This window comes from Microbacterium sp. LWH3-1.2 (assembly GCF_040675855.1).
Taxonomy (GTDB): Bacteria; Actinomycetota; Actinomycetes; order Actinomycetales; family Microbacteriaceae; genus Microbacterium.
The window spans coordinates 1-112,751 of the sequence record NZ_JBEGIK010000001.1 but is presented as its reverse complement, the minus strand read 5'-3'; the positions used below and the strand labels follow the sequence as shown (position 1 = coordinate 112,751).

103 protein-coding genes (1 of these 103 running past the window's edge) are annotated in these 112,751 nt (G+C 70.4%); 50 read left to right on the top strand and 53 right to left on the bottom strand.

What is annotated here, in order from left to right:
* Positions 1-697: the 5' portion of a DNA-3-methyladenine glycosylase family protein gene (locus MRBLWH3_RS00515; RefSeq protein WP_363427652.1), read on the bottom strand. It extends 311 nt beyond the left edge of the window; the window shows 697 of its 1,008 coding nt (coding positions 1-697); it begins with the start codon at positions 695-697; its stop codon lies off the left edge, out of view.
* A gap of 120 nt (positions 698-817) precedes the next feature.
* Positions 818-1,567 carry a winged helix-turn-helix domain-containing protein gene (locus tag MRBLWH3_RS00510; RefSeq protein WP_363427650.1) on the bottom strand — a complete coding sequence of 250 codons (750 nt, stop codon included), beginning with the start codon at positions 1,565-1,567 and terminating at the stop codon, positions 818-820.
* Between the two features lie 513 nt (positions 1,568-2,080).
* On the opposite strand from MRBLWH3_RS00510, the gene MRBLWH3_RS00505 reads away from it, so the two are divergent.
* From MRBLWH3_RS00505 to MRBLWH3_RS00490, 4 genes are all read left to right on the top strand, one after another.
* Entirely contained in the window at positions 2,081-2,374 is a 294-nt protein-coding gene (locus MRBLWH3_RS00505) for a GNAT family N-acetyltransferase (protein ID WP_363427648.1), read from the top strand.
* Between the two features lie 94 nt (positions 2,375-2,468).
* The gene (locus MRBLWH3_RS00500; RefSeq protein ID WP_363427646.1) at positions 2,469-2,708 is read left to right on the top strand and encodes a hypothetical protein; all 240 of its coding nucleotides are present in this window, start codon (positions 2,469-2,471) and stop codon (positions 2,706-2,708) included.
* Entirely contained in the window at positions 2,708-3,316 is a 609-nt protein-coding gene (locus MRBLWH3_RS00495; protein WP_363427644.1) for a hypothetical protein, read from the top strand. The genes MRBLWH3_RS00500 and MRBLWH3_RS00495 overlap by 1 nt, the downstream gene beginning before the upstream one ends.
* A 56-nt stretch (positions 3,317-3,372) precedes the next feature.
* On the top strand, positions 3,373-3,819 hold the full coding sequence (locus tag MRBLWH3_RS00490; RefSeq protein WP_363435178.1) for a DUF1622 domain-containing protein: 447 nt from the start codon (positions 3,373-3,375) through the stop codon (positions 3,817-3,819).
* 10 nt (positions 3,820-3,829) lie between these two features.
* Here MRBLWH3_RS00490 and MRBLWH3_RS00485 read toward each other — a convergent pair whose 3' ends face one another.
* The 4 genes from MRBLWH3_RS00485 to MRBLWH3_RS00470 form a co-directional block, all read right to left on the bottom strand.
* Complete coding sequence (locus MRBLWH3_RS00485; protein WP_363427642.1) at positions 3,830-4,045, bottom strand: hypothetical protein; 216 nt, start codon at positions 4,043-4,045, stop codon at positions 3,830-3,832.
* Positions 4,046-4,155: 110 nt separating this feature from the next.
* Positions 4,156-4,887 (bottom strand): alpha/beta fold hydrolase, encoded by a 732-nt coding sequence (locus MRBLWH3_RS00480; RefSeq protein WP_363427640.1) that lies wholly within the window; start codon positions 4,885-4,887, stop codon positions 4,156-4,158.
* A 3-nt stretch (positions 4,888-4,890) separates the two neighbouring features.
* Positions 4,891-5,451: a hypothetical protein gene (locus tag MRBLWH3_RS00475; protein ID WP_363427638.1), complete on the bottom strand. Its 561-nt coding sequence runs from the start codon at positions 5,449-5,451 to the stop codon at positions 4,891-4,893.
* A gap of 101 nt (positions 5,452-5,552) precedes the next feature.
* The gene (locus tag MRBLWH3_RS00470) at positions 5,553-6,026 is read right to left on the bottom strand and encodes an 8-oxo-dGTP diphosphatase (protein WP_363427636.1); all 474 of its coding nucleotides are present in this window, start codon (positions 6,024-6,026) and stop codon (positions 5,553-5,555) included.
* A 112-nt stretch (positions 6,027-6,138) separates the two neighbouring features.
* Between MRBLWH3_RS00470 and MRBLWH3_RS00465 the strand changes: the two genes are divergently transcribed.
* Both MRBLWH3_RS00465 and MRBLWH3_RS00460 read left to right on the top strand, forming a co-directional pair.
* On the top strand, positions 6,139-7,302 hold the full coding sequence (locus MRBLWH3_RS00465) for an exonuclease SbcCD subunit D (RefSeq protein ID WP_363427634.1): 1,164 nt from the start codon (positions 6,139-6,141) through the stop codon (positions 7,300-7,302).
* Entirely contained in the window at positions 7,299-10,307 is a 3,009-nt protein-coding gene (locus MRBLWH3_RS00460) for an AAA family ATPase (RefSeq protein WP_363427632.1), read from the top strand. The genes MRBLWH3_RS00465 and MRBLWH3_RS00460 overlap by 4 nt, the downstream gene beginning before the upstream one ends.
* A 135-nt stretch (positions 10,308-10,442) precedes the next feature.
* Here the strand turns inward: MRBLWH3_RS00460 and MRBLWH3_RS00455 are convergent, their stop codons facing one another.
* The gene (locus tag MRBLWH3_RS00455; protein ID WP_363427630.1) at positions 10,443-11,000 is read right to left on the bottom strand and encodes a nucleoside phosphorylase; all 558 of its coding nucleotides are present in this window, start codon (positions 10,998-11,000) and stop codon (positions 10,443-10,445) included.
* Positions 11,001-11,069: 69 nt separating this feature from the next.
* Between MRBLWH3_RS00455 and MRBLWH3_RS00450 the strand changes: the two genes are divergently transcribed.
* The gene (locus MRBLWH3_RS00450; protein WP_363427628.1) at positions 11,070-12,617 is read left to right on the top strand and encodes an MFS transporter; all 1,548 of its coding nucleotides are present in this window, start codon (positions 11,070-11,072) and stop codon (positions 12,615-12,617) included.
* Here the strand turns inward: MRBLWH3_RS00450 and MRBLWH3_RS00445 are convergent.
* Both MRBLWH3_RS00445 and MRBLWH3_RS00440 read right to left on the bottom strand, forming a co-directional pair.
* Positions 12,589-14,073 (bottom strand): lipase maturation factor family protein, encoded by a 1,485-nt coding sequence (locus MRBLWH3_RS00445; protein ID WP_363427626.1) that lies wholly within the window; start codon positions 14,071-14,073, stop codon positions 12,589-12,591. The two genes, MRBLWH3_RS00450 and MRBLWH3_RS00445, sit on opposite strands and share 29 nt — an antisense overlap.
* A gap of 4 nt (positions 14,074-14,077) precedes the next feature.
* Positions 14,078-15,553 carry a phytoene desaturase family protein gene (locus MRBLWH3_RS00440; protein WP_363427624.1) on the bottom strand — a complete coding sequence of 492 codons (1,476 nt, stop codon included), beginning with the start codon at positions 15,551-15,553 and terminating at the stop codon, positions 14,078-14,080.
* A 262-nt stretch (positions 15,554-15,815) separates the two neighbouring features.
* Here MRBLWH3_RS00440 and MRBLWH3_RS00435 point away from each other — a divergent pair, with 262 nt between their 5' ends.
* The gene (locus MRBLWH3_RS00435) at positions 15,816-16,394 is read left to right on the top strand and encodes a hypothetical protein (RefSeq protein WP_363427622.1); all 579 of its coding nucleotides are present in this window, start codon (positions 15,816-15,818) and stop codon (positions 16,392-16,394) included.
* 48 nt (positions 16,395-16,442) lie between these two features.
* On the opposite strand, the gene MRBLWH3_RS00430 is transcribed toward MRBLWH3_RS00435, so the two are convergent.
* A complete protein-coding gene (locus MRBLWH3_RS00430) occupies positions 16,443-18,521 on the bottom strand; it encodes an NAD(+) synthase (protein ID WP_363427620.1) in 2,079 nt (692 codons plus the stop codon).
* A 356-nt stretch (positions 18,522-18,877) separates the two neighbouring features.
* Here MRBLWH3_RS00430 and MRBLWH3_RS00425 point away from each other — a divergent pair, with 356 nt between their 5' ends.
* The 4 genes from MRBLWH3_RS00425 (at position 18,878) to MRBLWH3_RS00410 (ending at position 25,602) form a co-directional block, all read left to right on the top strand.
* Positions 18,878-22,507, top strand: a complete 3,630-nt coding sequence (locus MRBLWH3_RS00425; protein WP_363427618.1) for a TM0106 family RecB-like putative nuclease — start codon at positions 18,878-18,880, stop codon at positions 22,505-22,507.
* Between the two features lie 103 nt (positions 22,508-22,610).
* On the top strand, positions 22,611-22,931 hold the full coding sequence (locus tag MRBLWH3_RS00420) for a DUF3467 domain-containing protein (RefSeq protein WP_363427616.1): 321 nt from the start codon (positions 22,611-22,613) through the stop codon (positions 22,929-22,931).
* A gap of 259 nt (positions 22,932-23,190) precedes the next feature.
* Positions 23,191-23,400: a hypothetical protein gene (locus MRBLWH3_RS00415; RefSeq protein WP_363427614.1), complete on the top strand. Its 210-nt coding sequence runs from the start codon at positions 23,191-23,193 to the stop codon at positions 23,398-23,400.
* Between the two features lie 168 nt (positions 23,401-23,568).
* Complete coding sequence (locus MRBLWH3_RS00410) at positions 23,569-25,602, top strand: alginate lyase family protein (protein WP_363427612.1); 2,034 nt, start codon at positions 23,569-23,571, stop codon at positions 25,600-25,602.
* Positions 25,603-25,834: 232 nt separating this feature from the next.
* On the opposite strand, the gene MRBLWH3_RS00405 is transcribed toward MRBLWH3_RS00410, so the two are convergent.
* From MRBLWH3_RS00405 to MRBLWH3_RS00380, 6 genes are all read right to left on the bottom strand, one after another.
* Positions 25,835-27,910, bottom strand: coding sequence for a glycoside hydrolase family 36 protein (locus MRBLWH3_RS00405; protein WP_363427611.1), 2,076 nt, complete (start codon positions 27,908-27,910; stop codon positions 25,835-25,837).
* Positions 27,907-28,893: an ROK family protein gene (locus MRBLWH3_RS00400; protein WP_363427609.1), complete on the bottom strand. Its 987-nt coding sequence runs from the start codon at positions 28,891-28,893 to the stop codon at positions 27,907-27,909. The genes MRBLWH3_RS00405 and MRBLWH3_RS00400 overlap by 4 nt, the downstream gene beginning before the upstream one ends.
* Positions 28,890-30,035 (bottom strand): hydroxyacid dehydrogenase, encoded by a 1,146-nt coding sequence (locus tag MRBLWH3_RS00395; RefSeq protein ID WP_363427607.1) that lies wholly within the window; start codon positions 30,033-30,035, stop codon positions 28,890-28,892. Before MRBLWH3_RS00395 ends, MRBLWH3_RS00400 begins: the two co-directional genes overlap by 4 nt.
* 67 nt (positions 30,036-30,102) lie before the next feature.
* Positions 30,103-31,008 carry a carbohydrate ABC transporter permease gene (locus MRBLWH3_RS00390; protein ID WP_363427605.1) on the bottom strand — a complete coding sequence of 302 codons (906 nt, stop codon included), beginning with the start codon at positions 31,006-31,008 and terminating at the stop codon, positions 30,103-30,105.
* Positions 30,998-31,963: a carbohydrate ABC transporter permease gene (locus MRBLWH3_RS00385; protein WP_363427603.1), complete on the bottom strand. Its 966-nt coding sequence runs from the start codon at positions 31,961-31,963 to the stop codon at positions 30,998-31,000. Before MRBLWH3_RS00385 ends, MRBLWH3_RS00390 begins: the two co-directional genes overlap by 11 nt.
* A gap of 73 nt (positions 31,964-32,036) precedes the next feature.
* Positions 32,037-33,323 carry an extracellular solute-binding protein gene (locus MRBLWH3_RS00380; RefSeq protein ID WP_363427601.1) on the bottom strand — a complete coding sequence of 429 codons (1,287 nt, stop codon included), beginning with the start codon at positions 33,321-33,323 and terminating at the stop codon, positions 32,037-32,039.
* Between the two features lie 108 nt (positions 33,324-33,431).
* On the opposite strand from MRBLWH3_RS00380, the gene MRBLWH3_RS00375 reads away from it, so the two are divergent.
* Together MRBLWH3_RS00375 and MRBLWH3_RS00370 are read left to right on the top strand one after the other, a co-directional pair.
* Entirely contained in the window at positions 33,432-34,049 is a 618-nt protein-coding gene (locus tag MRBLWH3_RS00375; RefSeq protein ID WP_363427599.1) for a hypothetical protein, read from the top strand.
* Between the two features lie 74 nt (positions 34,050-34,123).
* Positions 34,124-35,164 carry a LacI family DNA-binding transcriptional regulator gene (locus tag MRBLWH3_RS00370; protein ID WP_363427597.1) on the top strand — a complete coding sequence of 347 codons (1,041 nt, stop codon included), beginning with the start codon at positions 34,124-34,126 and terminating at the stop codon, positions 35,162-35,164.
* On the opposite strand, the gene MRBLWH3_RS00365 is transcribed toward MRBLWH3_RS00370, so the two are convergent.
* Entirely contained in the window at positions 35,161-39,486 is a 4,326-nt protein-coding gene (locus tag MRBLWH3_RS00365; protein WP_363427595.1) for a DNRLRE domain-containing protein, read from the bottom strand. The genes MRBLWH3_RS00370 and MRBLWH3_RS00365 overlap by 4 nt on opposite strands.
* A gap of 426 nt (positions 39,487-39,912) precedes the next feature.
* Positions 39,913-40,545 carry a uracil phosphoribosyltransferase gene (gene upp / locus MRBLWH3_RS00360; protein ID WP_363427593.1) on the bottom strand — a complete coding sequence of 211 codons (633 nt, stop codon included), beginning with the start codon at positions 40,543-40,545 and terminating at the stop codon, positions 39,913-39,915.
* 98 nt (positions 40,546-40,643) lie between these two features.
* On the opposite strand from upp, the gene MRBLWH3_RS00355 reads away from it, so the two are divergent.
* From MRBLWH3_RS00355 to MRBLWH3_RS00345, 3 genes are all read left to right on the top strand, one after another.
* Positions 40,644-41,075 carry a nucleoside deaminase gene (locus tag MRBLWH3_RS00355; RefSeq protein WP_363435175.1) on the top strand — a complete coding sequence of 144 codons (432 nt, stop codon included), beginning with the start codon at positions 40,644-40,646 and terminating at the stop codon, positions 41,073-41,075.
* Positions 41,076-41,350: 275 nt separating this feature from the next.
* Positions 41,351-42,805: a DUF2306 domain-containing protein gene (locus tag MRBLWH3_RS00350; RefSeq protein WP_363427591.1), complete on the top strand. Its 1,455-nt coding sequence runs from the start codon at positions 41,351-41,353 to the stop codon at positions 42,803-42,805.
* 118 nt (positions 42,806-42,923) lie between these two features.
* Positions 42,924-43,919, top strand: a complete 996-nt coding sequence (locus MRBLWH3_RS00345; protein ID WP_363435172.1) for an IS481 family transposase — start codon at positions 42,924-42,926, stop codon at positions 43,917-43,919.
* A gap of 45 nt (positions 43,920-43,964) precedes the next feature.
* Here MRBLWH3_RS00345 and MRBLWH3_RS00340 read toward each other — a convergent pair whose 3' ends face one another.
* The 7 genes from MRBLWH3_RS00340 to MRBLWH3_RS00310 form a co-directional block, all read right to left on the bottom strand.
* A complete protein-coding gene (locus MRBLWH3_RS00340) occupies positions 43,965-45,206 on the bottom strand; it encodes an RNA polymerase sigma factor (RefSeq protein ID WP_363427589.1) in 1,242 nt (413 codons plus the stop codon).
* Positions 45,203-45,598, bottom strand: coding sequence for a YciI family protein (locus MRBLWH3_RS00335; protein ID WP_363427587.1), 396 nt, complete (start codon positions 45,596-45,598; stop codon positions 45,203-45,205). Before MRBLWH3_RS00335 ends, MRBLWH3_RS00340 begins: the two co-directional genes overlap by 4 nt.
* A 159-nt stretch (positions 45,599-45,757) precedes the next feature.
* Positions 45,758-46,684: an LLM class F420-dependent oxidoreductase gene (locus tag MRBLWH3_RS00330; RefSeq protein ID WP_363427585.1), complete on the bottom strand. Its 927-nt coding sequence runs from the start codon at positions 46,682-46,684 to the stop codon at positions 45,758-45,760.
* Positions 46,685-46,709: 25 nt separating this feature from the next.
* On the bottom strand, positions 46,710-47,675 hold the full coding sequence (locus MRBLWH3_RS00325) for a cation diffusion facilitator family transporter (RefSeq protein WP_363427583.1): 966 nt from the start codon (positions 47,673-47,675) through the stop codon (positions 46,710-46,712).
* A 66-nt stretch (positions 47,676-47,741) separates the two neighbouring features.
* Positions 47,742-48,854 carry an alpha/beta hydrolase gene (locus MRBLWH3_RS00320; protein ID WP_363427581.1) on the bottom strand — a complete coding sequence of 371 codons (1,113 nt, stop codon included), beginning with the start codon at positions 48,852-48,854 and terminating at the stop codon, positions 47,742-47,744.
* A gap of 122 nt (positions 48,855-48,976) precedes the next feature.
* Positions 48,977-49,648, bottom strand: coding sequence for an SRPBCC domain-containing protein (locus MRBLWH3_RS00315; RefSeq protein ID WP_363427579.1), 672 nt, complete (start codon positions 49,646-49,648; stop codon positions 48,977-48,979).
* A gap of 1 nt (position 49,649) precedes the next feature.
* Entirely contained in the window at positions 49,650-50,057 is a 408-nt protein-coding gene (locus MRBLWH3_RS00310) for an ArsR/SmtB family transcription factor (protein ID WP_363427577.1), read from the bottom strand.
* An 80-nt stretch (positions 50,058-50,137) separates the two neighbouring features.
* Between MRBLWH3_RS00310 and proC the strand changes: the two genes are divergently transcribed.
* Positions 50,138-50,983, top strand: a complete 846-nt coding sequence (gene proC / locus MRBLWH3_RS00305) for a pyrroline-5-carboxylate reductase (RefSeq protein ID WP_363427575.1) — start codon at positions 50,138-50,140, stop codon at positions 50,981-50,983.
* A gap of 9 nt (positions 50,984-50,992) precedes the next feature.
* Here the strand turns inward: proC and MRBLWH3_RS00300 are convergent, their stop codons facing one another.
* From MRBLWH3_RS00300 to MRBLWH3_RS00290, 3 genes are read right to left on the bottom strand one after another with little or no spacing between them, the layout of a single operon-like run.
* A complete protein-coding gene (locus MRBLWH3_RS00300; protein WP_363427573.1) occupies positions 50,993-51,385 on the bottom strand; it encodes a YybH family protein in 393 nt (130 codons plus the stop codon).
* Between the two features lie 37 nt (positions 51,386-51,422).
* Positions 51,423-52,082 carry a potassium channel family protein gene (locus MRBLWH3_RS00295; protein WP_414685233.1) on the bottom strand — a complete coding sequence of 220 codons (660 nt, stop codon included), beginning with the start codon at positions 52,080-52,082 and terminating at the stop codon, positions 51,423-51,425.
* 4 nt (positions 52,083-52,086) lie between these two features.
* Entirely contained in the window at positions 52,087-53,499 is a 1,413-nt protein-coding gene (locus MRBLWH3_RS00290; RefSeq protein WP_414685389.1) for a TrkH family potassium uptake protein, read from the bottom strand.
* A 128-nt stretch (positions 53,500-53,627) separates the two neighbouring features.
* Between MRBLWH3_RS00290 and MRBLWH3_RS00285 the strand changes: the two genes are divergently transcribed.
* Positions 53,628-54,038 carry an ArsR/SmtB family transcription factor gene (locus MRBLWH3_RS00285; RefSeq protein ID WP_363427569.1) on the top strand — a complete coding sequence of 137 codons (411 nt, stop codon included), beginning with the start codon at positions 53,628-53,630 and terminating at the stop codon, positions 54,036-54,038.
* 57 nt (positions 54,039-54,095) lie between these two features.
* Here the strand turns inward: MRBLWH3_RS00285 and MRBLWH3_RS00280 are convergent, their stop codons facing one another.
* On the bottom strand, positions 54,096-54,893 hold the full coding sequence (locus tag MRBLWH3_RS00280) for an ABC transporter permease (protein WP_363427567.1): 798 nt from the start codon (positions 54,891-54,893) through the stop codon (positions 54,096-54,098).
* Entirely contained in the window at positions 54,890-55,819 is a 930-nt protein-coding gene (locus tag MRBLWH3_RS00275) for an ATP-binding cassette domain-containing protein (RefSeq protein ID WP_363427565.1), read from the bottom strand. Before MRBLWH3_RS00275 ends, MRBLWH3_RS00280 begins: the two co-directional genes overlap by 4 nt.
* Before the next feature lie 103 nt (positions 55,820-55,922).
* On the opposite strand from MRBLWH3_RS00275, the gene MRBLWH3_RS00270 reads away from it, so the two are divergent.
* The 5 genes from MRBLWH3_RS00270 to MRBLWH3_RS00250 all read left to right on the top strand — a co-directional run bounded on the left by MRBLWH3_RS00270 (position 55,923) and on the right by MRBLWH3_RS00250 (position 57,975).
* Positions 55,923-56,852: a TetR/AcrR family transcriptional regulator gene (locus tag MRBLWH3_RS00270; RefSeq protein WP_363427563.1), complete on the top strand. Its 930-nt coding sequence runs from the start codon at positions 55,923-55,925 to the stop codon at positions 56,850-56,852.
* Positions 56,853-56,961: 109 nt separating this feature from the next.
* Complete coding sequence (locus tag MRBLWH3_RS00265; RefSeq protein WP_019182077.1) at positions 56,962-57,153, top strand: helix-turn-helix domain-containing protein; 192 nt, start codon at positions 56,962-56,964, stop codon at positions 57,151-57,153.
* Between the two features lie 82 nt (positions 57,154-57,235).
* The gene (locus tag MRBLWH3_RS00260) at positions 57,236-57,334 is read left to right on the top strand and encodes a 30S ribosomal protein bS22 (RefSeq protein ID WP_003792170.1); all 99 of its coding nucleotides are present in this window, start codon (positions 57,236-57,238) and stop codon (positions 57,332-57,334) included.
* A gap of 87 nt (positions 57,335-57,421) precedes the next feature.
* Positions 57,422-57,715: a rhodanese-like domain-containing protein gene (locus MRBLWH3_RS00255; RefSeq protein ID WP_363427561.1), complete on the top strand. Its 294-nt coding sequence runs from the start codon at positions 57,422-57,424 to the stop codon at positions 57,713-57,715.
* Between the two features lie 14 nt (positions 57,716-57,729).
* A complete protein-coding gene (locus tag MRBLWH3_RS00250; RefSeq protein ID WP_363427559.1) occupies positions 57,730-57,975 on the top strand; it encodes a glutaredoxin family protein in 246 nt (81 codons plus the stop codon).
* A gap of 67 nt (positions 57,976-58,042) precedes the next feature.
* On the opposite strand, the gene aspS is transcribed toward MRBLWH3_RS00250, so the two are convergent.
* Entirely contained in the window at positions 58,043-59,383 is a 1,341-nt protein-coding gene (gene aspS / locus MRBLWH3_RS00245; protein ID WP_363427557.1) for an aspartate--tRNA(Asn) ligase, read from the bottom strand.
* Positions 59,384-59,454: 71 nt separating this feature from the next.
* On the opposite strand from aspS, the gene MRBLWH3_RS00240 reads away from it, so the two are divergent.
* The 7 genes from MRBLWH3_RS00240 (at position 59,455) to ccsB (ending at position 65,745) form a co-directional block, all read left to right on the top strand.
* Positions 59,455-59,907, top strand: coding sequence for a DUF6264 family protein (locus MRBLWH3_RS00240; RefSeq protein WP_363427555.1), 453 nt, complete (start codon positions 59,455-59,457; stop codon positions 59,905-59,907).
* 145 nt (positions 59,908-60,052) lie between these two features.
* The gene (locus tag MRBLWH3_RS00235) at positions 60,053-60,730 is read left to right on the top strand and encodes a DedA family protein (RefSeq protein WP_363427553.1); all 678 of its coding nucleotides are present in this window, start codon (positions 60,053-60,055) and stop codon (positions 60,728-60,730) included.
* 76 nt (positions 60,731-60,806) lie between these two features.
* Positions 60,807-61,436: a histidine phosphatase family protein gene (locus tag MRBLWH3_RS00230; protein ID WP_363427551.1), complete on the top strand. Its 630-nt coding sequence runs from the start codon at positions 60,807-60,809 to the stop codon at positions 61,434-61,436.
* The gene (locus MRBLWH3_RS00225; protein ID WP_363427549.1) at positions 61,433-62,044 is read left to right on the top strand and encodes a TlpA family protein disulfide reductase; all 612 of its coding nucleotides are present in this window, start codon (positions 61,433-61,435) and stop codon (positions 62,042-62,044) included. Before MRBLWH3_RS00230 ends, MRBLWH3_RS00225 begins: the two co-directional genes overlap by 4 nt.
* Positions 62,041-62,925 (top strand): cytochrome c biogenesis CcdA family protein, encoded by an 885-nt coding sequence (locus tag MRBLWH3_RS00220; protein WP_363427547.1) that lies wholly within the window; start codon positions 62,041-62,043, stop codon positions 62,923-62,925. The genes MRBLWH3_RS00225 and MRBLWH3_RS00220 overlap by 4 nt, the downstream gene beginning before the upstream one ends.
* A 16-nt stretch (positions 62,926-62,941) precedes the next feature.
* A complete protein-coding gene (gene resB / locus MRBLWH3_RS00215) occupies positions 62,942-64,654 on the top strand; it encodes a cytochrome c biogenesis protein ResB (protein WP_363427545.1) in 1,713 nt (570 codons plus the stop codon).
* A gap of 5 nt (positions 64,655-64,659) precedes the next feature.
* The gene (gene ccsB / locus MRBLWH3_RS00210) at positions 64,660-65,745 is read left to right on the top strand and encodes a c-type cytochrome biogenesis protein CcsB (RefSeq protein WP_363427543.1); all 1,086 of its coding nucleotides are present in this window, start codon (positions 64,660-64,662) and stop codon (positions 65,743-65,745) included.
* 27 nt (positions 65,746-65,772) lie between these two features.
* Here ccsB and MRBLWH3_RS00205 read toward each other — a convergent pair whose 3' ends face one another.
* The 3 genes from MRBLWH3_RS00205 to MRBLWH3_RS00195 all read right to left on the bottom strand — a co-directional run bounded on the left by MRBLWH3_RS00205 (position 65,773) and on the right by MRBLWH3_RS00195 (position 71,347).
* Positions 65,773-66,270 (bottom strand): nitroreductase/quinone reductase family protein, encoded by a 498-nt coding sequence (locus MRBLWH3_RS00205; protein ID WP_363427541.1) that lies wholly within the window; start codon positions 66,268-66,270, stop codon positions 65,773-65,775.
* A 158-nt stretch (positions 66,271-66,428) separates the two neighbouring features.
* A complete protein-coding gene (locus MRBLWH3_RS00200; RefSeq protein WP_363427539.1) occupies positions 66,429-68,444 on the bottom strand; it encodes a YhgE/Pip domain-containing protein in 2,016 nt (671 codons plus the stop codon).
* Positions 68,441-71,347: an MMPL family transporter gene (locus MRBLWH3_RS00195; RefSeq protein WP_363427537.1), complete on the bottom strand. Its 2,907-nt coding sequence runs from the start codon at positions 71,345-71,347 to the stop codon at positions 68,441-68,443. The genes MRBLWH3_RS00200 and MRBLWH3_RS00195 overlap by 4 nt, the downstream gene beginning before the upstream one ends.
* Positions 71,348-71,482: 135 nt before the next feature.
* Here MRBLWH3_RS00195 and MRBLWH3_RS00190 point away from each other — a divergent pair, with 135 nt between their 5' ends.
* Entirely contained in the window at positions 71,483-72,121 is a 639-nt protein-coding gene (locus MRBLWH3_RS00190) for a TetR/AcrR family transcriptional regulator (RefSeq protein WP_363427535.1), read from the top strand.
* A 3-nt stretch (positions 72,122-72,124) separates the two neighbouring features.
* On the opposite strand, the gene MRBLWH3_RS00185 is transcribed toward MRBLWH3_RS00190, so the two are convergent.
* Complete coding sequence (locus tag MRBLWH3_RS00185) at positions 72,125-73,120, bottom strand: o-succinylbenzoate synthase (protein ID WP_363427533.1); 996 nt, start codon at positions 73,118-73,120, stop codon at positions 72,125-72,127.
* Positions 73,121-73,218: 98 nt separating this feature from the next.
* Here MRBLWH3_RS00185 and MRBLWH3_RS00180 point away from each other — a divergent pair, with 98 nt between their 5' ends.
* The 4 genes from MRBLWH3_RS00180 (at position 73,219) to metH (ending at position 79,166) form a co-directional block, all read left to right on the top strand.
* Positions 73,219-73,554, top strand: a complete 336-nt coding sequence (locus MRBLWH3_RS00180; RefSeq protein WP_363427531.1) for a PadR family transcriptional regulator — start codon at positions 73,219-73,221, stop codon at positions 73,552-73,554.
* A gap of 1 nt (position 73,555) precedes the next feature.
* Positions 73,556-74,530, top strand: coding sequence for a permease prefix domain 1-containing protein (locus tag MRBLWH3_RS00175; RefSeq protein ID WP_363427529.1), 975 nt, complete (start codon positions 73,556-73,558; stop codon positions 74,528-74,530).
* Between the two features lie 103 nt (positions 74,531-74,633).
* Positions 74,634-75,431 (top strand): LLM class F420-dependent oxidoreductase, encoded by a 798-nt coding sequence (locus tag MRBLWH3_RS00170; protein WP_363427527.1) that lies wholly within the window; start codon positions 74,634-74,636, stop codon positions 75,429-75,431.
* Positions 75,432-75,533: 102 nt separating this feature from the next.
* The gene (gene metH, locus MRBLWH3_RS00165; protein ID WP_363427525.1) at positions 75,534-79,166 is read left to right on the top strand and encodes a methionine synthase; all 3,633 of its coding nucleotides are present in this window, start codon (positions 75,534-75,536) and stop codon (positions 79,164-79,166) included.
* Positions 79,167-79,500: 334 nt separating this feature from the next.
* Here the strand turns inward: metH and MRBLWH3_RS00160 are convergent, their stop codons facing one another.
* Positions 79,501-82,467, bottom strand: a complete 2,967-nt coding sequence (locus MRBLWH3_RS00160; protein WP_363427523.1) for an ATP-binding cassette domain-containing protein — start codon at positions 82,465-82,467, stop codon at positions 79,501-79,503.
* 1 nt (position 82,468) lies between these two features.
* Complete coding sequence (locus MRBLWH3_RS00155; RefSeq protein WP_363427521.1) at positions 82,469-83,017, bottom strand: hypothetical protein; 549 nt, start codon at positions 83,015-83,017, stop codon at positions 82,469-82,471.
* 76 nt (positions 83,018-83,093) lie between these two features.
* Here MRBLWH3_RS00155 and MRBLWH3_RS00150 point away from each other — a divergent pair, with 76 nt between their 5' ends.
* Both MRBLWH3_RS00150 and MRBLWH3_RS00145 read left to right on the top strand, forming a co-directional pair.
* The gene (locus MRBLWH3_RS00150; protein ID WP_363427519.1) at positions 83,094-84,008 is read left to right on the top strand and encodes a 1,4-dihydroxy-2-naphthoyl-CoA synthase; all 915 of its coding nucleotides are present in this window, start codon (positions 83,094-83,096) and stop codon (positions 84,006-84,008) included.
* 10 nt (positions 84,009-84,018) lie between these two features.
* Positions 84,019-85,173 (top strand): AMP-binding protein, encoded by a 1,155-nt coding sequence (locus MRBLWH3_RS00145; protein ID WP_363427517.1) that lies wholly within the window; start codon positions 84,019-84,021, stop codon positions 85,171-85,173.
* 50 nt (positions 85,174-85,223) lie between these two features.
* Here the strand turns inward: MRBLWH3_RS00145 and MRBLWH3_RS00140 are convergent, their stop codons facing one another.
* Positions 85,224-85,376: a hypothetical protein gene (locus MRBLWH3_RS00140; RefSeq protein WP_363427515.1), complete on the bottom strand. Its 153-nt coding sequence runs from the start codon at positions 85,374-85,376 to the stop codon at positions 85,224-85,226.
* Between the two features lie 86 nt (positions 85,377-85,462).
* Here MRBLWH3_RS00140 and MRBLWH3_RS00135 point away from each other — a divergent pair, with 86 nt between their 5' ends.
* Complete coding sequence (locus MRBLWH3_RS00135; RefSeq protein WP_363427513.1) at positions 85,463-86,446, top strand: 1,4-dihydroxy-2-naphthoate polyprenyltransferase; 984 nt, start codon at positions 85,463-85,465, stop codon at positions 86,444-86,446.
* Positions 86,447-86,505: 59 nt separating this feature from the next.
* On the opposite strand, the gene MRBLWH3_RS00130 is transcribed toward MRBLWH3_RS00135, so the two are convergent.
* Complete coding sequence (locus MRBLWH3_RS00130; RefSeq protein WP_363427511.1) at positions 86,506-86,805, bottom strand: DUF4229 domain-containing protein; 300 nt, start codon at positions 86,803-86,805, stop codon at positions 86,506-86,508.
* Between the two features lie 101 nt (positions 86,806-86,906).
* Here MRBLWH3_RS00130 and MRBLWH3_RS00125 point away from each other — a divergent pair, with 101 nt between their 5' ends.
* The 3 genes from MRBLWH3_RS00125 to MRBLWH3_RS00115 are packed head-to-tail and all read left to right on the top strand — an operon-like array spanning position 86,907 to position 90,135.
* Complete coding sequence (locus MRBLWH3_RS00125; protein ID WP_363427509.1) at positions 86,907-87,401, top strand: PLDc N-terminal domain-containing protein; 495 nt, start codon at positions 86,907-86,909, stop codon at positions 87,399-87,401.
* 1 nt (position 87,402) lies between these two features.
* Positions 87,403-89,244 carry a 2-succinyl-5-enolpyruvyl-6-hydroxy-3-cyclohexene-1-carboxylic-acid synthase gene (gene menD, locus MRBLWH3_RS00120; RefSeq protein ID WP_363427507.1) on the top strand — a complete coding sequence of 614 codons (1,842 nt, stop codon included), beginning with the start codon at positions 87,403-87,405 and terminating at the stop codon, positions 89,242-89,244.
* Between the two features lie 27 nt (positions 89,245-89,271).
* Positions 89,272-90,135, top strand: coding sequence for a polyphosphate kinase 2 family protein (locus tag MRBLWH3_RS00115; protein WP_363427505.1), 864 nt, complete (start codon positions 89,272-89,274; stop codon positions 90,133-90,135).
* Positions 90,136-90,153: 18 nt separating this feature from the next.
* Here the strand turns inward: MRBLWH3_RS00115 and MRBLWH3_RS00110 are convergent, their stop codons facing one another.
* A complete protein-coding gene (locus MRBLWH3_RS00110; RefSeq protein ID WP_363427503.1) occupies positions 90,154-91,452 on the bottom strand; it encodes an isochorismate synthase in 1,299 nt (432 codons plus the stop codon).
* A gap of 86 nt (positions 91,453-91,538) precedes the next feature.
* Here MRBLWH3_RS00110 and MRBLWH3_RS00105 point away from each other — a divergent pair, with 86 nt between their 5' ends.
* A complete protein-coding gene (locus MRBLWH3_RS00105; RefSeq protein ID WP_363427501.1) occupies positions 91,539-91,847 on the top strand; it encodes a hypothetical protein in 309 nt (102 codons plus the stop codon).
* A gap of 1 nt (position 91,848) precedes the next feature.
* Here MRBLWH3_RS00105 and MRBLWH3_RS00100 read toward each other — a convergent pair whose 3' ends face one another.
* Genes MRBLWH3_RS00100 through MRBLWH3_RS00085 form a run of 4 tightly spaced genes read right to left on the bottom strand, consistent with a single transcriptional unit; the run spans position 91,849 to position 96,981 of the window.
* Positions 91,849-93,159, bottom strand: a complete 1,311-nt coding sequence (locus MRBLWH3_RS00100; protein ID WP_363427499.1) for a lanthionine synthetase LanC family protein — start codon at positions 93,157-93,159, stop codon at positions 91,849-91,851.
* Positions 93,156-94,157: a T3SS effector HopA1 family protein gene (locus tag MRBLWH3_RS00095; protein ID WP_363427497.1), complete on the bottom strand. Its 1,002-nt coding sequence runs from the start codon at positions 94,155-94,157 to the stop codon at positions 93,156-93,158. The genes MRBLWH3_RS00100 and MRBLWH3_RS00095 overlap by 4 nt, the downstream gene beginning before the upstream one ends.
* Positions 94,142-95,209 carry a phosphotransferase gene (locus tag MRBLWH3_RS00090; RefSeq protein ID WP_363427495.1) on the bottom strand — a complete coding sequence of 356 codons (1,068 nt, stop codon included), beginning with the start codon at positions 95,207-95,209 and terminating at the stop codon, positions 94,142-94,144. Before MRBLWH3_RS00090 ends, MRBLWH3_RS00095 begins: the two co-directional genes overlap by 16 nt.
* Positions 95,206-96,981 (bottom strand): peptidase S8, encoded by a 1,776-nt coding sequence (locus MRBLWH3_RS00085; protein ID WP_363427493.1) that lies wholly within the window; start codon positions 96,979-96,981, stop codon positions 95,206-95,208. Before MRBLWH3_RS00085 ends, MRBLWH3_RS00090 begins: the two co-directional genes overlap by 4 nt.
* A gap of 92 nt (positions 96,982-97,073) precedes the next feature.
* On the opposite strand from MRBLWH3_RS00085, the gene MRBLWH3_RS00080 reads away from it, so the two are divergent.
* The 5 genes from MRBLWH3_RS00080 (at position 97,074) to MRBLWH3_RS00060 (ending at position 102,159) form a co-directional block, all read left to right on the top strand.
* Entirely contained in the window at positions 97,074-97,712 is a 639-nt protein-coding gene (locus MRBLWH3_RS00080; RefSeq protein ID WP_363427491.1) for a DUF402 domain-containing protein, read from the top strand.
* Positions 97,713-97,722: 10 nt separating this feature from the next.
* Positions 97,723-98,457, top strand: coding sequence for a demethylmenaquinone methyltransferase (locus MRBLWH3_RS00075; RefSeq protein WP_363427489.1), 735 nt, complete (start codon positions 97,723-97,725; stop codon positions 98,455-98,457).
* A gap of 55 nt (positions 98,458-98,512) precedes the next feature.
* Positions 98,513-99,568, top strand: a complete 1,056-nt coding sequence (locus tag MRBLWH3_RS00070) for a polyprenyl synthetase family protein (protein ID WP_363427487.1) — start codon at positions 98,513-98,515, stop codon at positions 99,566-99,568.
* 83 nt (positions 99,569-99,651) lie between these two features.
* On the top strand, positions 99,652-101,034 hold the full coding sequence (locus MRBLWH3_RS00065) for an FAD-dependent oxidoreductase (protein ID WP_363427485.1): 1,383 nt from the start codon (positions 99,652-99,654) through the stop codon (positions 101,032-101,034).
* Positions 101,035-101,067: 33 nt separating this feature from the next.
* The gene (locus MRBLWH3_RS00060) at positions 101,068-102,159 is read left to right on the top strand and encodes an alpha/beta hydrolase (protein WP_363427483.1); all 1,092 of its coding nucleotides are present in this window, start codon (positions 101,068-101,070) and stop codon (positions 102,157-102,159) included.
* Positions 102,160-102,336: 177 nt separating this feature from the next.
* Here the strand turns inward: MRBLWH3_RS00060 and MRBLWH3_RS00055 are convergent, their stop codons facing one another.
* From MRBLWH3_RS00055 to MRBLWH3_RS00030, 6 genes are all read right to left on the bottom strand, one after another.
* Positions 102,337-102,813 carry a hypothetical protein gene (locus MRBLWH3_RS00055; RefSeq protein WP_363427481.1) on the bottom strand — a complete coding sequence of 159 codons (477 nt, stop codon included), beginning with the start codon at positions 102,811-102,813 and terminating at the stop codon, positions 102,337-102,339.
* A gap of 135 nt (positions 102,814-102,948) precedes the next feature.
* The gene (locus MRBLWH3_RS00050) at positions 102,949-103,770 is read right to left on the bottom strand and encodes an MIP/aquaporin family protein (RefSeq protein ID WP_363427479.1); all 822 of its coding nucleotides are present in this window, start codon (positions 103,768-103,770) and stop codon (positions 102,949-102,951) included.
* A gap of 32 nt (positions 103,771-103,802) precedes the next feature.
* Positions 103,803-104,441 (bottom strand): hypothetical protein, encoded by a 639-nt coding sequence (locus MRBLWH3_RS00045; protein ID WP_363427477.1) that lies wholly within the window; start codon positions 104,439-104,441, stop codon positions 103,803-103,805.
* Entirely contained in the window at positions 104,438-105,271 is an 834-nt protein-coding gene (locus MRBLWH3_RS00040) for a tyrosine-protein phosphatase (RefSeq protein ID WP_363427475.1), read from the bottom strand. Before MRBLWH3_RS00040 ends, MRBLWH3_RS00045 begins: the two co-directional genes overlap by 4 nt.
* A gap of 271 nt (positions 105,272-105,542) precedes the next feature.
* Complete coding sequence (locus tag MRBLWH3_RS00035; protein WP_363427473.1) at positions 105,543-105,761, bottom strand: hypothetical protein; 219 nt, start codon at positions 105,759-105,761, stop codon at positions 105,543-105,545.
* 413 nt (positions 105,762-106,174) lie between these two features.
* Entirely contained in the window at positions 106,175-107,257 is a 1,083-nt protein-coding gene (locus tag MRBLWH3_RS00030; RefSeq protein WP_363427471.1) for an ABC transporter substrate-binding protein, read from the bottom strand.
* Positions 107,258-107,661: 404 nt separating this feature from the next.
* Here MRBLWH3_RS00030 and MRBLWH3_RS00025 point away from each other — a divergent pair, with 404 nt between their 5' ends.
* Positions 107,662-108,522 (top strand): sulfurtransferase, encoded by an 861-nt coding sequence (locus MRBLWH3_RS00025; protein ID WP_363427469.1) that lies wholly within the window; start codon positions 107,662-107,664, stop codon positions 108,520-108,522.
* A 188-nt stretch (positions 108,523-108,710) separates the two neighbouring features.
* Here the strand turns inward: MRBLWH3_RS00025 and MRBLWH3_RS00020 are convergent, their stop codons facing one another.
* Positions 108,711-109,475 (bottom strand): GNAT family N-acetyltransferase, encoded by a 765-nt coding sequence (locus MRBLWH3_RS00020; RefSeq protein WP_363427468.1) that lies wholly within the window; start codon positions 109,473-109,475, stop codon positions 108,711-108,713.
* A 212-nt stretch (positions 109,476-109,687) separates the two neighbouring features.
* Here MRBLWH3_RS00020 and MRBLWH3_RS00015 point away from each other — a divergent pair, with 212 nt between their 5' ends.
* Complete coding sequence (locus MRBLWH3_RS00015; RefSeq protein ID WP_363427466.1) at positions 109,688-111,010, top strand: M20/M25/M40 family metallo-hydrolase; 1,323 nt, start codon at positions 109,688-109,690, stop codon at positions 111,008-111,010.
* Between the two features lie 68 nt (positions 111,011-111,078).
* On the opposite strand, the gene MRBLWH3_RS00010 is transcribed toward MRBLWH3_RS00015, so the two are convergent.
* Entirely contained in the window at positions 111,079-111,471 is a 393-nt protein-coding gene (locus tag MRBLWH3_RS00010) for a rhodanese-like domain-containing protein (RefSeq protein ID WP_116195874.1), read from the bottom strand.
* A gap of 156 nt (positions 111,472-111,627) precedes the next feature.
* Positions 111,628-112,751: LLM class flavin-dependent oxidoreductase (locus MRBLWH3_RS00005; protein WP_363427463.1), on the bottom strand; the 1,124-nt coding region annotated here is incomplete at its 5' end.

The window sequence follows — 112,751 nt, the reverse complement described above, 5'->3', positions numbered from 1 at the left end:
GGACCGTGCGCACGATGGCGTCGCCGCGCCGCGCCGTCGAAACGACGGTCTTCGACTGCGGCGGCTCGAGGCCCGAACGGTGCCAGACCCACGAGGGGACGTGCTGCCAGCCGTCGATCGTGGGCGGCGCGAACATCGGCGCCGGCGTCGGGCCGGGGGCGCGCTCGCCGCACCAGGTGACGATGCGCCGCCACGCGCCGAACGCCTGCATGCCGGTCACCTTCTGCTCGAAGATCGCACTCGCCAGTGCGTCGAACACGAGATCCGTGCGCGAGAGGCGCAGGCCCGGATTGCGGTGATGGGCGTCGGCGATGAGCGGATGCGGCGACGCATCGAAGTCGCCGAGGTCGTCGTCGGCGCCGCACAGCGCAGGAAGCTGCGCGAGAGCCCACTCGCGGCCAGGCCCCCAGGCCGCGCCGCGGATCACGCCGGGGTGCGTCTCGCGGATCGCGAGCGTCGCGATGCCCTCGGGCGTGCGGCTGACGCGCCAGATGACCGCGCCCGAGACCGCGATCGTCGGGTCGCCCGCTCCGCGTCGCTGGTACAACACGGTCCGGCGGAGGTCGAGCGGATGCCGTGGTCGGTACTCCGTCTCGAGCGGCCGGCCGTGATCGGGCCGGGGATCGCGGGCGGTCGCCCGCTGATCGAAACGCTCCGCGTCCCTCGTCCGAGGAATGCGCGAGAGCGAGGTGGTCATGCCGCCCACCCTACGCCCCGCCCTCCGACATCCGTTCCGTCTTCGCGAGCCGTCGAGAACGGCACCCGACGCGCTCGGGAGCGGCCGGATGCGTCGGGTCGTCCGCTCGGGCGGCGCGGATCAGAAGCGGTCAGGCGACGGGGTGCCGTGGCCGTAGCGGATGACGACGTCGGCGTGGCGGTCGAAGCGGTAGCCGACGCCGCGCACCGTGCGGACGATGTCTTCGTAGCGGCCGAGCTTGGCGCGGAGGCGGCGGACGTGCACGTCGATGGTCCGCTCGCCCGGGGCGTCGTCGTCGGTCGCGCCCTGCCAGAGCGAGGTCACGAGCTCGGTGCGCTCGATCGTGCGACCCTCGCGGAGTACGAGATACTGCAGCAGCTCGAACTCCTTGAAGGTGAAGGCGGCAGATTCGCCGTCGATGAGGACGCGCTTGCGCGAGATGTCGACGACCACGCCGCCCGAAGCCGGCTCTTCGTCCTCGGGCTCCTCCTGCCTGGTGCGGGCGACGGCCGACGGCTCGTGCAGCGCGAGGCGCACGACGTCGACGTCGCGGCCGCCCGAGCCGACCGGCGCGAGGGCGACCGTGGCGTAGGTCTCGGCGGACGGGGCGAGCTCGGCGAGCGTGCGGCGGAGAGCGTCGACGAGCACGCCGAGGTTCACACCGGAAGCGGCGGCCTTGGCCTCGTCGATGCCGACGTAGAGGGCGAAGCCGCGCGGCGCCGTGCCGGCGGGCAGGGCGCGACCGCCGGGCTGCGCGGGCTCGGGTGCCGGGGCGGCGGGCGCCTCGACCGCGGCCGGGTGATTCACGGCGCGGAGGTGGCGGACGGGAGCGGCGGTGGTGGGACGGTCGAGGAGGGCGGTGGTCGACATGATGATGGTCCTTGCGGGAGGAACCCGGATGGCGGAACCGGGTTGAGATGATGTGCTGCGGCCCTGGTCGTCGGTGGCGAGAAAGGCCGAAAGCCGATCGAGGTCTGTGCCCGACGTTGGGCGGTGTGCGAAGCGGGTCCGGGTGCGCGTGGTCGACGCACGAAACCGGTGCTTCGGGGGACTCCCTGCGGTCAGAAGCGGAGGAGGAGTCCGACGGGGGTCACCGTGCTAGTGGCACATTCGACAACACATGACAATGCGGCCGGCCATCATCATGCCGGCAGTCCTGTTCGCCTCCCGGGCGGACAGATACAGCGCGTTGTCAGTCATGTGCCCGATTATTACCGACTTTGTCCAAAAACGTCAAATCGCACGGGTTCTGGGCCCAGATCGTTTCGGAATGTGACAGATTGCTCAGTTCCACGTCGGGTGACACCGAGTGTCAGCTGAGCGATCATTGCGACATACGGAGCGACGCGTCCCGGTCCTGCGTGGCGGGCGTAGCCTGTCGGCGTGACCCAGCTCCGCTTCACGAAAGAGACCGACGCCTCGCGGTATACCCTGCACCGCGGCGACGACCTGGTGAGCGTGCTCGACTATCGCGACGACGGCAGGACCGTGGCCATGACGCGCGCCTACACGATCCCCTCCTTCCGCGGGCACGGGTACGCCGGTGAACTCGTCGAGCGCGCCGTGGAAGAGCTCGAGGCGCGAGGCGACCGCAAGGTCATCCCGGTGTGCTGGTACGTCGCGGACTGGTTCGATGCGAACCCCTCGCGCCGCGGCATCCTGAATCCGCGTCCGTAGCGGATCGCGCGTCGACACCGTCGGCCTCCCTTGTCAACCCCGTGTCGCCGTCCGCCGCATCGACGGAGGCTGGGGGAGGACGAAAGGAGCACGCATGGATCGCGAACGAGCGAGAACCCAGGACCTGCCCGAGGGCGTCGTGAACGCCGACGCCCCCGGCGGCTGGGAGCAGGTGGACGACACCGAGTCACGAGAGCGCAGCGCCGCGGCGACCGAGGCCGACCTGCTGACGGATGCCGCTTTGCAGCCCGACGACCCCGTCGACGGTGAGGCGGCCCGGCGGGGCGCCGATCCTGACCTTGCGGCGGACGCCGGAAGAGGGGAAGAACCGTGATGAGCACGACCGGCGACGAGTACGAGCAGCCCGGGGTCAACTACCCCGATCGTGAGGATGCGGCCGGTGCCGAGTCGACACCGGCGCCGGGCGAACCCGTGCGCGAAGACTCTCCCGATCCCGCCCCCACGATGGGGGAGCCGGCCCCGGACGCCCAGGAAGCGCCTGCGTGGACCGAGAGAACATCGGCCCAGGCAGGCGACGCCGAGCCCCCCGTGCCCGCGGCGGCCGCACCGACTCACGAAGCCGTCGGAATCGGGGTCGTAGAGGATGGCGTCGACCACCACGGTCAGGACGGGAGCCGCGAGACGCAGACCGTGAGCGAGGCGCAGCGCACGTCGGGCGCCCTCGGGCCGGAGCAGGAGCAGCGGCTGCCCGCGATGGCGCAGAACAACGCGTCTGACGTCGACAAGGTGGCCGGCATCGTCGCGCAGACCCGGCAGGACGTCGGCACCGAGCCTCTGGAGGAGATCGCGCACGTGCTCCGCCAGCGCCTCGTGCAGTCCGGCGTAGAGCTGCCGGAGAACGACATCGAGGAGCTCGCGCGACAGGTGTCGACCGGCGACGCCGACGAGCCCGCGCACCCGCGGCGCACTCCGGCGGGGTGATGCCGCGATTCCGCCAGAGATGTGCACGCGCCCGGCCCTAGGCTGGGCGCGTGCACATGGAGGAGGTGTTCACCGCCGTCGCCGTCGGCTTCGAGGCGATCGGCGCCGCCGCCATGATCGCGGGCTTCGTGATCGCGCTCGTGCTCGGGGCTCGATCGCTCGCCCGTCATGAGGGAGGGCAGCAGGCGTTCACGACGCTGCGCACCACCCTCGGCGGAGCGATCCTCCTCGGGCTCGAGGTTCTCGTCGCGGCTGACCTGATCCGCACGATCACCTCGAAGCCGTCGCTGGAGGACGCCGCGATCCTCGGGCTCATCGTCCTCATCCGGACCATTCTGTCGATCTCGATCCAGATCGAGATCGAGGGCACCCTGCCGTGGCGTCGCGCCCTCCTGCGCAGCGGCGGTCAACTGATCGGCGACGCGGTGGCGAAGGATCGCGCGGCCCAGCAGACCGCCGGCGCGACGCGCGGATCCGCCGCCGCGGACCCGCGCGCGCCCTGACCGTGGTCGGCTACGCGACGGCGCAGACCGCGGGGTCGTGCTCCGGGACGTGCAACCCGATCGGCCGAGCCCACGAGGAGCGTCGCGGGCGGGCGATCACCCGGGCTGGGGGCTGCGAGGCGACGGCGGCCTTCCGCTCGCGGATGGAGGCGAGGAGCGCGTGCTCGCGGTCTCGCGACCAGGTGTCGTGGCGGTACTGCTGTTCGGCGGCGTATACAGCGAACATGGTTTCCTCCGTTGGTTCCGACGTGGTGAAACCTACGCGGGGGTTCCGACATTGCCGGCCGTGGCGGGTATGGCAGGATTCCGCCCGGACGCGGCAGTCGAGAGGCGCTCTCACGCCGATCCGGCGAACTCGCGGATGAGCCGCGCGGCGGGTGCGGCATCCCGGATCATCGTCTCGTGGCCATGCCCCGCCACCTCAGCGAGCCGGCCGTCGGGCAGGGCTTCCGTGAGCCGTCGGCACCAGTCCGGTGGGGCGACGAGATCGTCCTGGCCGCGGAGCACCAGCGCGGGCACCCCCACGCGCGGCAGCACATCCTCGGGACGATGCCTGAGCATCGCGTGGAACTTCGCGCGCAGGCGCGGCCCCGCACGCACGTACTCCCGGGCACCGCGCGCGATCACCACCGGGCTCTCGAGGGCGATGTCGCGCAGGAGCCGCCACAGCTGCCGCGGCGCCGTCCGGGCGGACGGGTCGACGGTGGGTCCGATGAGCACGATGCGGTCGACGACGGCCGGATGGCGCGCCGCGACCTCGAGCGCGACCTGCGCGCCCATCGAGTGACCGATGACGACCGCAGGCCCGCGCACGTGAGCCCGGAGGTAGGCGGCCACGAGGTCGGCCGTGCGCTCGATCGTCAGCACGCGACGCGGTTCGGGGGCCTCCCCGTAGCCCGGGAGGTCGAAGGCGATGACCTCGCCGTCGCCCAGATGCCGCTCGAGGTCGGCGAACACCGTGCGGCCCATGCCGATGCCGTGGATCAGCACGTACATCCTCTCGCCGCTCCCGCGGCGCTCGGCGACGAGCGTCGCGCCGGCGTGCGCGAATCTGTCGACGACCGCCATGGATCAGGCGGCGCCCGGCTGATCGCGTAGTCCGACCCGGTCGGGGATGTCGAACTGCACCCGGGTCAGCCAGGCCGAGGGTTCGGGCCACGGACGGGACGCGGGGAGCGTGCGCAACCGTGCGCGCAACGCGGTGCCGGAAGCCTCGACCGGAAGCACGCGCGACGGCGCATGGTGAGCGAGAGCGCCGAGCCACCAGTGGCGCCAGGTGCCCTCGATCGCCTCGGGGCCGGCCACGACGTAGTAGTCGGGCATGACCGCCTCGCCCGACGCGAACAGCGCCAGGAGGGCGTCGACCTCCGCCTCGAGAGAGCCGAGCGTCGCGCGCTCCTCGTAGAGCTCGACCCAGGCCGAGGCGACGTGCTCGAGCGGGTCGGCGTCGTGGACGACGTAGGGCATCGAGACGGAGGCGACGAGGTGCGCGGCCACCGCCGGCTCGGCCTCACGGAGCGACAGGGCCAGGAGCGCGGGAACATCGGCGAGGCCGGTCAGGAGCTCGTCGCTATCGGCTCCGACGAGCGCCACCACGGTCGATCGTGGAGCGGTGTCTGCGTTGTGCGCCATGTTCCACGATACGTCCGGCGGCGTGCGGAGGGGAGTGCGCACCGCCGGAGCCGGCCGGACCCGGGATCTCGCCGACGCGGACGCGCGGCCGGCGCCGGGCGTCACTCGGCGGTCAGCACCACCGTGGCGAGGTCCGCGCCGAAGGTGAAGCGGGCGTCGACGGTGCCGCCGCGGAGCACGCCCGGCAGCCACCGCGAGGCGTCGTCCCACATGCGCGCGTAGGGCACGGCGTCGAGGGAGTACCACTGCGGCGTCATCCCGTCGCTCCCGACCGGATCGCCCCACCACCGCCGGCAGACGAAGACGGTCGCCTGCTGCGACCACGCGGGCCGGGTGGGGAAGTGGTACTCGACCGTGCCGGCGAGATAGAGATCGGATGCCTCGACCCGCACGCCGACCTCCCTCCGGGCTTCGCGCACAGCGGCCTCGTCGGCGCCCTCGCCCGGCTCGACCCGGCCGCAGATGCCCACGACCTTGCCCCGGCCGAGCCCTGCGCGCTTGCGCCCCAGCAGAACCTCCACGCCCTCCGGCCCGCGCCGCAGCAGAAGCACCACGCAGACCCCGGGCAAGGACATGGCTCGAGGGTACGCGCCGTGCGCGCCGCACCGACGCGGAAACCCCGGCGGTTCGCGGGGTGCGCGGCCTGCCTCGCCGCCGATGTCAGGGGCCGAACGTACCGTGTTGAGCATGCGGATCCTGCACACCTCCGATTGGCACATCGGGCGGTCGTTCCACGGCCACGCCACGCTCGATGTGCTGCGAGGTGTGCTCGAGGAGCTCGTCATCCAGGTGACCGAGCGCGACGTCGACCTCGTGATCGTCGCCGGCGACGTGTTCGATTCCGCGACTCCCGCCGCGGGGGCGTACACGCTCCTGACCGACGCGCTGCGAGGCCTCGCCGACGCCGGCGCCACCGTGGTCGTCACGAGCGGCAACCACGACTCCGCGGCCCGGCTCGGTTTCCAGGCCGGCCTCCTACGCGACAGCGTCCACGTCATCACCGATCCCGCGACGGTCGGCACCCCGATCACCGTCGACGACGAGCACGGCCCGGTCCACGTGTACGGCATCCCCTATCTGGAGCCGGTGCTGCTGCGCGGCGCCTGGCCGGGCGTGCGCACGCAGGCAGATGTGCTCGCGCGCGCCATGGATCTGGTGCGGGCAGATGCCGTGGCCCGAGGCGGACGCACGATCGCGGTCGCGCACTGCTTCGCCGCCGGAGTGGAGCCGACGCCGCATCTCGAGCGCGACATCCAGCAGGGCGGTCTCGACATCGTGCCGCTGTCGACCTTCGACGGCGTGGACTACATGGCGCTGGGGCACATCCACGGGCGGCAGCAGCTGTCGCCGCGCGTGCGCTACTCCGGCGCGCCCCTGCACTACAGCTTCGACGAAGGGCACAAGCCGCGCGGGTCGTGGCTGATCGACCTCGGCGCCGACGGACTCGGCCCAGACGCACTCGGCCGCGTCGAGTGGCTCCCGCTGCCGGTGCCGCGTGCCGTCACCACGCTGACCGCGACGCTCGACGAGCTGCTGACCGACGAGCGCTTCGCGACCCACGCCGATGAGTGGGTGCGCGCCGAATATACGGATCCGCTGCCGCAGCGCGATCCGATGCGGCGTTTGCTCGCACGGTTCCCGTTCTGCGCCGAGGTGCGCCACGTGCCGGTCGCCGCGCGCGCCGGCGACGCGCGCACGTACGCCGAGCGCGTGCGCGCCGCCCGCAACGACGCCGAGCTCGTCGACGCGTTCCTCGCGCACGTGCGCGAGGGCGAGGGTGCGTCGGCTCGCGAGGCCGAGCTCGTCGGTGAGCTGCTGGAGCAGCGGGCGCGGGTGGAGGCGACCGCGTGAGGCTGCACCACCTCGAGCTCACCGGGTTCGGGCCGTTCCGCGAGAAGCAGAGCGTCGACTTCGAGGCGTTCGAGCACGACGGCATCTTCCTCATCGCCGGCCGCACCGGCGCGGGCAAGTCGAGCATCCTCGACGGCGTCTGCTTCGCGCTGTACGGCAGCGTGCCCCGGTACGAGACGGGCGACAAGCGCCTCCGCAGCGACCATTGCGAACCCGAGGACCCGACGGAGGTTCGCCTCGAGTTCACCGTCGGCGATCGCCGCTGGCGTGTGACCCGGGCCCCGGAGTACCAGCGGCCCGCTCGTCGCGGCGGCGGGCTGACCACCGAGCCCACACGTGCAGAGCTCGAGGAGCTCGTGGACGGAGCATGGATCGGCCGAGCCGCCAAGCCGCGCGAGGTCGGGCTCTTCCTGGACGAGGTGCTCGGGCTCAACGCTCAACAGTTCCAGCAGGTGATCCTGCTCGCGCAGAACCGCTTCTCGAGGTTCCTCCTCGCTTCCGGCACCGAGCGTCAATCGCTGCTGCGTGCGCTGTTCGGTACCCGCCGCTATGAGGAGTACGCCCGTGAACTGGGCGAGCGCAGCAGGGCTGCGCAACACGAGCTCGACGCGCTGGGCGAGCGGGCCCGCACCTTGCTCGATCAGGCCGAGAGACTGATCGCGGCGCATGAGCTGGTGCCGGCCGACGAATCCGTCGGCGCCACGCCGCTCGACCTCGCAGCGCGACGAGCCGCCGTCGATCTCGGCGAGCAGCGCGCTTCGTACCGCCTCGACACGCTGACCCGCGAGCGCACCGAGGCGGACGACGCTCGCGCGGCAGCGGAAGCCGCGCACCTCGAACGCGTCGGGGTCGCCAAGGCGCAGGCCGAGCTCGGTCGTGCTCGGGACCGACTCATCGCGCTCGAGGCGGCCGGCCCGCTCATCGCAGAAGACCGCCGGCGACTCGACCGCGCGCGTTCGGCCGAGGTGCTCCGCGCCCCGCTCGAGACGGCTCGCCGGGCCGACCGCACCGCGGCGGCAACGGCCGAGCAGGCCGCATCCGCGGACGCGGTCTGGGCCCGAGCGGTAGCCGGCACCGACGACGCGGACACAGATGATCTCACCGCGGTGGTCGAGCGGCTCACCGGCGAGCTCGCCCTGTGGACCGCGGCGCTCGCGCAGGAGGCCGCCCTCGCTGACGGCGAGACGCGGATGACGGATGCCGCGGCCGGCGTTGCGCGGCTCGAAGCCGACATTGTCGCCCTCGATGCGCAGCGGGCGCAGGTGCCGGCGGAACTCGAACGCATCGACACCGAACTCGACGCGCAGCGCGAGGCGGCCTCCCGGCGCGACCCCGCGCGAGCGCGTCACGACGAGATCGCCGCGCGCCTTGCCGCCGCCGTCGAGGCCGAGGGGTTCGCCGCCGCGCAGCGCGCGGCCGAGATCGTCCATCGCGATGCGGCCGGTGCGGCCGCCGCGGCCGCCGCGAGGGTCGCCGAGCTGCTGCAGCTCCGCCTCGACGGCTATGCGGGCGAGCTCGCGACCACCCTCGTCGACGGTGAGCCCTGCGCCGTCTGCGGTGCCACCGCGCACCCGTCCCCGGCGGCACCCGCCGATGAGCCGGTGACCGACGAGATCCTCGCAGCGGCGCAAGCCCAGCGGGACGCAACCTCCCGTCACGAGAGCGCCGCATCGGACGCGGCGAAGCGAGCGCGGGAACGCCACGCCGAGGTCGCAGCCCGCGCCGGCGGCGAAGGCGTGGAGCCGCTTCACGAGCAGCTGGCTGCGGCCGCCGCCGACCTCGCCGCCGCGGAGCGGGCCGTCGAACGCCGCGACGCGCTCGCCGCCCGGCGCGCCGGGCTCGCGGCGCTCGACCTCGAAGCCGAGACGTCGCGCGCCACGCTGACGGAGCAGCTCGCCGACGCCCGCACGCGGATCGCGGCGTTGCAGGAGCGCGTGGCCGCCGCACGCGAGGCGGTCGAGGCGGCCCGCGGGGAGCATCCGAGCGTGGCCGACCGCGTCGCGCACGCCACCGCGGTCCGCGACGCCGCCCGCGCGGCGGCCGACGCCCGCGCCGACGCGGACCGCGCGGCGATGCTGGCCGCGCAGGCACATGCCGACGTCGACGAGAGGGTCGCGGCATCCGTCTTCGCCGATGTCGCCGACGTCACCGCCGCGCTGGTGGCGCCGCGGGCGGCGGAGACGCTCGCCGAGCGGATCTCGGCGCACGACGCACAGCTCGGGGCTGCGCGCGCCCGCGTGCTCGAGCTCGAGCTCGAACTCGCCGGCGCTCCCACCGATCCTGTCGACACGGACGCGTCGCGGAACGTGCTCGCGGCAGCCGACGCGGCACGCACCGCGGCACTGCGCGCCGAGGGCGACGCGCGCACGCTCGTGGCGGGACTGCGCGACCTTGCGATGCAGATCGATCAGGCGTACGCCGGGGTCGCCGTTCGGGCCGCCGATGCCGCGGCCATCGCGCGGCTCGCCGACACCGTTGCGGGCCGCGCCCCCAACACGATGAAGATGGACCTCGAGACGTTCGTGCTCGCCGCCGAGCTCGAGGAGATCGTGGCCGCCGCGAACCTGCGGCTCAGCGACATGTCGTCGGGCCGCTACCGGCTGCAGCACACCGACGCGCGGGCGGCCCGCGGCGCCGCCTCCGGGCTCGGCCTCGAGATCATGGACGCGTTCACCGGCCAGTCCCGTCCGGCCCAGTCGCTGTCGGGTGGCGAGACCTTCCTCGCGTCTCTCGCGCTGGCCCTCGGGCTCGCCGAGGTCGTGACGGCCCGCGCCGGCGGCATCCGGCTCGACACGCTGTTCGTCGACGAGGGATTCGGCTCGCTCGATGAGGAGACGCTCGACCTCGCCATGCGCACTCTCGACGAGCTGCGCCAGGGCGGGCGCACGGTCGGCGTCATCAGCCACGTCGCCGCGATGAAGGAGCAGCTCCCGGCACAGCTCGCCGTCGAGGCGACACCCGCGGGCCCGAGCGTCATCCGCCAGGACGCCGGCGTGCGCGTCTGATCCCCGGCACCGCACACGGAAGACGCGCCAGTCGGTACTCGCCGACCCGAGCGCCACCGCAGGCGCCCACGTGCAGCGCCGGGCTCGCAGCATCCGCCCCGCTCATCGCCTGAGCGCGCGGCCGGTGCCGCGGGGTCAGACGCCGTAGTCGTCCCGGATGCGGTCGCGCAGCTGGTGACTGCACGCGGTCACCGCGGTGCGCCAGTCCGTGATGGCGCCGTCCTGGGCGCGATCCGAGACGGCCTTCAGCACGCGGATCGGCACCCCGAACCGCTGCGCCACCCAGATGTACGCGTACGTCTCCATATCGACGAGGCCCGCGCCGAGCGGGCGGATGACCTCCACCGCCTCGGAGTCGTCGACGAAGTGGTCGCCGGTCGCGATCGTCACGCCGTCGGCATCGAGCTCGACGCGCGCCGGCAGCGACACGTGCTGGCCGACGATGCCGTCGATGTCGGTGACGTCGTGCTGGAGGGCCGCCGAGATCTCGTAGACGGATGCCTCGAGCCGCGCGTCGATCGCTCCCGCGGTGCCGACCACCACGATCTCGTCGTAGGCGGTCGTGTCGAGTGCGCGGGTGAGCGCGTAGGTCGCCTGCAGCTTGCCGGGGCCGGTGACGAGGCGGTCGAATCCGTCGAGGTCGTCAGGGAACGCGACGAGCTCGGAGGCGAGGGCGGCGACGAGGAGTCTCACCCCTCCATCATGTCCCGCCCGCCCGAGTCTCCGCCCGGCGCGCTGGGGAACGGGGTTAGCCTGGGCACGATGTCCGAGCCACACCCGACGCCCCCGAAGACCTCGACGAAGGGGCGTGCCGTGCCGGTCACGACCGCCGTCATCCCCCTCTCGCACGGAGCCCGCTGGCGGGCCTTCTGGGTGTGCGTCTCGGTTGCGGCGATCACCATCCTCGACATGACGAAGGTCAATGTCGCGCTCCCGTCGATCGGCGAGGTGCTCGGCGCGAGCTCGACCCAGCTGCAGTTGATCGTCTCGGGGTTCGTGCTGACCTTCGGGCTCGTGCTGGTGCCGATGGGCCGCCTCGGCGACCAGAGGTCGCGGCGCACGCTCTTCGTCGTCGGACTGACGCTGTACACGGTCACCAGCGTGCTCTGCGCGCTCGCGCCGACCGCGGAGGCACTGCTCGTGGGACGGTTGCTGCAGGGCGTGGCCGCCGGCATCCAGATGCCCCAGGTGCTGGGTATGGCGCAGGAGCTGTTCCAGGGCAAGGAGCGTGCCCGGGCCTTCGGCCTCTTCGGCGCGACGATCGGCATCGCGACCGCCTTCGGCCCGACGCTGGGCGGCCTGCTCATCGCGCTGGGCGGCCCGACGAACGGGTGGCGACTCATCTTCTGGATGAACGTGCCGCTGTGTCTCATCGCGATCGCCCTCGCGCTGTGGCTGCTGCCCGACACCCGCACGCGGTCTCTGCGCAAGGTGCAACTGGATCCCGTCGGCGTGCTGCTGTTCGGCGCGAGCGTCGTCTGTCTGATGTGGCCCTTCCTCTTCACGACCGGCGCGCCCACCGACAACCCGGCGCGCTGGTGGCTGCTCGTCGCCTTCGCGCTGTTCGCGTCGGCGTTCATCGCGTGGGAGCGCCGCTATGCGAAGCGCGGCCGCAAGCCGCTCATCCCACTGGGCCTCTTCCGCATCACGTCGTACCGCAACGGCACCCTGCTGCAGACCGCGTACTTCACGGCGGCGCCGGCGATGTTCCTGGTCACGACGCTGTTCCTGCAGCTCGGGCTCGGGCTCGCGCCGGTGTACGCCGGGATGGTCTCCATCGGATTCGCGCTGGCGTCCGCCGTCACCTCGTGGATCGGCGGCAACCTCGTCAGCACTCACGGCCGGGTCGTCGTGGTGTGGGGGCTCGCCGGCATGTTGCTGTGCGTGGGCGGGCTGGTGCTCGCCGCGCTGTACAGCGACCCCGCGTGGACCCCCTACATCGCCGCCGCCGTCATGACCGTCGGCGGTGCCGGTGGCGGTCTCGTGATCGCCCCGAACCAGGCGCTCACCCTCGGCGACATCCCGGTCAAGCAGGGCGGCCTCGCCGGCTCCGTCGGTCAGCTCGGCCAGCGCATCGGTGCCGCGGTCGGCACGGCCGTCGCCCTGTCGCTGTTCTACGCCGCGATCTACCGGGAGTCCGGCTCGCACGACAGTCTCGTCGTCTACCACGACGCGTACGCGTTCGGGATGCTGTCGGTCGCGGTCTTCCTCGCGCTCGCGTTCCTGGTGGCCATCATCGACCTCACCGCCCGCCGCAGCGCACGCGAGCGGAAGGGCGCGGTCAGCGGCGCAGGGACACCGGTCCCATGACCGGACGCCTCCGGTCGCGCGTCCACCGGGCGTGCGACTCGCGGAACTCCGCGCGCGTCGTGAAGCGGTAGCGGTACGAGACGGCGCGCACCCACCGCGGCCGGTCGCCGGCGAACGGGTCGTGGGCGAGCAGGCGCAGGGTCGCAGCATCCGCTTGCAGAAGGCGCACCAGGAACGGCGTGAACCATTCGTCCAGGGAGCGGCCGAGCGGCAGGAACCACATCAGCCAGTCCAGGCGCAGGTGGTACGGCGCGAACTGACGCGGGATGCGGTGCACGTCGCCGGGCTTTCCCTTGAAGGCGTACTCGCGCCAGGTCGCGTTGTCGGGGTCCTCGTCCATCGTGCCCTCGACGACGATCTCGATGCGCTCCTTCGTCACGGTGCCGAATGCGCCGTAGGCGTTGGCGAGCTGCCACCGGTTGAACGACGCGTTCATGAGCTGCCGGCGCGCGAACAGGTTCTGCAGCGGCCACCAGCTGATCACGAGGTACAGCACCCCCACCGCGCTCGTGATGACCAGCCAGTACAGCGGGATCCCGTCGATCACGATGGGCGCAACGGATGCTGCGCCCTGGTGCTCTGCGCCGATTCCGGGCAATCCGATGGCCGAGAACGCGAGAACGATCGTCATCCAGTTGAGCCAGGCGAAGTTGCCGGTGACGACGAGCCAGGCCTGCGTGGCGATCACGATCGCGGCGGCGACCGCGCCGACGATCGCGGGCACCGGTCCGGGTGCGAAGAGTCCGACGAGGGGCGCGAAGAGGAACCACGGCACCACGAGCTGCGCGAAGTGGTTGCCGAGCACCTCGCCCTTGTGGAACCAGCGGGGGAGCAGGTGCGCCTGGCGGCTGAGCGGCCCGGGCATCGGCTGCGTCTCGTGGTGGTAGGTCAGCGCTGTGAGATCCCGCCACTCGCGCCCGCCCCGGATCTTGATCATGCCCGCGCCGAACTCGAGCCGGAACACCAGCCACCAGAACAGCACGATCACGACGACGGGTGGGGGTTGGTCGTTCGAACCCAGGAAGGCCGCGAGGAAGCCTGCCTCGAGCAGCAGCATCTCCCACCCGAAGCCGTAGAAGGTCTGCCCGATGCTCGTGATGGACATGTAGCCGAGCCACAGCGCGAGGAAGCACAGCATCGGCACCCACGGCGGACCGAGCTGCGGGATACCCGCGACGAGCGTCGCCGCGACCACGATGCCCGTCCCGCAGAGGGCGACGAGCCTGCGATCGCTGTACCGGAGGTAGCGGAACAGGGTGGGACGCAGCATCCGTGCACCTCGTTTGGAGGTCCGCGCCCACTCCAGCAGTTCCGGCACCGGCAGCAGGCCGCTCTCGCCGAGCAGCGGGCGGAACTGGTTCAGCGACGAGACGAACGCGATGACGAACAGCGCCGCCACACCCCGCTGCAGCACCTGCCGAGCGAACTCGAAGTCGACCGCGGCGAAGCCTTCCACGCCGTCACGCTCCGAAGAGGTCCCCGAGTTCGAGGCGCTCGCCACGGCGCTGGCGTGCGTTGTCGTGCAGTGCCTGGCGTGCGGCGTACCAGCCGGGCATCCCGGTGACGCCGGGTCCGGGCGGGGTCGACGCCGACGCGAGGTAGACCCCTCGCAGCGGCGTGCGCCACGGGGTCGCCGACACGACAGGACGCCGGATTGCCTGCGCGAACGTGAACGCGCCGCCGAGGATGTCCCCGCCGATGTCGGCGGGGTTGTAGGCCTCCCGCTGGGCGGCGGTCATCGCGTGGCTGGCGAGGATGCGGTGCCGGAAGCCCGGGGCGAAGCGCTCGACCTGTCGGACGACGGCTTCGGTGGGATCGAACGTCGAGCCGGCCGGAACGTGGATGTAGGCCCACAGAACCTGTTTGCCCTCGGGCGCGCGTGTGCCGTCGAGCACACTCGGCTGCACCGTGAGCACGTACGGGCGGTCGGTCAGGCCGCCGCGCGCGACCGCGTTCTCACTCGCCTCCACCTCCGCCCGCGTGCCGCCGAGGTGCACGGTGGGGGCGAGAGCGACGTCGGGATGGGCCCACGGTACGGGGCCGTCGAGGGCGAAGTCGACCTTCGCGGCCGCCGGGCCGTACCGGTATTGGCGGATCGCGTGCGCGTACCGCGCGGGAAGATCCGGATGCGTGAGCAGCAGGCGCGGTGTGGTGTCGAGCAGCAGCAGGTCGCCGGCGTCCGGATCGCCCCAGTCGAGCCCCGCGAGCGTCTCCACCCGCGTGCCCGTCTCGACCGCGCCGCCGTGCGTCGTCAGGTCGGCGACGAGGGCGTCCGCGATCGCCTGCGATCCGCCGCGCGGGAACGCCCAGCCGTCGGCAGAGTGCCCGTGCGCCGCGAGGAAGAGCCCTGACGCGGCCCCTCCGAGTGAGGGCATCGGGGTGTTCGCGTGGGCGAGCACGCCCGCGAGGAGCGCGTTCGCCTCCTCGGTGCGGAACGTGCCGCGCCCCAGGCGCGTGCCGAGCTGCAGGGCGCGGAGCCCGAACCGGACGGTGGTGATCGGATGCCGCGGCCACCGCAGCAGCTGCGAACCGGTGAAGTCGACCAGGCCGCCGAGATGGCGGCTGAGAGGGCGCAGCACCGCCCGCCACGCGCGGCCGTCGGGGCCGAGCCCATCGGCCGTGCGCTCGATGTCGCGCCACGCGATCGCCGCGCGTGCGCCGTCGAGCGGCTGCGCGTAGGACGCGAGCGGGTGGATCCAGCCGACGCGGTCGTGGATGCCGAACGCGCGGAAGAAGGGCGACGAGAGCGCCGCCGGGTGCACCGCCGAACACACGTCGTGGCGGAACCCGGGGAGCGTGAGCGGCGAGGTACGCACGCCGCCGCCGACGGTCGAGGCGGCCTCGACCACGCGCACCTCGTACCCGGCGCGCGCGAGCGCGACCGCGGCCGACAGACCGTTGGGACCGCTGCCGATCACCGTCGCGCGCTTCGCCATGACCCCATCCTTCCATCGGGTTGCGGCGGCGGGAGGGGCTTGACGAGTCCGACGCGTGCCGAAAGACGGGTGCGTGACGCGACACGCCGGGCGGCAGCATCCGTCTCCGGCGTGTCGTCGCCACCGACCCGTGTTTCGGCCTCGCAGGGCAGAGGGGGGGAGGCCCCTGGCGACAGGGGTGAACGGGCGTGGCGATCTTCCTCACCGCGCCCCACGGGGACAGGATGGAGGGGCGGAGGGTCCGCGGAGAATGAGGTGGATCATGCAATCGGTGCTTCTCGAGACACCGGCAGGGATCACGGCGCGTCTCGGCTGGGACCCCAAGCTCTCGGACCACGACCGCAAGCGCGCTCTGGCCCAGGAGATCGTCGCCACGAGACTCGGCGTCGACCCGAAGGACGTGCGCGTCGAGCGCGAGGCGCCGCGTACGTTCGGATTCCACACCCAGCTGATCGCCGAGGTCGACGGCGCCGAGGTGCCGCTGAAGATCCGCAACGTGAACTTCCGCGCCGCGACCGTCGTCGCGGTCGCCGACGCCGATGCCTCCCTCGGGCTCGACCTGCGCGACGCGCATCCCGACGATGCCGAGCTGCACCTCATGAAGCGGCACTCGCACCTGCTCGACGAGAACGACCTCGGCAAGCTCATCGCCCACTGGACCCGCGTCCAGGCCGTGCGCGATGCCGATGGCCGGGGCGCCCGCGTCGCCGCCGACCATGTGCGGCTCGACAGCCCGCTGACGAAGGGCTGGATCCCCGACCGGAAGGTCTTCTACCAGCTCGCGGACCTTTCCCGCGACAGCTGGATCATCACGCTAGCCTACACGCAGGCTCCCACCTGAGAGACGAACCGCGGTGAACGGATGCCGCGGGCCGCGGCATCCGTTTCTTCAGTCCTTCACGAGATCGGGGAGGGCGGCCCTCAACTCCGCGAGCCACACACGGGCGTTGCCGTCGGACGGTGCGCGCCAGTCGCCGCGGGGCGACAGCGAACCTGCGGGCGACACCTTCGGGCCGTTGGGGATCGCGGAGCGCTTGAACTGGGCGAATGCGAAGTAGCGCCTCAGGAACACCTGCAGCCACTTCGCGACCGTCGGCAGGTCGTAGGCGTAGCGGTCCTCCTCGGGGAAGCCCGGAGGCCATGCGCCGGCCTCGGCATCGCGCCACGCGTGCGCCGCGAGGTAGGCGATCTTGGACGGCCGGAACCCGAACCGGAGGATGTGGTAAAGCGCGAAGTCGTGCAGCGCGTAGGGGCCGATGCGGTCCTCGGTCGACTGCATCTTGCCGTCCTGGCCCATCGGCACGAGTTCGGGCGAGATCTCGGTGTCGAGCACCGACTGCAGCACCGCGCGCGCCTCGTCGCTCAGATCGGTGGATCCCCCCTCATCGCCACGATGCGAGATCACCCAGCGGATCACGTGCTGGATGAGGGTCTTCGGCACGCCCGCGTTCACGGCGTAGTGGCTCATGTGGTCGCCCACGCCGTACGTCGCCCAGCCGAGGGCGAGCTCCGACAGGTCGGAGGTGCCGATCACCATTCCGCCGTGGTGGTTGGCCAGCCGGAAGAGGTAGTCGGTGCGCAGGCCCGCCTGCACGTTCTCGAACGTGATGTCGTGGACGGGCTCGCCGTCGGCGAACGGGTGGCCGAGGCGCTCGAGCATCTCGATCGCGAGCGGCCGGATGTCGATCGTCTCGATCGAGGCGCCGACCGATTCGGCGAGGGCGATCGCGTTGGACTTGGTGTGCTCGCTCGTCGCGAAGCCGGGCATGGTGTACGCGAGGATGTCGCTGCGCGGGCGCCCCATCAGGTCCATCGCGCGCGCGACCACGAGCAGCGCGTGGGTCGAGTCGAGACCGCCGCTCACGCCGATCACCGGCTTCGGGCCGCCGATCGCGCGCATGCGCTGGACGAGCCCTGACACCTGGATGTTGAAAGCCTCGTAGCAGTCCAGTGCGAGGCGGGCGGGGTCGTCGGGCACGAACGGGAACCGGTCGAGCGAGCGCCGCAGGCCCACGTCGGCGCTCGGCGGGTCGAGCCGGAAGTGCACGGTGCGGAACGAGGCATCCGCTCCCGTCGTCCTGCGGTTGTCGTCGAAGGTGCCCTGGCGCAGCCGGTCTTGGCGGAGGCGGTCGAGATCGACGTCGGCGATCGAGCGGCGCGGCCCGTCGGGGAAGCGCTCGGTCTCGACGAGCAGGTTGCCGCCCTCGTAGATCATGGTCTGGCCGTCCCACGAGACGTCGTTCGTGGACTCGCCGCTGCCGGCGGCCGCGTAGGCGTACGCGGCGAGGCAGCGCAGTGACTGCGACTGGCAGAGGTCCTTGCGGTCCTCGGCGCGCGCGATCGTGATGGGGCTGCCGCTGAGGTTGAGCAGCACGGTCGCTCCGGCGAGCGCGGCGCGCGACGACGGCGGGATCGGCACCCACACGTCTTCGCAGACCTCGGCATGCACGACAAGCCCCGGGATGTCGAGCGCCTCGAACAGCAGGTCGGGGCCGAAAGGCGCCTCGAGCTCGCCGACGCGGATGTCCTGCCCCGCCTGGTCGTCGCCGGGTGCGTACCAGCGCCGCTCGTAGAACTCGCGGTACGTCGGCAGGTACGCCTTCGGCGCGACGCCCAGCAGCTCGCCGCGGTGGATCACGACCGCGCAGTTGTAGAGGCGGTTGCGGTGGCGCAGCGGCGCGCCGACGACGAGCACCGGAAGGAGATCGACGGATGCTTCGACCAGTCCCTCGATCGCGGCGACGACGGCATCGAGCACCGGGTCCTGCATGACGAGGTCGTCGATCGCGTAGCCGGTCAGGCACAGCTCCGGGAAGACCGCGACCGCCACCGCGTCGGCGTCGCATACGCGCGCGGCCTCGAGCACCGCCTCGGCGTTGGCCGCGGGGTCGGCGATCTCCACCGGGATCGTGCACGCGGCGACACGGGCGAACCCGTGCCGGTACGCGCTGTCGAAGGACAGGCTCATGGGTTCAGTCTGTCAGGTGCCCTGCCTCGCCGATCGGTGCGTTCTGGCGACTCGCCAGAACGCAGGGCGCGCTTGCCCGCAATCTGGCGACTCGCCAGAACGCCTCGAGGCGGACCGCCGCGTCGGGCACCGGTCGGTATTGGCGACTCGCCGGGAATGACGTGCGCGTTTGCGAATTCTGGCGACTCGCCGGGAATGACGTGCGCGTTCGCGAATTCTGGCGACTCGCCGGGAATGACGTGCGCGTTTGTGAATTCTGGCGACTCGCCGGGAATGACGTGCGCGGGCGGGCGGGCGGCGAACGGAGGGGGGAGGTGTCGGATGCCGCGGCTATCGTCGTTCGAGAAGGGCGGGGTATGCGATACATCGAGGACGAAGGACGGATCGTCTGGAGCGCGAGCGATCTGAAGACCGCGGCTGAGTGCGAGTTCGCATGGCTGCGCGCGATCGATGCGCGGCTCAGGCGTGTGGCCGCGGTCGAGGATCCCGAAGACCTCACCCTCGAGCGCGCCGGGCGCCTGGGCACGGCGCACGAGCGCCGGGTGCTCGCGGACTACATCGAGCGCTTCGGCGATCGGATGGTCGAGATCCCCGAGACGCGCTCGTCGGATGCTGCGGCCCTCGCGTATGCGGTCGAACGGACGAATGCGGCCCTCGCGTCGGACGCCGAGGTCGTCTACCAGGCCGCGTTCTCGACCGCCTCGTTCGTCGGTTTCGCGGACTTCCTCGTGCGCGACGAAGCCGGCCGCTGGCTCGTGCAGGACACCAAGCTCGCGCGGCACGCACGGGTGACCGCGCTCATGCAGCTGGCGGCATACGTCGACCAGCTCGACCGCCTCGGGGTTGCGCGTTCGGACCGCGTGCAGCTGCTGCTCGGCGACGGCAGCGTCAGCGAGCACGAGGTGGACGACCTGCTGCCCGTGTTCGGACTGCGCCGTGAGCGGCTGGCGGACCTCATCGCCGACCGCCGCCTCGACCTCGGTGCCGCGGGCGCGCCGATCGCGTGGGGTGATCCGCGCGGCGAGCTCGGCGTCGTGGCGTGCGGGCGCTGCGCGACATGCGACGCCGAGGTCGTGGCATCCCGTGACCTGCTCCTCGTGGCGGGCATGCGCCCGGTGCAGCGCGAGCGGCTGCGCGCCGCCGGCGTCGAGACGATCGAACAGCTCGCGGGGGCACCGAGCGGGCCGGCGGGTATGAACCCCGATGTGTTCGCATCGTTGCGAACACAGGCGCGTCTGCAGCTCGAAAGCCCGGCGGGCACGCCGCCGCTCATCGCGCCGAAGCGCCCGCCGCACGAGATCGTGGTGGCCGAGAGCGTGATCGCCACGGACGGCGCGTCCCTCGCCCAGGCGACGGTGGCCGCGGTGCTCGAAGCGCCCGCGTCGGCGCCGGCACCGCCGATCCCGGTGTTCGAGGTCGTCGCGCCCAAGGCACTCGGCGCGCTCCCGCGGCCCGATCACGGCGACCTGTTCTTCGACTTCGAGGGCGACCCGCTGTACACCGAGCCGCCGGTTCCGGGTGAGCCGACCCAGTGGGGCATCGACTACCTCTTCGGCTGGGTCGACGCCCGAGAGCGGTACACCGCCCTGTGGGCGCACTCGTTCGCCGAGGAGAAGCGCGCGCTCGAGGCGTTCCTCGACATCGTGAACCTGCGGCGGCAGCAGTTCCCCGGCATGCACATCTACCACTACGCCCCCTACGAGCCGACGCACCTCCTCGCCATGGCCGCGCGCCACGGCGTGCGGGAGGCCGATGTCGATCGCCTCTTGCGCGACGGCGTGTTCGTCGACCTGTACCCGATCGTGCGCCGGGCGCTGCGCGTCGGCTCCCGCTCGTACTCGATCAAGAAGCTCGAGCCGCTCTACATGGGCGACGAGGTGCGCACGAGCGACGTGCAGAAGGGCGACGACTCGATCGTGCGCTATGTCGAGGCGCGTGCGCTCCAGGCCGACGGCGCCGAGGCCGAGGCTTCCCTCGTGCTCGACGACCTCGCCGATTACAACCGATACGACTGCGTGTCGACACGGCGCCTGCGCGACTGGCTCGTCGACCGCGCACGCGAAGCGGCGCTCGTCCCCTCGCCGAACCCCGAGCCCGACGAGCGCGCGTACGAGCCGTCGCCGCGCGCGACGCTGCTCGACGCGCTCGCGCTCGATCACCCCGAGGACTCCGTCGAGGTCCGCTCCCTGCGGCTCGGCGCGGCCGCGATCGACTACTACCCCCGCGAGGCAAAGTCGTTCTGGGCGACGCATTTCCTGCGGCTGCGCGAGCCCGTCTCGCTGTGGGACGAGACGCGCGACGTCGTCGCGATCGACCCCGCGCGCAGCCGCGTGCGCGAGGACTGGCACTTCCTGGAGAGCGGCAAGGGGGGCGAGCGGCGCATCGTCGAGCTGCGGGGCGATCTTGCCCCCGGCACCCGCATCAGCGAGGGCACGAATCCGTTCGCGCTCTACGAGCTGCCGGCGCCGTTCCCCTTCGCGGCCTCGCCACGCTGGATCCACGCTCACCGCGCCGTCACGGTGCTCGAGGTCCTCGACGACGGCGCCGTGATCGAAGAGACCGCCGTGGACGGCGTGACGTGGAGCGAGCTGCCCCTCGCGCTCACGCCGCAGGCGCCGCCCGCAGCAGGCAACCAGCAGAAGGCGATCGACGCCTGGGCGGACGCCGTCATCGCTGCCGCGCCAGACCTTCCGGCCGACCCGGCCACCGACATCCTGCGCCGTCGGCCGCCACGTACTCTGTCGGGCTCGCTGCCCGCCGTGGGGGAGGACGCCGTCGAGGCGATCTCGCGTGCCGTGCGCGACCTCGACCGCAGCTACCTTGCCGTACAGGGTCCTCCCGGCACCGGCAAGACCTACGTCGGATCCCACGTGATCGCGCGGCTGGTGCGCGACCACGGGTACAAGGTGGGCGTCGTCGCCCAGGGACACACGACGATCGAGCACCTCCTCGACCGCGTCATCGCCGCAGGCGTGCCGGCGTCGCAGGTGGCCAAGGCCCCGAAGGACACGGCGGCCGACCACTCGTTCACCGTGCTGCCGAAGAACGGCGTGGCGGCGTTCACGGCCGAGCACGAGGCATCCGGCTACGTCATCGGCGGCACCGCGTGGGACTTCAGTCACGAGGGCCGCGTCCCGCGCGGCAGCCTCGATCTCCTCGTCGTCGACGAGGCGGGCCAGTTCTCGCTCGCCTCGACGATCGCCGTGTCGCTCGCCGCGCCGCGACTGCTGCTGCTCGGCGACCCGCAGCAGCTGCCGCAGGTCAGCCAGGGAACGCACCCCGCGCCCGTCGACACGTCCGCGCTCGGCTGGGTCATGGACGGCGCCGACGTCATCCCGCACGAGTACGGCTACTTCCTCGCCGAGACCCGGCGCATGCGACCCGAGGTCGCGGCGCCCGTGTCGACGCTGTCGTACCGCGGTCAGCTCGAGGCCCACCCCTCGACGGCGCTCCGCCGCATCGACGGCGTGGCCGCGGGCCTCGTCCCGATCCCGCTCCGCCACCACGGCAACGCCACGCAGTCCCTCGAGGAGGCCGCGGAGGTCGCGCGTCTGGTCACCGACCTCATCGGTCGTGAGTGGACGGATGCCGCCACCGACGACACCGACGGATCATCGGTCGCGTTGCCGCCGCGGCCGCTCGCGCAGCAGGATCTCATCGTCGTCACGCCGTACAACGCGCAGCAGGTCGCCGTCGAGGCCGCCCTCGCCGCGGCGGGGTTCCCCGACGTGCCCGTCGGCACGGTCGACAAGTTCCAGGGCAAGGAGGCGGCCGTCGCCATCGTCTCGCTGGCGGCCTCCAGCGGGCGCGACGCGCCGCGCGGCCTCGAGTTCCTGCTGCTGCGCAACCGCCTCAACGTCGCGATCTCGCGCGCGATGCACACGGCGTTCGTGGTCTACTCGCCCGGCCTTCTCGACGACCTGCCGTACACCCCGGAAGGCGTGGCGCGATTGAGCGGATTCGCGCGGCTCGTCGGCCGCGGCTGAGGCCCCGCGTAGACTCGCGCTCACAGTCGAATTCGTCGCACACGACAGCCCCCGAGCGTCTCGCACCGGTCAGGGACGAGACGCCTGCCGAACAGGAGCCCGCATGGCCGACGACACATCGCAGCAGTTCGAGATCGACCTCCCGCCCGAGCTCATCGGCGGCAATTATGCCGACTTCGCCAACGTGTGGCACACGCCGACCGTGTTCGTGATGGACTTCCTCACCCTCGCGCAGCCGCCCCGCGAGCAGGTCGACGCCGAGACCGGTCAACGCCACACGGTCGTACCGGCCCGCGTCGTGAGCCGCATCCGCATCCCGCCGGACCAAGTATTCGAACTCGCCAAGGCACTGACCCAGCAGCTCGAGTTCTGGGAGCGCGAGACGGGCCGTCGCAACCCCCAGGAGCCTCCACTCGGCGACTGACGCGGTCCTCGCGTACGACCCCTGAGCCGTGCACGACTAAACGGCGGGGGTGGGCAAAGTCAACCCCTTTGGGCGAGAAATTCTCGCCGCGTACCCTTGCAAGGCGCCCCTCAAAGGCGCAGAGGCGCGGTATCCGTTCGGCGAGGGGCGGATGCCGCGCCGTCGCGTCGGCGGTACCCGCCCTGGTGCTTTCCTCCTCTGACACACGGAGGAGGGATCGTCCTCTCCCTGGCCGCAGAGATCGCCGGAAACGGCCGCGATGGTGACCGGAGGCCTTCTCGCCACGCTGTGGACCGACGCCGCACCGCTCGTCGCCGTCGCGCGCTCCTCGGCGAGGTCGGCGGGCTTCTCCGCCGTGCTCGCGGTGACCATCTCCATCGAGCGGGCGCCGGTGTCGACCACGTGGCGACGCCCCGACGGCCGACTCCTCCACCGGACGTCTGAGCCAGCGGCGAGATGGAGCGCTTGACAGTCGCTCAGGCCATGCATACGTTAACGGAAAACGCATTCCGAAACGGAACGCATCTCGAAGTCGCCGCGTCGAGACGCTGCGACATCGCTGCTGCGGGACCGGCCTCGGAGTTGCTGGGCACGGGTTGGTCGTTGATGACCGACTCGCTTCGACGAAGGAAGATACGTGACTCAAAGAACACTCCGGCGGGGCGCGATGCTCGTTATCGGTGCACTCGCTGCCTCCCTCCTCCCGCAGGCCGCCACAGCCGCGTCTGCCAACGCCGACGAGTCCCCGTTCATCGCCAGGTACGAAGCGGAGGAAGGCTATTCCGCAATCGGCAACGTTCATCTCAGCTCCACCATCGGAGATCAGCCGGCAGACCTCTCCTCACCACTGACCGGCTATTCCGGATCGGGCTTCCTCGACTTCAGTGATCCGGTAGCCGACTACGCAACGTCTACGGCGTGGCGGAATACCATCCCGGCGGGTCAGGATGGCGCCAAGTGGACGATACATGCTCCCAAGGCCGGCAACTACGAACTTCATTTCGTATACAACAACCCGGCCACCAAGTGGAACGGCAGCCGCAACGTCCGTGATGAGCGGAACATGCGCGTGAACATCAATAGCTCCTCCTTCACCAGCAACGACGGCTGGGCCGGATGGATGATCTTCAGTGTGTCCGGGTACAACGACTCCGCGTCGCCGGGAGTGCTGCAGACCGCCGCTACGGTCGGGCAGAACACCGCATGGAACAACAACTACATGAACGTGAAACTCGACGCGGGGGAGAACACGCTCCTCCTCTCGATCCAGGCCCCACCCGGGCAGGGGGTTTACGACGGCCCGAACCTGGACTACTTCGAAGTCAGGGCGATTGACGACGAGTTCACTCCCGCATCCGAGATGCCCCGCAAGACGACCTCCTTCGAGCACCCCGGAATCTTCTACACGATGGACGACCTCGAGAAGATGAAGGAGTACCGCCACCAGCCCGACTCGGTCTGGGCGAAGGGATACGCCGCGCTCCTTGCCGCCAACCAGTCCTCCAGCACCTACGCGCGGCCCGGCGGGTACTTCCCCATCGTCGAGCGCGGTCCGTACAACAACCCAAGCATCGGAGCCAGCCAGTTCGAGGGCGACTCGACTGTCGCGCACTACAACGCGCTCCGCTGGTTCTTCGATGGCGACATCGCCAACGCCAAAAAGGCCATCGAGGTACTGAACGGGTGGTCCTACACGCTCCAGGACGTGGTCAACAACGACTCCAAGCTGATCCTCGGGATGGCAGCGCCCGGCTATCTGAACGCAGCCGAGATCCTCAAGCACGTCTACAACAACGACACGTCGGTGCCCGAGGCAGACAAGTGGTCGGACGCTGACATGAAGCAGTTCGACTCGATGGTCCGCAACGTCTGGTACCGGATCATCGGGGACTATTACCCGCAGGCCAACGGTAACTGGGACTCGCTGATCGGCTCCGCGAATATGGCGATCGGCACGTATCTCGATGATCGCGACATTTTCAATCGCGCGATCGAGCAATATCTCCGCGGCGACGTCGTCCCTGACACGCTGTCGATGGGCGCGCTTCCCAATTACACATACCCCACGGGTGAAAGTCAGGAGTCCAATCGCGATCAGACGCACGCCATCATGGGGTTGCGCGGGTTCGGATATACCAACGAGATCGCGTGGAATCAGGGCCTCGATCTGTTCGGCTCATATGACCGTCGACTCCTTACCGGAGCCAACTACTTCGCGCGTTACAACGGCAGCAACGCCGAAGGAAGCGTTGAGTCACAGACCTTCATCTCTGACCGCAACAGGGGAGATTCCAACGCAGCGACCTTCGAGATCCTGCTCAATCACTACGCGAACGAAGTACACGAGGATGTCGACACTTCGACGATCCAGCAGTTCGTGGAGACGAAATGGCGGTCGTCAGGCGCCCGCTACATCGACTCGATGCTCTTCCAGGATCCGGCGCCGGTAAAGGACGTGAGCGCGGCAGCATTCGTGACGAAGGGAAGCGGCAATCAGAACGAGCTCACAATCACCGTCACCGAGACGCGGACCGATGGCATAAGCAAGGACCGCACCGCCACCTTCACCATCGACAACAACGCCGCGGGTACATACTCCGTTGGCAGGCACCAGGTCTATGTCGACACCAACGGCAACACCCAGATCCGGGAGTGCCGCCTGGTGATCTGACGGGTGGGGCCCCTCGTCTCGGCGGGTGTCGAGGGGCCCTGCCCGCCGACCCGGTCCCAACGCCTCGGGCATGGAACGCGCATTCCGAACGCTGCACACACGCGATGGGCAGTCCATCATCATCGATCCCGATATCGGCCGCGGGGCGGGCGCGCCAGTAGGCGAGGCAGGCTTCGCTCACCCCGGCATCATGCGCGCGGGACGAGCTGGATCTCGATCGGGAGGAAGCTCCTCAGCAAGCTCCGCCGAACTCATGCGCGACCCATAGCACACGGGCACAGGGCCCTTCTGGCGTGTGGATCCGGGTCCCATCGGACGTTGGTTCCGAGGCCCATACGGGGAGTCGTCGGGGGAAGAGTTGCTGAACAGGGTGCGTCACACCGGGGAGGAGTGTCTCGCGGCCATTGCCACGTGACCAGACGAACAAGAGGTCACCGCCGACCACATGCAGACCTAGGCACACGATGTCGTCGTCCCACTGCGGCAATCCGATCGGCCAGAAGGGCGTTGCGACGGGAAGGCTGCGGCGGAGGGTCTTGTGCAGCTCGACGGCGTCGCCGATGAGTTCACGCTGCGCTGGACGGAGACGGTCGAGGAACCCGGACAGGTAGAGCCGGCCGCTGAGGCCGCTGACGAGGGTGAAGGCGGTTTCCTCGTCGCTCATCTCGATCGACGGGTAGGCCCAGTTGCCGCATTGCTCGGGAAGGACGGACATCGGCGCGGACGCGGCAATGGGCGGGTACAGCAGAAAGTCCTGCTGGTCGCTGGTCGATTGCAGGTGGGTGGCTGACAGCAGGGCGTAGTCGGCGCGCATGCCGCCGGAGCTGCAGTTCTCGATCTGCAGGCCGGGGTGCTTCTGCTGAAGTCGGATGAGCCAGTCCCGGTGCGCGCGGGTGTGTCCCAAGAGCCCGTCCCCGGCGGAGGTCGCTGCGACGTCCGTGCCGACTCCGGGATTGATGTTGTAGTCGAGCTTCAGGTAGCTCACGCCGTAGTCACGGATGACCCTGTCGACGACGGCGGTGATGTAAGCGGCGACGGCGGGGTGGCGGAAGTCGAGGTGGTACCGGTCGTGCTCTCTCACCTTCTGGCCGAGCCGGTGGAAGAAGGCTTCGTCAGGCAGAGCGGTGGCGACCGGGCTGGTCACGCCGACGACCTCCGGCTCCAACCACAGTCCCACCCGCATGCCGCGGCGGAGGATGTCGTCGGTCACCGCTTTGAAGCCGTCGGTGAATCGGGTCGTGGCTTCGCGCCATTCGCCAACGCTGTCCCACCAGTCGCCGAGCGCGGGATCGGCGAACCACCCGGCGTCGATGCAGAAGACCTCTGCGCCGTCACGACTGGCAGCTTCGATGAGCGGCATCAGCTTGTCGGTGGAGGGCTGCCCCATCAGCGTGTTCATGAAGTCGTTGTAGACGACGGGGAGTTCTTCGTCGGCCGGCGATGACCGCAGCCACCGCCGATAGGACGTGAGCTCGCCGATGGCTGCGTCGGAGCCCTTCTGCGATACGGCGATCGCGACGGGGACGGCGGTGAACTCCTGCCCGGGGCCAAGCTGGTGGGCGAACTGGTGCTCGAGGTCTGTCGGGCCGAGCAGTGAGAGGGTGGCGCCTTGCAGCCCCTGGCTGAGGTCCATATGCCATCCGGCGCTGGTCTCGATCTGCCAGGCCAGCGCGTGGCCGTCAGCCGTGTGGGTGAGCACGCCGACCGGGAGGTACTCGCCGGTGGACCACGTGCCGTGGCTGGTCAGCGCGAAATGGCCACGGCCGTCTTGGGCGTGGATGCCGAGCGACAGTCGGGGAGCGACCTCGCGAAGGGGGAATTCTCGCCAGCGGTTCTCGGCGAGCCATTCGCTCGCCGCAACGCCGAGTCGGAGGTGGTCTGCGTCGTCCTCGCTCACCCCGAGCCCCAGGGTGAGGGAGGTGACGGCGGTCAGGGTCACCGGTGTCGTTCCCGCGTTCCGAACTGATGTGTCCAACCGGACGGCGCAGACGCCGGCCGGGCGTGTGATTCGGGTTCGGGTCTGAAGACCTGTCCGAGAGTCCTGCTGGCGTACTTCGACCCATTCGGCGCCGTCGCCCCGCCCTGACTCGACGCCGGTCACGCGGAGGCGCGCGCCGACGGCCGAGCGTGCGTACGCCTGGCTGGTGCGAGCTCGCTGCTCGGCGGCCGTGAACACTTCCACCAGGGGCACGGAGTCACATCCGGCGAAGGCCGCCGGCGGCAGCAGCAGCGCGGCAGGTTGATCGTCGGACCAGCGGAGGTCGATTGTGCCGCTGAGGAGCGCCGCACCCGTGCCAGTCGTGGTCATCGCCGTGTCTCGATTCCGGCCGAGCTGAGAACCGTGCACTGCTCCCGCGGGGTTGTCTGCCCGGCCGTCGACATTCCGCTGTTTCGGTGCGCTCTGAGCGCGAGAGCCGCGCCTCCTTGCAGGGGTCCATCCGTCCCGAGGGCGGATCGTTCGATGGGAATGTCTCTCAGGTGCGGGAACGGGGCGGACTCCCGGTAGGCCCGCGCAAGCAGGTCAACGTAATCGGGTGCGGAACGTGAGAACCCGCCGCCGACGGCGACGGCATCGATATCGATGAGGGCAGCCACGCTTGCGAGGGCATGTCCGACGGTGGTTGCCGATCGTACGATCGCGGCGCGCGCGGTAGCGTCGCCGGACGCGGCGTCGGCGGCGAGCTGTTCACCGGTCACGCCGCCCCACCCGAGGGTGCGCGCCCAGGCGACGCTGGCGGGGCCAGACGCGAGCTCCTCCAGGGTGAGGCCGGAGTCACCCACGCGCATCTGTCCGAGATGCCCGGCGTTTCCGGTGGCGCCGAGGAGGGGAGCGTCGTGGTCGATGATCCCGCCACCGACGCCGGTGGAGACCACGAGGGTGAGAGAGGTCCGGGCCGACTTGGTCGCTCCGAGCCAGCTTTCGGCCAGAGCGATGCAGCCGCCGTCGTGTCCCAACCGGACGGGGACATCGCCGAGGTCCGCGGCTTCCTTCACCACGTCCAGGAGCGGATACCCGGCGGCGAGATGGGGCATGTTGACCGGCATGATGCGGCCGGACGCGCAGTCGATGGGGCCGGCGGAAGCGATCCCGACCCCGACGACGGGGACCTGAACCGGGACGTGGTCCAGCGCGTGCTGCACGACGCGCTGCACAGCGTCTGTGAGCGACTGGGCGGTGGTGTCTCTCCCGGTGGCCTGCCGCGCGCGTGTGTTCGGCAGCACCGTGCTTCCACGGAGGAGGGCCGCCTCGATCTTGGTGCCGCCAAGATCAACGGCGAGCACGACGTTCACGGGTTCGCTCCGGTCGGGGCCCTCGGCGGCTCCTCGGATGCGGGAGCAGCCAGCGGAAGAAAGGCATGCGATGGGATGGCATGCGCGAAAGGCTTTCCCGCTACGAATCGTTCGACCTCGTCGACAGCCGATGCGCCGAGTCGTCGGAGCTCGTTGCCCATGGATCCGGCCAGGTGCGGCGTGAGAAACACGTTCGGCAGGGTGTAGAGAGGGTGCCCGCTGGGGAGCACATCCGGCTCGGTGACGTCCAGCACCGCGTTGAGCCGGCCGGTGGACAGCTCGTCCACGAGGGCATCCTGGTCGACGAGGGCGCCTCGCGCGGTGTTGATGAGCGTCGCCTGGTGGGGCAACGAAGCCAGGACTTCGCGAGACACCATGCTCCGCGTCTGGGGGATGTCGGGCGCGTGGATCGACAGGATCCGGCTGCGGCGAGCGAGCTCATGCAGGTCGCTGACGAGTTCGGCGCCGAGATGCTCAGCCTGTTGCGCGGCGAGGAACGGGTCGTAGACCAGCACGCGCACGTCATAGTCCCGGAGCTTCTTGATCACCAGGGTGCCGATGGTCGACGCCCCGATGATGCCGATATTCGTTCCGGCGAGACCTGTGTGTGGGAACTCGCCCTCGCGATCGATGAACCGCTGCTCGCGTCGGTAGAGCTCGGAAGCCCAGAATGCGCCCTTCGCGGCCAAGGTGATCATCGCCACGGTGTACTCGGCGACCGGGATGGCGTTGGCCCACCGACCCGAGGAAACCTGGATTCCGCGGCTCGCGGCCACCGGGTTGAGGAAGTCGATTCCTCCGCCCCAGTGCACGACGGCCTGCAGCCTGGGGAACCTGTTCAGCGCCGGCTCGTCGAGGATGGGGGCTCCCCATCCGGTGATGAGCAGCTCCACGTCGCTGACTTCAGCATCGTCACCGTGGACGCCTGTGGGGTCGTCGACGTCGATCTCGAGCAGTGCGGACAACCGGCCGCGCTCGTCCGGTCCGAACACGAATGGAGCAAGCTCCGGGGCCATTCCGAAGGCCGCTTTGACACGCCGACGGCCGGGGGATGCCGTTGCCGGCCCGCGTCCCTCCGTGGCGACGGGACCGCCGACGACGTCCAGGGCCGCCGGCGTGCCCACGTGATGAGGCGTGGTCATGATGCGTCTTGTCCCTGCTGGCGGTTCCGCCGACGTGAGCGCGGCCCGGTGTGACGGGGTCGGGTGGTCATCCCTTGAGCCCGGAGTTCGCCAGTCCCTGCACGAAGTAGCGCTGGGCGAGAATGAACAGCAGGATCATCGGCAGTGTGGCCAAGGTGGCACCCGCCATCAGGTAGGACCACTGGATGTTGAGCGGGTCCTGGGCGAAGATCGCCAAGCCCAGCTGCAGCGGACGGAGGTCCTGCGAACGTGTCGACACCAGCGGCCAGATGAAGCTGTTCCACGCCGCCTCAATCTGAAAGACGGCGATCGTCACGAGAGCCGGCCGCACCAGCGGCACCATGATGCGGGCAAAGATGCCGAATTCGTTCACTCCGTCGATTCGGGCTGCCTCGCCGAGTTCGGGCGGCAGCGTGATGAAGAACTGACGGGCGAGGAAGATGTAGAGCGGTCCCATCGCGAGGGGGACGATGAGACCCCACCAGCTGTCGAGCCATCCGTTTCCTCCCTGCCCGAAGATGTCGTTGCCACCGAAGAGCGGGATCTGCTTGACGACGAGGAAGAGCGGGACGATGACCACCTGGAACGGCACCATCAGCAGCACGACGACGTAGCCGAGCAGCACCCCGCGTCCCCGGATCGGTAGCTGCGCGAGCGCGTAGCCGGCGGCTGTCGCGAAGACGAGAGTCAGCAGCGTCTGCCCGATGGTGAGGACGAGGCTGTTGCGGAAGTAGTCGATGAATGGTGCAGCGCTCATCGCCGCGGCATAGTTCTCCCAGTGCAGCTCTGCGGGGAACCAGCTGAACGTGGTGACCTCGGCCGGCGACTTCAAGGAGGTGAGGATCATCCACACGAAGGGGACGACCATCGCGACCGCACCGATGGTCAGTGCGATATAGAGGAGCGCCCGACCGACATGGGAGCCAACGGAACGGCGGCGGCTGCTGGGGTAGCGGATGACTTCAGTGACCACTGGAGTTGCCCTTCTGAAGTCGCAGGCCGGCGAGGATGAAGATGCCGATCAGGATGAACATGAACACCGACTCTGCGGACGCCAGCCCGAAGTGGAGCCCGGAGAACGCGTTCTCGTAGATGTCGTAGACCAGGACGCGTGTCGAGTTCGCGGGGCCGCCCTTCGTCGTGACGTAGACCAGGTCGAACACCTGGAACGAGGCGATGATGGAGGTGACGAGCACGAAGAAGTGCGACGGTCCCAGTGCCGGCCAGGTGACGTTCCAGAACGTCTGCCATCTGTTGGCACCATCGAGGCGGGCCGCCTCCACGAGGGCGGGGTCGACGCCCTGGAGCGCCGCGAGGTAGATCACCATCTTGGTTCCGAGGCCCTGCCAGATGCCGATCATGGCCAGCGACGGCAGCGCGGTGTCGGGCGAGGTGAGCCACTTCGAGGGCGGCAGTCCGAACAGGCCCAGGATCTCGTTGGCCAGACCGACGTTCGGGTTGAGGATCCACAGCCAGACGGTCGCGACGGAGACGGTGGCGGTCACGACGGGGATGTAGAAGAGCACCCGGTACAGCGACCTGGCCCTGATTCCCATGTTCAGCGCCAGTGCGACGACGAGCGCGAGCGCCATTCCGAGCGGCACGACCAGCAGCGTGTAGACGATGGTGTTGACGACGGCGATCTGGAAGTCGGGGTCCTGGATCAGGTCGACGTAGTTCTGGAAACCGATGAAGGTGGGCGGTGCGAAGAGGCCGTAGTCGGTGAAGCTCAGCACCACAGCGGCGACCAGCGGGATGCCGAGGAAGACGGTGATGTTGAGGAAGGCGGGGGCGAGCATGATCCACCCCGCGCGGCGCTGGGACCGGATCATCCCGCTCGCCCGTGGGTGACGGCGTCGCGGCTCCTCCTCGATGAGCGTCGGGGCGCTCAGCGCGACGGCTTCGTTCTGTTCAATGCTCGACGTCATCGTTGGAGCCTTTCGGTGCGTGGTCGGCGCCCGGGGCGAGGTCGGGTGATTCGCCCCGAGCGCCGACCTGTTGTCACTTCGACTGCGCGGCCAGGTTGGCCAGCACGTCCGCGGAGGACTCCTGGCCGAGGATGGCCTTGTCCAGCTCCGTGTTGAACACGTTGCGCAGGTCGAGCCAGTTCTCGGCGCCACCCTCGAAGACGACGGTGTCGAGGTTCTCGTACGCGAACGTGCTCGCCGGGTTGCTTGCCACGATCTCGCTGTGGCCGGCGTCGGCGGCGGCGGGAACGGCGAAGTTCAGCTTGGCGATGCTGGCTTCTGCCTCGGGGGTCGACAGCGCCTCGATGAAGCTCCACGCAGCGTCGGGAAGCTTCGTCGTGGAGCCGATCGACGCGAGCTGGCCCCCTGCGAACATTGCTTCGCGCTCGTCGTCAAGGTTGAAGAAGACGAGGTCGTCGCAGACTTCCTGGGTGACAGCGGCGCAGTCGATGTACCCACCGACGAAGCCCATTCCGGCTTCCTTCGTGTACAGCAGGGGTGCACCGGAAGCTGACTTCTGGCCGAAGTCGATCACCTTGCGGTCGTTGATCATCTCGCCGATCCAGTCCAGCGCCTCTTCGCCCTGCGCGTTGTCGAAGTCGGGTTCGCCGCCGTCGTAGAGGTCGTTGCCGAGGGCGCCGAGGAGCGCGACGAAGTCCTGGCGGTACTCGCCGGGTCCAGCCCAGAAGTCGAATCCGGCCCGGGTGACTTTGCCGCTGGCGTCGCGGACGGTCAGCTTCTCGGCGGCGTCAGCCAGCTCTTCGAGGGTGGTGGGCGGCGAGTCGGGGTCGAGCCCCGCCGCTTCGAAGGCCGACCGGCTGAGTGCGAGCGGCTTCGGGCCGAGCACCAGCGGGTAGGCGTAGACAGCGTCGTCGTACTCGACTGCCGGCACGATCGCGGGGTTCGCGTCCTGGGCGATCGAGTCCGGCGTGACACCGAACTGCTCGAGGTCGAGGAAGGCCTTCTGCGAGGCGAACGGGGGGATCCAGCCGACACCGGTGACGAGGACGTCGTACGGCTGGCCGCCGGCGATCGACGTCGAGATCTTCTCGTTCAGGTTGGCGAACGTGGCGAAGTCGGGTTCGACCTCGACGTTCGGGTACGTCTCGTGGAAGACATCCACGATCGCCTCGAACGCGTCCGTTCCTTCGTTGCTGGCAGGGAAGCTCGGCACGAGGACGCGGAGCGTTCCCGACACGTCTTCTGGGTCTTCACTGGCTCCCGGTGTGGTGCCGCCGCCGCCCGAGCAGGCGGTGAGGGCGAGGGCGGCAACGCCGGCGATGGCGAAGCCGAGAAGCCGGCTGTGCTTGCGATTCTCCACGAGAACCTCCTTGTGACTGCGTGGAAACAGTGGAATGCGATTTCCAGAGTAGGGAAAGCGCATCCCAAAGTCAACGACCTTGCCGCGGAGTGCTGTCAGACTGGGGCGATGAGTCCGGACCTGCCCGCGCCGACCCCGCGGCCCAGGTACACCCTGTTCGGGGTGTTGAACTTCGCGGGGAATCTCCTGACCCTTTCCATCTGCCTCTTGATCCTCTGGCTCGGCCTGCTTACCGCAGCTCCGGGATCCGCGGCCGCACTCGACGCGCGCAAGCGAATGACGCCAGACGATCCGCCGGTGTCGGTGCGGGCGTTGTTCGCCGACACCGGGCGCTATTTCCGGCGACTGTGGATGTTCGGCCCGCTGATGACCATTCTGGGGGTGGGGACGTGGATAGCCCTCGCCTTTTGGCTGACGATTCCAGCCCCTGCCGGCCTGATCATGGTGGCCGTGACCCTGGTCGTCGGTACCGTCGTGTCCTTGCTCGGGCTGGCGGCGCCGACCAGCGGACGTCGCGTGGAGCGGGCTGGTCAGGTTGTGCGGCAGGCCGCTCGAATCGTGGCCTTGGCCCCGGGTCGGAGCATCCTCGCCCTTATGGCCGCGGCGGCCGCCGTGGTCCTCAGTGTGCAGTTCCCGGCAGTGGGGCTCGTCGCTCTCGGCGCGGCTCTCACCGAGATCGCCTACCGGGCGTGGGGGCGGAGCGACAGCGAATCTCCGACACGGTGAATGCGATGGACGGGTGGAAACGCTTTCCGTTACAGTTTCCAAGACACGGGTGGACTGGCAGCTAGGAGGCCCCGATGGCACGTGATGCGGAACGCGCTCCACGACTCACCGACGTCGCACGGTTGGCGGGGGTGTCCGCGGCGACCGCGAGCCGGGCACTTCACGGAACGGATCGTGAAGTGCGGGAGGAGAACCGCCAGAAGGTGCTCGCCGCGGCACGATCCCTCGGCTACGCGCCCAACATCGCCGCCCGCGCTGTCGCTCAGGGGAGAACGCGCGGCGTCTCCCTGATCGTGGGGGCGGTTCCCGACGACTACGCCAATCCGATCGTGGCGGGTGTTCTGGCCGCAACCAGCCGGCGCAATCTCCCGGTGACGATCACCCCAGCGGGCGAGGATATCGATTCGCTGGTGGCGCAGATCCAGCAGGTGCGAGGACTGCGCTCGGAGATCCTCCTGCTGGCCGGCGGTCGGCAGGCCAGGGATCCCGCGAACCCGGCGCTTATCGATGCACTGGAGCGTTTCGAGTCCGAAGGCGGCCGGGCTGTCGTGATGTCGCAGCCCGGCCTGCCGTTCGACACCGTCAGCTATGACAACTTCGGTGGCGGGCACGACATGGCCGTGGCGTTGCGAGGGCTCGGGTATGCCCAGTTCGCCGTGATCTCTGGTCAGGTGCATGCCATGACCCAGCGCGACCGCGTGCAGGGGTTCATCGCCGGCCTGAAGGAATCGGGCCTCGAGCTCACCCCCGATCGCCTGCTCACCGGCGGGTTCACCCGCGACGGAGCGTACGCGATGACGGGGGAGTTGCTGCGCCGGGGAATCGCCGTCGATGCGATCTTCGCCGCGAACGATTCCATGGCGTTGGGGGCGATGACGTTCCTTCGGGACGCGAACCAGCTGGGCAAGGTCGCGGTGGCAGGGTTCGACGACATGGTCGCGCTTCGTGACGTCACCCCTTCCCTCACCACCGTGCACCTGCCGTGGGACGAAGTGGCCGAGCACGCCCTCGGCATGGCGATGCTGCCCCGGCAGAAGGACCCGCGATCGATCATGGTGCGCGGCCATGTTGTGGTGCGGGAGAGCACGCCCTCGTTCGCTGTGGCGTCCGCCTAAGAGTTCACCTGCGCGCTGACCGGGACGCCGTTCTCGTACCAGTCGACGCTCCAGGCGTTCTGCCCCCACCACATGTTCATGGTGACGAGGTGGCGGCCGTCGCCATCCCAGTTGTCGCTGGACAGTGAGGACGCCCCGGCGGCTGCGGTGGCGGGTCCTGGCGCCTTCAGCTTCAAGGCCGTGGTCGCCGTCGCGTCGCCTCCGCTCCGCGAGGAGGCCACCGCCGCAATGACATAGGCGCCGCCCGGCGTGGAGGAGAGGTTGAAGGTCGTCCCCCACTTGCCGTCCGCCACCGGCGCGTTCTGCGATGCCACCACCGCGCCGGACCCGTTCCGCAGCTCGACACGAACGACCGGGCCGGCTGCGCTCCAGCCGCTGTTGCCCGGCGCGGCAGATCCGGAGACCTTCACCGGCACCGTGCGGCTGATGGTGCCGCCGCCGGAGTTCACGGCCACCGTCGGGGCTGTGGCGGCGACAACCGTCACCGTGACGGTCTTCGCTGCGGTTCCGGAGTGATAGGTGACCGCGTACCGCCCGGCCGTGGCCGGGTCGACGGTACCCGTGATCTGGACGCTGGCGAGATCCTCGACCGGGTTGCCCTCATAGTCGACCGCGCTGTCGATGTTGTCGGCGGGGCTCCAGGAATCGCCGGCCACCAGGGTCGAGTCGTGAGCTTCGACGCTCGCCTGATCGACCTCTCCGCGGGTGTTGTATGAGAACAGCAGCGCGTTCTCAGGCGTGGTATCGGTGCTGATCGTCTCCGTCTTGGTGCCCAGCCGCAGCGAGAGAGTGGCTTCACGCGGCGCGTCTCCCGACCCGTCAACCGCGACCTTCACCAACCGCCGGTCCTGAACCAGGTAGGACCGTCCGAGCCCGGTGCTGCGCAGCACGAACTTCTCGCGCTCGCCTACGACAAGCGCCGATGCCGTGATCACGTTCTCACCGTTCACGAGGGTGGGCGTCACTCCGAGGAACCGGCCAGTGGCCACCTCCTGAATGGAGTAGGTCTCATCATCATTGGTCACCAGCCGGAAGAACGGGGCGTCCGCCTGCTGGGTGTCGACCGCGACCGTTCCATCCGGCTGTACGGCGAAGTACGAGTCAAGCGTCTCGGTGACGTAGTCCGCGGGGAGCACACCGCCGTCCGTCAACGCTCGCGAACTCTGCGGAACAGAGCCCCACTTCGTCACCTCGCTCCAGGTGCGCTGGTACCACGGGGTAAGCATGGTGCGCAGCTGGAAGTAGGGCGCCGTGGCCTCGGTCGGTCCCCCGTTGTAGGAGGTCAGCGTGCCGAAGTTGAGATTGTCGAAGTGAACGAAGCCTTGCGGGCGCATGGCCTCGGCGGCGCGCTTCATCCAGGTCACGTCCACACCGTCGACGGTGGAGTAGTAGGCCAGCGCGGTTTCGAAGATCGGCCGCAGCTGACCGCGGAGGATGGCCTGCTCATCCATCTCGTCCCAGTACGCGTTGGCGTCCGTGCGACCGAACACGTTGGGGACCGGCTCCGCCCGCAGCGTTCCTTCACCGCGGAACAGGTTGTACTCGGCGACCCAGTTGTATGCGCGGGCGAGCTTGTTGTCGTCGAGTTTCCAGAGGTTCAGCCCCTGGTTGTACGCGATGGCGCTGAAGTCGCCGAGCAGACCCAGCCCGAGCATGGCGTGCGCCTGGTCGCGCGCCGACTCCGTCGTCTGGCCCCAGTCGGTGACGTAGTTCTCGACCGAGCCGTTGATGAACGGGCTCTTGTACATCGCGACCGCCTCGTCGTAGATGGTGGCGTTGTCGGTGACGACGCCGATCGCCTCGAGGGTGACCATCGCCGCGGCGTCCCAGTTGCCGTTCGCGTTCATCGGGGCGCCAGCATCCTGGATAACCGGATACACCACGTTGAGCACCAGCGACTGGAAGGCTGCGAAGTCGGCGTCGCTGTAGCCGGGGTATCCGCCGTCGTAGTACCGCACGATCTCGGCGGCGTTGATGAGCTTCAGGGTGCCCAGGCCCGCACCCAGGATCTGGTCGCGCCCATCGATCTGGGTGAGGGTACCCGACCAGGCGTTGAGGATCTCCACGGCCTTGTCGGCGTGGCGCCCGTCGCCGGTGATCACCCACTGCAGAGCGTGGAAGTATGCGGCGGCGCTTGCCCACTCATAGTCGCGGATGTTGCCCGAGCCTTCCGGTGAGCCGCGACCGACGCCGGCGTGCGCGACCACATCGAAGTCCAGCGACGCGATGGAGTTGGGGACGGTGTTCTTCATCCGCAGATAGTCCGAATACCAGGGCTCGGCCTTCGCGACCACGTGCTCGCGCATCGCGTCGAGCTGCTGGGTCGTGAGGGATACGCCTGGGTGATCGAAGACGCGAGCCACGACAGTGTCCTCCACCGCCTCCCCGCCACCGGTGTAGCTGACGGTGATCTCGTGCGTCCCGGCGGTCTGATCTCTCACGGTCGCGGTCATGACGCCGTCGACGTGAGACACCGTCGCGCCGTTCACGCTGTAGTGCGCCGCGTCAGTGTCATCGTTGACGGGGACCCAGCTCAGCTGGACGGTCGTTCCGGTGACGCGTTGCTGCACCTCGAGGAGGTTCGGCGCGTCCAGGGATTCGAAGGTGAAGTAGTGGGTTCCGCGGTCGCCGGGTTGCACCAGCGTTCCGGCGGTCGTCGCGTTCACCGGGACGGTGGGCGCCTCGGCACCGTCGCGCAGCGCGTCCAGGTGACTGCTGATTGTGTACCTGCCCGATTCCGGGTAGGACGCGATGGAGAAGCGCTCGTTCCACTTCACGGCATCAGCGGTGGCGGAGACCAGATAGTTCCCGTCGGACTTGGTGTAGTAGGGCCGGCCCTCGTCGCCGCTGTAGTTCTGGATAGTCAGGAACTTGCCGTTGGACAGACTCTTGATCGCGTAGGTGGTCTGCTGTCCGCCGCCGGTGCCGTCGTACTCCGAGGCGGTGTAGTCGTATCCGTAGATCGCGAACGGTGTCGCCGCCGCTTCATCCTCGGTGACGGTTATCCGTCCGGTTTCGTCTTCCACGTGCAGGTACCGGCCGTCCGCGTCGGCGATGTGCACCACGTCCTGCGCCGCATGGGCATTGGCGGCATAGTCGCGGAAGCGCTGCGCGATGGGGTAGTCGACCGGGATCTCGTCGTTGGTGCCGGTCACCGCTACCCACGGTGTGTATATGGGGTTGGTCGCGCGCGTGGAGTATATGTCGGTGCCCGCGATCAGGAGGTCATCGACCTTGTCCGTGGTGAGGTGCACAGTCAGGGCGTTGGCGCCGTCGCCTTTGGCCGCCTGGACGAGCGGCGTCACATCGAGCGCGACACCGGTGGTACCGGTGGGGACAGTCTTGGTCACGACGGGGGAGTTCGGCGCGTCGAGCGGTCGCGTGTTGTACGTGACGCTCGTCTCGGTCCAGCGAGTCGTGGTGGTGGCACCGGCATTGCTCGAGAACTCGCTCGCCCGAGTGGCGAGGATCGTGGCGGCGTTGTTGTATTTGGTGATGTTGAGCACCACGGAACTCAGGGTTGCCGGGTCGATCTGGGAGATGTCCAGCCGGATGTAGGCGTGGCCGCCTTTGCCGACGACGAGATTCGTGGCGGTGCCGTAGTTGGTGCTGGGGGCGGTGGTCCGAACCCAGGCGTTGTCCTTGATCATGTGCTCGGCGATGCCGTAGACGGCATCGACGACCGGGCGGAGTGTCGCATCTGCGGCCCCGGTCGAGTAGATGTCCGTGCCGACGGTTCCCGTGGTCGTCAGACGCAGGGTGAGCGCGTCGGCTCCGCGAGCTTTCGCCTCGGTCACGAGGGAGGTGATGGTGACGGCGAGCCCCACCGTTCCCGAGGCCGCGTCGACCGTGAGCGATTGCGTTCCTGCCAGGTCGAGCGGCTTCGTCGCCCACGTCAGGTTGGTCTCGTTCCACCTTGTGGTGGTCTCGACGCCGCCATCGGTGAGGTATTCGCTGGCTTGGGAGATGACGATCTTGTTGGCGCTGTTCGTCTTCTGCAGTTTCAACTGCACCGACGCCAGGTCGGTGCCGGAGATCTTCGTCACGTCGAGTCGGATGTAACTCTCGACGTCGTTGCGCACGATCAGCGTCTCGGTGTCGCCATAGTTCGTCGTCGGGTTCGACTCCCGCACCGACGCGTCATCGGTGACGACCCCGCTGACCGGCTCTGCCTGGCTCGGCGCTGACGACCCGAGGACCATCCCCGCGGCCAGCAGGAGCACGATCGCCGCTGCGGCGATGAGTCTCCCCGCGAGATGGGCGACGCCGGCCGCACCGGTCATTGCGGTGCGGGGCAACTGGGGACTGACGAGGTGGGACACGAGCGCTCCTTTGCGTTTGCCCTCAGACTGAGCCGACAGTGGCCCCTGCAGCGTGTTGCACCGCCGATCGTCGAAGGGTTGCGCGAGAAGAATACGAAGCCCACGGACGGATGGCAACCGTTTTCCGTCATTTCCGCAAGTCGCCGATCTGTGTGGAGTCGACGGTCCCGCATCCGGCAGAGGCAGGACGGCGGAGGAAACCATCGATTCGGAACCGCGTTGCAGCGATTGAATGGCTCGGCCTCCGACCCCGCGGCCCTCTCGCGCGCGAGGCGGGCTCCGGGTTCGACGTCGCCACCGGCGAGGAGCTCACGGGCATCCTCGAGCGGCGCGTCAGCGTGAGTCACCCCCTCGACGTCGGCGGCGGATTCGCTGCGTCGTATGACCCGCCCGTGAGCCCGACGATGGCGTCAACGTGTGCGCGGCTCAGACCGTGCCGTACAGCCGGTCGCCGGCGTCGCCGAGCCCGGGCACGATGTAACCGTGCTCGTTGAGACGCTCGTCGAGCGCGCCCAGCACGAGCGTCACGTCGCGGCCGGCGACCTGCTTCTCGATCGCCGCGACGCCCTCGGGGGCGCCGAGGATGCAGATCGCGGTGACGTCCTGCGCGCCGCGGTCGAACAGGAAGTCGATGGCCGCACCCAGCGATCCACCGGTTGCGAGCATGGGGTCGAGCACGAAGCACTGGCGGTCGCTGAGGTCGTCGGGCAGGCGCTCGGCGTACGTCGACGGTTCGAGCGTCTCGTGGTCGCGCACCATCCCGAGGAAGCCGACCTCGGCGGTCGGGATCAGCTTGACCATGCCCTCGAGCATGCCGAGACCGGCACGGAGGATCGGCACGACGAGTGGGCGCGGGTCGTCGATGCGGACACCGGTCGTCGACGTCACAGGCGTCTGGATCTCGATGGGCGCCACGCGGACGTTGCGGGTCGCCTCGTAGGCGAGCAGCGTCACGAGCTCCTCGGTGAGCTGACGGAACACCGGCGACGGGGTGCGCTGGTCGCGCAGCACCGTGAGCTTGTGGGTGATGAGGGGGTGATCGGCGACGTGCAGGCGCATAGAGACAGGGTAGTGCGTCGGCTCGCCCGAACCGGGGTGACGTCCGCCCGGGCGGCTACGCTCGTGCTGTGCTTCCCGCCTCCGCCGACCTCGCCGCCATGGATCGCGCGCTCGTGCTCGCCGCGGCCGCGGGCGAGGCGGGTGACGTCCCCGTCGGGGCTGTGGTGACGGATGCTGCGGGCGCGGTGATCGGCGAGGGCCGCAACCTCCGCGAGGTCGAGCACGATCCGACTGCGCACGCCGAGGTGGTGGCGCTGCGCGCGGCGGCAGCCGCCCGCGGCGGCTGGAACCTCGAGGGCTGCACCCTCGTCGTGACCCTCGAGCCGTGCGTGATGTGCGCGGGCGCCGTGCTCCAGGCGCGCGTCTCGCGGCTCGTCTTCGGCGCGTGGGACGAGAAGGCCGGCGCCGTGGGGTCGGTATACGACGTCGTGCGCGATCGACGCCTGCCCTATCGGGCCGAGGTCGTCGCGGGCGTGCGCGAGGACGCGGCATCCGCGCTCCTGCGCGCGTTCTTCGACGCCCGCCGTTGAGCTGATCGATTCCGCGGCGCAGGACACTGGTACGGCGCCGACGAGACTGAGAAGTGGAAGAGCACCGGCTCCCGAGCGCCCTGAGGTCGCACCGGCGACCGCGCACGGCGGGCGCCACCCTCCATCGCCCGCAGGACGCCGACACGAGCATCCCAGCACCGCGCGCCGGAGGGCGCCGACTCGGGAGTCCGCCTCCGGAACAGGGGGTCAGCCCGCGAGGACAGGGGGGACCGCACCCTGCTGGGCGCCCCGAGCACGGGCCTAGCGTGACTGCCATGACCCGCCTCATCGAACCCGTCCGGACCGCCACCGCCGTCGCACGGCCGGGCGGCATCCGCTCCCGCGTCGGCTGGACGTTCATCCTGCTCACGGCGCTCGCAATCGTCGCGTACTCCGCCGTCCCCTATTTCACCGCGTCGCTCGCGGACCTCGCCGGCCAGGACGTCGGTCTCTCGCCCACGTATGCCGCGGTGCCCCCGTTCGTGCAGGGGGCGCTGTACGTCCACATCGTCGGCGGCGCGGTGGCCGTCGTCTGCGGACCGCTGCAGTTCTGGCGGGGGCTGCGCATGCGCGCGCCGCGCGTGCACCGCTGGATCGGTCGCGTCTACCTGGTCGCGGTGACCATCGGCGCGGTCGGCGGCCTCGTCATCGCGCCGTCGAGCCCCGCCGGATACGTCGGGTTGTTCGGATTCGGCGCGCTGGCCGTGCTGTGGCTCCTCAGCGGCTGGCGCGCCTACCGTGCGATCCGCCGGCACGACGTGCCCAGCCATCAGGCGTGGATGATCCGCAACTACGCACTGACGTACTCCGGCGTCATGCTGCGGATCTGGCTGCCGCTGCTGCTCATGGCTCCGCTCGTGCTCGGGCTGCCGTGGGAGTTCGACTCCGCGTTCGCGAACGCGTACGCGGCGGTGCCGTTCCTGTGCTGGCTACCCAACCTCGTGTTCGCCGAGTGGCTCATCCGTCGCCGCGGCCTGCCCTCGTACCGCCTGCCTGTGTTGAGGACGGTTGACTTCCGCGGGCGCGTTCATCGGCCGACGGCCAGGCTCGGTAGCGTTCATGTCATGAGGCTTCGAGTACTCTCCCTGACGCTGATCGGAAGCGTTCTCCTCCTGCCCGGCTGCGCGTCAGCAGCCCTTCGAGCACCGGCGGCCACGGTGCCGACGAGCCCCTCCCGGCCGGTGGCGGACCCGTCACCGAGCGTCTCGACGCCCCCCGATGCCATCACCGTAGCCGCGGACCGTGTCGAGGTCACGCGCGCGGGTGCGACGGGCTCGTACCCGTTCGCATCGAACGGCGAGGAACTCCTGACGGTGATCGAAGAGATCCGCGGACAGTCCCCGTCCGTCACCGACGTCGAGGACCCGTGGGGCAACGGCGACGTGCGGGGTCAGCGCTACGAGTGGCCCGACGTGATCGTCACGGTGATCCAGGAGCGGGTCGCAGTCACCTTCCTCGCGATGTCCGTCGGACGCGTCCCTGTGGCGACCGAGCAGGGGGTGTCCGTCGGCTCTTCCCGCGACGATGTCACCGCAGCGGGAGGCTTCGATCTGTGGGATGAGGACGCCGACGGCGTCGCGGATCATCTGGGCCTGGGCGCTGTAGAGGTTCCCGGCACTCGTTCCTTGGCCGAAGAAGGCGAGGTCGGAGTCGAGTTCGTCGAAGTGGGCGTGGCGGACGACGCCGTCTGGAGGATTTCGGCACCCGCGAACGACTTCGCCGACATCTAGGTGTGATGTCCAGGGACGTTGTTCCGGGGACGCGTCTCTGAGGTGCTGACGGCGAAGGCCTCCCCGGTGTGAAGTGGAGCTGTTCAAGGAACCGCTTCACGAGCCAAGGGAGGCCTTCGTGTCTCACGTTAACGCTGCTCTGACTCCGCGCGCACGACTGAGGATGGCGCGGTTGATCGTTGATGATGGGTGGCCGGTCCAGCCGGCCGCGATGATGTTCATGGTGTCGCCGGTCACGGCTCGGAAATGGGCGGCCAGATACCGCGCCGAAGGCGCGCCCGGAATGATCGACCGCTCCAGCCGACCCCGCTCCATGCCGACCAAGACACCGCGGGAAGTGGTGAAACGGATCGTCCGGGTGCGGTGGCGGCGTCGGCTGGGACCGGCGCAGATCGCCGGCGAGCTGGGTATGCCTGCGTCAACCGTGCACGCTGTCTTGACACGGTGTCGGATCAACCGGCTCTCCCGAATCGACCGTGTCACCGGGGAACCGATCCGCCGCTACGAGCACGACCATCCCGGCGCGCTGATCCACGTCGATGTGACGAAGTTCGGCCGGATCCCAGACGGTGGCGGGCATCGCTTCGTCGGCCGTCAGCAAGGACTGAAGCACCGCGCTGTCACCTCCGACCGTGAAGGCACCCGCAACGCCCGCTACCAACCACACCTTGGAATCGGGTATCTGCACACCGTCGTCGATGACCATTCCCGCGTCGCCTACGTCGAGATGCACACCGATGAACGCAAGGACACAGCGGTCGGCGTCCTGCAACGGGCGGTCGCCTGGTTCGCCGACCAGGGCGTCACGGTCGAGCGAGTGCTCTCGGACAACGGCTCGGCCTACAAGTCATTCGCCTGGCGGGACGCCTGCGTCGAGCTCGGGATCGTGCACAAGCGCACCCGGCCCTACCGGCCTCAGACAAACGGCAAAATCGAGCGTTTCCATCGCACCCTCGCCGACGGCTGGGCATACGCGAGGTTCTACAGCTCAGAAACCGAACGCCGAGCCGCCCTGCCCGGATGGCTGCACTTCTACAATCACCACAGGCGACACTCCGCAATCGGCGGGCCGCCGATCAGCAGGCTCAACAACCTGCCTGGACATCACATCTAGGTGACGCGCCGGTCGGACCGGCCCGAGGGGACGCGGGCCGGGTCCTCACGCGAGCCGGTCACGACGGCGGGCCAGATACGCCCGCTCGGCGGGGTTGCCCGCGAGTCGGATGGCCAGGTCGTATGCGGCCCGCGACTCGTCGCTGCGCCCGACCCGCCGCAGCAGGTCGGCGCGCGCCGCGTGGTAGGCGTGATAGGCCTCGAGGGCCTCGCTGAGCCGGTCGATCTCGGCGAGCGCCACGTCGGGCCCGTCGAGTTCGGCGGCCGCGATCGCGCGGTTCAGCCGCACGATCGGGGACGGATCGAGCGTGATCAGGCGGTCGTAGAGAGCGACGATCTGGGACCAGTCCGTATCGCGTGCTGAGGGTGCAGCGGTGTGCACCGCGTTGATCGCAGCGAGGAGCTGGTACCGCCCCGGCGGCTCCGCGCCGGCGGCCACCGCCGCGATCCGCTCGCGGACCAGGCCGTGACCCTCGATGATCAACGTCCGGTTCCAGGCGCCCCGGTCCTGCTCGGCCAGCGTCACCAGCTCGCCGGTGTGCGACACGCGCGCGCTGCGCCGCGCGTCGGCGAGAAGCATGAGCGCCAGCAGCCCGGTCACCTCGCCGTCGTCGGGGAGCAGCTCGCGCAGGAGGCGCCCCAGTCGGATCGCCTCTCCGGTCAGCTCGGGGCGGACCGGGTCATCGCCGGCGTTGGCGAGATAGCCCTCGTTGAAGATGAGGTAGATCACGGCCAGCACACCGGCGAGCCGGTCGCGGATGTCGGAGTCGGACGGCACCCGGTAGGGAACGTGCGACGCCTTGATCTTCGCCTTCGCCCTCGTGATCCGTTGCGCCATCGTGGTCGTGGGCACCAGGAAGGCGCGGGCGATCTCGGCGACGGTGAGTCCCCCGAGCATGCGCAGGGTCAGAGCGACCCGGGCCTCGATCGGGAGGGCCGGATGGCAGCAGATGAAGACCAGTCGGAGCCGGTCGTCCTCGACGGGTCCGGTCGGCGGGTGGGGGGTGTCGTCGGACAGCATATGAGCCGCCTGGTGTTTCGCGTCGCGATGGGATTCCCGGCGCAGCCGATCGATCGCCTTGCGCGTCGCGGTCGTGGTGAGCCACGCGCCGGGGTTCGGCGGGGGACCGTCGCGAGGCCACCGCTCCACCGCGGCCACGAAGGCCTCGGCCGCCGCGTCCTCGGCGAGATCGAGATCGCCGAATCGCCGGGCGAGTCCGGCCACCACCCGCGCCCACTCCTCGCGGTGGGCACGGGCGATCACCTCGTCGACCGGCGGGGCGGTCACGGCTCCCGGAGCGCCTGAGGCGCCTGCCGCTCGATGATCTCCGCCATGTCCGAGGGGAACCGGTGCACTTCCTGAGGCCAGTCCAGTGAGACCGCCAGTCGGCCCGCCCAGTAGCGCGCCGCCTCGTCGTCGGCCACGTCCACGACTGTGAACCCGCCGAGGTGCTCCTTGCTCTCGACGAACGGCCCGTCGGTGAAGACCGGCTCTCCGTCCTGGTTGACCACACTGCACACGACCGTGGAGGCGTCGATCCCGCCGTCGGCGTAGAGGAACACGCCGGCCGCCTTCATGTCGTCGAGCACCTGCTGGGAGGCCTCGCTCTTCGCCCGCAGCTCATCCGGCGTGTGCGGGGGCACCCACTCGTCATTGAATGCGATCAGATACTTGGGCACTGTCGTCTCCTCTCGTCGGCACGAGGGCCGTGTCGTGACCCCTCGTCGCAGCGACCCGAACGGGTCGCACACCTGATCCACGAACGGCGACGCTCCGATACGACACTATCCCCGGGGATTCTCCGGCACCGGTCGTGTCGGCTCGGGAGCGACCCTGCTTCAGCGCGGGAGGTGGGGGAGCACCTCGCCGAGGTACTCGACGTGCGAGACGTCCTGCAGGTCCATCAGCTGGAAGTACACCCGCTGCGCACCGATCGCGACCAGCCGCTCGACCTTCGCGACGATCTCGTCGCGGGAGCCCACGATGTTCACGTCGCCGTGCAGCTCCTCGATCGTGCGACCCAGGTTCTCGGCTCGTCGCTCGAGTTCGGGGACGGATGCTGCCGCCAGCGTCGGCAGCGCCACCGAAAGCTTGAGCGACTCCGGGTCACGGCCGACGCGCTCGCAGGCGGCACGCACGCCGGCGAACTTCTCCGCCGACTCCGTCTCGGACCGGAAGCCGACATTGAACTCCGTCGCGAACCGCGCGGCGAGCTCGGGCGTGCGCTTCGGTCCGCCGCCGCCCACGATGACCGGAACCCGGGACTGCACCGGCTTCGGCAGGGCCGGGGCATCCGTCAGCCGGTAGTGCTCGCCCGCGAAGCTGTACGTCCGGCTCACCGGTGTCGACCAGAGGCCCGTCACGATCTCGAGCTGCTCCTCGAGCAGGTCGAACCGCTTGGCCGGGAACGGGATGCCGTAGGCCTCGTGCTCGCGCCCGAACCACCCCGTGCCGAGGCCGAGCTCTGCGCGGCCGCCCGACATCGCGTCGACCTGCGCGACCTGGATCGCCAGGAGCCCCGGAACGCGGTAGGTCACCGACGACACGAGCGTGCCGAGACGGATGCGGGAGGTCTCTCGCGCGAGTCCTGCCAGCGTCGTCCACGCGTCGGTGGGGCCGGGGAGCCCGTCGCCGTCGCCCATGTGCAGGTAGTGGTCGGAGCGGAAGAAGCCGTCGAAGCCGAGACGCTCGGCCGCCTGCGCGAAGGCGAGCTGGTCGTCGTAGCTCGCACCCTGCTGGGGCTCGGTGAAGATGCAGTATTCCATGTCGGTCGCTGAGTCTGTCGAACCGTCAGTCCGTGGACTTGATGACGAACTCCGACGTGGGCGGCGTCGAGTCGTCGCCGGGGCGGTAGATGTCGGGTTCGAAGTAGATGATGCGCGCGGCGGGCACAGCTGCACGCACGCGCGCCTCGACGCGGTCGATGTCGGAGGCGACATGCATCAGCGGCGCATCGGACGCGAAGCCGAGCTTGGCCGCCACGAGCAGTTCGTCGGGGCCGAGGTAGAGCGTCTTGATGTGGATGATCTTCTCGACCTCGGGCCCGTCGCTGATGGCGTCGACGATGCGGTCGTGGTCGGTATCCGTCGCACCCTCCCCCACGAGGAGGCTCTTGGTCTCGATGCCGAGGGTGATGGCCACGAGGATCAGCAGCGTGCCGATCATGAGCGTGCCGATCGCGTCGAACACGGGGTTGTGCGTGATCACCGTCATGCCGACGCCGAACAGCGCGAACACCAGACCGGCCAGGGCGGCGATGTCTTCGAGGAGCACGACGGGCAGCTCGGGCGCTTTCGCGTGCCGCACGAACGAGACCCAGGACTGACCCTTGGCGCGGACGTGGTTGCTCTCCTTGACAGCCGTGCGCAGCGAGAACGACTCGAGCACGATCGCGACCACGAGCACCGCGATCGGGATCCACGCGTTCTCGAGCTCGTGCGGGTGCGTGAGCTTCTCGATGCCCTCGTAGATCGAGAACAGGCCGCCGACCGAGAAGAGGATGATCGACACGACGAACGCGTACACGTAGCGCTCGCGGCCGTAGCCGAAGGGGTGCTCTCGGTCGGCCTTCTTCTTCGCCTGGCGCCCGCCGAGCATCAGCAGCAGCTGATTGCCCGAGTCGGCGACCGAGTGGATCGCCTCGGCGAGCATCGACGCGGAGCCCGAGAGGAACCAGGCGATGAACTTCGCCAGGGCGATGCCCATGTTCGCCAGGAACGCCGCGAGGATCGCCTTGCCGCCGCCGGAAGCACTCATGCGGATGAGTCTACGGATGCTGCGACCCGCACCTCGCACCGCTTGCGCGACGGCGCGCGTCCTGTCTCAGTCGGACGAGCGCAGGATGATCGCCTCGGTCGGCGGAGCGGGGTCGTGTGGGTGCCCGACGTACCCGATCACTTCGAGCAGGGCGTGGCGGAACTCGGTTGGGCGCTCCAGATGCGGCGTGTGGCCGGTGTCCTCGAGGTCGACCTCGGTCACCTCGCCCCCGGCGTCCGCATACCGCGCGAGGACGTCGCGCATCTGCGAGACCATCTCCTGCGGCGGCGCCGCCTCCTCACCGGGCCACCCGGGGACGATGCCGAGCTTGCCGAGGTTGTTCAGATCGTAGAGCGACGCGTCCGACACGATCGGGTCGAGGGCGCCGTGGATCCAGAGGATCGGGAACTTCTCCTCCAGGTCGACGATGCCCGACACGTCGTAGTTCCCGGGCGCCAGCGTGTTGAGCACGCCGATCCTGCCGGCGGCGAAGCCCGGCCAGTTCTCGGTCTTCTCGGAGTCGCCGGGGTAGTTGCCCGTCGCGGTCGAGGTGGTGAGCATCGACTCGACCCAGACGTCTTCGTGCTCGGTCTGGTAGCCCGGCGCCACGTAGTGGGCGCGGAACACGTTGCGAGGCGAGTTGGGGGCGTCCGTCCCGGTGTCATGGTCGATCAGCCGCTGCACGAAATCCGGGTTGGCGGCGCCCCCGCCGGTGCCGGCGTCGTCGTCGGTGAGTCGCGTGCCGTCGCGACGGGTGCCGCCGAAGCCGTAGGGCGACACCGGCGCTTCCAGCGTGAGGCTCAGCACCGGGTGATCGAGCGCGTACTGCATGACGACTCCGGCGCCGAGCGACCAGCCGACGAGATGGGCCGTCGGGATACTGAGCGCCTCGAGTGTCGCGTGGACGTCGTCGCTGAAGTCCCGGACGCCGCCCGTCGCGTCGATGGGGGCATGCTCGGTACCGCCGTAGCCGCGCAGGTCGATCGCGATCACCCGCAGATCGTGAGGAAGGTCCTCCATCAGCTCCTGCCAGAAGAGCGACGAGGACGCATTCCCGTGGATGAGCACCACGGTGCGATCGGGCGGCGTGCGGGGATCGTCGCCGCCGCGCTCCAGCACGTTCACCGACAGGCCGGGCGTCTCGACGATCCGTGCGACGATGCCGTCGAAGAGGGTCATTCCGGTGCCTCCCACGTCCTGCGGAAGCCCCTGCGCCCCCGCCCACTCACGAGAATAGACCGGCCGCCCGTTCTTGTGAGTCGGCTTTGATGTCACGGATGCCGCGACCCGCGGCATCCGCGTCACTCCTCGGTGGACGACGGGGTCTGGCCGGTGTAGAACGCGTACGTGTTGTCGGCGGCTCGGGCGGCGGCGGCAGGATCCGCGCCGTCGGCGGCATGCGCGGCGCCCCACGCGTCGGCGGCGCCGCGATAGAACGCGCGACCCTCGTCGGTGAACGCCCAGGCCTCGGCGTCTTCGGGCTTCGGGCCACCGCCACCTGTGAGGTGCAGGGCGAGACCGAGGAGTCCGCCGTCCCAGCCGACACCGGTGGCGCCGGGGCCGTAGAGGTCCCAGAACTCGGCGGGAACATCGTCGGCGCGGGCTATGTGCTCGAGCTCGAAGCGGGTGGCGTCCTCGCCCTCGGCGGTGAGTCGCACCGTGAGCCACGTCACGCCGCCGCCGTACTCCCATGTCGCCTTGTAGTGCGCGGCGCCGTTCGCCGGCGGTGCGCACTCCTGGATCTCGCCGCCGGCGTTGCCTTCGATCTGGTACCGGCCACCGAGCATGAGCTCGCCCGAGACCGGCTGGAACCAGCGCGCGATCCGGTCGGCGCTGGTCACGGCGTCCCACACGTCGTCGATCGGGGACGGGTAGGTCTGCGCGAGCGTCTGCACGCGCGACGGGAAGCCGTCGACCTCTTCGCTCGCGACCTCTCGGCTCACTGCGGCGAGCTGGCCCTGTACGTCGACCATGTCATTCCTCCTGGGGTTCGGTGGTGCCGGATTCTTCGGTGTCGGATTCTCGGGTGTCGGCATCCGCCTCCCGCTCGGCGAGGAGGCGCCGGATGCGGCGCCCGCGTGCGAGCTCGGTTCCGAGGGCGTCGAGGTGCGGCTGCCAGAACCGCCGGAACGGGTCGAACCACGCCGCGGCATTCTCGAGCGGCTCGGGGGCGATCGCGTACAGGCGCCGCACGCCCTCGGGACGCACGCTTGTGAAGCCCGACTCTCGCAGCACCCGCAGATGCTGCGAGACGGCGGGCTGCGAGATGCCGAACTCGCGCTGCACGACGTCGCCGATCTCGCCGGCGCTGCGCTCGCCCTCCGCCAGGAGTTCGAGGATGCGGCGGCGCACCGGGTCACCGAGGATGTCGAGCGCGTGCACAGGTCCATGATTGCGCGACAGCTTATATAAGTCAATACCGATATACAGAGCGAGTCAGTGGCGGCTCGTAGGATCGGACCATGCCTGCAGACACCCCCGACCTCCCGCCCATCGCGATCCTCGGCGCGGGCTCGATGGGAGGCGCGATCGCCCGCGGTCTCTCGCGTTCCGGGCTCGCCCACGGGGGTGTGACGGCCACGAACCGCTCGGTTGCGAAGGCGGCCGAGCTCGACGGCCTCGCGAGTGTCACGAGTGTCGCCCTCGAGACCGATCCGACCGGGAACACGGATGCTGCGGCCGCCGCGCGCGTCGTGCTCGTCGGGGTCAAGCCGGTCATGGTCCCGGACCTGCTGCGCGAGATCGCACCGGCGCTGCAGGCCGGCACCATCGTGGTGAGCCTCGCCGCCGGCGTCACGATCGCGACGTTCGAGGAGATCCTCGGCGATCGCGTCGCCGTGCTCCGCTCCATGCCGAACACTCCGGCACTTGTCGGTCGCGGCGTCACCGGACTCGCGGCAGGTTCGCACGCCGACGAGACGGCGGTCGCCACGGTCCGCCGGCTGTTCGAGACCGTCGGAACTGTCGTCGAAGTGAGCGAGTCGCAGATCGATGCGCTGTCCACGATCTCGGGATCGGGTCCCGCGTACCTCTTTCTCCTCGTGGAGGAGTTCACGAAGGCCGCTGTCGGCAAGGGGTTCGCGGAGCCGGAGGCGCGACTCATGGCCGAGCAGACCTTCATCGGCGCCGCGGCGCTGCTCGACGCATCCGGCGAAGACCCGGCTGAGCTGCGCCGACGTGTGACCAGTCCGAATGGAACCACCGAGCGCGCGATCGCGGTGCTGCAGCGGGCACACCTGGACGACGTGTTCGCCGAGGCGACGGATGCGGCCCTGGCCCGGGCGAAGGAGCTCGCCGCGGGCGCCTGAGCCTGCCCGTCAGCCTCGCGGTTCCTTCATGTACCACTCGGTGAAGGCGCGCGCCCGACCGTTCTCGGCGAGGTCTATCACCCAGAGGTTCCGGTACGCGTTGCCGTCTTTCTCATCGCCCTCAGGCGCATAGACCGTGCGTGCCTGGATGAAGGCCCGATCGCCGTCGATGCCGGCGACATCCCACTCGAACGTGTAGGTGTCCGGCTCGTCGCGGGATCTCAGCCATCCGTCGACGATCGCGTCGGCGCCGGTCCAGGGCGGACCCCACGGTTCGGTGGAATACACCGCGTCGTCGGTGAAGAGCGCGCGGATGTCGTCGGTGTCGTTCGTCCGCCAGGCGGTCTCGTACGCGTCGACCCAGCGCCGGGCCGCGGCATGGGTGGTGTTGCGGTCACTCATGCCGCGAGTATGCCGCGGGCCTGCGACATCCGTAAGGTCAGCGCTCGAGGGATGCGAAACGCTCGATGTCGGAGTTGGTGCCCGACACGATGATGAGGTCGTGGTTGGTGACGACGGTGTTCGCCTCGGCGTAGCGGAACGGCTTGCCCGGGCTCTTCACTCCGACGACGGTGACGTTGTACTTCGTGCGCACGCCCGACTCGTTGAGCCCGACTCCGCGGATGAACTTCGGCGGGTAGAGCTTCGCGAGCGCGAAGTCGTCGTCGAAGCGGATGAAGTCCAGCATGCGGCCGCTGACGAGATGTGCGACGCGCTCGCCGGCCTCGCGCTCCGGGTAGATCACGTGGTTCGCGCCGACGCGGGCGAGGATCTTGCCGTGCGACTGCGAGACCGCCTTCGCCCAGATCTGCGGCACCTTGAGGTCGACGAGGTTGGCGGTGATGAGGACGGATGCCTCGATCGACGAGCCGACCGCGACCACGGCGACCGAGAAGTCCTGGGCGCCGATCTGCTTCAGCGCGTCGATGTTGCGCGCGTCGGCCTGCACCGTATGGGTGACCCGCTCCGACCACTTCTGCACGAGGTCGAGGCTGTCGTCGATGGCGAGCACCTCGCGGTCGAGCCTGTCGAGCTCACCCGCGCACGCCGCGCCGAAGCGCCCGAGTCCGATCACGAGTACGGGCGCGTCGCCCCTCATCCGCTCAACCAACGATCGGCCTTTCCACGGGCAGCGAGTACAGCTGCGATCGGGATGACGCGGCCACCGCCGCGGCGAGTGTCACTGTACCAACGCGACCCATGACGATCGTGATGGCCAGCACGTAGACGGCGGGATCGGGCAGCTCCGCCGTGAGGCCCGTCGACAGCCCCACGGTGGCGAAGCCCGAGATCACGTCGAAGAGCACGTCGCCGAGGTCCGCCTTCGTGATCTGCGTGATGACGATCGTCGAGATCGCGACGATGGTCGATCCCCACGCCACAACCGACAGCGCCACGCGCAGCACATCGCTCGGGATGCGTCGACCGAACGCCTGGTTCGATGCGCGGCCCTTCGCCTCGGAGACGACCGCGAGCGCGATGACCGCGAGCGTCGTGACCTTGATGCCGCCCGCGGTCGATGCCGAGCCGCCGCCGACGAACATGAGCATGCACGCGACGAGCAGGCTGGACTGATTGAGCTCGCCGATGTCGAGGATCGCGAAGCCGCCCGATCTCGTCATCGCGGATAAGAAGAAGGCCTGGAACGTGGTGTCCCACGCATCGTTCGTGCCCAGGGTGAGCAGGTTGTCGTACTCGAGGACGAGGAACACCACGCCGCCGAGGAAGAACAGGGTCACCGTCGTGATGAGCGTGAGCTTCGCATGCAGCGACCATCGCTGCACCCGCCACCGCTGCCGGAGGAGGGTGTAGATCACCGGGAACCCGATGGAGCCCAGGAAGACGCCCGCCATGAGGACGGTCAGGAAGAAGTAGTCGTGCCGGAACGGCGCGAGGCCCTCCGCGTTCGGCGTGAAGCCCGTATTGGTGAACGACATCGCCGCGTAGAACGGGGCCTCCCACAGTGCGACATGCCACGGGACGCCCGCGACGATCAGTCCGGGGTAGAGCAGGATCGCGATGATCGTCTCGATCACCAATGTCGACAGCGCGACGGTGGCGAGCAGGCTGCCGATCTGGCCGAGCTGCACGGTCTGACCTTCGTTGACCGGCCCGCCGTGGGTGCGCAGGGGATTCGAGTCGCTCGCGGCGATCAGCTTCGCGCGCAGCCCGAGGCGGCGCGAGATCACGAGGCCCAGGATGGAGGCGAGCGTGAGGACGCCGAGGGCACCGATCTGGACGCCGACGAACACCAGCACATGGCCGAACGGCGACCAGTGCGTCGCCATGTCGACGGTCGCGAGCCCGGTGACGCAGATGGTCGAGACGGCGGTGAAGAACGCGTCGGCGAACGGCGTCACCCGCCCGTCGGCCGCCGCCACCGGGAGCGAGAACAATCCCGTGAACACGAGGATCAGCGAGAGGAAGATGATGATCGCGAACCGGGCGGGCGAGCGCTGCGTCAGGTCGCGGAAGAACTCCATGAAGCCGTGGCCCAGGGCACGCAGGGCGGTCATGCCCGAGACGGGGGCGGCGCGCCTGCCATCCGTCATACGGGGTTCCTCCTGATGCGAAACCGTGCTCGTGCGGCGGCCCGGCGGTCTCGCTCATGGTACTCCGCTGGGCTCCCGACTAATCTGAGCACATGGCGGACATCTTCGACGTGATCGCAGACGGAACGCGTCGCGACATCCTGCGACTGCTGCTCGATCGATCATCCGCCGGAGAGCGCGGCACCAGCGTGTCGCACATCGTGACCGAGCTCGGCGCCAGCCAGCCGACCGTCTCGAAGCACCTCAAAGTGCTGCGCGATGCCCACCTCGTCTCCGTGCGCGAAGAGGGCCAGCACCGCTACTACAGCCTCTCTGCCGCGCCCCTCGACGAGGTCGACGACTGGCTCGTGCCCTTCCTCGACGACGACAGCGGCCCCGAAGGCGACGGCATCGCCGCCGCGCTGCCCGATTCCGCCGCGCACGCGGCCGAGGTCGTCGGCCGCGCCGCGGCCTCCGCGAAGCACGCCCTCGAGAACGCCTTCAAGCGCCTCCCCGGACGCTGACGCCACGGACGCGACGGATGCCGCGAACCGCGGCATCCGTCCCGTCCGTGCGTGGGCCTACCGGCGCCCGGCCTTGCGGCCGAACAGCCACCCGCCCCACGCGAAGGACACCGCGAGGATCGCCAGGCACCAGCCGACGGCCCACCAGGCCGCGTCCCCCATCGGCGTGCCCATGAGGAGGCTGCGGAGGGCCTCGATGATCGGCGTCACCGGTTGGTTCTCGGCGATCCACTGCAGCCACTCTGGCATCGTGGCCACCGGCACGAACGCGCTCGACAAGTACGGCAGGAACAGGATGATGAACCCGTACCCGTTGGCGGCCTCGGGGCTGCCCGCTGCGAGCCCGATCGCGGCGAAGAGGTACGTGATCGCGAGGATGTACAACGCGATGAGCCCGATCGCGCCGATCCAGCCCCAGACGTCTGCGGTCGGACGGAAGCCCACGAGCAGCGCGACGCCGATCACCACCGCGGTGGCGAGGAGGTTGCGCAGCAGGCTCGCGACGACGTGGCCCGTGAGCACCGCACTGGCGCGCAGGGGCATCGTGCGGAAGCGGTCGATGATGCCCGTCTTCATGTCGTTCGCGACGTACACCGCAGTGGAAGCCGCGCCGAAGCCGGCGCACAGCAGGATGATGCCCGGGACGACGTAGTCGACGTACCCGCCCGACGGGTCGATGGCGCCGCCGAAGACGTACGTGAACAGCACCATGAGCAGCACGGGGAGCATGATCGCCATGAGCAGCGACTCCCCGTCGCGCAGCGAGTGCAGCAGGCTGCGGCCGACGAAGACGCTCTCGGCGGTGAGGCCCGAGATGCGCGGGCGCACGGCCGGGGTGTGGGCGATGGCGGTCATGCGGGCTCCTTGACGGTCTCGGCGTCCACGGCCCGGCGCTCGCCGCGGCCGTCACGGGAGGTGAGGGCGAGGAAGACGTCGTCCAGGCTCGGGCGGCGCAGCGTCACGACCCCTTCGGCGCCGGACTCGTCGAGCACGTCGAGAGCGCGCCGCAGTCCCGACACGGTCCCGTCCGTCGGCACCTCGCGCAGGAGCGATCCGTGCGTGTCGTGCAGTTCGACGGCGTCGCCGCCGACGCGCGCCTTCAGCTGTGCGGCCGTACCCACCGCGACGGCGCGCCCGTCGTCGAGCACGGCGATGCGGTCGGCGAGGTGGTCGGCCTCCTCGAGGTACTGGGTGGTCAGGAAGACGGTGGTGCCGGCGTCGGCGAGCGATCGGATGACATCCCACAGCTCGCGTCGGCTGCGGGTGTCGAGTCCCGTGGTCGGCTCGTCGAGGAACAGGATCTCGGGCGCGACGACGAAGCTCAGGGCGAGGTCGAGGCGCCGGCGCATGCCGCCGGAATAGGCGCCGACGCGGCGGGTCGCGGCATCCGTCAATCCGAAGCGATCGAGGAGCTCGCACGCGCGAGCGCGTGCTTTCGCGCGCGACAGTCCGCAGAGGCGGCCGAGCATCACGAGGTTCTCGGTGCCCGTGAGCGCGTCGTCGACGGCGGCGGACTGCCCGGTGAGGCTGATGCGGCGCCTGACCTGCTCGGGATCGCGGACGACGTCGATGCCCGCGACTGTGGCGGTGCCGGCGTCGGGGCGCAGGAGCGTCGTCAGCACGTTGATGGTCGTGGTCTTGCCGGCGCCGTTGGGGCCGAGCAGCGCGAAGATCTCGCCGCGCGCGACCTGGAGGTCGAGTCCGTCGAGAACCTGCTGGCGGCCGAAGGCCTTGCGCAGGTCCTCGATGAGGATGACCGGCGCAGCGGTGCGGTCGGGCATGGGGCATCCTTCCGTATCTGTGTATGCGAGAAACTGTTTACGACAATAACTGTTTATGACGGTAACACACTGTTTACGCAATAAACAGTCTTAGACTGACGCCATGACCGATGCACCCGAGCCCGAGCTTCCGCGGGGCATCGCCCTCGCCTGGGGCGTGGCGGCCAACCCGCAGCGCGGGCCCAAGCGCGAGATGAGCGTCGAGCGCATCGTCGAGGCGGCGGTGGAGATCGCGGATGCCGAGGGGCTGGGCGCCGTGTCGATGGCCGCGGTGGCGGCGCGCCTGGGCTTCACGCCGATGTCGCTCTACCGCTACGTCAGTGCGAAGGAGGACCTCATCCTGCTCATGCAGGAGGAAGCGACCGGAGTGCCGTCAGAGGCGACCCGCACCGCAGCCGGGTGGCGGGAGCGGCTGGAGGTGCTCTACCGCGAGCAGCTCCAGCACTATCTCGAGCACCCCTGGGTGCTCGACGTCCCCATCTCCGGTGTTCCGGCGACGCCGAACAGCGCGGCGTGGATGGACGCGGGGCTGAGCGCGCTCGCCGATACGGGTCTCACCTACAGTGAGCGGCTCGCCGTGATGCTCCTCGTCACCGGGACCGCCCACTGGGCGGGCACGGTCCTCGCAGGCTACGCGCGGGTGGAGCGCGAGCGGGGACTCGACGGCGAGGCGATCAGCCGCAGCGAGGATGCCCTGTTCCGTAGCCTCATCACTGCCGACGCCTACCCCGAACTGCGTGCTGCGATCGAGGAGGGCGCGTTCCTCGACGAGTCCGATCCGTTCGCATTCGCGCTCGCGCGGGGCCTCGAAGGGGTCAGCGACTACATCGCGGCCACGGCCGGCGGCCGCCGCGAGCGCCCCGCTCCCTGGGTCCGGGCGGACGACGCCGACATCGCCGACGACAAGAAGTTCCGCGAGGCGCGCAAGGCGGTCCGCCTCGCCGAGAGGGCGCTGCGCGACGCCCGCAGGGCCGAGCGGCAGGCGGCACGGGAAGCCCGCGAGAGGCGCGCGCGTCAGCGTCCTGAGGCCTAATGGTCCCACCAGCAACACGAGTCACACCGGTTCACACGCGTCTCTGTGTTTACACACCGACTCCGCCCGTTCTAGAGTGACTGCAGCACTTCTGGGGAAGGGGATCGACATGGCTGAACTGCCGGACGTGCGCTTCCTCACGGTGGCCGAGGTCGCCGAGCTGATGCGGGTCTCGAAAATGACGGTCTACCGTCTCGTGCACTCGGGCGAGCTGCCCGCCGTTCGCTTCGGACGCAGCTACCGTGTGCCGGAGTCCGCGGTCACCGAGGCCCTGCAACGGCCGATCGCCGACGTCGGCTAGACTGTTCTGAGGCATTTTTCCTTTTGCCCCGTTCCCGGGCGCGGCCAGGCCGCGTCCAGACCCCGATCTAGTGAGGTTTTCCGTGGGTTCTGTCATCAAGAAGCGCCGCAAGCGCATGGCGAAGAAGAAGCACCGCAAGCTGCTTCGCAAGACCCGCCACCAGCGCCGCAACAAGAAGTAAGCGGCATCCGCACCAAGCGCCTGTCTTCGGACGGGCGCTTCGTGTATCCGTGCTGCCCCGGCAGAGCCCGCCACCCGAGAGGCCGTCATGAAGTCCATCACCGTCCAGCAGCTGCGTGACCGCGTCGAGACCCCGCTCATCGACGTGCGGGAGGTCGACGAGTACGCCGCAGGTCACGTGCCCGGCGCCATCAACATCCCGATGTCGGCCATCGGCGGCCGCCTCGACGAGCTTCCCGACGGCGCATTCGATGTGATCTGCGCGATCGGCGGCCGCTCCGGGCGCGTGGTCGAGGCGCTCGAGGCCCGCGGCTACGACGTCACCAACGTCGACGGCGGCACCAACGAGTGGGTCGCCGCCGGCTACCCGGTCGAGGCGTGACGGAAGCGCCGAGTGTGACCACCGTCACCGTGATCGGCAAGCCCGACTGCCATCTCTGCGACGTCGCGCGCGAGGTCGTCGAGACCGTCGTGGCGGAACTCCCCGAGGACTCGGTCGACGTCGAGGAGTACTCGATCGCCGAAGACCCCGCCCTCTACGCGCTGTGGTGGGAGAAGATCCCGGTCGTGCTCATCGACGGCGAGCTCCACGGGCACTGGCGAGTGTCGCCCGACCGCCTGCGCGCCGCGCTGACCGCCTGACTCGCTGGCTGCGCGACCGCGGACGGAGACGGAAGCTGCGGCCCGCAGCATCCGTCTCCCGATCAGGTCAGGGGGCGAGGCGCGTCGGCCCGCGGAAGAGGTACGTGACCTCCCGGATCGAGTCCTGGCCGAGCAGCAGCATCATCACGCGCGCGAGGCCCATGCCGAATCCGCCGTGAGGCGGGGCGCCGTAGCGGAAGAAGTCGAAGTAGAAGTCCAGGTGCTCGGCCCCGAGCCCCTTCTCCTTCGCCTGCTCGATCAGCACATCGACGCGGTGCTCGCGCTGGGCGCCCGTGGTGATCTCGACGCCCTTGAAGAGGAGGTCGTAGGACCTGGTCAGGCCGGTCTTCTCGTCGCGCATGTGGTAGAACGCGCGGATCTCGGGGTGATAGTCGGTGATGAAGACGAACTGGTGGCCGTAGGTCTCCTCGACGTACGCGGAGATCTGACGCTCGCCCTCGGGGTCGAGGTCGCCGTCGGTGCGCGGGATGTCGTACCCGCGGCTCTTCACGATCTCGCGTGCCTCGGAGAGCGCGATGCGCGGGAACGGGATCGCGGGCACCTGAACCTCGAGACCGAAGAGCTCCTCGATCTCGGCGCCGTGCTTGTCCTTGACGGCCTGGAACGCGGTCTGCAGGAGTTCCTCCTGCATCGCCGCGACGTCCTCGTGGGAGTCGATCCAGCTGATCTCGGCATCGATCGAGGTGAACTCCGTTGCGTGGCGCGACGTGAACGACGGGTCGGCGCGGAAGGCCGGGGCGATCTCGAAGATCTTGCCGAAGCCGGCGACCTGGGCCATCTGCTTGAAGAACTGCGGCGACTGGGCGAGATACGCGGTCTTGTCCTCGAAGTACGGCACCTCGAAGAGCTCGGCGTTGGACTCCGAGGCCGAGGCCATGAGCTTGGGGGAGTGCACCTCGATGTAGTCGCGCTCGATCCAGTACGAGCGGAAGGCGTGCTCGAGGGTGGTCTGCACGCGGAAGATGAGGTTGTTGCGGCGCTGGCGCAGGTCGAGGAAGCGCCAGTCCATGCGTTTGTCGAGACCGGAGTCGGCCGCGATGGGCGTCTCGGGGAGGGCAGCCGCCGCGATGTCGAGCGCACCGATCTTGATCTCCACGCCGCCGAGCTTGACGCGCTCGTCGTGCTTGAGCTCGCCGCTCACGGTCAGGAACGTGCCCGTGGCGAGGTTCGAGATGACGTCCGTGAGCGCCAGGGCCGCGGCATCCTGTTCCGTGCGGTCCTCTGTCGGACGCGTCGCGGGGTTGACCAGCTGCACCGCACCGGATTCATCGCGGAGGATGACGAACTGCACCTTCTTCTGATCGCGGACGGTCTCGACCCACCCGGAGACGGAGACGGGGCCATCGGCCAGACCCTGCAGCTGCTTGACGAGGACGCGTTCACTCACGAGCGACAAGTCTAGGTGACCCCTTGCGCGCGCCCTCGCCGGAAGGGTGCGCGCGCCGCTACCATGCGGGCATGACCACGCCGGAACCAGAACAGCCCGCACCGGCATCGACCGCGTCGGCCCCGCCGCCTTATCCGGGCGGACCGGCAAACCTTCCGTCGGCGGAGGATGCACCGGCGGCCAAGCGGCCGGTGAAGGTCCTCGACCTCGTGGTCACCATCGTGCTGCTCGTCGCCGACGCGGTGCTGGCGACGTTGGCGTCGTTCATGGGGATCTTCCTCGTGATGGCCTCCGACTCCTGCGGTGCCCGCGACTGCAACGTGGACCTCATCACCCTCGGGTGGCTGATGGGCATGATCCTGCCGTGGGTGATGCTCGTCGTGACCGTCGTCGTGGCGATCGTGCTGATGGTCAAGAGACGGCTCGCATTCTGGGTGCCGCTCGCGGGCGCGGCCCTCATCGTGGCCTCGCTCGTCGCCGCGTTCATGGTCGCTTCGGCCGCAGTCCCCGGTTCGACGCTCTGATCCCGATCGGATTCCGCCAGGTTCAACCGGTTCCGGGGGTCAGCACCCGGGTTTCGTTCATCTCCGGTCCGTAGCGTGGACCCGTCGCGCCGAACGGTCGCGGCCGCCGCCACCAGGTGCCGACGGACGGACGGGGATCCGACGAATGACGACTGCGACGACGACCGACGGCTCCTGGCTCAGCGCCCTCGCGGACTGGGCCGTCTCGCTGATGGACGTGATCGGACCCGCCGGTGCGGGCATCGCGATCGCGATGGAGAACCTCTTCCCGCCGCTGCCCAGCGAGGTGATCCTGCCGATGGCGGGCCTCGCGGCGAGCCGCGGGTCGTTCTCGCCGGTCGAGGCCCTGGTGTGGACCACCGTCGGTTCGGTCGCCGGCGCGCTCCTCCTCTACGGGCTCGGCGCCTGGCTCGGGATCGCGCGGCTGCGCGCGATCGCGACCAAGGTGCCGCTGCTGCACCCCGAAGACATCGACCGCACGGCCGCCTGGTTCGGGCGCCATGGAGGCAAGGCGGTGTTCTTCGGGCGGATGATCCCGATCTTCCGGAGCCTGATCTCCATCCCCGCGGGAATCACTCGCATGCCGGTGTGGCGGTTCACCCTGCTGACCGCGGCGGGCAGCCTGGTGTGGAACTCGATCTTCGTCTTCTCGGGCTTCTTCCTCGGGGAGTCCTGGCATCTCGTCGAGCGGTACGCCGACATCCTGCAATACGTCGTCATCGCCGCCGCCGTGATCGGCGTCGCGTGGTTCCTCTACGTGCGGGTGCGCGCCGTGCTCGAGTCCCGCGGTACGTCGAGCGGTCCCGAGCCCGAACTCGACTGAGCTCCCCGTCGACGGGGCGACGAAGCTGGGAGAACGCTCAGCCGGTCCACAGAAGACCCGCACGTAGACTGGGCGGGTGCCCGCAGCTCGCCTCCATCTTGTGCGCCACGGGGAGGTCCACAACCCTGCCCGCGTGCTCTACGGGCGACTCCCGGGGTACGGGCTGAGCGTCGACGGCCGCCATATGGCCCGGCAGGCCGCCGAGTACATCCAGTCGCTCGACCGCCCGGTGTCGGCGCTCGTGTGCTCGCCGCTGCAGCGCACGCAGGAGTCGGCGGAGCCGTTCGCCGAGATCTTCGGCGTCGCGCCGGTCCTCGACGAGCGGGTCATCGAGCCGACCAACGTCTTCGAGGGCAAGCGCATGGCGAGGGCCCTCATCAACCCCTGGAACTGGCGGCACCTGCGCAAACCCGCACTGCCCAGCTGGGGTGAGCCGTATGCGGACGTCGTGGGCCGGATGAATTCGGCGATGACGCACGCCTGGGACGCTGCGGACTCGGGTGACGTCGTCATCGTGTCGCATCAGCTCCCGATCTGGATCACCCACCTCGCGGTCGCCGGCCTCCCGCTCCGGCACGACCCCCGCGCGCGCCGCTGCGCGCTGTCGAGCGTGACGAGCTTCGAGATGGTCGACGGCACGTGGACCGAGACCGCCTACGCGGAACCCGCGTCGACGGCCGGCGCGGTGGATGTGGGGGCGGTATGACTCAGCGGTTCCAGAAGGTGCGGGCCGCAGCATCCGCTCTCCTCGTCGTCGGGCTGATCGCCGGACTCGCCGCGTGCACGAGCGACCCCCTCGCCGATCAGTACCGCTCCGGCGACAACAAGGGCTTCGTCGCCGCCGACGGGTTCCGCGTCGTCGAGATCCCGGCCGAAGATCGCACCGAGCCGGTGGAGTTCGAGGGCGTGCTCGACACCGGCGGCTCGACCTCCAGCGCCGACTACGCGGGCGAGGTGCTCGTCGTGAACTTCTGGTACGCCGGCTGCGCACCGTGCCGGGTCGAGGCTCCCGAGCTGGCCGCGGTCGATGCGCAGTTCGCGGACCAGGGCGTCTCGTTCCTCGGCGTGAACCTGTACGACGGTGCTGCGGCCTCGCAGGCGTTCGCCGAGAAGTACGGCGTCGAGTACCCCAGTGCGCTCGCGACCGAGGACGGCTCGATCAAGCTCGCCTTCGCGGGGGAGACCCCGCTCAACGCCGTGCCCGTCACGATCGTGCTCGACAAGCAGGGCCGCGTGGCCGCGCGCCTGGTCGGCCAGATCGAAGAGGCCTCGATCCTCGAGACGATCGTGCGCGACGCCCTGGTGGAGTCATGAACCTCGGCGCCCTCGTCGCCGACGGGTCGCTCGTGATCGCCGTCCCGATCGCCATCCTCGCCGGCGCCATCTCGTTCCTGTCGCCGTGTGTGCTCCCGCTCGTGCCGGGGTACCTCGGATTCATCGGCGGCGCGGTTTCGCCGCGGCCGGCGCCTGTCGCGGCGGGAACGGATGCCGCGCGCCGGCGTTCGTCAGAAGCTCAGGGCGGTTCGACTCTGCGTCTCGGCTCCCGGGCTCGCTCGACGAACGCGTCCCTCGCTCGCTCGACGACCGGAGGGGAAGGCGGGGACGCCGGCGCGCCGGCGCGCGGGCGTCTCGTGCTCGGCGTGCTCCTCTTCATCGCGGGTTTCACCGTCGTGTTCGTCAGCATGGCGATGCTCGGCGGCACGCTGGGACGCTTCCTGCTCGAGTACCAGGACCTCATCACGCGCATCCTCGGCGTCGTCATCATCGCGATGGGCCTCGTCTTCATCGGGTGGTTCGGCCTGGCGCAGCGCATGGCGCGGCCTCAGGTCCGCGGAAACCTCGGGCTCATCGGCGCCCCGCTGCTGGGCATCGCGCTCGGCATCGGCTGGGCGCCGTGCATCGGCCCGACCCTCGCCGTGATCCTGACGATGGCGTTCGACTCCGGCTCGGCCGCGCGCGCGGCGCTGCTGGGCGTCGCGTACTCGCTGGGTCTCGGCATCCCGTTCCTCCTCCTCACCCTCGGGTTCGGGTGGGCGACGCGCTCGGTATCGTTCGTGCGGCGCCACATCCGCGTGGTCAACCTCATCGGCGGCGCCCTCCTCATCGTGCTCGGCCTGCTCATGGTGACGGGTGTCTGGACCGCCGTCATGGCGCAGCTCCAGGGGGTGTTCGCCAGTGTCCCGGCCCCGCTCTGACGCTCCGGAAGGCTCTGTGACCGACGACGTGACCGATCCGCTCAGGCCCTCCGACCACGCGGACTCCGCAGCATCCGACATCACTCAGCCCGCTCTCGGCATCGTCGGGTGGCTGCGCTGGGGCTGGCGCCAGCTCACGTCGATGCGCACCGCGCTCGTGCTCCTGCTCCTGCTCGCGATCGCCGCCGTGCCCGGCTCCCTCGTGCCGCAGCGCAGCGCCGACCCCAACGGCGTGCGCCAGTACTTCGTCGACAACCCCGACCTCGCGCCGGTGCTCGACAACCTGAGCCTGTTCGACGTGTACACGTCGCCGTGGTTCTCGGCGATCTACATCCTGCTGTTCGTCTCGCTCGTCGGCTGCGTCATCCCGCGCACCAAGCACCACTACAAGGCGATGCGCGCGCAGCCCCCGCGCACCCCGGCGCGATTGGCTCGTCTGGACGCGCATCGCTCCGAGATCCTCGAGTACCGGGACGACACGGATGCTGCGACCGCCGCGGCGACCGCGATCGAGGCCGCCGAGCAGCAGCTGAAGAAGGCGGGGTACCGGGTCTCCCGCTACGACGGCGCGAAGACGCTGTCGGTGTCGGCGGAGCGCGGATACCTGCGCGAGACCGGCAACCTGGTGTTCCACGCGTCGCTGGTCGGAGTGCTGCTCGCGGTCGGCATCGGCGGCGGGTTCACCTACACCGGCCAGACGGTCATCATCGAGGGCCGCACGTGGGTCAACACGATGCTCGACTACACGTCGTTCAACCCCGGCCGGTTCGTCGACGAGGACGCCCTCGAGCCGTACGCGCTCACGCTCGACGACTTCTCTCTCTCGTACGTCAGTCCCGGCCAGCAGGGTGCGGGTCAGGCGGGCGACTTCATCGCGCACCTGACGACGCAGTTCCCGAACGCCGACACCGCCGAGGGCGAGGTGCGCGTCAACCACCCGCTCGCGATCGCCGGCGACAAGGTGTATCTGATGGGCAACGGCTATGCGCCGACCATCACGATCCGCAACGATGCCGGCGACGTGGTGTTCTCGGAGTCGGTGCCGTTCCTGCCGCAGGACAACAACATGACGTCGCAGGGCGTCGTGAAGGTGCCCGACGGCCTGCGCGAGCAGGTGGGCCTGGTGGGCTTCTTCTACCCCACCGCGCAGGAGCTCACCAACGGCGCCTACACCTCGGTGTACGGCGACCTCGAGTACCCGATGCTCACGTTCTGGGTCTACGCCGGCGACCTCGGCATCGACGGCGGCGTCCCCAAGTCGGTGTACACGCTCGACCCGAGCGAGATGACCCAGCTCGCCGGCGGCGACTCGGGCGCCGAGTCGCTCGAGCTGAAGCCCGGCGACACCGTCGACCTGCCCGACGGACTCGGCACGATCAGCTTCGAGAACGAGGCCCCGGACGCCGCCGGGTTCCAGGACTCGGTCAAGCGGTACGTGTCGCTGTCGATCCACCGCGACGCCGCGGCGACGTGGGTGCTGGTGTTCGCCGTGCTCGCGACGGCCGGCCTGCTCGCCGCGCTCTTCGTGCCGCGCCGCCGCATGTGGGTCAAGGCGACGACGCAGGGCCACACCGTGCACCTCGAGTACGCGGGTCTCGCCCGCGGTGAGGACCCCGCGCTCGACGGCGCCGTGGAGCAGTTCGCCCAGCGCCACCTCGCGTCGCTCGCCGACCCCGCCGCCGCGGGCGACCGCGCCACGAAGCCCGAATCCACCCCCGACGTAGACTGAGAGCCATGCCCGACGCCTCCCCCCTCACCCTCGACGACGTCTCGGTGCTGCTGGTCTGGACGGCCATCGCGATCTACGCCCTCGCGTTCATCGCGTACGCGGTCGACCTGGCCCGTCGCGGCGCCGTCGCCGTGGAGGTCAAGGACGCCGCCGCGAAGGATGCTGCGGCCAGGACCGCGCGCGAGCGCGAGCTGGTCGCCGCCGGGGGCGCGGGCTCGCGCACCGGCATCATCGAGCAGATGCGCGCGCAGGAGACGGCCTCGGAGGATGCTCTCAACGCACCGGTCGGCAAGCGCGCGCGGCTCGTCTGGGCTCGCATCGGCACGTCGCTGACGGTGCTCGGCTTCCTGTTCCACCTCGGCGGCGATGTCACCCGCGGCATCGCCGCAGGTCGTGTGCCGTGGTCGAACATGTACGAGTTCGCCCTCACCGGCACGCTCCTCATCGTCGCGGTGTACCTCGGGGTGCTGTTCCGCTACGACCTGCGCTTCCTCGGCACGTTCATCACCGGCCTCGTGGTGGTGCTGCTCGGCGGCACGGCCATCTGGTTCTACACCGACATCGTGCCCCTGATGGACCCGCTCAAGTCGGTGTGGCTCGTCATCCACGTCTTCGTCGCGTCGCTCGCGACGGCGCTGTTCGCCCTCGCGTTCGGCCTCTCGGTGCTGCAGCTCATGCAGGCCCGGCGCGAGACGAAGATCGCGGCTCTCGCGAGGGCGGAGGCCGCAGCATCCGGAACCGCCAAGACCGGACCGGGCTTCCTCAAGACCCTCCCGAGCGCCGAGGCGCTCGAGTCGCTGGCCTACCGCTTCGCGATCCTCGGCTTCATCTTCTGGACGTTCACCCTCATCGCCGGATCCATCTGGGCGAACGACGCGTGGGGCCGCTACTGGGGCTTCGACACGAAGGAAGTCTGGACCTTCGTGATCTGGGTGCTCTACGCCGGTTACATCCACGCGCGCGCCACGCGCGGCTGGCGCGGCTCGCGCTCGGCGTGGCTGTCGATCATCGGCTTCACCGCCGTGATCTTCAACTTCACGATCGTGAACATGTTCTTCAAGGGACTGCACGCGTACTCGGGCCTCAGCTGACGCCATCCTGCGGGGGCCGTCCCGGGATCAGCCTGCCGGGGCGAGCACCACGACCGGCGTCTCGCGGCTGCGCAGCGCCGCGTACGCGTCGAGGTCTGCGTCGCCCTCGAGGGTGCGCCACACGGCCCAGAGGCGTTCGCGCTCCGCACCCGTCGCCTCGTGGGCGATCACGTCGCGCGTGCCGTCGGGAAGATCGACGGATGCCGCGGGCCGGGCCTGCAGATTCAGCCACCACGCCGGCGGCGGGTCGCCCCAGCCGTTCATCGCGAGGGTGACGAGGTCGGGGCCGTCCTCGAAGTACCCGAGGATCGCGACGCGGGGGCTGCCCGAGCGACGGCCGACCGTGTGCAGGCGCATCATCCCGTAGACGGTGGGGGACGGAGGCCGCAGCCCCACGCGTCCGCCGGTCACCCGGTAGAGCCCGCGATGGACGACCCATGCGGTGCGGATGAACCAGCGCGGTGGGATCCGGGCGGGGTTACGCGGCGCCTCGATCGGGCGAGGTGGGGGCTCGGGGGCGTTCATGGCTCCGATCCTGACGCGCCGCCGCCCGGCGGGCAATCGGCCGATCGGCCAGGATGTGCGGCCGATCGGCCGAGGCCGCGAGCCAGGTTGGGGCGCATTTCCTCCGTCGGGGCGGAGGAAATGCGCCCCAACGGCGAGAACGCGCCCCGAACCGGGGGTCAGGCGGTGGCGGGAGCGGCCTTCAGCAGCGCTCGGGCCGACGTGCTGCGCCGGCGTGCGACCGCGAGGATCGTCGCGCCGAGGGCGAGCAGCGTCCACACCGCGAGGCCGGCGATCGCGGCGCCGAGGCCCGACGCCGAGGTGAGCGCGGCGAGCATGCCGTTGTAGGCCGGGCCGGTCGGCAGGAGGGCCGCGACGCCCGAGAGCACCCCCGGCACCGTCGAGACGACGCCGGTCGCGACGGCGAAGACGCCGATGAGCGCGGCGATCCACCGCCCGGCGCCGCCGAACACGGCCATGAGCGCCTGGTTCACCGCGGCGAACGCGATGCCCGCGACGACAGCGACCAGGGCGAACACCCACCAGTCCGCCCACGCGTACGACGCGGCGAGCTGCACGACGCCGGCGACCAGCATGCCCTGCACGGCGCCGAGCGCCGCCGCCGGGGCGAACGAGCGCAGCGCGAGCAGCGCCGAGGGCTGCCGCGACGTCAGCGCGCGTCGCGACACGGCCTGCAGCGCGACGAACGTGCCGAGTCCGCCGAACCACAGTGCGAGGGTCGCGAGCAGCGGGATCGCGGAGGCGCCGAACAGGGACGTGCCCACGCCCTCCGCCTCGACGGGGTTCGCCACCACGGTGGCAAGGTCGGTGGCCTCGTCGTCGGTGTACGACGGGAGGGAATCGGATGCCGTGGCCAGCCCGGTCGCGAGCTCGCCGGTGCCGTCCGCCAGCTGGGCCACGCCGTCGGCGAGGCTCGTGGCCCCGTCGGCGGCCTGGGTCGCGCCGGACGCGAGCTGCGATGCGCCGTCGGAGAGCCCGTCGGCACCGCTCTGGATGCCGGTCACGCCGGTCGCCAGCTGCCCCGCGCCCGCCGCCGACTGGTCGATGCCGCCCGCGAGCTGGGTGAGACCGCCCGCGAGCGTGCCGACGCCGGTGCCGATCTCGCGGAACTGGGCGGTGAGCTTCGCAGTCGCGCCGGCGTTGAACTGGTCGACCGCAAACACGGAACCCTTCGCGGCGAGGTCGGCGCCCGTCGCCGCCTCCACGAGGGTCTGGCAGTACGTCGCGGACGCACCGCTTGCGACGCAGCCGTTCGCGAGCTGCAGCACTCCGGCAGCGGCCTGCGCCGAGAGGTCCAGGGGATCAGACACCTCGGTGGGTACGAGCCCGGTCTGCTCGAGCTGCGCTGCGCCGGCGTTCACGCCGTCCGCGATCTGCTGCGCCCCGGCGGACGCTTCACGCGTCTTGCCTGCGATCGTCGTGAGCCCCGACTGGAGCGACGTCGCGCCGCCCGCGATCTGCCCCGCGCCGCTCGCGAGCTGCGATGCGCCGCTCGCCAGCTGCTCGTTGCCGTCCGCGAGCTGCGAGATGCCGTCGGGCAGCTGCGCGGCGCCGTCGGCGGCCTGGGTCGCGCCGTCGGCGAGCTGCTGCGCGCCGTCGGCCGCGGTGCCGAGCTGGTCGCCCAGCGTGGTGAAGCCGAGGAAGACGTTCTCGAGGTAGACGGTCGACAGCTGCGCGCCCATGGTCGAGGCCGCAGCGGAGGCGACCTGCGCGGTGATGGCGTCGTCGACGATGAGGCTGTCGGGCGGCGTCGTCACCTCGATCGTGGCCTGCTCGGGCTCCTCGCCCGGCCGGGTCGACAGGGCGGCGGCCGTGAAGTTCTCGGGGATCGTGATGACGGCGGCGTAGGTGCCGTCCGCGAGGCCGGCAGCCGCGTCATCCGCGTTCGAGAGCGTCCAGGTGAGGTTGCTGTCGAGGTCGTCCGAGCCCTCGACGAGCCCGGCGGTCAGCTGGCGGCCGAGCGGCACCAGCTGCCCGTCGACCGTGACCGGCTCGTCCTCGTTCACGACGGCGGCGGTCAGGCTGTCGAGCCGCTCCACGGGGTTGTACAGGGCGGCCACCAGGATGCCGCCGATGACGACCGGCAGCAGCAGCACGCCGATCAGCGTCAGCCACGTGACGGGCCGGGTCGAGCGCGCGCGCTCGACGGCCGTGGTGATCCAGGTCGGGGTCATGCGTTCACCTCTGCGGTGGGGGTGGTCTGGGCGGTGGCGGAGCGCAGCGTGATCGAGGTCACGTCGGGGCGGTGCGCGTCCGCGAGGAGGGCGAGGGCGGCGCTCTCGGTGCGACCGGTCACGACGAGCGTCAGACGCTCGTCGCCCGCAGCGAGCGCGGCGGCCGCGTCTCGCAGCAGTGCGGCGGCCTGGTCGCGCTCCGCGTGATCGAGCGCATCGACGCCTTCGATCACGACGAGGCTCGCCTTGCCGGCGAGCGCGCGGCGCAGCGCCGGCACGCGATCGTCGGCGTCGGCGAGGAGCGCCAGACCGACGTGCGCGCGCACCCAGGGCCCGCGTTCGGGGAGCAGGTGGCCGGCGACGCGCAGGCGTCCGTCGGTGGTGGCGAGCCGCGCCGCGATCGTGAGCGCGAAGGCCCGTGCGGCGCGGGGGTCGCCGGTCGCGATGAGCGTGCCGCCGGGCTCGACGCGGAACGCCGCATCCTCGAACAGCACGACCTCGCCGGCCGAGCCGCCCGCGTCCGCACGCACGGCGACGCCGTCGCCGACGACCACGGCGGTCGTGTCCCGCTCCGGCCATTCGGCGAGCGACAGCTCGCGCTCGACGGCCTCGCCCTCGATGTCGAAGTGGGGGAGGACCCGCTCGAGCCAGCGCGGCATCCACCAGGCCTTGTCGCCGAGCAGCGCCATGATGGCCGGCACGAGCGTCATGCGCACGAGGAACGCGTCGACGGCGATGCCGACGGCGAGGCCCAGTGCGATGGGCTTGATCGACGAGTCGCCCTCGGGCACGAAGGCCGCGAACACCGCGAACATGATGACGGCCGCCGCGGTGACCACGCGTGCCGAGGCCGTGAAGCCCGAGCGCACGGCGCCGACCGCGATGTCGCGGCCGCCGCGCGTGGCGTGGCCGCCGGCGGCGCGGCGGGCGTGCACGTAGTCCTCGCGCATGCGGCTGACGAGGAAGACCTCGTAGTCCATCGCCAGGCCGAACAGCACGCCCATGAGGATGATGGGCATGAAGCTGATCACCGGGCCCGTGCGGTCCACGTGCAGCAGCTCGGCGCCCCAGCCCCACTCGAACACGGCGGCGACGACACCGAACGCTGCCATCACCGACAGCAGGTAGCCGAGGGCGGCCTTGATCGGCACCCAGATCGAGCGGAACACGATCATGAGGAGCACGAGCGACAGACCCACGACGAAGACGCCGAACGGCAGCAGGGCGGCACCCAGGCGGTCCGAGATGTCGATGCCGACCGCCGTGAAGCCGGTCACCTTGAGGTCGACGCCGTACTCCTCCTCGAGCTCCGGGGCCAGCGCGCGCAGGTCGCGCACGAGCTGGGCGGTCGCCGGGTCGTCGGGCGCGGTCTCGGGCACGATCTGGATGAGCCCGGTGTCGGCCGTCTCGTTCGGCGTCGCGAGCGCGACCTCCTTCACGCCCGGCACCTTCTCGATCTCGGCCTTCAGATCGCCCAGGAGTCCGAGCGGATCCGTCGACGTGACGATCGTCCCCGTCATGATGAGCGGACCGTTCGACCCCGGCCCGAAGTGCTCGGCCGTGAGGTCGTACGCCTGACGCGCCTGGCTCGACTCCGGCTGCTGGCCGGCGTTCGGCAGCGCCAGCGCGAGGCTCGCGGCGGGGATCGCCATGACGCCGAGGGTGAGGACGACCGCGATGGTGGTGACGATCGGGTGCTTGGTGACCAGCTGCACCCAGCGGTTCGTCCGCTTCGCCGGCGCGTGGTCTGCGAGTGCCGTTTCGGCGCGGTCACCCGCCGAGACGTCGGCGTCCGCAGTCTCTGCCTCGCTCTCGGCTTCGGGCGTCGCGGAGCGACGGGCGCCGGGAAGCGGCATCCCTCTCCGCTTCTTGCCGTGGCCCCAGCCGGCCACGCGGTGCTTCGCGAAGCCGAGGAGGGCGGGCGTCAGGGTGATCGCGACGACCACCGCGATCGCGACCGCGACGGCGGCGGCGATGCCCATCGTGGTGAGGAAGGGGATGCCGGCGAAGCCGAGGCCGATGAGGGCGATGAGCACCGTGATGCCGGCGAACACGACGGCGGAGCCGGCCGTACCGGTCGCGCGCGCGGCGGACTCCTCGGGCTCGATCCCGGCGCGCACCTGGTCCTGATGTCGCGCGACGATGAACAGGGCGTAGTCGATGCCGACCGCGAGCCCCAGCATGATCGCGAGCATGGGGGTGGTCGACGACACCGAGACGAACGCGGTGGCGACGAAGATGAGCGCGATCGCGAGGCCGACCCCGATGAGCGCGGACACGAGCGGGAACCACGCCACCGCGAACGAGCGGAACGTGACGATGAGCACGAACAGCGCGATGAGCACGCCGACCGCCTCGATGAGGGAGAGCGCAGGCACCGACGTCGAGAAGAGGTCGCCGCCCATGGCGACCTGCGAGCCCTCGGGGAGCGTCTCGCGCAGGTCGTCGGCGACGTCTTCGAGGCCTTCCTTCGTCTCGAAGGAGACATCCGTGGCCTGGCCGTCGAACTGCAGTCGGATGATCGCGGCGGACTCGTCGTCCGACACCATGCCCGTGACCATCTCGTTGAATGGATCGGTCACCGCCAAGACGGCGTCGAGGTCTTCGAGGTGCGCGACCGTGTCGTCGATCGCGCCCGCGTACGGCTCCTCGTCGATCCGGTCGCCGTCCGCCGTCACGATGACGAGCTGCGCGCTCGTGCCGCTCGCCTGGGGGAAGCTGCGGTCGAGCAGCTCGATGCCCTCCTGCGCCTCGGTGCCGGGGATCGTGAAGGAGTTGTCGGTGCCGCCCAGGTGGGGTGCGGCGAAGCCGAGGGCGATCAACAGCAGGAGCAACCACGAGACCAGCACCCGCCACGGGTGGCGGTAGGTCCAGCGGCCGAGCGCGTACAGAAGAGTCGACAACAGCGCCTCCGGTTACGGGTGGAGAGTTCGGGAACCGTCGATACAGCGCTGTATCGGATACATGAGTGTATCGTAGGGCGGACTCGTGGTCTGAACCTGAGTAATGCGTGTGAGACTGGACGAGATGGAGGATCGATGACCGACACCCCCGTGGCCGAAGCGACCGGCACCTCGCGTCGGCGCGAGGCGACCCGGCAGAAGCTGCTGGATGCCGCCGCCCTGGTGTTCGCGGAGGTCGGCCTGGATGCAGCATCCGTCGAAGCGATCTGCGAGCGCGCGGGCTTCACACGCGGGGCGTTCTACTCGAACTTCGAGACCAAGGACGAGCTCATGCTGGCGCTCACCGAACGGGTGGCCGGCGAGAAGATCGACGAGGTCGCCGAGCGCGTGGCCGTGCTGCAGGAGCGCGGCGAGGACCTCGAGCCCGGCGCACTCGTGCGCCAGCTTCTCGACGTCGCGTTCGACAAGAAGCAGGGCATCCTGCTGACGAGCGAGATCCGCACCCGCGCCATGCGCGATCAGCGGCTCGCCGAGACCTACCTCGCGTGGCAGGCCGGCATGGTCGAGCGCGTCGGCTCCTTCATCGAGGAGCTCGCGCTTACGTACCGCTTCCGCCTGCGCGTACCGGCGCAGGAGTTCGCCGGCGTCATCCTGCAGACGTGGGAAGACACCTCGGCCTTCGCCATCATGTCGGGCCTCAGCACCCCCCAGATGCACGCTCTCGTGAACGAGCGCACCGCGCGGCTCGCCACGGCCCTCGTCGACCCCCTCTGAGGGCTACGCGTTCAGCAACGCGTAGCAGCGGGCCACGCGGTCGAGCCACCACTGACGGCGGTCGACGGATGCTGCGTGCTCGGCGAGCAGCGCCGGGTCGGGGATGACACGACCCACGGTGAGCACGCCGGCGCGCGGCGTGAGCGGCGGGTCCACGACGTCCGCCGTGAACAGCGACGCGGTACCGAGCCCGCAGTCGTAGTCGAGCTCGGGAAGCGCCGCGGCCAGCGCGACGCCCATCGACAGCCCCACCGACGTGTCGAGGGCGCTCGACACGATCGCGGGCAGCCCCGCCGCCTCGACGATCTCGAGCGCTCGCCGGAGGCCACCGAGCGGCTGCGCCTTGATCACCAGCAGGTCGGCGGCCCCTGCCTGGGCGACCGCCAGCGGATCGGCGGCCTTGCGCACGCTCTCGTCCGCCGCGATCGGGATGCCCATGTACTTCACGCGTCGGCGGAGCTCCGCGAGCTCCTCGACGCTCGCGCACGGCTGCTCGACGTATTCGAGGTCGAACTCGGCCAGCGCGTGCACCGCGTGCTCGGCCTCGTCGACATTCCACGCGCCGTTCGCGTCGACCCGGATGCGCCCTTCGGCACCCATCGCCTCTCGCACCGCTCGCACCCGCGCGACGTCGTCCGCGAGCACCTGACCAGGCTCGGCCACCTTGACCTTCGCGGTGCGGCACCGGTCGAACCGCGCGAGCACGTCGGGAACGGATGCTGCGGCCACCGCCGGCACGGTGGCGTTGACGCCGATGAGCTCACGGCGGGCGGTGGGGCGCGGCATCCGTGAATCCTCGATGGCGGCAGCCAGCCACGTCGAAGCCTCGGCGTCGTCGTACTCGGCGAAGGGCGAGAACTCGGCCCAGCCCTCCCGGCCCTCGAAGAGGAGCGCCTCGCGCACGTCGATGCCGCGGAACCGCGTCGCGAGCGGCAGTGCGACGACGTGCGCGGAATCGAGGATCTCGGCGAGCGGGGGGAGCGGGTGCGGCGTCGTCACGTGCTCAGTCTGCCCGGTCGGTCGATTCGGGTGTGACCCAAACCTGAACTATAAAGTGCCGTTGACTATAGTGTGTGACACACAGTATGGTGTGAGGCATGAGCGAATCCGAGATCCTCGAGACGCATCTGCAGGAGCTGCGGCGCGGCACGGTCGTGCTGGCGTGCCTGCGGCTGCTCGAGGCGCCGGGGTACGGGTACGGACTGCTCGAGGAGCTGGGGCGGCGCGGTTTCCCCACCGACGCGAACACGCTGTACCCGATGCTGCGGCGCCTCGAGAAGCAGGGCTGTCTCACGAGCGAGTGGAACACCGACGAGTCGCGCCCGCGCAAGTTCTACCGCACCAGCGACGCCGGCCAGCGCCTGGCGGGCGCCCTCACCGACGATTTCCGCGCGATCGCCGCCGCGATCGACGCCCTCCCCGAGGAGAAATGACATGACCGCCACCGCCACCCTCACCGACCGCTACGTCGACGCCGCCATGCGCACGGTGCCCGAGGCGCAGCGCGCCGACCTCGCCGCCGAGCTGCGGGCATCCATCGACGACCAGGTCGAGGCGCGCGTCGAGCAGGGCGAACTGCGCGACGACGCCGAGCGCGCCGTGCTCATCGAGCTCGGCGACCCCGACAAGCTCGCCGCGCAGTACACCGATCGCCCGCTGTGGCTCGTCGGGCCGCGGTACTTCCTCGACTGGTGGCGGCTGCTCAAGCTGCTGCTCTACATCGTTCCCGCGTGCGCCGCGTTCGGCGTCTCGCTCGCGATGGTGCTCGACGGCGCAACGTTCGGCGAGATCATCGGCGCGCTCGTGCCGCTGCTGCTGTCGGTGATCGTGCACCTCGCGTTCTGGACGACGCTGGTGTTCGTGATCCTCGAGCGCACCGGCCACGAGACGATGAACGGCCAGCGCTGGACGCCCGACCAGCTCCCCGAGCCGCGCCAGAAGGGCGTCGGGCTCGGCGACATGATCGCGTCGCTGGCGTTCCTCGGGATCATGGCCGGGGTCGTGCTCTGGGATCTGTTCGTCGGGTTCGTGCCCACCGAACCAGGGCTGTCGTTCCTCGACCCCGGACTCTGGCCCTGGTGGATCCTGGCGCTGTTCGCGGTCATGGCGCTCGAAGCCGTGCTCGCGATCGTCGTCTACGCGATCGGACGCTGGACCATCGGCCTCGCGGTGGTCAACGGCATCCTGAATCTCGTCATCGCGGTGCCGGCGTTGTGGCTCCTGTTCGAGGGACGCCTCATCAACCCCGCGTACTTCCCGACGATCATCCCCGACGGCGGCGAAGAGGTGGGCCAGATCCTCTCGATCATCGTCGGCTTCGTGATCGCGGGAGTCGCAGTGTGGGACACGGTGGATGCCGCGCTCAAGGCGGCGCGCGCACGCCGGGGGTCGTCGCGCGTCCTCAACTGAGGACCTGACCCGAGATGCGGACCGGAACGCTCGTTCCGGTCCGCATCTCGGCACGTTCCCTCGAACGAGGCCCACCCCCTCGGGCCGGCCTTACGCTTTCCCCATGCCCCTCCTCGACACTCCCGTGCGCCTCGGCGTGCAGCTGCAGCCCCAGCACGCCCCCTATTCCGCCTTCCGCGACGCGGTGCTCCGCCTCGAGGAGATGGGCGTCGACATCCTCTTCAACTGGGACCACTTCTTCCCGCTGAGCGGCGACCCCGAAGGTCTCCACTTCGAGTCATGGACGATGCTCGCGGCATGGGCCGAGCAGACCGAGCACGTCGAGTTCGGTGCCCTCGTCAACTGCAACAGCTACCGCAACCCCGACCTCCAGGCCGATATGGCCCGCACGATCGACCACATCTCCGCGAAGGACGGCGTGGGCCGCTTCATCTTCGCCACCGGCTCGGGCTGGTTCGCTCGGGACTACGAGGAGTACGGGTACGACTTCGGCACCACCGGGTCGCGCCTGAACGACCTCGCGGCCGGACTGGAGCGCATCGAGGAGCGCTGGCAGAAGCTCAACCCGGCGCCGACGCGCGACATCCCGGTCATGATCGGGGGTTCGGGCGAGCAGAAGACGCTGCGCCTCGTCGCCCGCCACGCCGACATCTGGCACAGCTTCGTGCGCCCGGGCGACCTCCCCCACAAGCTCGACGTCATCGAGCGGTGGGCCGCGCGCGAGCAGCGCGACACCTCGAACCTCGTCATCTCGAACGAGCTGCAGCGCCGCGACGAATCCTTCGCCGACGACCTCTACGACGCCGGTGTGCGCCTCTTCACCCTCGGCTTCCAGGGCCCCGACTGGGACTACGACCTCATCCGACGGTGGCTGGCCTGGCGCGATGCCAAGAACGCCTGAGCTCTTCTCACGACGGATGCTGCCGCCCACGGGCACGACGCCGGGCCGCGGCATCCGTCACGAACCGGACCACAACACAGGCCGGCGACTAAAATCGCGGGGGTGACCGCAGCACCGCCCGCACCCCGGTTCAGCCTCGACATCGACGGGGTTCCCAGGCCCGCGCGCTCGCAGCAGCTGCTCGACGGCGTGCGTGAGCGGGTCGTCATCGCCGACGGGGCCATGGGCACCATGCTTCAGCGGTACGACCTGTCGATCGACAGCGACTTCCAGGGGCTCGAGGGGTGCAACGAGATCCTCAACGTGTCGCGCCCGGACGTCGTGGGGGAGATCCACGACGCGTACCTCGCGGTCGGCGTCGACGCCGTCGAGACGAACACGTTCGGCGCGAACTGGTCGAACCTCGACGACTACGGCATCGTCGATCGCATCGCCGAGCTCGCCGAGAGGGGCGCCCGCATCGCGCGCGAGCGCGTCGAGGCCGCCGAGGCAGCCGACGGCCGCGTGCGCTGGGTGCTCGGTTCGATGGGTCCGGGCACGAAGCTCCCCAGCCTCGGGCACACCACCTACGACAACCTCAAGCAGACCTTCGCGCTGCAGGCCGAAGGCCTCATCGACGGCGGTGCCGACGCCTTCCTGGTGGAGACGAGCCAGGATCTCCTTCAGACGAAGGCCGCGATCAACGGCTGTCGTCAGGCGATCGTGAGCCGCGGCATCCGTCTTCCGATCTTCGTCGAGGTGACCGTCGAGACCACCGGCACCATGCTCATGGGCTCCGAGATCGGCGCGGCGCTCACCGCGATCGAGCCGCTGGGTGTCGACGCGATCGGCCTCAACTGCGCCACCGGGCCGACCGAGATGAGCGAGCACCTGCGGCACCTCTCGAAGCACGCGACGGTGCCCATCGCCTGCATGCCCAACGCGGGGCTTCCGGTGCTGGGGGCGAACGGCGCGCACTACCCGCTGACGCCCGTCGAGCTCGCGACCGCGCACGAGCAGTTCGTTCGCGAGTTCGGGCTCGGACTGGTCGGCGGATGCTGCGGCACCACGCCCGAGCACCTCGCCGCGGTCGTCGAGCGCCTGCGCCCGGTCGGCGGCGCCGAGGCGCGCCGCCCGGAGCTCGATCCCGGCGTCGCGTCGCTGTACCAGCACGTGTCGTTCCAGCAGGACGCCTCGTACCTCGCGATCGGCGAGCGCACCAACGCGAACGGCTCGAAGGCGTTTCGCGAGGCCATGCTCGAGGAGCGCTGGGATGACTGCGTCGAGATCGCCCGCGACCAGATCCGGGTGGGCGCGCACCTGCTCGACGTCTGCATCGACTATGTGGGCCGCGACGGTGTCGCCGACATCCGCGAGGTCGTCTCGCGCTTCGCCTCGGCGTCGACCCTGCCCCTCGTGGTCGACTCGACCGAGCCTGCCGTCATCGCGGCGGGGCTGGAGCTCATCGGCGGACGCCCGGTCGTGAACTCGGTGAACTACGAGGACGGCGACGGCCCGACCTCCCGCTTCGGCCGCATCATGCCGCTCGTCAAGGAGCACGGCACCGCCGTCGTCGCGCTGACGATCGACGAGCACGGTCAGGCCCGCACGGCCGAGGGCAAGGTGCGGATCGCGTCACGCCTCGTCGACGAGCTCGTGGGCGAGTGGGGCCTGCGCGTCAACGACATCATCGTCGACTGCCTCACCTTCCCGATCGCGACCGGCCAGGAGGAGACCCGCCGCGACGCCATCGAGACGATCGAGGCGATCCGGCAGATCACCGCCAAGTACCCCGGCATCAACACCACGCTCGGCGTCTCGAACGTGTCGTTCGGGCTCAACCCGGCCGCGCGGAGCGTGCTGAACTCGGCGTTCCTGCACGAGGCCGTGGAAGCGGGCCTCACCTCGGGCATCATCGACGCGGCGAAGATCGTGCCGCTCGCCTCCATCTCTGAGGAGCAGCGCAAGGTCGCCCTCGACCTGGTGTGGGACCGCCGCGAGTACGACGCCGACGGCAACGTCACGTACGACCCGCTGGCACGGATGCTCGACCTCTTCGCCGGCGTCGACACCGCGGCCCTGCGCAACCAGCGGGCGGCTGAGCTCGCCGCCCTGCCGGTCGGCGAGCGGCTCGAGCGCCGCATCATCGACGGTGAGGGCAAGGGCCTCGAGGCCGACCTCGATCTCGCCCGCGCGGGCGGCCTGTCGCCCCTGCAGATCATCAACGACCACCTGCTCGAAGGCATGAAGATCGTCGGCGAACGGTTCGGCGCCGGCGAGATGCAGCTGCCGTTCGTGCTGCAGTCGGCCGAGGTGATGAAGAACGCGGTCGCGCTCCTCGAACCGCACATGGAGAAGTCGGATGCCTCGGGCAAGGGCCGCATCGTGCTCGCGACCGTCCGCGGCGACGTGCACGACATCGGCAAGAACCTCGTCGACATCATCCTCACCAACAACGGGTACGACGTCATCAACCTCGGCATCAAGCAGCCGATCGCCGACATCATCGCCGCGGCCGAGGAGCACGGCGCGGACGTGATCGGCATGTCGGGGCTGCTCGTGAAGTCGACGGTGGTGATGAAGGAGAACCTGGAGGAGCTCACCTCGCGAGGACTCGGCACGAAGTGGCCGGTGATCCTCGGCGGTGCGGCGCTCACGCGCGCGTACGTCGAGGACGACCTCGCCTCGCTGTTCGACGGCGAGGTGCGATACGCGCGCGACGCATTCGAAGGCCTCGCTCTGATGGAGCCCCTGGTGAAGATCGCTCGCGGCGCCGACCCGGCGTCCGTCGGCCTGCCGGCGCTCAAGAAGCGCCGCCACGCCGTCGGCTCCAAGCTCACGCTGACGGAGCCGGAGGCGATGCCCGCGCGCTCGGACGTCGCATCCGACAATCCGGTGCCCGCCCCGCCCTTCTGGGGCACCCGCATCGTACGAGGTCTCGCGCTGCACGACTACGCGGCGTTCCTCGACGAGCGCGCGACATTCATGGGCCAGTGGGGCCTCAAGCCCGGCCGCGGCGAGGACGGCGCCACATACGAGCAGCTCGTCGAGACCGAAGGCCGGCCGCGACTGCGGTACTGGCTCGACCGCATCCTCGCCGAAGGCATGCTCGACGCCTCGGTCGCGTACGGGTTCTTCCCTGTCGTGTCGGAGGGCAACGACGTCGTCGTGCTGCACCACGGGGACGACCCGTCGGGTGTGCTCGGCGCCGCCGGCCTCCTCGCCCCCGACGGCGGCTCCGGCGGCGCGGTCGGCACCGACCGCCTGCGCTTCCACTTCCCGCGCCAGCGGCGCGACCGCCACCTGTGCCTCGCCGACTTCGTGCGCTCGCGCGAGTCGGGGCACGTCGACGTGCTGCCGGTGCAGCTCGTGACGGCGGGCGCGAACATCGACTCGGTGACGGCGAAGCTCTTCGCCGAAGACAAGTACCGCGACTACTACGAGCTCAACGGGCTCGTGATGCAGCTGACCGAGGCGCTCGCCGAGTTCTGGCACGCGCGCATCCGCTCCGAGCTCGGCTTCTCGCACGAGGATCCCACCGACACCGCGGGCCTCTTCAAGCTCGAGTACCGCGGCGCCCGTTTCTCCCTCGGCTACCCCGCGTGCCCCGACATGGAGGACCGTCGCAAGGTCGTCGAGCTGCTGCGCCCCGAGCGCATGGGCGTCGAGCTCAGCGAGGAGCTGCAGCTGCACCCCGAGCAGTCCACCGACGCGTTCGTCTTCCACCACCCCGAGGCGAAGTACTTCTCCGTCTGACGCCGGGCTTGCCCTGTCTGCGCCCAAACCACCCCTTCTCGCCGAAGCCATGGCTCGTGGTCGGTCCCGGGCGGGTGTTCTCGGCGAGAAGGGGTGGTTTGGGCAGAGGAACGGAAGGCAGCCGTGGCTTCGGGGAGGACGGATGCTGCGGGCCGCAGCTTCCGTGAAGGTGGCGGTCGTGGACGCGTCCCGACGCGCCACGCGGCGACAACCGACACATCGCGTGGTGGATCTTCAGTCCGGCGTGATCTCGAAATCCACCTTGGCGCCGGTCGGAGGCATCGGCGTCGCGGCGCTCGTCGTGGTCACGTGGGCTCCTCCCGGCACGCGACCTTCACGATAGGGCAGCGGCGCGCTCTCGCGGGGCGGCGACGGATGCGGCGCCCGACGCCAGCGGCTTCGTGCGGCGCAGGGCCGCGAGGATCGGCCGGCCGACGACCACCAGTCCGATGACGGTGGTGATCGCGCGGAGGGTGTCCCAGCTGAGGGTCGAGGTGACGAGCGAGTACAGCAGGAAGCTCGAGAGGTTCACCTCGAGCGGCGCGCTGCCGTCGTACGAGATGCCGGTGCCGTAGCCGACGGCGAAGGGCCAGAACCACAGGTTCATCAGCAGGCCGAACGCGTACGAGGCGACGACGCCGTAGACGCTCAGCATCGCGATCTCGCCGACGGCGGACATGCGCCGGGGGAGCAGTCCGGCGATCGCGCCGACCCATGCGCACGCGAACATCTGGAACGGCGTCCACGGTCCGAACGTGCCGGTGATGAGGGTGGAGAGGGCGATGGTCGCCATTCCGAGCAGCATCCCGAACCTTGCGCCGTAGGCGCGGCCGGCGAGGATCAGCAGGACGAACACCGCCTCGACGCCCCCGACGCCGGTGCCCGCGATGCGCACGGCCGCACCGATCGCGGCGAGCGTGCCGAGGAGCGCGAGCATGTGAGCCGACCGCACGCTGCCGTCGAGCGTCGCGACGACGACGAGCGCCGCGAGCGGCACCAGCGCAAGCGCCGCGATCGGCACGGCCGCGTATGCCTGCTCGGGCACGGCGGTCGCGACGAGGGGCCAGCAGAACGCACCGAGCGCAACGAGGTTCGCGCCCGCGAGTGCGGCGAGCGGCGCTGGTGCGCGCCGGCGCCGCCGCGGGCCGCGGCGTCCGCCGACGCCTCCACCGCGTGCACGGGGTCCGGTGGATCCGGCGCCGCGATACCCTGCGTCAGTTGTCGTCCCGTCTTCTCCACCCTTTGCAGGACTCTCCACGCGACCGTCGTCGACAGCCTCATCATCCCGGGCAGCCGACCAGTCGCCCCGGTGCTGGTCCTGCGAACGGTCGAAGGGAGTGCCCGAAGAGCGGATCGCGGGCGGGGCCACCGGAACGGATGCTGCGGCCAGCACGCCCGCGCTCATCGTCAGGGTGCGGTCGGCGAGGGCGATGAGGGCGGGCTCGTGCGACGCCACCAGCACCGCGGTGCCGGATGCGGCGAGCGAGGTCAGCGCCCCCCAGACCAGGTCTCGGGCGGCGGGGTCGAGGCCGCGCGTGGGTTCGTCCACCATCAGCACGCGCGGCGAACCCGCGAGCTGGATCGCCAGGGCGAGGCAGCGCCGTTCGCCGGCTGAGAGGTCGCGCGGGTGCCGTGCCATCCGCGCCGCGAACACGGGGGAACCGGGGTCGAGGCCCAGGAATCCCGCGAATCGCGCGGCGGTCGCGGGTGCGGCGGCTCGCGCCGACCGACGATCGGCGCGGCGGCATTCGGCCGCAGCGGTGTCGGCGACGAAGAGGTCGTCCGAGGCATCCGGAACCAGTGCCACCCGACCGATCGACTCGATCTCCATCTCTCGGGCCGGCAGCGCGAGCGCGGTGAGCAGGCTCGACTTGCCGGCGCCGTTCGGCCCCACGAGGGCGACGATCTCGCCCACGTGCAGCTCGACGTCCGCCCCGGCCACGGCCACCATGTCGCGGTGGCGCACGGTGATTCCGCGGGCGCGCAGCACGCGCTCCCGTGGTCCCACGGGTTCGGGGCGCATCCCGTGTGTCCGGGGCGCATCCCGTGCGCCCCGAACGTCCGCGCTGCGCCCCGAACCCGTGGGGGACTCCGCGGAAGCGATCACGCCGTCGTCGATCCTCAGCACCGTGTCGGCGATCCCTGCGACCGCGTCCACGCGGTGCTCGGCCACCACCACGCACATCCCGGCCTCGTGCGCGAGAGCGTCGAGCAGTCCCGCGATCCGCGCGCGGGCGTCGGCGTCGAGGTCGGCGAGCGGCTCGTCGACCAGCAGCAGGATGGGATGCTCGACGATCGCAGCCGCGATCGCGACGAGCGTCGCCTCGCCCGCCGAGAGACCCCGCGTAGGGCGGTCGAGCAGCGGCGCGACCCCGACGCGGTCGGCGACCTCGGCTACCCGGACGGCGGCGATCACGGGTGCGACACCGCGCAGTTCGAGCGAGAGCCCGATCTCATCGCGCACACGCTCGGTGGCGAACGCGTCACGCGGATGCTGCAGCACCACGCCTACGCGCCGCGCGAGGTCGCGCGGGGGCACGGCGGCGCGCTCGTGCCCGACGACCCGCAGCGACCCGGCGATCCAGCCGCCGTCCGTGTGCAGGTGCAGCCCTGAGATCGCGCGGAGCAGGGTCGACTTGCCCGATCCCGTCGCCCCGACGACGAGCGTGAGCGTGCCCGCCGCGAGCGCGAGCGAAGACCGAAGACGGATGCCTCGTCCCGGGACGCCGTCGCCGAAGCCGATCTCCACGCCCGCGGCCTCGACAGGGGCCAGGCAGTCCCCGTCGAGCCCGCGCCCCGCGAAGCCCCGCAGCTCGAGCGCCGCGGCCACGGCCGCGGCGCGCTCGAGTGTGCGTTCCAGAAGGGGCAGCAGCATCCGTGCCCCGCCGCGTTCGCCGCGGAGGCGCTGCGCGAACCGCACCGCCCTGGCGCCGTCGGCCAGGGAAGGCAGCGTCGCCGCCGCGATCGCGAGGGCCCGCGCGATGCCGCGGAGCGGGCCGCGTCGCGACGCGCGTGCGAACACCCGGTGCAGATCGACGACGGAGTTCACCACGCCGAAGGCCAGGATCGCGAGGGCGATCGGCAGGGCGCTGGCCGCAGCATCCCACAGTCCGTCTCCCGTGACGGGGCCCAGCAGCACCACATGCGCGAACGGTGACGGCAGTCGCACCGCCGGAAGGTCCAGCAGGACGAGGCCGTCGCCGTCGGCGCCGTGGAAGAGGATGCGGTAGACGACCCGGGCCGCCACGAACCCTGCGGCGAGGATCGCCGCGGCTCGCAGGGGACCGGGTCGGAACGTCATGTCAGGATGTCGGCGCGGCAGGCTCGCCATTCAGGGTGAAGAGAAGCTCGAGAGACTCACCGGGCTCGAGCTCGAGGGTCGACAGGCCCTCCTCGGCATAGCCCCACTCGCCGCCGGCAGGCTTGATCCACAGCGACCAGTAGGCGAACGCGGCGGGCATCGACTCGCAGGTCTCGAAGTAGTCCGAGCCGTCCTCGGCGGGGATCGCGGCGTCCTCCGCAGGCACCCCGTTGACGCGGCACACGACCTGGTCGCCGTACTCCTCGGTGCCCTCGGTCTCGATGCCTACGAGCGTCAGCGCGTCGGCGGCGGCGAGCGTCTCGTCGGTCCCGATGCACCACTGCTCGCTGTCGCCGTCCTCGAGGGCGGACGCGTCGACGGCCACCGTGATGCCGGCATCGTCGGTGCAGGCCTCCTCGGCGACCTGCACAGCCTGCGTCTCGGAAGCCGTGGGCGCCGCTTCGGGCACGTCGGACGAGCAGGCGGCGAGGGCGAACAGCAGGGCAGCGGAGGCCGCGGCAGCAGCCGCGGCGCGAAGAGTCGAAGTCACCGATCCAGGCTAGGCCCCGGTCGCGTGTGTCCGGTTGCAGATGACGCCCGCTCGGAGCCCGCCGTAGGCTGGCCGGGTGAGCGTTTCGGAACTCTTCGACGACAGCGAGTGGCAGCAGGCACCCGGCCGGCCGGAGGGCGGCTACACCGACATCACCGCCCACGTGTCGAAGGACGGCCGCATCGCGCGCATCGCGTTCGACCGGCCGGAGGTGCGCAACGCCTTCCGCCCGCACACCGTTGACGAGCTCTACCGCGCTCTCGACATCGCCCGCCAGGACCCGCGGGTCGGCGTCGTGCTTCTCACGGGCAACGGGCCGAGCCCGAAAGACGGCGGCTGGGCGTTCTGCTCCGGGGGTGACCAGCGCATCCGCGGGCGCGACGGCTACAAGTACTCCGAGGACGAGGCGGCCCTCCCGGCCGACGCGCAAGCCCGCGCCGGCCGGCTGCACATCCTCGAGGTGCAGCGACTCATCCGGTTCATGCCCAAGGTCGTGATCGCCGTCATCCCCGGCTGGGCCGCGGGTGGCGGGCACTCCCTCCACGTCGTGTGCGACCTCTCGATCGCCTCCGCCGAGCACGGCCGGTTCAAGCAGACCGACGCCGACGTCGGGAGCTTCGACGCCGGGTACGGCTCGGCCTATTTCGCCCGCCAGATCGGGCAGAAGTTCGCGCGCGAAGTCTTCTTCCTCGCCGAGGAGTACTCCGCGCAGCGCGCGTACGAGATGGGCGCCGTCAACCGAGTCGTGCCGCACGCCGACCTCGAGCGTGGGGCCGTCGCGATGGCCCGCACGATCCTCACCAAGTCGCCGACCGCGATCCGCATGCTCAAGTTCGCCTTCAACGCCGTCGACGACGGCATGGTCGGGCAGCAGGTGTTCGCGGGCGAGGCCACGCGCCTCGCCTACGGCACCGACGAAGCGGTCGAGGGCCGCGACTCGTTCCTCGAGAAGCGCGACCCCGACTGGTCGCCCTTCCCCTGGCACTTCTGATGAGGACCACGTGAAGCTCGTACCCGTCGTCGGCGACGACCCCCGCGAGATCCTGCGGGGGCTCCGCGGCGCGCTCCACGGCGCAGGACCCGCGCTCGGGCTCGGTCTCGTCAGCGGGCATCCCGCCGACGTGCGGCCGGGGACCGCAGTGGTCGTGACGACCTCCGGATCGACCGGCATCCCGAAGAGCGTCGTCCTCAGCCGTGACGCCCTCACCGCGAGCGCGCTGTCGACGGCCGACCGGATCGGGGACGGCGCGTGGCTGCTGGCGCTGCCCGCGAGCTACGTCGCCGGCCTGCAGGTGCTCGTGCGCTCGCTCGTCGCCGACCGCGAGCCCGCGATCCTCTCCGGCGCGTTCACCCCCCAGGCCTTCGCGGCCGCCGCGCTCATGATGGTGTCGACCGAAGGCGGCGAGCGCGTGCCCACCTACACGTCGCTGGTGCCTGCGCAGCTGGCGAAGCTGCTCGACGCGGCCGAGCACGACCCCTCCGTGCTCGCGGCCCTCCGCTCGTTCGAGACGATCCTCATCGGAGGCCAGGCGCTTCCCGCCGCCACCTTGGAGCGCGCCGTAGCGGCGGGGGCGCGCATCGTACGCACCTACGGCTCCACCGAGACCAGCGGCGGCTGCGTGTACGACGGCGTGGCCCTGGGCAACGTGCGGCTGCGCATCGAGCACGGCGAGGTGCAGGTCTCCGGCCCCGTCCTCGCCGACGGCTATCTCGGCGACGAAGAGCGGACGGATGCCGCCTTCCTCCGCGACCGCGACGGATCGCGGTGGTACCGCACCGGCGACGCGGGGCTCATCGAGGACGGGGTCCTGCGCGTGCGCGGCCGCCTCGACCACGTCATCGTCTCCGGCGGCATCAACGTCTCGCTCGACCGCGTCGAGCGGATCGTGCGCGGGATCCCCGGACTCGCCCTCGCCGTCGTGGTCGGGGTTCCCGACGAGCGGTGGGGCGAGGCATCCGTCGTCGTCGCCTCCCGGGGCGAGGCGCTGCGGCGCAGCGAAGCCGTCCAGCTGGAGGAGGCGCGCGCCGCCGTGCAGGCCGAGATCGGCGCACACGCCCGGCCGTCACGGCTCGTGCTGGTCGACGAGCTCGCGACGCTGCCGTCCGGCAAGCCCGACCGCGAGGCGATCCGCCGCGCGGTGATGTTGCTGCACTGACGCGCGCTCGACCGGCTCACCGACCGGGTCGCCGGCGACCGAGGTCGCGGTCAGCCCAGCGGGTACGGCCCGGTGTCGACGACGCAGAGCCGATCGCCCTCGGTGTCTTCGAGCACGATCCAGTCGGCGCCGTCGGGGTCCGAGGCCCCATCGGCGCGGCGGATGTCCTCCACGGTGAGGACGATGGATCCGATGCTCAGCATGGATCCCCTCCTCGACCCGTACGCGGGCACCCGACAGGGGCTTGACGATACGCGGGTCATCGGCGCGGCCCCTATGATGTGCATTCGTGGCAGGAACCCCGAGCAAGAAGCGCACCACCGCAGGACGCAAGAAGCACCAGTCGCGCGGGAACCCGCAGAAGGCGCACGTCTCGCGGGACCCCGCGCATGTCGAGAAGCCCACCGCGCGCGACTGGATCGGCGCCGCGCGCCTGCGCACCCTGCCGCTCGCGATCACGCCCATCCTCGTCGGCACGGGCGCCGCGATCCTCGTCGTGGACGTCTTCCACTGGGTGATCGCGCTCTTCTGCCTCATCGTGTCGGTGTCGCTGCAGATCGGCGTCAACTATGCCAACGACTACAGCGACGGCGTCCGCGGCACGGACGACTTCCGCGTGGGTCCTGCCCGTCTCACCGCCGGCCGCAAGGTGAAGCCCCGCACCGTGGTGATGGTCGCGCTGGCGTTCTTCGCGATCGCCGCGATCGCCGGACTCGCGATCACCATCCGCACCCAGCAGTGGTGGCTCATCGCCGTCGGCGCCGTGTGCATCATCGCCGCCTGGTTCTACACCGGAGGCAAGCGTCCGTACGGCTACTACGGGCTCGGCGAGCTCTTCGTGTTCGTCTTCTTCGGCCTGGTCGCGACGCTCGGCACGACGTGGGTGCAGGCGTTCGCACTCCCGCAGGAGGCGTGGTTCGGCGCCGTCGGCGTCGGCCTCATCGCCTGCGCCGTGCTGCTCGCCAACAACCTGCGCGACATCGACCAGGACCGCACGGCAGGCAAGCGCACGCTCACCGTGCTGATCGGCCGCACCGCGACGCGCTGGCTGTTCACGGTCTTCCTGCTGATCGCTTTCGCCATCGCGGTGTTCCTGGCGTGGATCGGCTACCCGGTCGCGTGGCTGACGCTGCTCGCGCTGCTGGCCGGCGCACCCGCGATCCTCATCGTGTGGACCTACCGCGACCCCCGCGAACTCGTCGTCGCCCTGGGCCTCACGTCACTGACGTCGGTCGCCTACGGCGCCTTCCTGATGTGGGCGTTCATCGGCTGACGGATGCTGTGCCCCGGCGTCCTGCGCCGGGCGCGAGGCGCTTCGGCTCGCAGGCTCGCTCAACGGGCAGGGGGTGAGGCGTCGCCGTCGGGGGCCGCGGCGTCGGCTGCGGCATCCTCCGCCTCTTCGTCGCTTGCGCCGGCGCGGGCCTTCGCGCGTCGCTCGGCCAGGCCCGACGTGACGTCGTCGAGGGGCTTGCGGAGGAACAGCACCGAGAGGCTGAGCCCGATGAGGGCGGCGAAGATGGCGGCGAGCCAGTAGTACTCGCGCATGATCGGGAACAGCATCAGGATGCCGAACGGGACGAGGAACGTCAGCAGCCGCAGCACCGAGTAGACGATGGCAGAGCGCGCTTTCACCCGTCCATCCTACGTTCCGTCCCCGGGTGCCTTCGGCGACGGTTGCGTCACGGAGCGCCCGCGACCGCCCACTGCGGGCCGCGCCCGCCTAGGATGGGAAGATGCCTCGGGTGCTGCTGATTCTGGCCCTGGTGGCGACCGCGTTCTGGGTCTTCACCATCGTCGATTGCGCGGTCCAACCCCCGACCCGCCACCGCGGTGTGAGCAAGCCGGTCTGGATCCTCATCGTGGTCCTGCTCCCCGTGCTGGGCGGTCTTCTCTGGCTCATCGTGGGCCGCGGGCGCGCGTCGTCCGTCGCGTCTCGACGGGCTCCCGACGACGACCCCGAGTTCCTCGGCCGCATCGGCACGATCAGCGACCAGGACGAGCGCATCCGCCGCCTCGAGGAGGAGCTCGCGCAGCTCGACGCCGAGGGTGAAGACCCGCGGTACAACCCGCCGGGCGGCCCCGTGGCATCCGACGACGCCACCGCACCCGGAAGCGCCGCCGCCGCGGGCGGCAGCGCGACGCCGGGCACCCCGCCGCAGCCGAAGCCGCCGATCCGACCCGCGGACGGCGACGACGACGCCCGCGGTCAGCGCGGGGCCATCGGCTGACGTGACCGACTCCCACAGCGCCCCAGCCACAACCGAACCCGCTGCCGCGCTCGACTCCGCGCCCGCCACCGATGCCGCCGCGGCGCTGCTGTGCCGGCTCGTCGAGCTGGGCGTGCGTCACGTCGTGCTGAGCCCGGGCTCACGCTCGCAAGCACTCGCCCTGGTCGCCGCCGAACTCGAGCGGCGCGGCGCCGTCCGCCTCCACGTGCGCATCGACGAGCGCGTCGCGGGCTTCACCGCCCTCGGCATCGGACGAGAGACCCGGATGCCGGCGGCCGTCGTCTGCACGTCGGGCACCGCGGTCGCGAACCTGCTGCCGGCCGCGCTCGAGGCCCACCACGCAGGCGTTCCGCTGCTGCTGCTGACCGCCGATCGCCCGCCGGAGCTGCGCGGCGTCGGCGCGAACCAGACGACGCGCCAGCCCGGGATGTTCGCGCCCACCGTGCGCCTCGAGGCCGACCTGCCGGTGCCCGAGGCCCTCGACCCCGACGGCACGCACGAGCAGAGCGCGATGCTGCGCGGCCTCGCCGAGGACGCCGTCGCCGCCGCCCTGGGTGCCGGCACGCGGTCGCCGGGGCCGGTGCACCTGAACCTGCCGTACCGCGAGCCGTTGTCGGGCGCCCTCCCCGCATGGATGGGCGTGCCCGCCGCCGAGCTCGAGACCGCGGTCGTCGACGACCCCGACGGACCCCCGGTGGCGGCCGACGCCGACGACGATGCATCCGGCGCGCTCTATCAGGGCGGTGGAGGCATCGGCGAGGCCGACCTCCCGACCGAGCCGGAGGACGCGCCGCTCGTGCTCGAGCGCGGTCCGCGCACGATCGTGCTGGCGGGCGCCGACGCCGGCCCCGACGCGGAGGAGCTGGCCCACGTCGGCGCCTGGCCTCTCATCGCCGAGATCGTCAGCGGTGCACGCTTCGGGCGCCACCTCGTGCACGGCTACCGCGCGCTGCTGCGCGACCCGCAGCTCGGCGGCCGCATCGAGCGCGTCGTCGTGCTGGGCCACCCGACACTCAGCCGTGAGGCCGCCGCACTGCTCTCCGACCCCGATCTCGAGGTCGTCGCGGTCCGCGGACCCGGCGAGCCGCTCAACCTCAACGGCGCGACGCTCGCCGCCGACCGCATAGCCGTCGCGACCGGCGACCCCGACCGTGAATGGCTCGGGGCGTGGCTGCAGGCATCGCGCGCAGCATCCGTCGATCTCACCCCGCCGGCTCCCGACGCGGACGGCCTCTCCTCGGCGGTGCCGGGGGAACGGCTCGGCGCGATCGCGGCGGAGCTCGGTGTCATCCGCGCACCCGTCGACCGCGCTGCGCTCGTCGACGCGGCCTGGCGTGCGACGTGGCCGCACGATCGCCTCGTGTTCGGCTCGTCGCGGCTCGTGCGCGTGGCCGACCAGGTGCTCCCGGGCAAGAAGGTGCCGGTGCACGCCAACCGCGGGCTCGCCGGCATCGACGGGACGATCGCGACGGCGACCGGCATCGCCCTCGCGAGTCAGTCCGGGGGAGGCGCGGGCGTCACGCGCGTGGTACTCGGCGACCTCGCGCTGCTGCACGACGCCGGCGCGATGCTGCTGCCGCCGCGGGAGGACGAGCCGCGCATCCAGCTCATCGTCGGGAACGACGGGGGCGGCACCATCTTCGACGGGCTCGAGGTAGCCGCCATTGCGGGCGCCGAGGTCATGGACCGGGTGCTGCTGACCCCGCACACCGTGCGCCTCGAACAGCTCGCACTCGCGTACGGCTGGGAGTACCGCCGCGTCACGACGCGCTCGGCTCTCGACCAGGCGCTGACGTCGCCGGTCGGCGGGCGCCAGCTCATCGAGGTGCCGCTCGAGCGCTGAGCCCGAGGCATCCGCCATGATGGCTCCATGATCGCCTCGAGTCAGAAGCACTGGAGCGGCGACGTCGCCGATCTCCTCCGAGTGGGCGAGGGTTTCGTCCTCGCCGACGTCGACACCCGATCGACCCCGGGATACGAGAAAGACAAGGCGCACGCGGCCGAAGACCTGAAGGAGGGCTCGGCCGAGCTCGACGAGTACCAGGAGCGCCTCTACGCCCGCAGCCGGGTCGATGCGACGAACGCCTCCGTGCTGCTGGTGCTGCAGGCGATGGACTCCGCCGGCAAGGGCGGCATCATCCGTCACGTCGTGGGGTCGGTGGATCCGCAGGGCATCGTGCTCTCGGCGTTCAAGAAGCCCACGGACGAGGAGTTGACGCACGACTTCCTGTGGCGGGTCAAGCGGCGGCTTCCCGCCTCGGGCATGATCGGCGTCTTCGACCGCTCGCACTACGAGGACGTGCTGATCGGGCGGGTGCGACGGCTCGCCCCGGAGCAGGAGATCGAGCGCCGCTACGCGGCGATCAACGACTTCGAGCGTCAGCTGACCGATTCCGGCACGAGGGTCGTCAAGGTCATGCTCCACATCTCGCCGGATGAGCAGAAGAAGCGCCTGATGCGGCGCCTCAACCGCCTCGACAAGCACTGGAAGTACAACCCGACCGACGTCGACGAGCGCGAGTTCTGGCCGCTGTACATGGCGGCGTATCAGACCGTGTTCGAGCGTACGTCGACCGACCACGCGCCCTGGTTCGTCGTGCCCGCCGACCACAAGTGGTATGCCCGGCTTGCCGTCCAGAACCTGCTGCTCGAGGCACTCGAAGACATCAACCCGCAGTGGCCGAAGGCGACGTTCGACGTCGAAGCCGAGAAGAGGCGCCTCGCGGCCACGTGACCTCCGGGCGCTCGCGACTCAGGCGAGCGCGTCGACGATGGGACGGAACTTGACCCGGGTCTCGAGCAGCTCCTTGTCGGGGTTGCTCTGCGCGACGATGCCGGCGCCCGCATGGGCGACGACCGGAATCGTCGCGCTGAAGGTCGCGACGTTGCGCGGCGGCGGCGCGCCGATCTGCGCACAGCGCAGGGCGATGGCCCACTCGCCGTTGCCGTCGCCGTCGACCCAGCCCACCGGCCCCGCGTAGCGGCCACGGTCGAACGGCTCGAGTCGGCGGATCAGGTCGAGCGCCGCATCCGTGGGGGTCCCCGCCACGGCCGCGGTGGGGTGCAGCGCCGCGACCAGGTCGAGCGCCGACGCGTGGTCGGCGAGGTCGCCCGCGACGTCCGTCGCGAGGTGCCACAGGTTCGGGAGCTTCAGCGTGAACGGCTCGGGGTCGGCGCGCAAGTGGCTGACGTGCGGGCCCAGCGTCGCGAGCACGCTCTGCACGGCGTAGCGGTGCTCGTCAAGGTCCTTCGTGCTGTGCGCGAGAGCGGTGGATGCCTCGGTGTCGTCGTGTGCGTCGGTTCCGCGCGGGATCGTCCCGGCGAGCACCCGTGCGGTCACCACGCCGCGCGAGGCGGTCACCAGCGTCTCGGGGCTCGCGCCGATGAGGCCGTCGACGGCGAAGGTCCACGTGTCGGGGTAGTCGTCGGCGAGGGCGCGGAGGAGCCGGCGCAGGTCGGCGCCGGCGGGGATCGTGCCGACGAGGTCGCGCGCCAGCACGACCTTCTCGAGCTCGCCGCGCACGATCGCGTCGACCGCCTCGCGCACCGCGGCCTGGTAGCCGGCGGGGTTGAGCGTGCCCGGGCCGAGCGTCGCCGACCAATACGGCCCGTACGGCGTGGGCTCGACCGCCGGGGCGGGGCGATCGACGTACGTCTGGCGGATGCGCGTGACCCACGATCGCCCGCGGTGCCGGCCGATGACCGCCTGGGGGATGGCGAGGAGGCTCGTCGCCGACGACCGCTCGTCGAACACGAGGGTCCCGAACGCGACGAGGCCGGTGCCGGGAAGACCCACGGGGTCGTCGATCTCCGCTGTCGCCGCGAGGTGCCGCCAGTGGTCGGCCGGCGACGGCAGGGTGGCCGTATCGACACCGGGCGGGATGCGGGGGTTGCGCCGATAACCTCCCACGCTGCCGATGCCGACGATGCCGTCGCCGCGGCGCAGCCAGGCGAGAGGCTCGTCGGGAGAGGCGTAGGCGAGGAGGTCGTCGACGTGCTCGATCTCGCGGGTCTCGACCACCAGCGCAGGCGGGCGGTGCGAAGATGTCACGACTCCAGCCTAGACTCGCCCATCCGGCGTGGACGCCGGTCGCGGCCGCCCTTGTGCCCGCCGCAGCGCCGGGTGAGGATGGCGGCGTGAGCGTGCGCTACCTGATCACCGTCGACCCCGATGCCGACCAGGGCGCGGTCGAGGCGGGTCTGCGCGCCGCCGGCGCCGACTCGGTCGCGCCGCCCGCGCCCGAGCTGCCCGACGTGTACATCGCCACGGTCGACGAGTCGGTCGCCGACTATGCCGACCGTGCGCAGGCGGTGTCCGGGGTGAGGGTCGCCGAGCCCGACGCGTGGGTCGGCTTCGGGGGAGAAGTCGACGCGGAGCAGAGCGACATCGGTCTCCTGCCCGCCGAAGCCCCGCCCGAGGAGCGGCCCGCCGACGACGGACGCTGAGTCAGCGCAGCCGCAGCGGTGGGTGCGCGACGCTCGCCAGAGGGCCGGCGCAGCGCAGCAGCGTCAGCACGACACCCGCGGTGCCGTCGAGGACGGCCGGCGACCGGCCGCCCCGTACGCCGTGGCGCCACGAGGCGGTTCCATCTGTCTCGATGCCGGAAGCGATGACGGATGCCTCGTACCGCGCCGCGCGCCGGTGCTCCTCGCGGGCGGCGGGATCGGTGGACCATGCCGCCTCGGCCCCGGCCAGGTGCAGCTCGACGACGCCCGAACGACCGTGGCAGAGGGTGGCATCGTCGCCCGGATCGTCGGGGAACTCGCGCCGCGCGCGCTCGATCGAGCGGAGCGCCCGGAGATACGTCTCTTCCGTTCCAGCCCGACGGCCCTCGTCGATGCGGGAGCGGAGCGCCGCCGCGATCCCGATCCCCGGAGCCCCATGGCACCAGGCCAGGCCGATCATCGGCTCGTCGACGCGCAGGTCGTACCAGCCGCCGTCCTCAGCGCCGAAGCCCGCGTCTTCCCAGGTCCACGCGGCGTCGACGAGCGTGCGGTCCGCAGCCGAGACGCCGGCCGCGTGGGCGGCCAGCAGCGCCAGTCCGATTCCCGACGAGCCGTGCGCGAGGCCGGTGACCGCGCGATCGCCGTCGGCCATCGGCCACCGTGCGCCGCAGACGTCGACGACGGCACGGCTCCGCAGGTCGCGCACGAGGCGCTCGGCCGCCGCCGCGCGGTGCGGCTCCGCGCTCACGGGCATCGCAGCCGCCAGCACGGCGAGCAGATGGCCCGCCGAGCCGTCGAGAAGGTCCGCGTACGCGGGAAGCCACGCGTCGTCGGCCGTCGCGAGCGCCGCGACCGCGCGGGCTGCGAGCCCGCGGCCCCGGCCCGCGAGGTCAGGTCGGCCCAGCAGGTCCGCGATGCGTTCGGCGGCGATCGCGATCCCCAGGTCGCCGCTCTGCCAGCCCAGCTGTCCGCGCCGGGCGGTGCGGCGGGAGTCCAGCACGTCGGCGAGCGTCGCCTGCGCGAGCTGCGCAAGGGATTCGTCGCCCGCGTGCCGCGCGGCCGCGGCGAGGGCGAGGGCGACGCCCGCCCGCCCGGTGAGGAGGCCGTCGTCGACGGGACCTGTTCTCAGGGCCGAGCCGTCGGCGCCCGCAGCGAGGTCGATCTCGTCGCCGATCCATTGCGGCGCCCCGCGGCCGTCGACGACGACGTCGGCGGCGAGGCGGCGGGCGAGGGCGACGGCCGCCGCTCCCAGCTCGGCGGGCGACCGGACCGCCGTCGCCGGGGAGCGAGAGTCGAGTTCCACGGCGGTCATGATCGTGCCTTCCAGGGGCGCGTCACATCGAGGCCGACGGTGCTCGCGGCAGCGCGCAGACGGTGGGGCGCAGCATCCGTGTCCCTGATGCGGGCGGCGATCGCGGCGACCTGCGCGGTTCGCTGCTGACCGAAGCTGGTGCCGTCGGCGGGGTCCTCCGACATCCCGATGCCCGCGGCGATGCGGCGGGAGGTCGGCGGAATCGACGCCTCCACGTGCGGCTCGATGTCGCGGGCCCGGCGGCGAAGGCTCGCGGCCACGCGGGCGCGGGAGGGTTGCGGCGTGTAGACGACGAGCGCGTCGGGGCGGCCGTAGCCGGCGGGCGTCGGCAGGCACTTGAGGGAGAACGCGCTCCCGGCGTCCGCGAACGCGCCGATCAGCGGGGGCAGCAGGGTCGCGGAGTCCTCGGGGGAGCGGGCGTGCGCGTACCAGCGGTCGAGCGGGCCGTCGGGCACGCCCTCGCCGGAGTGCGCCCACCACCATCCCGACGCCTGGTCCCATCCCGACGATCCGCGGGCGATCGTCACGAGGTCGCCGGGCGCCGGGGTGCAGCCCGGTCGCGAGGAGGAGACGATGCGGTCCGTCGCGATGCGGAGGTGCCCGGGTGGGGCGGAGGAGGGAGGCTGGGATGCGACGACCGTGACCGTCGCCTCGCTCACGGCCAGCACGATCCAGGCCGGGGAGGTGCCCGCTGTTCGGCGTCGCATCGTCTCCAACAGGCCGATACGGGGAAACATCGGCGGAGCGACGAGGGCGCGCGCCGGTGGGGCGACCGCGTCGCGTGCCTCACCGGTCCACCAGTTCGCATAGAGCCACTCCGCGAGCGGACTCTCGATCTCGACTCCGGTCGGGGCGTCCACGCGCAGTGCGCGCGCTTCGTCCGAGTCCTCGACGAGCGCGAGCGCCCGGCCCAGCTCGCGCAGCGTCGCCGCGGCGGTGCGCTCGCCGCGCGAGGCGGACGCTTGGGCCGAGGCTTCCGAGGTCATCGTGCGAGGCATGAGCGCAGCTCCTCCCTGAGAACGGCGAGGTGGTCCTGGCGTGCGATCGCGAGCGCTACGAGCCCGTGCGCCTGCTCCTCGTCGCCGCCCTCGCTCCGCTCGGCGACCTCGAGCGCGAACTGCGCGAGGCGCAGCACCGAGGCCAGCGCCACCCGCTCCGCGAAGAGTCCTGCCGCGCCCGACGAGATCCGCGCAGCCTCGCCGTAGCCTCGCACGAGGGCGCGGCCCGGCGACGGCAGCCCCACCGCGGTCGATGCGTCGCGCAGGAGATGCTCGGCGAGGAGGCATCCGAGGTCCCATGCGGGGTCGCCGGCCCCCGCGAGCTCCCAGTCGACGAGCACGGGGGACGGGCCGGGCGCGACGGCGACGTTGTCCCACTTGAGGTCGTGGTGCACGAGCGCACGCCCGGCCGGCGTGCGCAGGCGCGCGGCGGCGGCCACCAGGGCCGGCTGCGCACGGAGGAGCGCGATGAGTGCGCGCGTCGCCTCGGCGAGGTCGAGGCCGACCGTCGCGGCGTCCGTGCGTTCGCCCGGGCGCAGCACGTGGAGCACGAGGGGCGGACGCGCCGGCGGCAGCGGCAGTCCGGCGGTCGCGCGATGCACGGCGCCGACGCGGGCGCCGAGAAGACGGAAGAAGGCGTCGGGTTCGCCGATCGTGTCGGAGACGAGGGCGAGGGACGCCGGATGCCCCGCTCCGAGGTCCTCCACGACGAGGATGCCATGCTCCTCGTCGACGGCCGCGGACGACGGGATCGCCTCCTGCAGAGGAAGGCACCACCGTGCCATGCGCTGGACGAACAGCTCCGCGCCGAGGCCTTCCTGCGCAGTGCCCGTCGATCCGGTGTCGGGTGCGGTGAGCGCGCCGGACTTCACGACCACGCGGCGGTCGTCGGGCAGGTGCACGGCCCACACGCCGTGGGCGCGGGACAGGTCGGTCGGCTCGGCGCGCAGCAGCTCGGTGGGACCGAGCAGCCCCACCGCGCGCAGAGCGGTGACGGACGGATGCGGGGTGGTGTCCGCATCCGTCCGCACCATGGTCGCGTCGGCGATCACTCGTCGAACAGCCCCTCGCCGTAGGCGTCGCCGCCGCCGGACTGGAGCTCCTCGATCGCTGCGGCATAGCCGGCCGCGAAGCCGGCCTCGTAACCGCCCTGTTCGACGCCGAAGGGGTCGGCGCCGCCCGGCTGCGGTCCCGGTCCGGGGCCTGTCACCGTCTTGGTCGTCGTGATCGTCGGCGTCCTGGTGATCGTCGGCGTCACAGGGCACGCGATGTGAACCGACTTGATGATCTTGCACTGCAGCGGAAGGACCGTCTTGATCGTCCCGCACTCCGGGAGTGCGATCGTCTTGGGCACGCATGCCACCACCGGGGTCCGCAGCTTGACGGTGATCGTCGGCTTGAGGACGATCGGTCCCCGCGCCTTGAGCACCGCCGCGCCGGCATCGACGAGTCCCCAGCCGTACCGGTCGTTCGGCACGGGGTCGCTCGCGACGTCGCGCAGCGGCTTCGCCGTCGAGCGGAGGATGTCGCCCACCTCGGCTGCCGTCAGACCCGGCTTGACCGCCTTGACGAGCGCCGCGACGCCGGCGACGTGGGGCGTAGCCATCGACGTGCCGGAGAGGGTCGCGAGGCCGCCGGCGAGGTACGTCGACAGGATCCCCACGCCCGGCGCCGAGATGTCGATATGCGGTCCGGTCTGCGAGAACGCCGCGCGCGCCTCGTTCGACTGGATCGCGGCGACCGCGATGACGTCCGGATAGGCGGCGGGGAAGCTCGGCGAAGCGCTGCCGTCGTTGCCCATCGCGGCCACGACGACCACGCCTTTGCTCACCGCATAGGCCACCGCACTCGCCTCGACCGAGGTCGAGGACGGGCTGCCGAGGCTCATGTTGATGACGTGGGCTCCGTTGTCGGCCGCGTAGCGGATGGCCGCCGCGACGTCCGCCGAGGAGCCGGTCCCGCTCACCCGGCCGTCGCTGATGCGCACCACCCTGGTGAGCGCCTTGATCGGCATGATCCGCGTCTGCCAGCCGACGCCCGCGACGCCGACCGCGTTGTTCGACACAGCGGCGATGGTGCCCGCGACGTGCGTGCCGTGGCCGACCTCGTCTTCGGGGATCGGATCGCGCCCCGCGAAGTCGCCCTCGAAGCGCCACCCCGGGTTCGGCGTCGGGTTCGGACCGAGATCGACCATGTCGTACCCCGGGACGAGCAGCGGCGCCAGCTCGGGGTGATCCAGGTCGACGCCGGAGTCGATGACCGCCACGACGACGCTCGCGGAACCCGTCGTGACGTCCCACGCGTCCGGAGCGTTGATCTTCGTCAGTCCCCACTGCGCCCCGAACTGCGGGTCGTCGGGGATCACGCTGGCCTCCCGCCACCGGTTCGGCTCGGCGATCTCGACCTCGTCGAGGGCGACGAGCTCCGCCGCCGCCTGGTCGGGGGCGATCTGCCTGTCGATTCGGACCCGGAACGAGCGACCGAGGATCGACTCTTCGGGCTCGGGCACGCCGTCCAGTGCCATGACGGATCGCGCGATGCCCTGCGACGGCGGGGCGAGGCGGGTGATGTCGTGGGCGCCCAGGCGGGCGAGCACGGCGTCGACCCCCGACACCCCGAGCGAGTCGGCCACAGAGACCCCGAGACCGCCCGGATGGATGGGCACGGAGGCCGTCATCACGTCGGCGGCGTCGGGTTTGAGCGTGACGATGACCTCACCGGGGATGACGTCATCGCCGTCGATGTAGAGCGGAGCGGAGGCGCCCAGTTCCGCCCGAGGAGCGGACTTGCGCTTTCGCGACGAGCCGCCGGATGTTGCAGCCATTTTCGGACTTCTCTCCTCATGGGCCGCGAGGTTGCGGCCACCGTGGAGGAGGGGTGGCGAGAAGGAGCTGATACAGCCCTACACTGGGGCGGATGCCGACCCCGATGCACCACGCAGGCCGCCCGAATCCCACCCGCCCCGAGCCCGGAGCCCCGCTCCAGTTCCGCTGGCGCAAGTGGGACGGCGGTCCGCACTGGGTCAACGACTGCATCTACCTGGGCAGCGACCGCTGGGGCGACTGGGTGGGTCAGCCGTCCGGCTGGCGGAACGTCCGCCCGGGGCTCGAGTTCGTCGCCGACGGTCCCAACGTCACCCTCATCCCGCCGAGCGGCGATTACGCGATGACCGTGCACGGCGCCCCGCGACGCGTGCGCATCTACATCGACCTCGCGTGGGACGTCCGGTGGGACGGCCACGAGCCCCGCGGCATCGACATGGACCTGGACGTCGTCAAGGCGATCGACGGGCGCGGGCTGTTCATAGACGACCGCGACGAGTGGGACGAGCACCGGGTCGCATACGGCTACCCGCCCGACCTCGTCGACCGGCTCGAAGCGCTCGCCGTCGACCTCGAGCAGCGTGTCGCGGCCGCGGAGGCGCCGTTCGACGACGCGACCCCGGATGCCTGGCTCGCCCGTCTCGCCGCCTACGACGGTGTGGCGCCGCCGCCGCCTGTCTCCTTCGCGGGTGCGGGCGACGCCGGCCGCGGCACAGGCGGAACCGCCGCCTAGACTCGAAGCCGTGGCATCCCACCCCTCCGATCACGAGCCGAACCGCGCCGACCTGCACAAAGACCCGTCGCGCGTGAGCGGCATGTTCGACCAGGTCGCGTCCGGCTACGACCGCACCAACACCGTGTTGAGCATGGGCAATGACCGATTCTGGCGCGCCGCGACCACCCGCGCCGTGAACCCCCGCCCCGGCCAGCGCATCCTCGATCTCGCCGCGGGCACGGGCGCCTCGAGCGTCGCCCTCGCGGGTCGGGGCGCCACGGTCGTCGCCGCCGACTTCTCGCCGGGCATGATCGCCGAGGGCAAGCGGCGGCACCGCAGCATCCGCAATCTGTCCTTCGTGCAGGCCGACGCGACCGACCTGCCCTTCGGCGACGACGAGTTCGACGCGGTCACGATGTCGTTCGGGCTGCGCAACGTGAACGAGCCGAAGAAGGCGCTCCGCGAGCTGCTGCGCGTCACGAAGCCCGGCGGCCGCCTCGTGGTGTGCGAGTTCTCGCACCCGCCATCGAAGGCGTTCAACGGTCTGTATCGCTTCTACAACGACCGTGTGCTGCCGGTCGTCGCGAAGACGGTGAGCTCGAACGCCGAGGCGTACGACTACCTGAACGAGTCGATCCGCGACTGGCCCGATCAGCGCACGCTGTCGACGTGGATCCGCCAAGCGGGTTGGACCGACGTCGCCCACCGCAACCTGTCGATGGGCATCGTCGCGCTGCACCGCGCCAAGAAACCCCAGGCCTAGCGGCCTCCGTCGCGAGACGGACCTTGACGAAACGCGCCCCCGGTAGGCTGGACGGGTGACACCGACAGCGCCGGGCTCGCATATCGCGGGAAAGCTGGGCCTCACCGACCGCATCTTCGCGGGCGCGCGATCGCGCCGCCTGCTCAAGACCGTCGAGGCGGGGCTCGAGCGCGTCGACAGCGCGCTCGAGCGCGAGTTGCGGGTGGCGGACACCCTCGCCGACGCGACCAGCCGCTACCTCTACGACGCCGGCGGCAAGCGCATCCGCCCGATGCTGGCGCTCCTGACCGCCCAGCTCGGCGGCGGCGCGACGGACGAGGTGATCGACGCCGCGACCGCGCTCGAGATGACGCATCTGGGCTCGCTCTACCACGACGACGTGATGGATGCTGCCGACAAGCGCCGCGGCGTCCCCAGCGCACACGCCGTGTGGGGCAACAGCATCGCGATCCTCACCGGCGACCTGCTGTTCTCGCGGGCGAGTCAGATCATGGCGCGACACGGTGACGAGGCGATCCAGCTGCAGGCCGACACGTTCGAGCGGCTCGTGCTGGGGCAGATGCATGAGACCGTCGGGCCACAGGACGACGACGACCCCGTCGCGTTCTACCTCCAGGTGCTCTCCGACAAGACGGGCTCGCTCATCGCGGCGGCCGCGCAGTCGGGCATCGTCTTCTCGAACGGGCCCAAGGAGTTCGAACAGCCGATGGTGACGTTCGGCGAGAAGGCCGGCGTCGCGTTCCAGCTGCTCGATGACGTCATCGACCTGTCGGCCGATCCGGTCGAGACCGGCAAGGTGCCCGGCACCGACCTGCGCGCGGGCGTGCCCACCATGCCGTACCTCGTGCTCGGACAGCGGACGGATGCCGCGTCCCTCGAGCTGCGCGAACGCATCGATGACGGTGTCGCGCGCATCGCCGACGGCGCCGATCCGGCGATCCTCGACGAGCCGCTCGCGCTGCTGCGCGACCACGAAGCCACTCAGGCCACCCTCGACCTCGCGAACGCGTGGTCGACCGAGGCGATCGAGGCGCTCGCGCCGCTGCCGGACGGCGCGGTGCGGGAAGCCCTCACCCGGTTCGCCCAGGCCGTCGCCGACCGCTCCAGTTAGATCCCAGGCGTTTCGCCTGTGCGTTTCGACTCGCTCGCTCGACGACCGAAACGGCGGCGAGTCCGGATCCCGAAAGGACCCTCATGACCAAGCTCCGGCTGGCGATCGTCGGCGCAGGACCGGCAGGCATCTACGCCGCCGACATCCTGCTGAAGGCCGAGCGCAAGTTCGACGTGTCGATCGACCTGTTCGAGCAGCTGCCCGCACCGTACGGGCTCGTCCGCTACGGCGTCGCCCCCGACCACCCGCGCATCAAGGGCATCATCACGGCGCTGCGCGAGGTGCTCGACCGCGGCGACATCCGCATCTTCGGCAACGTCCGGTTCGGCGAGGACATCACCCTCGAAGACCTCAAGCACCACTACAACGCGGTCATCTTCGCCACCGGCGCCATCCGCGACACCGACCTCGACATCCCCGGCATCGACGCCGTCGGATCCTACGGCGCGGCCGACTTCGTGAGCTGGTTCGACGGGCACCCGGATGTGCCGCGCGAATGGCCGCTGGACGCAGCATCCGTCGCCGTCATCGGCAACGGCAACGTCGCACTCGATGTGTCGCGCATGCTGGCCAAGCACGCCGAGGACCTGCTGCCGACCGAAATCCCCGACAACGTGCACCGGGGCCTCGTCGCCTCGAACGTGACTGACGTGCACGTCTTCGGTCGTCGCGGTCCCGCGAACGTCAAGTTCACGCCGCTCGAGCTCCGCGAGCTCGGCGAGCTGCGCGACGTCGACATGGTCGTCTACGACGAGGACTTCGACTACGACGACGCGGCCCGCGCAGCCATCTCGAGCAACAAGCAGGTCATGGTGATCGACCGCGTGCTGCAGTCGTGGCGCAAGCGCGACTCGGTGAACAACAACGGCGGTACCGCGTCGCGCCGCCTGCACCTGCACTTCTACGCCAAGCCCATCGAAGTCAAGACGGATGCCGAGGGCCGCGTGTCCGCCCTCGTCTACGAGCGCACCCGCCCCGACGGGGAGGGCGGCGTAGTCGGGACCGGCGAGCTGCGAGAAGTGCCCATCCAGGCGCTGTACCGCGCCGTCGGATACTTCGGGTCGCCCCTGCCGGGCGTGCCGTTCGACAAGCGGCACGGCGTCATCCCGAACCGCGAGGGCCAGGTGCTCAGCAAGGACTCGAACCAGCGTGTGAACGGCGTGTACGCCACCGGCTGGATCAAGCGCGGACCGGTGGGCCTCATCGGCCACACCAAGTCCGACGCGATGGAGACGGTGCGCCACCTCATCAACGACCAGGGCACGTGGTGGCAGCCGGCTGATCCGTCGGAGGCGGCCATCCCGGCCCTGCTCGCCGAGCGCGGCGTCGCCTGGACCGACCTGGACGGCTGGCACCGCCTCGACGAGCACGAGATGGCGCTCGGCGCACCCCACGAGCGGGCGCGCATCAAGGTCGTTCCCCGTGACGAGATGGTGACGATCTCCCGGGCCACCCCCGCTCGTTGAGCTCGTCGAAACGCCGCCCCTAGGCTGAGGGGCATGGCCGGGCCATCCCTCATGTGGGTCCCCGACATCCTCGGGAAGCCTTTCGAGCAGCTGACGCTGCCGCTCGGCGTGGACGGCGAGCACGGGCCGCTGGTGGCGACGCTCGTGCGCAGCATCCCGAATCCCTTCCTCACGCTGTTCTCCCCGTTGCGCGATGTCGACGTGCTCTATGTGCACGGCTGGTCCGACTACTTCTTCCAGCGCGACCTCGCGCGCTTCTGGACGGCTCGCGGTGCCCGGTTCTACGCCCTCGACCTGCGCCGTTACGGCCGGAGCCTTCGGGACGGGCAGACGCCCGGGTACATCGACTCCCTCGAGGACTACGACGTCGACATCGCGGCGGCGCTGCATGCGATGGGACACGCAGCGGGCCTGGCCGGACAAGGCCGGCCGGCCGCACCGGACACGCGTTCCGAAGGTCGCAAGCTCGTCCTCATGGGCCACTCCACAGGCGGTCTCACGCTCACGCTCTGGGCTGCCCGGCACCCCGGCACCGCGCACGCGGTCGTGCTCAACAGTCCGTGGCTCGAGCTGCAGCTCGGCACCCTCGGACGCCAGGCCCTGGCGCCGCTGGTGGACATGCGGGCGAGACTCGATCCGCGCGGCACGCAGCCCGCCGTCGACTTCGGGTTCTACACGCGCGCTCAGGATGAGATCGGCACGCTGCCCGAGGACGAGCACCGGCCGATCTGGCGGCCCGATCGCGGATTCCCGACGGCTCCGGGGTGGCTGTCGGCCGTGATGGACGGACACCGCCGGGTCGCGGCCGGTGTCGACGTCGGGTGCCCGGCGTTCGTGCTGCTATCGGGCGGATCGACGACGCCGCTGTCGTGGAAGGAGTCCATGACGTCGACGGACTCCGTGCTCGTGGTCGACGACATCGCCCGCGCGTCCACCCGGATCGGGGAGCTCGTCACGATCGCCCGGGTCGACGGCGCCATCCATGACGTCTTCCTCTCGCGCCCTGCCCCTCGCGCGATCGCGTACGATGCTCTCGACCGATGGGCTCGCGCGTATGTCATCCCGGATGAAAATGTCCCCCGAAGAGGGGACAGCGCTCTTGTAGACAGTCGGGTTAAGCTGTAGGGGAGATGTCCCCAGCATCTCAGGGAAGGCCCTCCCCAAGAATCCTTCCCATCCGTCGTCACGCGCCGCTAACCGGGGGGTTGGTGATGCGAGAGCAGGCGACGACAGGCCCCGGGTGTCCCCAGCACCCGGGGCCTTTATCGTTCGCGAGGACTCATAGTTCCCGGGGCCCGCCGGTCACTCTGCGCGGCGGGCGAACACGCGCATGAGGAGGACGTAGCTCGTGAGCGACAGGACGTAACCGACCAGGTACACGACAAGCTCCTGCGCGAGGAATCGGCTGTAGTCGAGTGCTCCGTCGGTGACGGCCGGCGCGCTCTGGCTCTGCAGGTACGCGGCGGTCTGGCCTGCGGCGAGGATGGCCAGCAGCGCCAGCACGGTGAGGAGCGCGAGCCAGATGCGGCTGCGCCACACCCGGGCGGTCGCGGCCATCGCCGTCGAGGACGTCCAGTCCGGCACCTCGGGGTCGAGCCACCCGTTCACCCTCGGGACGAGGATGATCGCCCCGATGAATACGGCGTTGAGGACCGCGGTGCCCACGCCCGCGGCGGAGCCGCCGTCGACGTCGCCGCGGACGAGCGAGGGGATGAGGAGGACGACCAGCACCGGCAGCGTCGCGACGACGGCCGACCACACGGCCCGGAGGAAGCGCATGGCCCGAGTGTAGGGTCAGGTTCCACCGCGACCGAGGAGCAACGACGACGCCCATCACGCCGACGTCGGCCGACGCCATGAGGACTCTCCGCCGGCGCACGAGCGAGAAGTGGGGCGTCTATCCCGACGACGTCCTCATACCTTGTCGGGCTGCGCGGCCTCGGTGTAGAGCGCTCCCTGGGCAGCAGCGGAGCCGCTGCGTCCCCCGCCGTAGCCGCGGAGCACGAACGCGAGCAGGACCGCGAGGCCGGCTCCTGCGAGCGGGCCGGCGACGTAGACCCAGTACTGGGAGAAGTCCAGGCTCGCCAGGTCGGGGCCGAAAGTGCGCGCCGGGTTCATCGATGTGCCCGAGATGGGGCTTCCCCACATACCGGCCAATGCGATGTAGCCGCCGACGCCGACGGCGCCGATGATGCCGATGTTCTGCGCGCCTGATGCCGTGCCGAGGATCACGCTGACGAGCCCGAGGGTGAGAAGGGTCTCCATCAGGAACGCCTGCAGCCCGGAGTACCCGTCGGTCGGGTAGTTGGATCCGTACGACGCCGAGACGCCGATGATCGCGGACAGCACCCACGCGGCGAGGGATGCACCCAGCAGCTGCACGATGATGTAGCCGGGCACCCTGCGCCACGGGAAGTCGCCGCGCGCCGAGAAGGCGAGCGTGACCGCGGGATTCAGATGAGCGCCCGACACTTTGCCCATGAACAGGATGATGCCCATCACCATGAGTCCAGGAGCGACCACGGCCGCCGTGCGGCTGATGGTTCCGGGGAACGCCTGGCTCATCATTCCGCCGCCCGCGGCGACCATCACGAGCAAGAAGGTGCCGAAGAACTCGGAGAACAGCCGCCGCCACTCCTGCTGAGGATTCTTGAAGTCGGCCATCGGCTGCACGACCTCGAGCTCGAACCAGCGCTCGAATCGCGGTGTTGCGGTGGTAGGCGGCCGATCGGCCATGGCTCTCTCCCTTGTTGGGATGGCGACTGCTTTCAGTCGAAGGTCGTCAGCTTCTTCGCGGCGGTGCCGTTGTTGCCGAGCTGGTAGACGCTGATGGCGGACGCCGCGAACGTGAGCGGCGCGAAATGCTCCGCTTCGATGCGGGCCAGGTCGTCGAGCTTGGCGATGCCCACGGTCACGTGAGCGACATAGTTCTCGCCACTGTGCTGGGGCACATAGACGTCGATGTAGTGGATGGTGGCATCGTTGATGTCGGGCTCGGCGTCGGTGCGTACGTACGCATCCGCGCCCCCTCCGGATTCGACGTAGGGTGCGAGCGCGTCGATCAGCTTCGCCTGGAAGTCCAGCACCTGCTGCCCGGGCTTGACGACCACCGCAGCGATCCCGACGCCCGGTTGCACCTCCATATGCCGGATCGCCTCCGCGGCGAACGTCAGGCTCCCGAGGTCGAGATCGGATTGCACCTTCTGGATCGCCGCGAACACGGCGTCCAGCTCGGCGGTGCGCACATAACGCTGGAGCGTGGTGATGTGAGGGCGGTGGTGCTCGTCGAGCGCAAAGCCGTGAGGTGACGGGATGCTGTTCAGCATCCGTGCGTTCTCCCGCTCGGCTCTCGCCACCATCGTCGCATCGGGCTCTATCAGCACGTCGATGGCCGTCAGCTCGCTCATGCGTTCGCCACCAGCGAGGAACGCAGCGCGTCGATGGTGCGGCTGCTCAGCCAGAGGCCGTTGGAGAAGTACGTCTCGATGTCGCCGAACTGGGATTCCATCTCTGTGCGGGCCGCGTCGAGATACGAGGCCTGCACCCCTACCACCGGAGCGAGGAGCGCCGGGTCACCGCCGATCGCTGCGAACTTGTCCACCATCGGTTGAAGGGCCGGTACGAGCGAGTCGTTGGTGAGCAGGTAGTCGGCCAGGACGTCCTCGTCGCTCACACCGAGCAGCCACAACAGCGACGCCGCCGCCCATCCGGTCCGGTCCTTGCCCGTCGTGCAGTGGAACAGCGCGGGTCGGTGCTCTTTCTCAGCGAGAATGGTGAAGAACTGCCGATAACCCGTGACGGCGCTGGGGAGCGTGAGGAACTGCCGATAGCTCTCCTCGAAGATCTTCACGGCCTTGCCGTCACCCAGCAGCTGCTCCGCGGCCTTCGGGTCGCTGAGCACTTGCACCATCTGCGCCGGCCCGGCACCCGGCCGGTCGGCCAGGATGTCGAAGATGATGTACTCGATGCCGGTGGGAAGAATGTTCGCGTTCGCAGAGCGTTCGTCCGCCGTGCGCAGGTCGTACACCGCCCACACTCCGAGGCTGCCGAACTCGTCCGCTGCCGGGCCGCTGAGCCCCGAGAACTCCGCGGATCGGTACACCTGACCGGTACGGACCGTGCCGCCCGCAGCGGCCCAGCCTCCCAGGTCTCGGAGGTTCGGGACCCCGTCGATCGTTATCGCCACTCCCGGGCTGATCCCCGTGGCCACGATGGTGTCCCTGGCTGCATCGCTCATGTCATCCCCTCACGAGTCGCACTCCCCGGCAGAAGATTCGCCGCGCTCACCGTACTCCTCAGCTCCGCAACCCTCATCACGCGATCAGCGTGACGTTGCCGCACGACCGATCCGCGTCCCCGAGCGAACATCCATACGTTTCCTCAGGAACGTCCGGATTCGAACGCTGAACGGAGGTCCGACAAAGCTTGCTCCTGCACCTCCTCACACATCGGCGACGCCGGCGACCGGGGCGACAAGCACACGGTCGGTCACGTTAGTCGGGGTGGATTCAGCGGTCGAGTTGAAGTCGGTGCGATGACCAGATGGTCAGGCTGGCGAAGATCGTTCCGAAGGGGATCGTGAGTTGGGTCTGTCCGAGGGTTGCCGCCCAGGCCACCGGGGTGGCCAGGGCAATGTCGACCAGCGAGACGGCAGCGAGGCCGAGCAGTCCGGCGGTCGCGTCCGGGTCGGGTGTTCCCAGTCCGAGGATCAGTCCGGTACCGAGCATCAGTACCGGGAGGGTGATGGCGACCAGCGCTGCCCAGATGGCGAAGGTGAGGAACTTCGCGGTTGCGATCGTGGTGCGACTGATGGGCGGATCGAAACCAATGAACCCCAGGTCAGGGGCTCGCGTCAGCGGTAGTTGACGAACGGCATCGGGTGGATTGAGTGGAGTGGGGTGCGGGGGAGATCCGCGGAATTCCGCGGATCTGCGGTTGGACGCGGATGCCGGCGTGAGTGGTGGAACGGGGATTCTGCGGACTTTCTGCGGACTCACTTCACCTCCTGAGAGGTGCGGAATCTCCGTCGCGCATGTGGCGGTGCCGCGACAGTTGTCCTGCGACCGGGCGCGCCGCATGCGTCCGCCCCCGGAGCGGCGGGAGCAGTTCCGGGGGCGGACGCGGGGAGCGGTGCTGGTGTTCAGTCCTCGCCGAGTCCCGCTGCCGAGATGGGCTCTTCGCCCTCGGCCTCGAGCTGCTTGTTCAGGAGGGTGAGGTCGAAGAGTCCCTCGATGGAGCCGTCCTTCTGGGTGCCGGCCTGGATGCCGTTGTCGACGAGTGTCTCGAACGTGTCGGCGTGCGGGTCGACGGAGAACGTCACGTGCTCGAGTGCCCGGGTGATGACGGCGTCGGCGAGCGGCTTGCCGGTCTCCTTCTCGATCGCCCCGTTGATCACCGCCGGCGCCTGGTCGGGGTTGTCCGCGATCCACCGCACGGCGGCCTCGTGACCGGCCAGCAGGTCGGCGACCACATCCGGGTGCTCGTCGAGGAACTCCTTGCGCACCAACAGCACGGTGGTGGGGAACTGGCCGTCCTCCCACAGGTCGGCCTCGTCCTGCAGCACGTGCGCGCCGGCGTCCACGATCAGCCGCGACACCCACGGCTCGGGCAGCCACGCGCCGTCCAGCTGCCCGTCCTGGAACAGTGTCAGCGTCTGCGCGTTCTCGGTCGGGGTGATCTGCACGTCGCCGCCGCCGGAGGTGTCGGTCTCGAACCCTTCATCGGCCAGCCACACCCGCGCCGCGACGTCCTGCGTGTTGCCCAGCTGCGGCGTCGCGATCGTGGTGCCCTCCAGGGCGGCCGGGGTGTCGATGCCGTCGCGGACCACCAGCGCGGCACCGCCGGTGGCCGCACCGGCGATGATGCGGGCGGACTCCCCGCCGGACTGGATGAAGGTGTTGATCGACGGGTTCGGGCCGATGTAGGTCGCATCGATCGCGCCCGCCGAGAGCGCCTCGATCGCGGCCGGGCCGGCGTTGAAGACCTGGGTGGTGACCTCGACGTCGCCGAGCGCGTCCGCGAACAGGCCCTCTTCCAGGCCGACCAGCGCCGGCGCGTGGGTGACGTTCGCGAAGTACCCCAGCCGGAGCTCGCCCACCGATGGGCCGGCGTCTGCTGCGGCGGGGGTCTCGGTGGGCGCTCCGACGGCGGAGGCGCAGCCTGCCATCATGGCGGCGACGAGTCCGAGAGAGGTGATTGCTGTCGCGGTGCGTAGTTTGTTCACGGTGTCGCCTTCGGTCGGCATTACTCGGGTTGGGGGGAATTGCGCCGTCGCGCACCATTGGGCAGCGGTTCGCGTCGCCGGGTCAGGACCCTACAGGGACCCACCGGCGACAGTAGAAGCGTCCATGCCGCCGACCTAGCCGGTCGTCAAACCGAGAAACCGAGCGTCATCATCTGTCACCCGAGTTGCATTCGGTATTCGGAGGCAGTCCTGGCTCCAGCGCGGTCGATCTTCACGCTGGGCCCGATTCGGACTGGGCGATTTTTGGACCGACGACGGGTGAGGTGCCACGGAAGCGAGCTGGCGCGGCTCCTCTTGTTCCTATGTGACGTCGCGCGTCGCCCTATCGCGGCGTATTTCGTCGGAACGTTTCACTCGGTCAGCCGCCCGACCAGCATGACCGTATGGTCACCCCACTCATCTCGGCGACCGAGCTCGCCGATCTCATCCGCGGCGGCACACCGCCGCGCATCCTCGACGTGCGCTGGCGTCTCGATCGACCCGAGGGTCGGCCCGATTACCTCGACGGGCACCTGCCTGGGGCGGTCTACGTCGACCTGGACCACGAGCTTGCGCGGCGCGGCGACCCGGCCGAGGGGCGGCATCCGCTGCCACCGCGGGAGCAGCTGCAGGCCGCCGCTCGGCGGTGGGGGATCCGCGCCGGCCAGACGGTTGTGGCCTACGACGATGTGCACTCGGTCGCGGCCGCCCGCGCCTGGTGGGTGCTGACACGATCCGGAGTCACCGACGTGCGCGTGCTCGACGGCGGTCTTCGCGGCTGGCTCGCCGAACGATTGCCCCTCGAGACCGGCGACGTGCTGCCGCGGCCGCCGGGAGACATCGTGCTCGACGAGATCACCGAGGGCGTGGCCGACATCGACGGCGTCGAGGAATGGCCCGACCACGGCCTGCTGCTCGACGTGCGCGCGCCCGAGCGGTATCGCGGCGACAGCGAACCGCTTGACCCGGTCGGCGGGCATATCCCGGGCGCCGTGAACTTGCCGACGACCGTGCACCTGTCGGCCGGGAAGTTCCGCTCGGCGGACGAGATCCGCGCGGAGTTCGCCGCCGCAGGGGTGCGAGATGGTGTCGCCGTGGCGGCATATTGCGGCTCGGGCATCGCGGCGACCCACACGGCCCTCGCCGGCGTGATCGCCGGCGTCGATGTGGTGGTCTATCCCGGCTCGTGGAGCCAATGGTCCCGCTCCCGCGGCCGGCTGGTCGCCGTCGGCCCGGCGCCCTCGCTCGACGTGGTGCCTCTATGACCGCCCCGGTCATCGTCGGTGATGGGTCCGCACCCTAGGGGACCTCGTCACGATGCAGCCGTCCGGTCGCACGCCACCCACCCGTAGACGGCCGTCCGAATCCCGGGGCGCAGCGTCCGTCTGGGCGGGACACCGACCAGGACGCGCCTGATCCATCAGTGACCTGCGAAGTACGGCCCCGGCCGGGGTCACAGAGGCGCGCGTCCGAACGAGAAGACCGTCCGGCGCCGGAGCGCGAACCCAAGTCGTTCATAGGCCGCGATGGCGTTCACGTTCGACGCTGCCGCGTGCATCAGGGCTCGGTCGCCGCGCTGCTGGATATGGAAGGCCACGTCGAGGACGAGCCGAGATGCCAGACCCTGGCGCCGATAAGCACTGTCGGTCGAGACGGCACTGATCTCGGTCCAGCCTTCCGGGTGCAGTCGCTCGCCGGCCATCGCGACCAAGCGACCCTCCCGGCGGATGCCGACATACCGGCCCAGCTCATGGGTGCGGGGCCGGAAGGGGCCCGGCTGGTTGCGTTCGACGATGGCCAGCATGTCGGCGACGTCGTCCGGCCCCAGGACGACGGCCTCGGCATCCGGACGCGGACGCAGCGCGTCGGTCTCGACGAGCTGCACCCCCTCGCCGCCGCCCAGGTCCTCCCAGCCGGCCGGGAACGGGCATTCGGCGGCGGATAGTCCGACGGGCGCACCAGGACCGACGAGATCGCGCAGTGCGTCCCAGACATCGGGGTCGGACCACGTGCGCACTGCCACGAACGGTGCGACGTCCTCGGGGTACCGCCGGACCAGATCGTTCCCCTCCGCGAAGCCGGCGTGCGGGCCGGTCAGTGAATGCCACGCGGGGTTGTCGAGCACCGTGGCGTCCGCGTGCGGGGCGAGGGCGCCCCCCGGCTTGTCACCGGCGGATGCTGTCGCGCCGTCGGTGGAGGCGAGGACTGTGTCTGACATGCGTCAAGCGTGCGCGACCGGCGCCGACGTCGCCAAATGCCGGCGTCATCGCACGCAACGGGCACGAGCATCGTTGGGCACCGCGCCATCTATGACGCCGCGCGACCCCGCCGATGGAGGCATTCAGGGGGGCGGTCTATGGTCAGGCACGGCGGCATCGCAGCAGTGGCAGCGAAGTCGCCCGAACGAGCCCCGTAACCGAGGAGACTCCCGTGCCCAGCCAGTTGGAAGACGAGGCGCTGCAGTTCGTCCGCGACCTCATCCGCATCGAGACGGTGAACACCGGGGTGGCGGCCACCATCGGCGACGGCGAGACACGCGCCGCCATCTGGGTGCAGGAGCGTCTCGCCGAGGTGGGCATCGCGTCGGAGCTCGTCGAGTCGCGTCCCGGACGGGGGTCGCTCATCGCTCGCATCCCAGGAAGTGATCCGGATGCCGGAGCCCTGTTGGTTCACGCGCACCTCGACGTCGTGCCGGTCGAGGAGAAGGACTGGACTCACCCGCCCTTCGGCGCCGACATCGAGGACGGCTATCTGTACGGCCGCGGCGCCGTCGACATGAAGAACTATGCGGGCACGATCCTGGCCGTGGCGCGTCATTTCGCGCGCGAAGGGATCGTGCCGCGGCGGGACCTGGTGTTGGCATTCCTCGCAGACGAGGAGAGCGGCGGGGTGTGGGGCGCCGGCTGGCTCGTCGAGAACCGACCGGAACTGTTCGCGGGCGTCACCGAAGCCCTCAGCGAGGTGGGCGGGTTCTCGGTGCCGCTGTACGCCGACCCCGCCGACGAACGCCGCGCGTACCTGGTGGCCACGAGCGAGAAGGGTGTCGCATGGTCGACGCTGCGCGCCCGCGGCCGCGCCGCCCACGGCTCCCGCCCCACCGACGACAACAGTGTGGTCCGACTCGCCCGGGCCGTGGCGGCCGTCGGCGAGCACCGGTTCCCGGTCGTGCGCACGCCCGCGCTGCAGCGCTTCCTCGACGTCTTCGGAGCGGCCCGTGGGCTCGCGTTCACCGACGAGTCGCTCGCTGACGACCTCGAGAGCCTCGGGTTCGTGTCGTCACTCGTCGGCGCGACGACGCGCAACACAGCGACCCCGACGGTGCTCGACGCCGGCGACAAGACGAACATCATCCCGGCGGAGGCGTCGGCGCGCCTCGACATCCGCATCCTTCCCAAACAGGATGACGCCCTCCGTGACGGGCTGCGTGAGCTCGTGGGCGACGACATCGACATCCGGGAGGGCCGCTGGTGGTCGGCGACCGAGGCGCCCGTCGATGCGCCGATCATTGACGTCCTGCAGGACGCGATCTCCATCGAGGACCCTGATGGCGTGGTGGTGCCCTACCTGCTGCCGGCGAGCACCGACAACAAGCACTTCGCGAAGCTCGGCATCCATGGCTACGGGTTCGTGCCGCTGCACGTACCTCGAGACTTCGACGTGTTCGCCCAGTTCCACGCCGCCGACGAGCGGATCCCCGTCGACGCGCTGCACTTCTCGGCGCGCGTCACCGAGCGGATTCTTCGCACCGCCTAGAACGACGGATGCTTCGGACCTTCCGTGCGGCGAGGGCCGAAGCATCCGTCATTCCGGCGTCGCGATGGTCACTCGGCGGCAGGGGCCTCCGCGGTCGGGCCGCCAGACTCCTTCCACGCGGGGAAGCCGCCGTCGACATGCGCGACGTTCGTGAAGCCCTTCGCGCGGAGCTGCTCGGCGACGGGGCCGGAGCCATTGATCGTGCCGCACACGATGACGATGTCCTGGTCCCAGTCGGTGATCTCTGCGAACTTCTCGGGCGAGTCGATGAGGAATTGCGCGTCGAGGTTGTTGCGGTCGCCGCGGATGGATCCGGGGATCACGCCGTCGCGTGCCCGGCCGGCGTCGCTGCGCACGTCGACGACGAGTGCTCCCGCCGCGGCGCGTCCGGCGGCTTCTTCGGCGGTGATGAGGGGTGCGTCGAACGTGGGCTCGGCCGCGGTGTCGGTGGTGTCGGTCATGGCGGATGATCCTTTCGGACGGACGGACGGACGGACGGATGTCGGGACGGACGGATGCCGCTCCTGACCGTCACGCTACGGCCACCCGGCGCGACCGGGTTTGCTGCGTCGTCATACGACGCCACGATCCGTCATCCGCCGTCGCTTAGCGCGCTGTCAGGCCGCGAGCTCCGCGCGCTCGCCCAGCGCGGGGAGCCCGAGGTTCTCGCGCAGCGTCGATCCCACGTACTCGGTGGGGTAGACGCCGCGCTCCTGCAACTCTGGGATGAGCCCGTCGACGATGTCGTCGAGCCCTTCGGGCACGAGGTACGGCGAGACGTTGAACCCGTCGACCGCCCCCGCGTCGACGTAGTGCACGATGCGGTCGGCGATGGTCGAGTAGCCGCCGACGAAGGTGCGCAGCGACGACCGCTTGATGACGAACTCGCGGATCGAGAGGCCCTCCGCGGCCGCGCTCTCGCGCCACTCGCGCGCCGTCTCGAGCGCGCGACGGCCCTGGAACAGCGACCCGCGTTGGCCGTCGACCTCATCGACCACCGGGTCGATGTCGGGAAGCGGCCCGTCGGCGTCGTACTCCGACAGGTCGCGGCCCCAGATCGGCTCGAGGAATCGGATCGCGGTCTGCGGCGACACCTGCGCGCGCGTGACCCAATCGGCCTTCTCGCGGGCCTCGTTGTCGGTGGCGGCGAGGATGAACTGAGCCCCCGGGAAGAACTTGAGCTCGCCCACAGCACGCCCATGGGCGGGAAGGCGACGGCGTAGGTCGGCCGCGAACGAGATCGCGTCCTCCAGGCCCGGGTGCGCTGAGAAGATGACGTCGGCACTGGACGCCGCGAACTCTCGGCCCTCGTCGGAGTCCCCTGCCTGGAACAGCACCGGCCGCCCCTGCGCGCTCGGCGGCAGCGGCGCCGGTCCTTGGAACGAGACCAGCTGATCGGCGACCGACACCGGCGTACCGATCCCGTCGGCGCCAGCATCCCACAGCCGCTGCGCGGCGGCGACGAACTGCGCCGCCCGGCGGTAGCGGTCGGCGTGCTCCAGGTACCCGCCGCGGCGGAAGTTCGCGCCGGTCCACGCGTTGTCGGTCGTGACGATGTTCCACCCGGCGCGGCCCTCGCTCAACAGATCGAGCGAGTTCAGGCGCTTCGCCAGGTCGTACGGGTCGTTGTAGGTCGTGTTCTGCGTCGCGACGAGGCCGATGCGCTCGGTGACGGCCGCCAGCGCCGCGAGCTGGGTCTGCGCGTCGGGGCGACCGGCGATGTCGAGGTCGTGGATGCGCC

Bases quoted from the DNA above. Each gene is read 5' to 3' on its own strand.
- MRBLWH3_RS00010 (WP_116195874.1), bottom strand. From the start codon at position 111,471: ATGACCGACACCACCGACACCGCGGCCGAGCCCACGTTCGACGCACCC.
- MRBLWH3_RS00205 (WP_363427541.1), bottom strand. From the start codon at position 66,270: ATGAACGCCCCCGAGCCCCCACCTCGCCCGATCGAGGCGCCGCGTAAC.
- MRBLWH3_RS00080 (WP_363427491.1), top strand. From the start codon at position 97,074: ATGCCGACCCCGATGCACCACGCAGGCCGCCCGAATCCCACCCGCCCC.
- MRBLWH3_RS00500 (WP_363427646.1), top strand. From the start codon at position 2,469: ATGGATCGCGAACGAGCGAGAACCCAGGACCTGCCCGAGGGCGTCGTG.
- MRBLWH3_RS00035 (WP_363427473.1), bottom strand. From the start codon at position 105,761: ATGCTCGGTACCGGACTGATCCTCGGACTGGGAACACCCGACCCGGAC.
- MRBLWH3_RS00465 (WP_363427634.1), top strand. From the start codon at position 6,139: ATGCGGATCCTGCACACCTCCGATTGGCACATCGGGCGGTCGTTCCAC.
- MRBLWH3_RS00055 (WP_363427481.1), bottom strand. From the start codon at position 102,813: ATGCGCTTCCTCCGGGCCGTGTGGTCGGCCGTCGTCGCGACGCTGCCG.
- MRBLWH3_RS00060 (WP_363427483.1), top strand. From the start codon at position 101,068: ATGGCCGGGCCATCCCTCATGTGGGTCCCCGACATCCTCGGGAAGCCT.
- MRBLWH3_RS00320 (WP_363427581.1), bottom strand. From the start codon at position 48,854: ATGACCCTCTTCGACGGCATCGTCGCACGGATCGTCGAGACGCCCGGC.
- proC (WP_363427575.1), top strand. From the start codon at position 50,138: ATGCCTGCAGACACCCCCGACCTCCCGCCCATCGCGATCCTCGGCGCG.
- MRBLWH3_RS00325 (WP_363427583.1), bottom strand. From the start codon at position 47,675: ATGAGTGCTTCCGGCGGCGGCAAGGCGATCCTCGCGGCGTTCCTGGCG.
- MRBLWH3_RS00040 (WP_363427475.1), bottom strand. From the start codon at position 105,271: ATGAGCGATGCAGCCAGGGACACCATCGTGGCCACGGGGATCAGCCCG.
- MRBLWH3_RS00290 (WP_414685389.1), bottom strand. From the start codon at position 53,499: ATGACCGCCCTGCGTGCCCTGGGCCACGGCTTCATGGAGTTCTTCCGC.
- MRBLWH3_RS00385 (WP_363427603.1), bottom strand. From the start codon at position 31,963: ATGACGTCGAGCATTGAACAGAACGAAGCCGTCGCGCTGAGCGCCCCG.
- MRBLWH3_RS00100 (WP_363427499.1), bottom strand. From the start codon at position 93,159: ATGACCGCCGTGGAACTCGACTCTCGCTCCCCGGCGACGGCGGTCCGG.
- MRBLWH3_RS00085 (WP_363427493.1), bottom strand. From the start codon at position 96,981: ATGGCTGCAACATCCGGCGGCTCGTCGCGAAAGCGCAAGTCCGCTCCT.
- MRBLWH3_RS00280 (WP_363427567.1), bottom strand. From the start codon at position 54,893: ATGACCGCCATCGCCCACACCCCGGCCGTGCGCCCGCGCATCTCGGGC.
- MRBLWH3_RS00270 (WP_363427563.1), top strand. From the start codon at position 55,923: ATGACCGATGCACCCGAGCCCGAGCTTCCGCGGGGCATCGCCCTCGCC.
- MRBLWH3_RS00265 (WP_019182077.1), top strand. From the start codon at position 56,962: ATGGCTGAACTGCCGGACGTGCGCTTCCTCACGGTGGCCGAGGTCGCC.
- MRBLWH3_RS00440 (WP_363427624.1), bottom strand. From the start codon at position 15,553: ATGGCGAAGCGCGCGACGGTGATCGGCAGCGGTCCCAACGGTCTGTCG.
- MRBLWH3_RS00045 (WP_363427477.1), bottom strand. From the start codon at position 104,441: ATGAGCGAGCTGACGGCCATCGACGTGCTGATAGAGCCCGATGCGACG.
- MRBLWH3_RS00065 (WP_363427485.1), top strand. From the start codon at position 99,652: ATGACCAAGCTCCGGCTGGCGATCGTCGGCGCAGGACCGGCAGGCATC.
- MRBLWH3_RS00220 (WP_363427547.1), top strand. From the start codon at position 62,041: ATGAACCTCGGCGCCCTCGTCGCCGACGGGTCGCTCGTGATCGCCGTC.
- MRBLWH3_RS00350 (WP_363427591.1), top strand. From the start codon at position 41,351: ATGACCCGCCTCATCGAACCCGTCCGGACCGCCACCGCCGTCGCACGG.
- MRBLWH3_RS00510 (WP_363427650.1), bottom strand. From the start codon at position 1,567: ATGTCGACCACCGCCCTCCTCGACCGTCCCACCACCGCCGCTCCCGTC.
- MRBLWH3_RS00490 (WP_363435178.1), top strand. From the start codon at position 3,373: ATGGAGGAGGTGTTCACCGCCGTCGCCGTCGGCTTCGAGGCGATCGGC.
- MRBLWH3_RS00025 (WP_363427469.1), top strand. From the start codon at position 107,662: ATGGTCACCCCACTCATCTCGGCGACCGAGCTCGCCGATCTCATCCGC.
- MRBLWH3_RS00020 (WP_363427468.1), bottom strand. From the start codon at position 109,475: ATGTCAGACACAGTCCTCGCCTCCACCGACGGCGCGACAGCATCCGCC.
- MRBLWH3_RS00480 (WP_363427640.1), bottom strand. From the start codon at position 4,887: ATGGCGGTCGTCGACAGATTCGCGCACGCCGGCGCGACGCTCGTCGCC.
- MRBLWH3_RS00415 (WP_363427614.1), top strand. From the start codon at position 23,191: ATGGTGACCGGAGGCCTTCTCGCCACGCTGTGGACCGACGCCGCACCG.
- MRBLWH3_RS00315 (WP_363427579.1), bottom strand. From the start codon at position 49,648: ATGGTCGACGTACAGGGCCAGCTCGCCGCAGTGAGCCGAGAGGTCGCG.
- MRBLWH3_RS00255 (WP_363427561.1), top strand. From the start codon at position 57,422: ATGAAGTCCATCACCGTCCAGCAGCTGCGTGACCGCGTCGAGACCCCG.
- MRBLWH3_RS00370 (WP_363427597.1), top strand. From the start codon at position 34,124: ATGGCACGTGATGCGGAACGCGCTCCACGACTCACCGACGTCGCACGG.
- MRBLWH3_RS00485 (WP_363427642.1), bottom strand. From the start codon at position 4,045: ATGTTCGCTGTATACGCCGCCGAACAGCAGTACCGCCACGACACCTGG.
- MRBLWH3_RS00275 (WP_363427565.1), bottom strand. From the start codon at position 55,819: ATGCCCGACCGCACCGCTGCGCCGGTCATCCTCATCGAGGACCTGCGC.
- MRBLWH3_RS00115 (WP_363427505.1), top strand. From the start codon at position 89,272: ATGATCGCCTCGAGTCAGAAGCACTGGAGCGGCGACGTCGCCGATCTC.
- MRBLWH3_RS00435 (WP_363427622.1), top strand. From the start codon at position 15,816: ATGCAATCGGTGCTTCTCGAGACACCGGCAGGGATCACGGCGCGTCTC.
- MRBLWH3_RS00240 (WP_363427555.1), top strand. From the start codon at position 59,455: ATGACCACGCCGGAACCAGAACAGCCCGCACCGGCATCGACCGCGTCG.
- MRBLWH3_RS00140 (WP_363427515.1), bottom strand. From the start codon at position 85,376: ATGCTGAGCATCGGATCCATCGTCCTCACCGTGGAGGACATCCGCCGC.
- MRBLWH3_RS00180 (WP_363427531.1), top strand. From the start codon at position 73,219: ATGAGCGAATCCGAGATCCTCGAGACGCATCTGCAGGAGCTGCGGCGC.
- MRBLWH3_RS00430 (WP_363427620.1), bottom strand. From the start codon at position 18,521: ATGAGCCTGTCCTTCGACAGCGCGTACCGGCACGGGTTCGCCCGTGTC.
- ccsB (WP_363427543.1), top strand. From the start codon at position 64,660: ATGCCCGACGCCTCCCCCCTCACCCTCGACGACGTCTCGGTGCTGCTG.
- MRBLWH3_RS00330 (WP_363427585.1), bottom strand. From the start codon at position 46,684: ATGGAATACTGCATCTTCACCGAGCCCCAGCAGGGTGCGAGCTACGAC.
- MRBLWH3_RS00285 (WP_363427569.1), top strand. From the start codon at position 53,628: ATGGCGGACATCTTCGACGTGATCGCAGACGGAACGCGTCGCGACATC.
- MRBLWH3_RS00175 (WP_363427529.1), top strand. From the start codon at position 73,556: ATGACCGCCACCGCCACCCTCACCGACCGCTACGTCGACGCCGCCATG.
- MRBLWH3_RS00425 (WP_363427618.1), top strand. From the start codon at position 18,878: ATGCGATACATCGAGGACGAAGGACGGATCGTCTGGAGCGCGAGCGAT.
- MRBLWH3_RS00235 (WP_363427553.1), top strand. From the start codon at position 60,053: ATGACGACTGCGACGACGACCGACGGCTCCTGGCTCAGCGCCCTCGCG.
- MRBLWH3_RS00050 (WP_363427479.1), bottom strand. From the start codon at position 103,770: ATGGCCGATCGGCCGCCTACCACCGCAACACCGCGATTCGAGCGCTGG.
- MRBLWH3_RS00375 (WP_363427599.1), top strand. From the start codon at position 33,432: ATGAGTCCGGACCTGCCCGCGCCGACCCCGCGGCCCAGGTACACCCTG.
- MRBLWH3_RS00495 (WP_363427644.1), top strand. From the start codon at position 2,708: ATGAGCACGACCGGCGACGAGTACGAGCAGCCCGGGGTCAACTACCCC.
- MRBLWH3_RS00295 (WP_414685233.1), bottom strand. From the start codon at position 52,082: ATGAGGGGCGACGCGCCCGTACTCGTGATCGGACTCGGGCGCTTCGGC.
- MRBLWH3_RS00450 (WP_363427628.1), top strand. From the start codon at position 11,070: ATGTCCGAGCCACACCCGACGCCCCCGAAGACCTCGACGAAGGGGCGT.
- MRBLWH3_RS00125 (WP_363427509.1), top strand. From the start codon at position 86,907: ATGCCTCGGGTGCTGCTGATTCTGGCCCTGGTGGCGACCGCGTTCTGG.
- MRBLWH3_RS00200 (WP_363427539.1), bottom strand. From the start codon at position 68,444: ATGACCCCGACCTGGATCACCACGGCCGTCGAGCGCGCGCGCTCGACC.
- MRBLWH3_RS00420 (WP_363427616.1), top strand. From the start codon at position 22,611: ATGGCCGACGACACATCGCAGCAGTTCGAGATCGACCTCCCGCCCGAG.
- MRBLWH3_RS00225 (WP_363427549.1), top strand. From the start codon at position 61,433: ATGACTCAGCGGTTCCAGAAGGTGCGGGCCGCAGCATCCGCTCTCCTC.
- MRBLWH3_RS00355 (WP_363435175.1), top strand. From the start codon at position 40,644: ATGGATCGCGCGCTCGTGCTCGCCGCGGCCGCGGGCGAGGCGGGTGAC.
- MRBLWH3_RS00095 (WP_363427497.1), bottom strand. From the start codon at position 94,157: ATGCCTCGCACGATGACCTCGGAAGCCTCGGCCCAAGCGTCCGCCTCG.
- MRBLWH3_RS00170 (WP_363427527.1), top strand. From the start codon at position 74,634: ATGCCCCTCCTCGACACTCCCGTGCGCCTCGGCGTGCAGCTGCAGCCC.
- MRBLWH3_RS00395 (WP_363427607.1), bottom strand. From the start codon at position 30,035: ATGACCACGCCTCATCACGTGGGCACGCCGGCGGCCCTGGACGTCGTC.
- upp (WP_363427593.1), bottom strand. From the start codon at position 40,545: ATGCGCCTGCACGTCGCCGATCACCCCCTCATCACCCACAAGCTCACG.
- MRBLWH3_RS00405 (WP_363427611.1), bottom strand. From the start codon at position 27,910: ATGACCACGACTGGCACGGGTGCGGCGCTCCTCAGCGGCACAATCGAC.
- MRBLWH3_RS00300 (WP_363427573.1), bottom strand. From the start codon at position 51,385: ATGAGTGACCGCAACACCACCCATGCCGCGGCCCGGCGCTGGGTCGAC.
- MRBLWH3_RS00470 (WP_363427636.1), bottom strand. From the start codon at position 6,026: ATGTCCTTGCCCGGGGTCTGCGTGGTGCTTCTGCTGCGGCGCGGGCCG.
- MRBLWH3_RS00160 (WP_363427523.1), bottom strand. From the start codon at position 82,467: ATGACGTTCCGACCCGGTCCCCTGCGAGCCGCGGCGATCCTCGCCGCA.
- MRBLWH3_RS00475 (WP_363427638.1), bottom strand. From the start codon at position 5,451: ATGGCGCACAACGCAGACACCGCTCCACGATCGACCGTGGTGGCGCTC.
- MRBLWH3_RS00190 (WP_363427535.1), top strand. From the start codon at position 71,483: ATGACCGACACCCCCGTGGCCGAAGCGACCGGCACCTCGCGTCGGCGC.